Source organism: Variovorax sp. V15 (genome assembly GCF_041154425.1).
Classification (GTDB): Bacteria; Pseudomonadota; Gammaproteobacteria; order Burkholderiales; family Burkholderiaceae_C; genus Variovorax; species Variovorax guangxiensis.
In genome coordinates this window covers 2,636,428-2,749,761 of record NZ_AP028659.1, presented here as the reverse complement: position 1 = coordinate 2,749,761, position 113,334 = coordinate 2,636,428, and the positions used below count along the sequence as shown (strand labels likewise).

Genomic DNA, 113,334 nt, shown 5'->3' with positions numbered 1-113,334 from the left:
CCCTGATCTCCCGCATGACGGTGCAGGAGAAAGCCGGCCAGCTCAGCCTGTACGGCCCGGCGGACATCGACACGCCCAACAACCCGCAGGCCGGCTGGCGCAATGCGCAGCAGGAAACGGCAGACGTGCGCGCCGGCCGGCTCACGGGCCTGTTCAACAACGCGGGCCTCGAGGGCAAGCGGCGGCTGCAGCAGATCGCGATCAAGGAGTCGCGGCTGGGCATTCCGCTGATCTTCGGCGCCGACGTGATCCACGGCTTTCGCACGATGTTCCCGATGCCGCTGGCCGAGGCTTCGAGCTGGGAGCCCGCGCTGGCCGAGCGCACGGCGCGCGCGGCGGCGGTGGAGGCCACGGCCGACGGCTTCCGCTGGACCTTCGCGCCGATGGTCGACATCGCACGCGATGCGCGCTGGGGCCGCGGCCTCGAAGGCGTGGGCGAGGACGTCTTCCTCGCGAAGCAGTTCGCAGCCGCTCGGGTTCGAGGCTTCCAGGGCACGGATCTTTCCCGGCCCGACTCGATGCTGGCCACGCCCAAGCACTTCGCGGCCTACGGCGCGGCCGAGGGTGGCCTGGACTACAACGTGAGCGACATCTCCGAGCGCACGCTGCGCGAGGTGTACCTGCCGCCGTTCCGCGCGGCGCTGGACGCGGGCGCGCTGTCGGTAATGAGCGCCTTCAACGAGATCGGCGGCGTGCCCTCCACCGCCAACCCGGCGCTGCTCACGGGCGTGCTGCGCGACGAATGGAAATTCCGTGGCTTCGTGGTCTCCGACTACACGGCCGACGAGGAACTGGTGGAGCACGGCTACGCCGCCAATCCGCGCGAGGCCGCGAAGCAGGCCTTCATGGCGGGTACCGACGTGAGCATGCAGAGCGGCCTGTACATGCGCTACCTGCCCGACCTCGTGGCCTCGGGCGAGGTGCCGATGGCGCGCCTGGACGAGGCGGTGCGCCGCGTGCTGCGCGTGAAGCAGAAGCTGGGCCTGTTCGACGACCCGATGCGCGGGCTCGACGGGCTGCCCGCCGCGCAGCGCCCCGAGAACCCCGAATTCATCGCGCTGGCCCGCGAAAGCGCCCGCCGCTCCATCGTGATGCTGAAGAACGATCGCATGCTGCTGCCGCTGCCCAAGGCCGGCACGAAGATCGCGCTGATCGGCCCCTTCGCCGAAGGCACCATCGACCTGATGGGCGCCTGGAGCCTGTTCCCCGGGCAGTCGGCACCGGTGGGCATCGACCAGGGCCTGCGCAACGCGCTGGGCCCCAATTCGTCGGTGAACGTGGTGCGCGGCTCGGGCATCGAGTCGGCGCTGCCCGGCGGCATCGACGCGGCGGTGGCGGCCGCGCGCGATGCCGACGTGGTGCTGCTGGCCATCGGCGAGAGCCAGAAGATGTCGGGCGAGGCGCGCTCGCGCAGCGACATCGGCCTGCCGCAGGCGCAGCAGGACCTGGCCGAGGCGGTGGCCGCCACCGGCAAGCCGGTGGTCGTGCTGCTGAGCAACGGCCGCGCGATGGCGCTGAAGGGCGCGGTGCGCAATGCGCGCGCCATCCTCGTGACCTGGTTCCTCGGCGTGCAGACCGGCAACGCGATCGCCGATGTCGTGTTCGGCGACTTCAATCCCTCGGGCCGGCTGCCGGTGAGCTTTCCGCAGACGGCCGGGCAGGTGCCTTACTACTATGGCCACAAGCGCACCGGCCGCCCCTCGCCCGAGAGCGCGCCCGGCACGGCCTTCAAGACGCGGTACGTCGACGCGACGAACGAGGCGCTCTACCCCTTCGGCCACGGCATCGGCTTTTCACCGGTGCGCTACGACAGCGTCGAGCTGAGCAGCGAACGCATGCCGCTGGCCGGCACGCTGCGCGTGCGCGCGACCGTCACCAACACCGGCTCGCGCGACGCGGAGGAAGTGGTGCAGCTCTACATCGCCGAGCGCGCCGCCAGCGTGACGCGGCCGGTGCGCGAGCTCAAGGGCTTCCGCAAGCTGGCGATCGCGCCGGGCGCATCGGAAACGGTCGAGTTCACGCTCACGGCCGACGACCTGTCGTTCATCGGCCGCGACATGAAGCCGACCGTGGAGCCCGGCGAGTTCGACCTGTGGGTGGCGCCTTCGGCCGCGGGCGGCATCCGCAAGCGCTTCGTGCTCACGCGGGATTGAAACCCGCCTGCACCGCGCCCCTATTCGCCCATCTATTCGCCCATCGCGTGCGCGACCGGCGAACCCGATGGGTTCGCCGATGCCACGGGCGGTGCCACCTGCGACTCCATCACCTCGGTCGGATGGATGCCGTTGTTCGCGCGAATCGCCTCGGCCTGCACCTGGGCGCGATCGGCCCCCGACACGCTCGGCGCGGGCTGCGATTCGGCGACCTCGGTCGCATGGACTCCGTTGTTCGCACGCGCGGCCTCGTCGGCCACCGCATCGCGCGATTGCGTCGAGTGCGAGATCTGCGGATAGTCCGGATCGGCCCGCCCGCCCGCATGCGCGAGCGATGCCAGCACCAGCGCGGGCCCGGTGGCGATGCACAGGGCAATGGTTCGAACTCTCATGGCTGCCTCCTTGAGTGATGACGATGGGTTCACTCTAGGACGCGGCACTTATGTGCCGCTGAGGGTCTGCTTAGGGTGCCGTGAGAGTTCGCTTAGGTGTGCGTGAGCAGGCGTGGCGGCACGAGGCCCTATATTCGACCGCTTCCCATTCGAAAAACCATCCGTGGACACAATGAACGCCGAAGCCTCGCCGACTTGCATTCGCCGTGCCAGGCCGAACGACGCCAAGGGCATCGAGACCCTGTACGGCGAATTGGTAGGCAGCACGCATGTGCGCGTGCTGCCCGAGCGCATCGCCGAACTCGAGAACGACACGAAGACCGCGCTGCTCGTACTGGAGCACGAAGGTGCTCTGCATGCGACTGCGCTTCTGATCTTCTGCTCCGACGTGATGTATGGAGCCCAGCCGTTCGCCGTGGTCGAGAACATCGTCGTAAGCGCGGCGCTTCGCGGCAGGGGCCTGGGGACTGCGCTGCTGCAACGCATTGAAGGCGAATGCATTGCGCGTGACTGCTCCAAGATCATGCTGCTGAGCGCAATCGAGCGCAGCGAAGCGCACCGCTTCTTCGAGCGATGCGGCTTCTCGGGCTCGAGGAAGAAAGGTTTCGTCAAATACCGAAGAGAGTTCCGGACAACCTCGAATCCGGTTACCTCATCGGCGCAGTAGAGACATGAGGAGCGATCCCCGATGAAACGCTTCACTCTGACCGAAGTAGAACCGCCAGTACCCGAGGGCCTCAGCTGCCGTTTCTTTCTGGCCGATCGGGTACAGACCGATCGCCTGACAGTGCTCGTGGTCTCTTTCGAAGGCGAGTACCCGGACGGCAGTCTCGGCAATGGGCATGCCGCCTATATCGCCACCAGCACGCTACTCGGTCTCAAGGCCTTCGACGCCGACTGCGCGATCCTGGACTTTCGCGCCATGACCTACCGCTGGGGCAATTCGCTGCTCCAGGTCTTCCAGGACGTCGCACAGTTCCGCGATGCGGGCTGCGAACCGGGCGAACCGCCGTTTCCCGTGCTTGCCGTCACCTCGGAAAGATCCCGAGCGGCATTCCTGTCGCTCGTGACGCCCACCGGCCAGCCAGCGCCCGACTGGCATTTCGACGACATCGACGAGGCGGTTGCCCATGGCGTCCGAAAGGCAAGGGAATGGCTGGATTTCATTTGAGCGACTCAAAGGAGACACGCATGGTCGCCACAGCCATCCCTCTTGATCAGGTGCTGAACCTCGTCTCCGACACCCTCGTCAGCAACTACCGCTTCCACCCGGCAGGCTACGTGACAGCCACCTTCGGCGAGAAGAACGGCCCACTGGCCGCCCCTGTATTCAGCTACCGAGTGACGTCCGAAGAATCCGTCGAAATCATCGACTCCGACGGACGCATCGAGCGGTGGACCGGCATTCGCGTCGAAGGCGACCTGCTGCACGTCGAGCGCGATTGCCAGTACCAGACATTCACCATCAGGAAACCCGTGCCATGAAAGTCAAGCGACTGGTCGCCAACTTCGCAACCACCGATCCCGCACGTGCAGCCGTCTTCTACAAGGACGTGCTCGGCCTCGACCTGCTGATGGACCACGGCTGGATTCAGACTTACGGCTCTCAGGCCGGCATGACGGTGCAGCTGAGCTTCGCCTCGGAAGGCGGTTCGGGCACGCCGGTGCCGGAGCTGTCCATCGAGGTGGACGACGTGGACACGGCTTTCGAGCGCATGAAGGCCGCGGGCTTCGCCATCGAATACGGGCCGGTCGACGAGCCCTGGGGCGTGCGGCGCTTCTACGTGCGCGACCCGTTCGGCAAGCTGGTCAACATCCTCGCGCACACCTGACGGGACGAAACGAGGAAGCCCGGCCCGTCAATCGAGCCCGTGGAAGATGCTGTCGTCCGGGCCGATGTGCGAGGGCGGCGTCCATGCGGCGTCGCGCATCGAGCGGCTCACGAGCTTGTCCACGCCCAGCAGCGTGGCGAAGATGGCCATGCGCACCGGGATGCCGTTGTCGGTCTGGCGGAAGATGGCCAGGCGGGGATCGTTGTTGAGGTCGACGCTGAGATCGTGCGAGCCCGGGCGGCTGTCGCGCGGCAGCGGGTGCATTACCACCACGTCGGGCTTGCACGCCGATTCGACGAGCGCGCGGTTGATCTCGAAGGCGTTGTCGAAGCCTTCCAGCACTTCGTCGTGGGCGAAGCGCTCCTTCTGGATGCGCGTGGCGTAGATGATGTCCGCGCCGGCCAGCCCCTGCGCCGGGGTGGCGGCGATCTCGACCACATGGCCGTTGCGGCTCACCGCATCGACGATCCCGGCGGGCATGGCCAGCGACGGCGGCGAGATCAGCGTGAACTTCAGGCCCTTGTACAGCGCCAACAGCTTGATGAGCGAATGCACGGTGCGCCCGTACTTCAGGTCGCCGACCATCGCGATATGCGCGCCGTCGACCAGCTTGCCCAGGCGTGAGAACTCGCGCTGGATGGTGTACAGGTCGAGCAGTGCCTGGCTCGGATGTTCGCCCGGCCCGTCGCCACCGTTGATGACGGGCACGTTGGTGGCGCGCGCGAATTCCGCCACCGAGCCCTGCTCAGGGTGCCGAACGACGATCGCGTCGACGTAGCCGCTGATGACGCGGCTGGTGTCGTAGATCGACTCGCCCTTGGCCATCGACGAGAAGGTGAAGCCGGTGGTGTCGCACACCGAACCGCCCAGCCGGCAGAAAGCCGCGCCGAAGCTCACCCGGGTGCGCGTGCTGGCCTCGAAGAACAGGTTGGCCAGAACAGCCCCTTCGAGCACGCGGCTCACCTTGCGGCGGCGCGCGATGGGCTGCATCACGTCGGCCAACTGGAAGAGCTCGTCGATGGCGTCGCGGTTGAACTGGCTGACCGAGAGCAGGTGCAGCGAGCCCTCGACAGTCATCGACTTGCGTAGAGCGCCCTCATGTGCGCTTTGCGTATATTGGCCGCGCCGACCGTCCGAAGCCAGGATTTCGCTGACGAAGCGCCGCGCGACCTCGGGCATGGCCCTGAATTCGTTGGATTCGTCGGGCAGCAGCCAGGCGTCGAGTGCCCTTCTACGGCTGCCGATGCGCTCGGCGAAAGCGTCGCGCGTCATGTTGAGCTGACGCATCGCGTCGCGGAGGAGCACCTGTTGCGGCATGTTCATGAGCCGCAAATATATACTCATTGCGTATATTTTAGAAGCCCGAGGCGAAACATGCGCCCATGAAAAAAAGCGGGCCGATCGGCCCGCTCCTCGTCCTTGTCCATGCAGCCGCAGCAGCGGCCGATGTCGCCTGATTACAGGCCAGCCTGGCGCGTGAACGACACGCTGGGCTTCTTGTAGGCTTGCGGCACTTCGTCGCGATAGAACGCACGGCGATCGAGGCTGGCGAGCGGGTCGTGCGCCTTGGCAACGGCCTCGGCCTGCACGGTCGCACGGTTGGCGGTAGAGGTGAAGCTCTGTGCACCGGCGGCGGAGGCATCGCTGTATTCGTTGCCGGCACGGGCGGCGGCAGCGGCTTGCGGTGCGACTTCGGCACGGGTCACCGAGGAATTCACGACGTGCACGCCGTCATAGGTTTCTGCTTGTGCTCCGGCAGCAGCCAGGAGCGAGAGAGCAGCAGCGGCGAGGATCTTCGAGGCATTCATTTCAATCTCCTTCAGGGCAAACGGGTTGGTTGGTGAGGAGAAGTTTGATCCTGAATCGCCCCGGAAAACGCGTGCAAAAAAGAACCGCGGCGTTCACGGGATTGAAACAATGCGGGCCTTGAAAAAGCGTCTCGCCGATACGGTCCGACGCCTTCAGTGGCTGATCATCCAGGGCCTTCGCGACGGTGCCGACTTCGCGCCGTTGGGCGCGGTCATCGTTGCGCCGCGCTTCGACGAAGAGCCGCAGCAGCCGCACCCCGCGGGATGCCGCAGCCGCGCATAGTCGCGCGAACTCGTCGGCTCATGCCGGGCGCGCTCGTTGGTTTCCATCGCGCGGCGCGTGCCCGTGGCCATCAGCGCGAGCCGGGGCGCGGCCGACAGCACGCGAGGCGACGCGCTGCCGCAGTCGGGGCATGCGGCCGGCTCGTCGCGCAGGCCCGAGGGCCGCAGCGCCTCGAAGCCGCCGCAATGCCCGCAGGCGTAGTCGTAGGTGGGCATGGCGGGTCTTTCTTCAATGTTCAGCGCAGGTCTGGCGACAGCGGCATGTCGATGCTGCCATCGATGAACTTCACGGGACCGGCGGCGCTGGGGTTGATGTCGAAGTCGAAGATGCCGGTGGGCAGCCACAGCGTGGCGCACGAGTTGGGCACGTCGACCACGCCACTGATGTGCCCCTGCACCGGCGCGGTGCCGAGGATCGAGTAGGCCTGCGCGCCCGAGTAGCCGAACTTCTTCAGGTACTCGATGGCGTTCAGGCAGGCCTGGCGGTAGGCCACGTTCACGTCGAGGTAATGCTGCTTGCCGCTCTCGTCGACCGAGATGCCCTCGAAGATCAGGTAGTCGTTGTACTGCGGCGTGATGGGGCTGGGCTTGAAGATCGGGTTCCTGATGCCGTACTTGGCCATGCCGCCCTTGATGAGCGAGACCTTCATGTGCACCCAGCCGGCCATCTCGATGGCGCCGCAGAAGGTGATCTCGCCGTCGCCCTGGCTGAAATGCAGGTCGCCCACGCTCAGGCCGGCGCCGTCCACGTACACCGGAAAGAACACCTTGGAGCCGCGCGACAGGTCCTTGATGTCGCAGTTGCCGCCATGTTCGCGCGGCGGCACGGTGCGTGCGCCCTCGGCGGCGGCCTTCGCCCTCGCCTCACCGGTCATCTTGCCCATGTGGGCGGTGCCCGCGAAGGGCGGATTGGCCAGGCCGGGCACGCGCTCAGGGTCGGTGGCAATCAGCGCCTTCTCGCGCTCGTTCCACATGTCGAGCATCGGTTTGTCGGGCAGGCAGCCGATCAGGCCTGGGTGGATGAGACCTGCGAAGTTCACGCCCGGCACGTGGCGCGAGCTGGTGAACATGCCCTTGAAGTCCCAGATCGATTTCTGCGCTTCGGGGAAATGGTCGGTGAGGAAGCCGCCGCCATTCTTCTTCGAGAAGAAGCCGTTGAAGCCCCAGAGGCTGTCCTGCTTGGCGCCGATGTCCAGCAGGTCGACCACCAGCAGGTCGCCGGGCTCGGCACCCTTCACGCCCACGGGGCCCGAGAGGTAGTGCACCGTGCTCAGGTCGATGTCGCGCACGTCGTCGGCGCTGTCGTTGTTCTTGATGAAGCCGCCGGTCCAGTCGAAGGTCTCCAGGATGAAGTCGTCGCCCGGGTTGACCCAGCAGGCCATCGGGATGTCCGGATGCCAGCGGTTGTGGATCATCTCGTTCTCGGTGGGCGGCTTGGTCAGGTCGACCTTGATCAGCGTGTCCGTCATTTGCAGTGGCTCCTGGGGTTGTGGTTAAACAGAGAGGTAGGCTTTGATGCGGTCGACATCGGTCTTGTCGCGCGCCGTCTCGTGCACGAGGCGTCCGCCCTCGATCACGAAGAGCCGGTCGGCCACGTCCATCGCGAAGCTCAGCACCTGCTCGGACACCACGATGGTGATGCCGCGCAGCTTGCGGATCTCGTTGAGCGCCTTCGCGATGTCCTTGATGATCGAAGGCTGGATGCCTTCGGTGGGTTCGTCCAGCAGCAGCACCTTGGGGTCTGTGACGAGCGCGCGCGCAATGGCGAGCTGCTGCTGCTGGCCGCCCGAGAGGTTGCCGCCCTTGCGGCTCTTCATGTCCCACAGCACGGGGAAGAGCGCGTAGATTTCTTCCGGGATGCGCCGTGTCTTCGAGTTCTCCAGGCCGGTCTGGATGTTCTCCTCCACCGTCAGCGTCGGGAAGATCATCCGCCCCTGCGGCACGTAGGCGATTCCCTTGGCCACGCGGCGGAAGCTCTCGTCGCGCGACACGTCCTGCCCCGCCACCTCGATGCGCCCGCTCTTCAGCGGCAGCACGCCCATCAGGCTCTTGAACAGCGTGGTCTTGCCCATGCCGTTGCGGCCCATGATGGCGACGGTCTCGTTGGCATGGCCGTCGAACGAGATGCCGTGCAGCGCCTCGCTCTGGCCGTAGGCGACGTGCAGGTCCTCGACCTTCAGGTTGATGTTGCTCATGTCAGTGGCCCAGGTAGACGTCGATGACCTTCGGGTCGGCCTGCACCTTCTCCATCGGCCCTTCGGCGAGGATCTTTCCCTGGTGCATTACCGTGACCTTGTGCGCGATCTGCTTCACGAAGGCCATGTCGTGCTCGATGACGATCACCGCGCGGTTCTGGCAGATGCGCTTGAGCAGCTCCGCCGTGAGCTCGCGTTCGCGCGCGCTCATGCCGGCAATGGGCTCGTCGAGCATCAGCAGCTCGGGCTCCTGCATCAGCAGCATGCCGATTTCGAGCCACTGCTTCTGGCCGTGGCTCAGCAGGCCGGCCTCGGTGTCGAGCCTGTCGGCCAGGCCGATCTCGCCGGCCACCGCCTGCACCCTGGCCTTGACCTCGTCGTCGCACTTGAAGGCGAGCGCGCCGAACACCGAACGCCCCTTGGGAAACGACACCTCCAAGTTCTGGAACACGCTGAGGTTCTCGTAGATGGAAGGCGTCTGGAACTTGCGTCCGATGCCCAGCCGCACGCGCTTGTGCTCGGCCATCTTCGTGAGTTCGGTGTTCCTGAACTTGATGCTGCCGGCGCTGGCGCGCGTCTTGCCGCAGATCAGGTCGAGCAGCGTGGTCTTGCCCGCGCCGTTGGGGCCGATGATCACGCGCAGCTCGTTGCGGTCGATGTACAGCGTCAGGTCGTCGATGGCCTTAAAACCGTCGAAGGAGACGGTGAGGTCTTCCACTGCGAGCGCGAAGTCGGTATTGCTCATGAGGTTGCTCCGCGTGTGTTCAGGCGCGCTGGCTGCCGATGCCTTCGGGCAGCGCGGGCTCAACGGGCTGTGCTGCGGGCGTTGCCGATACGGCTGGTGCCGGCGGCTTGACGGCCGCGTCGCGCAATGCCTGCCGGCGCGACTTCCACCACGGGCGGATCTTTTCTTCCCACACGCCCGCGAGCCCCATCGGGAAGGCCATGGTCACGCCGATGAAGAGCGCCGCCATCAGGAACAGCCACAGGTCCGGAAAGCTCTCCGAGAACAGCGTCTTGCCCGCATTCACCAGCAGCGCGCCGTACACCGCCCCCACCAGGCTCATGCGGCCGCCGACCGCGCAGAAGATCACCATCTCGATGGACGGCACGATGCCCACGAAGCTCGGCGACATGAAGCCCACCTGCAGCGCGAACATCGCGCCGCCGATGCCCGAGAGCCCCGCGGCCAGGCAGAAGATGAAGACCTTGAAGTTCGACACGTCGTAGCCCGAGAAGCGCACGCGGTCTTCCTTGTCGCGCATGGCCAGCAGCAGCGTGCCGAGCTTGCTGGTCTGGATCCAGCGGCACAGCAGGATGCTGCCCACCAGCAGGGCCACGCAGACGTAGTAGAGGACGTACTTGGCGCCGTCGGTGCGCGTGTCCCAGCCCAGCAGGGTCTTCAGGTCGGTCATGCCGTTCACGCCGCCGGTGTAACCCTGCTGGCCGATGATGAGCACGGTGCAGATCAGCGCCACCGCCTGCGTGATGATCGCGAAGTACACCCCGCCCACGCGGCGCTTGAACATCGCGAAGCTGACGAGCCAGGCCAGCGCCATAGGTGCGAGCACCACCAGCGCGAGGCTCACCGGCAGGCTCTTGAACGGCAGCCACAGCGTGGGCAGCTCGGTGATCTGGTTCCAGTCCATGAAGTCCGGAATGCCCGGCGTGGTCTGGATCTTGGTGGAGACCGGGTCGGAAGCCTCCAGCTTGAGAAACATCGCCATCGCATACCCGCCGATGCCGAAGAACACGCCCTGCCCCAGGCTCAGCACGCCGCCGTAGCCCCACACCATGACGAGGCCCACGGCCACGAAGGCGTAGGTGAGGTACTTGCCCACGAGGTTGAGGCGGAAGATGTCGAGCGACAGCGGCAGAACCACCGCGAGCAGCAGCACCAGCAGCAGGAGGCTGCCCAGCTGGTAGCGCTGGATCGAGGCCTTGATGAAATTCATCGGAACGTTCTCCAGGAAGGAATCGGATTCAGCGGCGCACCTTGACTGCAAAAAGTCCTTGGGGGCGCAGCATCAGGATGAAGACGATCAGCGACAGCGTCAGCACCTTGGCCATCGACCCGGTCATGAAGAACTCCGAGACCGACTGCGTCTGCGCGATGCCGAAGGCCGAGACCACCGTGCCGAACAGGCTGGCCGCGCCGCCGAAGGTGACGACCAGGAAGGCGTCGACGATGTAGAGCGATCCCGAGGTCGGCCCGGTCGAGCCGATGGTGGTGAAGGCCGCGCCCGCCACGCCGGCAATGCCGCAGCCGATGGCGAAGGTGAGGCGGTCGGTCTTTTTCGTGTCGATGCCGGTGGCATTGGCCATGGTGCGGTTGGCGACGGTGGCGCGCACCCGCAGGCCCCAGCGGCTCTTGTGCAGCGCGACCAGCACGCCGCCCGTGACCAGCGCGGTGAGCGCGAGCACGAACAGGCCGTTGATCGGGATGTCCAGGCCTTCGTGCGGCGTCCACGAGCCCATGAGCCATTCGGGCAGCGTCGGGCTCACCTCCTTCGGCCCGATGAAGGTGCGGAAGATCTGCTGCAGCCCCAGGCTCACGCCCCAGGTGGCGAGCAGCGTGTCGAGCGGACGCTTGTAGAGGTGGCGGATCAACGCCCACTCCACGATCCATCCGGTGATGAAGGCGAAGACGAAAGCCAGCCCGATGGCGATCGGGAAGTAGTACGGCATGAACCCGGGCGCAAGGCTCTCGGCGACGCGCGCGGCCAGGTAGATCGAGTAGGCGCCGATGGTCATGAACTCGCCATGCGCCATGTTGATCACGCCCATCTGGCCGAAGATGATCGCGAGGCCCAGCCCCATCAGCAGCAGCACCGCGAAGAGGCTCAGCCCCGCGAAGCCCTGCATGAGGCCGATGTTCAGCATGTCCGACAAAGTCATGGCGGGAAATCCGGAAAGTTGGAGTTACCCCCTCTCCCGCTTGCGGAAGAGGGTTGGGGTGAGGGCCGGAGGCCTGCTTACTGGTAGCCCTTCGGGAACGGATCCGGCTTGATCAGTTCGGCCGACTCCGCCACCACCTTGAACGTCCCGTCCGGCTGCCCCTGCCCGATGCGCGCCTTGCTCCACAGATGGTGGTTGGCGTCGAGCTTCACGTAGCCCTCGGGCGCCGTCTTCAGCTCGATGCCCGGCGATGCGGCCACCACCTTGTCCACGTCGAAGCTGCCCGCCTTCTCCACCGCGGCCTTCCACAGCCAGGGGCCGAGGTAGCCGGCCTGGGTCACGTCGCCGATGACGGCGTCCTTGCCGTACTTGGCCTTGAAGGCTTCCACGAACTTCTTGTTGTTCGCGTTGTCCAGCGTCTGGAAGTACTTCATCGACGAGTAGAAGCCCGCGAAGTTCTCGCCGCCCACGCCGGTCATCTCGTCCTCGGTCACGGCCAGCGTCAGCAGGAACTGCTTGTCGCCGGTGATGCCCGCGGCCTTCAGCTGCTTGTAGAAGGCCACGTTGGAGCCGCCCACCACGGCCGCGAAGATGCAGTCGGGCTTGGCCACCTTGATCTTGTTGATCAGCGAGTTGAAGTTGGTGTGGCCCAGCGGGTAGTACTCCTCGCCCTTGACCGAGCCCTTCTGGAAGTTCTCGATGTGCTTGCGCGCGATCTTCATCGAGGTGCGCGGCCAGATGTAGTCGGAGCCCACCAGGAAGAAGGTCTTGGCCTTCTTCTCCTTCGCACCCCAGTCCAGGCCCCAGATGATCTGCTGCGTGGCTTCCTGGCCGGTGTAGATCACGTTCTTGCTCTGCTCCAGGCCTTCGTAGAAGGTGGGGTAGTACAGCAGGCCGTTCTCCTTCTCGAACACCGGAAGCACGGCCTTGCGCGAGGCGCTGGTCCAGCATCCGAACACGGCCGCGACCTTGTCGTTGACCAGCAGCTTCTTCGACTTCTCGGCGAAGGTGGGCCAGTCGGAGGCGCCGTCTTCCTTGATGACCTTGATCTTGCGGCCCAGGATGCCGCCCATAGCGTTGATCTGGTCGATGGCGAGCTGCTCGGCCTGGATGGAGCCGGTCTCCGAGATAGCCATGGTGCCGGTGGACGAATGCAACTGGCCCACTGTGACCTCGGTGTCCGTCACGGCGAGCTTCGTCGTGTTGACCTTGGCCGTGGGGAACTGGCCCTGGCCGAAGCTCAGGCCGCTCAGGCCCATCACGGGCAGCGCGGCGGCGCCCTGCAGCAGGCGGCGGCGGCGCAGTGCCATGGCATCGAGGGAAGGATCGGAATCACGCGACATCAGGAAACTCCAGGCAGGTTGTTGGAAAGGAGGGCCGCGCACCATCGAAGTGCATCGGACGGTGCCCCGAGCACCATGGCTGGAACTTTAGAAATCACCGGCGTATGCGCGAATACGTCATTCAACGTAGCGGCGGGTGCCCGCCCTGCCCGCAGACTCGCGAGCAAGACATCGGTGAAAAGGATCGGTGAAAAGGGCCGCAGGGAGCGCTTCTTGCTGTACCCGCGCCATGCCACTGCCGCCGCCGCGAGAACCCGCCATGCAATCCGTCTCCGGACAGAAGATCTTCCGCATCCGCCGCGACTACAACGCCTGGGTCGCGAACGAGACGCTGGAGGACTACGCGCTGCGCTACACGCCGCGCAGCTTCCGCAAATGGTCGGAGTTCCGCGTCGCCAACGCGGCCTTCGGCGCCACCTCCTTCCTGGCGCTGGAGGCCATCGGCGGCGCGATCGCGCTGAGCTACGGCTTCTCGAACGCGCTGTGGGCCATCCTCGTGGTCGGGCTCATCACCTTCCTCACGGGCCTGCCGATCTCGTACTACGCGGCGCGCCACGGCGTGGACATGGATCTGCTCACGCGCGGCGCGGGCTTCGGCTACCTGGGCTCCACGCTCACTTCGCTGATCTACGCTAGCTTCACCTTCATCTTCTTCGCGCTGGAGGCGGCCATCCTCGCGCTGGCGCTGCAGATGTACCTCGACTGGCCGCTGTGGCTGCTGTACATGGTGTCGTCGATCGTCATCATCCCGCTGGTGGCTCGGGGCATCACGCTCATTTCGGGGCTGCAGCTGTGGACGCAGCCGATCTGGATCGTGCTGTTCGTCTGCCCCTTCGTCGCGGTGCTGGTGAAGAAGCCCGAGCTCTACGCCGACTTCACCGGGCTGGTGGGCCGCACCTCCGACAGCAGCGGCTTCGACCCGCTGATGTTCGGCGCCGCCGCCACCGTGGCCTTCTCGCTGGTGGTGCAGATCGGCGAGCAGGTCGACTACCTGCGCTTCCTGCCCGAGAAGACCGCCGCCAACCGCGTGCGCTGGTGGACGGCGGTGCTGGTCTCGGGGCCGGGCTGGATCGTGCCGGGCATGCTGAAGATGATGGGCGGCGCCTTCCTCGCCTTCCTGGCGCTGCAGCACGAGATACCGGCCAACCACGCGGTCGAGCCCACGCAGATGTACCTCACGGGCTTCTCCTACGTGCTGCGCGATCCGGCCTGGGTGCTGGGCATCACGGTGCTGTTCGTGCTGGTGTCGCAGATGAAGATCAACCTGACGAACGCCTATGCAGGTTCGCTGGCATGGTCGAACTTCTTCGCGCGGCTCACGCACAGCCACCCGGGGCGCGTGGTGTGGCTGGTATTCAACGTGGCCATCGCGATACTGCTGATGGCGCTGGGCGTGTTCGCGGCGCTGGAGCACGTGCTGGGCTTCTACAGCAACATCGCCATCGCCTGGGTGGGCGCGCTGGTGGCCGACCTGGTCATCAACAAGCCGCTGGGCTGGAGCCCGCGCACCATCGAGTTCAAGCGCGCGCACCTGTACGACATCAACCCTGTGGGCCTGGTGTCGATGCTGGCGGCGGCGGCGCTGGCCATGCTGGCCTACTCCGGCACGCTGGGGCAATGGGCGAAGGCTTTTTCGCCCTTCATCGCGCTGGCCACCGCCATGGCGCTGTCGCCGCTGCTGGCCTGGCGCACGCGCGGGCGCTACTACCTCGCGCGCAACGACATCGAGCGCTGGAAGCCGGGCCAGGCCGTGAAGTGCTCGGTGTGCGACAACAGCTTCGAGTCGGAGGACATGGCGCACTGCCCTGCCTACAGCGCGCCGATCTGCTCGCTGTGCTGCACGCTCGAATCGCGCTGCCACGACCGCTGCAAGACAAACTCGCGAGCGGCCGAGCAGATGAGCGGCTGGCTGCAGGCGCTGCTGCCGCCGGCGCTCTCGGCACGCCTGAACTTCCGCGTGGCGCACTACCTGCTGGTGGCCGCGTCGCTCATCGCGCTGCTGGCGACCGTGGTGGGCGTGGTGTATGCGCAGGAAGCGCTGGCGGGCACCAGCGACCCGGTCATGGCCACGGCCTTCCTGAAGGTGTTCGCGCTGCTTTCCGTGGTGGCCGCGGTGGCCGCGTGGTGGGTGGTGCTGGGCAGCGAGAGCCGGCAGATGGCGCAGGAGGAATCGAACCGGCACAACAACCTGCTGGCGCTCGAGATCGAAGCCCACCGCCGCACCGACGCCGCCTTGCAGGCCGCCAAGGAAGCCGCCGAGGCCGCCAACCAGGCCAAGACCCGCTATGTGGCCGGCATGACGCACGAGCTGCGCACGCCGCTCAACAGCATCCTGGGCTACTCGCAGATCCTCCTGAAGGGCGACTCCGTGAAGCCGCCGCGCGAGGCGGTGCAGACCATACACCGCAGCGGCGAGCACATGCTGGGCCTGATCGACGGCCTGCTCGACCTGGCACGCATCGAGGCCGGCCGGCTGCAGCTGGAGCCCGCGCCGCTGGCGCTGCCGGCCTTCCTCGACCAGCTGGTGCACATGGTGCGCCCGCAGGCCGAGAACAAGGGCCTGGCCTTCGTCTACACGCACGCGGGCCGGCTGCCGCCGTGGGTGCATGCCGATGCGAAATGGCTGCGGCAGATCCTCATCAACCTGCTGACGAACGCGGTGCGTTTCACCGACAGCGGCACCGTCACGCTGCACGTGGACGCTCGGCGCGAGGTGCTGCGCTTCGACGTGGCCGACACGGGCATCGGCGTGGCGCCGCAGGACCACCAGCGCATCTTCCTGCCCTTCGAGCGCGGCGCTGCCGGCCGCCGGCGCGGCGAGCCGGGCACGGGGCTGGGCCTGACCATCACCGGCCTGCTCACTTCGCTGATGGGCGGCGAGCTCAAGCTTGCATCGACCTCGTCGCAGGGCAGCACCTTCAGCGTGCGCGTGTACCTGCGCGAGGTGGCCGACCCCGGCCCGCAGGCCGGCAAGGCGGGCGCCGTGCGCCAGCCCGTGTCGGGCTACATCGGCGAGCGCCGCACGCTGCTGGTGGTGGACGACCAGCCGGTGCAGCGGCAGATGCTCGCCGGCATGCTCGCGCCACTGGGCTTCGAGGTGCGCGAGGCCGCGAGCGGCACCGAGTGCCTCGACAGCCTGCGCGAGGAGCTGCCCTCGGCCATCCTGCTGGACCTGACGATGGACGACATGGACGGCTGGCAGACCGCCGCCTCGGTGCGCGCATCGGGCTTCGGCGAGATCCCGATCATCATCGTCTCGGCCAACATGTTCGAGAACCAGGCCGAGCGGCTGCGCGCGGCGGGCTGCCAGGCCTTCGTGGGCAAGCCGGTGATCGAGTCGGAGCTCATCGCCACGCTGGAGCGCCACCTGGGCCTCGAATGGCTGGCGGCCGGCGACGCATTGCCGGTCGCGCTCGACGACCTCGAAGCCCTGCCCCCTCGCCCCCGGCAGCTCGATCTTCCGGAAGACGACCGCGCAGAGCTCATGCGCCTCGCCCAGATGGGCCACGTGCGCGGCCTGCACACCGCGCTCGACCGGCTGGCCGCCGCCTCGCCCGCGGCGGCCGCCACATGCACTTGGCTGCGCGGCATGGTCGCGCGCTTCGAACTCGACAAACTCCGCAACGCACTGGCAGAAGATGCAGACACCCTCGCTCCCTGAATCGCCTTCGGCCGATCGCCCCGTGGTGCTGGTGGTGGACGACGCCCCCAGCAGCCTGGGCATGCTGTGCGACACGCTGGAGGCCAGCGGCTACACCGTGCTGGTCGCGGCCGACGGCGAGGCCGCGCTGCAGCGGCTCGAACTGGTCGTGCCAGACGCGATCCTGCTCGACGGCCTGATGCCCGGGCTCTCTGGCTTCGAGACCTGCAGGCGCATCAAGGCCAACCCGGCGCTCGCACACATCCCGGTGCTGTTCATGACGGGCCTGTCGGAGACTTCGCACGTGGTCGAAGGCTTCGAGTGCGGCGGCGTCGACTACGTGGTGAAGCCGATCCGCGCGCAGGAAGTGCTGGCGCGGCTGCACACGCACGCGCGCAACGCGCGCATCACCCGCATGGCGCGCGACGCGGTGGACGTGGCGGGCATGGGCGTGGTCTTCGTCGACACGCGCGGGCGCATCGCGTGGCGCTCGCCGCAGGCCGCGCTGTGGCTGCATGCGCTCGAGGAGCCGGTGGCGCCGGGCCTGCTGCCCGCCTCGCTCGAAGCCGCGCTGGCGCCGGGTGCGGTCATCTCGGTCGGCACGTCCACGGGCATGCGGCTGTCGGTGCGCAACCTCGGCGCGGCAGCGCTGGGCGAGACGATGCTGCTCTTCGCCGTGCAGCGCGAAGGCCCGGCCGCGCGGCTGGCGGACGCGGCCCTCACCCCGCGCGAGACCGAGGTGCTTTCATGGCTCGCCAAGGGCAAGACCAACCGCGACATCGGCGAGATCCTGGGCACCAGCCCGCGCACGGTGAACAAGCACCTGGAGCACATCTTCGAGAAGCTGGGGGTGGAGACGCGGGCTGCGGCGGCAGCGCTGGCGAGCGGTATGTAACCCCCATGGGGTAACTGCCCCAACCGCACTGGGCTATACCCCTGCGCCGCTCCTGTTGCGCCAGAATGGGGATGCCAACGGAGAACAAGATGCTCAACAGCCTTCTGCAATTTCCTGCCCGCGAGAGTGCGTACAAGCGCAAGTTCCTGAACAACACGGACGAGAACCTGTTCATGGGTTCGTTCGAGAGCTTCGCGGCGGCCGAGGCCGGCGCGCCCTCTTCCAAGGCCGTGGGCTATGCCAACGCCGACGCGGGGGAGCTCTACAGCCCGCAGATCTATTTCTACGACTACCCCGGGCTGTTCTGGCTGGGCCGCTCGATCGACGCGGGCCTCACGCGCGTGTTCGACCTGGGCGGGCACGTCGGCATCAAGTACTACGCCTTCCGGCGCGTGCTGAGCTATCCCTCCACGCTGCGCTGGACGGTGTGCGACGTGCCAGGCGTGGTCGAGAGCGGCCGCGCGATGGCCATCAAGCGCGAGGCCACGGAGCAGCTCGGCTTCACCACCGACTACCACGACGCCAGCGGCTGCGATGTGCTGTACGTATCGGGCAGCCTGCAATACCTGCCGGTGCGCATGGACACGATCCTCTCGGAGCTTGCGGTGAAGCCCCGGCGCATCGTGATGAACACCACGGCGGTGCACCCGGAGCGCACTATCTACACGCTCAACAGCATCGGCATCGCGGTGTGTCCCTATCGCATTCAACACCACGACGAGCTGCTGGCCGATCTCTCGCGCTCCGGCTACCGAAAGCGCGACGTGTGGCGCAACGAGGGCAAGCCCATCGAGGTGCCTTTCGTCGAGGGTGGCGACAAGCCCTACTACGCGGGCTGCTGCTTCGATCTGGTCGACTGACCGGGCGCGCCTGCTCTACCTCGGCGCCCGCAGCGAGCGCCGGAACTCGCGCAGCGGCAGGGCCTGCGTGGTGTCGATGCTGGTCGGGGCGCCGCGGATGAAGCCATGCACCGTGTCGCCGCGGACTTCGAGGATCGAGCCGCACGGGCCGATACCCAGCGCGCCCTCGCCGTTATCCCGTGCCAGCACGATCCATTCGGAGCCCTGCGGCAACGGCTCCTCGCGGCCCGGCGGTGCCGCGTTGAGCATGAAGTGCAGCACGCCGTTGCCCATGAAGCGGCCTGCGGCCTTGCCGGCTGGCCTGCCGTCGAGGAACTCGACCGGCTCGAACATGAAGGAGCGCGGAGGCGGCGTGTAGTCGGGCACGCCCAGGTCGAAGGGCACGACGCGTACGCGAAGCACGCGGGCGCGTGGCTCGCCGCGCGCAGCCGCCACCGAATCGAGGAAAGAGGCGCGGCCGGCGCACGAGGTGGCACCGGCCGGCTCGGCGCCGAACAGGCTCGCAGCCAGCGCGGCGGCAGCGGAAATCCGGAGCATTCGCCGGGACATCGAAAACATCTTGACTGGCCTCAAAAAGATATTAGAGTGATATCACTTTCAACGGAGGCAGCGATGCAAGAGAAGACCCCCAACATCAATCCGCGACCGGTACGCATGGAGCGCCCCTACCGGTCGATCAACGGCTACGGCGTGTCCGCGGTGGCGCTGCTGCTCATCGCGGTCGGCGTCTGGGCGATGGTGCAGCGGCTGATGCCGCTGCCCATGAGCATCCTGCTGGTCGTGGTCGGCCTCGTGCTGGTTCCGGGCCTCTACATGCTGCAGCCCAACGAGGGCATCATCCTCACGCTCTTCGGCGAGTACCAGGGCACCGACCGCTCCGAGGGCCTGCGCTGGACCAACCCGTTGCAAAGCGGCCAGAAGATCTCGCTGCGCGCGCGCAACCTCAACACCCCGCCGCTGAAGGTGAACGACAAGCGCGGCAACCCGGTGGAGATCGGCGCGGCGGTGGTCTGGCGGGTCTACGACACGGCGCAGGCCGTGTTCGAGATCGACGACTACAACAAGTTCGTCGCCATCCAGGCAGAGGCGGCGATCCGCCACCTCGCCACCCTCTACGCCTACGACAGCGGCGACGACCTGCCGAGCGACGAGACCACGCTGCGCGCCGGCCTCGACACGGTGGCCGACGCCCTCAGGGACGACCTGAACCGCCGCTTCGCCAGCGCCGGCGTCGAAGTGCTCGACGCCAAGCTCACCCACCTGGCCTACGCCCCCGAAATCGCGCAGGTGATGCTGCGCCGCCAGCAGGCGGTGGCCATCGTGAGCGCTCGGCACCAGATCGTGGCCGGTGCGGTCGGCATGGTCGAGGCTGCCCTCAGGGGCCTGTCGGAGCGCAACCTGGTCGTGCTCGACGACGAGCGCAAGGCATCGATGGTGTCGAACCTGCTGGTGGTGCTGTGCTCCGACCGCGAGACCCAGCCCGTGGTGAACACCGGTACGCTCTACACCTGAGGCGCGAACCGTACGCGCCTTCCGATCCGTATTCACCCGATGGCCAGTCCCGGCAAGAAAGCCTATCCCTTGCGCATCGATCCGGCCCTGTGGGCCGAGATCGAGCGCCTCGCCGCGCAGGAACTGCGCAGCGCGAACGCGCAGGTCGAGTTCCTGCTGCGCGAGGGGCTGGCCCGGCGCGGACGACTGCCGGCCGCCGACCCGGGCGGCAGCGCGCCCGGAGACGAGCCCGCCGCGCCTCGGTAGTAACCCCGAATCCGCTGAGGGCGGAATGACAGGTCCGGCTTCTACGATGGCTTCTGCAGCCAACTTCCCCTTGGAGACATCGTGACCAAACCTTTTCTCGGCCGTTTCAGCCCTGCCCTTTCCATCACCCGCCGCGCCGCCCTCCCGCTGATCGCGGCCCTCGCGCTCGCAGGCTGCGGCAGCCTCGGCACCAACAGCAGCAGCACCAGCAAGCCCGCCGCCGGCGCCGACATCCACGTCATGACCTCGGGTGGCTTCACCGCGGCCTACAACGACCTGCGACCCGAGTTCGAGCGCAGCAGCGGCCGCAGCGTCAAGACGGCCTACGGCGCCTCCATGGGCAATGCCGACGATTCCATTCCCAGCCGCTTGGCGCGCAACGAGCCCGCAGACGTCGTGATCCTCGCGCGCCCCGCGCTCGACGCGCTGGTGGCCCAGGGCAAGGTGGTGCCCGGCAGCCAGGTCGACCTGGTGCGCTCTTCCATCGGCTTCGCGGTGCGCAAGGGCGCGCCCAGGCCCGACATCAGCACGGTCGACGCGCTCAAGCGCACGCTGATCGCCGCGCCGTCGATCGCCTACTCGGCCAGCGCGAGCGGCACCTACTACGAGACCGAGCTGCTCAAGAAGCTGGGCATCGAGGACCAGGTCAAGCCCAAGAGCAAGCGCATCCTGAGCGAGCGCGTCGGTTCGGTGGTGGCCCGCGGCGACGCGGCGCTCGGCCTGCAGCAGGTCAGCGAGCTGCTGCCCATCGCCGGTATCGACTACATCGGCCCCCTGCCGGCCGAAGTGCAGCGCGTGACGGTGTTCTCCGCCGGCGTCGCCACCGGCTCGAAGCAGCCCGACGCGGCGCGGCAGCTCATCCGCTATCTCAACTCGCCCGCCGCGGCGCCCACCATCGCCAAGACGGGCCTGGAGCCGCTGCCGGCGCGCTGAGCGCGCACGGTCAGAGCGTCCAGCCGTCGCGCAGGAAGAACTCGACCAGCGCATCGCCAACCTTGTCGGCCTGGTCGAAGGCAATGGCGTGGCCCGCGTCGGGCAGCAGTTCGACGCGCACATGCGGCGCCTGCGCCTTCACACGGGCGCAGGCGCGCACCGGGTCGAATAGCACCTCGTCCTCGCCGAGCATCAGCAGCGTGTTCCTGGGCAGCACGCGCAGGTCGGCATCTGTCATGCGGCCGGGTGGCCTCGGATGGGCGCGCTGGCAGCGCCAGCGCACGAGCCAGTCGTCCATGGCCCAGGGCGGCGGCTCGGGCGCCTTCGGAGACGATACCAGCGCCCGGAAGGCGCGCACCAGCCGCTCGCTCGGGAAGGCTGCGGCGAAGCCCGCGCGCAGCATCGTGCCGATGCGCACCGACTCCAGGTTCGGCGGCGCCAGCAGCGCCAGCTTGCCGACGCGGCGCATGGTCTGGCGCGCGTAGGCCGCTGCGAGCCATGCGCCGAAGGAGGCGCCGCACAGCCCCACCTTGGGCCGGCCGATGGCGATCAGCACGTCTTCGAGCCAGTTGCAGTAGCCGTCTTCCGTCGCGGGGCGGCGCCCTTCGCTGCGGCCGGCGTCGCCGATGATGTCCACCGCGTAGACCTGCAGCGAGCCCGCGAGCCGAGCGATGTTGTGGACCCAGGTGGTGGCGTTGCCGCCGCCGCCGTGCAGCAGCACCACCGGCGGCGCATAGGCCGGCCCGCAGGCCAGCAGGTGCGTGCGGCCGTAGCGCGTCTCGACGTAGCGGCTCTCGTGCGGCACGGGCCAGCGCGCAAGCACGCGGGCATACGAAGCCAGCAGCGAGGAATGGGCTTCCGGCGAGCGGAAATTGCCGGCGAATAGGCGCGCTTCGAAGAGGCTCATCGATGTCCCGTTCTGTTCTTTCCTGGTGATGTGGGGCGAACACCCCGCATGGTGAGCCGCATAGATGAAGGTCTACTGAAATTCCGCCGGCTGGCGCCCCCCCTCCCTCCCGTGCGCCGGAGCACGTCTGCGTATCTGTTTCTTTGGGAATCCTTCAGCTTCGGCAGGTAGATTGCCCGCCATGAAGATCCTCCTGGCCGAAGACGATTTCGACCTTGCCACCGGCATTCGCGTCGCCTTGCAGACCCAGGGGATGGAGGTGGTATGGGTGCGCCGCGTCGAGGAGGCGCGGCGCATCCTCGAAACCGAGGGCTGCGACCTGCTGCTGCTCGACCTGGGCCTGCCCGACGGCGACGGCCTCGACGTGCTCGACCGGCTGCGGCGTGACGGCAAGCGGCTGCCGGTGCTCATCCTCAGCGCCCGCGACGGCCTGCACGACCGCCTGCAGGGCCTGGACAGCGGCGCCGACGACTACATGGTCAAGCCCTTCGTGCTGGCCGAGCTGCTCGCGCGCGTGCGCGCCCTTGCGCGGCGCAGCTACGGCGGCGATGGCGCCACCTTCGAGGTGCGAGGCCTGTGGCTGCACGAGCCGACGCAGCGCGTGCGCGTGGACGGCGTGCCGGTTTCGCTTTCGCGAAGCGAATTCCGCCTGCTGAGCCTGCTGGTGCGGCGGGCCGACCGCGTGGTCGCGCGCCGCGTGCTCGAGCAGCTCATGGTGGCGGGCACCCAGGGCGCCGTGCAGGGCCAGGGGCCCGGCAGCAACGTGCTCGACGTACACGTCTCCAACCTGCGCCGCAAGATCGGCGACGGCTACATCCGCACCGTGCGCGGCATCGGCTACGTGATCTATCTCGCCGCGCAGCAGCAGCAACCGCCGCCGCTGGAGCACACATGAACGCGGTGCTCGCCTCGATAGCGCGTGCCCCCGCGCGGCTGCTGCGCAGCGGCTGGCTGCGCGTCCGGCGGCCCTCGCTGGTGCGCCGCCTCATGTTCGCGCAGGTCGGGATGATGACGCTGCTGTGGAGCCTCGCCATCGCGGTGCTGCTGAACTCCGCGTTCAACGAAGACCTCTCGATCATGGACGCCTCGCAGCGCAGCATGCTCGTCGTGGCGCGCAACCTCACCGACCAGCCTGCCCGGCAGTACGAGAGCCTGCGCTCCATGGACATCGCGCTGCGCAACTCCTTCGGCGGCGGCGACGACAACGACGACGCGGCCATGGCGCCCAGCGTCATCGTCTGGCAGAACGGCCACGAGATCTACCGTTCCCGGGGACTGCCGCCCGAGGGCATCGCCAATACCCGCCCCGACATCGGGGAGACGGTGCAGGTCAACGGAAAGAGCTGGCGCGCGCGCACCATCGAGTCTCCTTCCGGCAAGACGCGCGTCACGCTGGTCACGCCCGGCACCGAGCAGGTGTGGCTCACCTTCCAGTCGCGCGGCTACTACATCCTGCCGCTGGTCATCAGCGTGCCCTTCCTGCTGCTTCCGGCTTGGCTGTCGATCCGCCTGGCGCTGCGGCCGTGGCGCAAGGTGGCCAGCGAGATCGCCTCTCGCGGTCCGCACGACTTGGCGCCGGTGTCGACGCAGCCGCGCCACGACGAGCTGCAGCCGATGGTGCAGAACTTCAACGCACTGATGGAGCGGCTGCGCGCCAGCATCGCGCGCGAGCAGAGCTTCATCGCCGACGCGGCGCACGAACTGCGCACGCCCATCGCGGCGATGCGCGTGAACGTGGAAGCGCTGCAGTCGCTGCTCATCGAACACATTCCCACCGAGCGGCAGGACGAGCTCTTCGCGCGCGTGCTTAGCAGCAACGCGCGCGCGGAGCGGCTGGTGGGGCAGCTGCTGCGGCTCATGCGCAGCAACGCCAGCGCCTCGGCGCCGCGCGCGCTGCGGCTGGACGACCTGGTGCAGGAGCGCCTCGCGGCGCTGTCGGCGCTGGCGCACGTGCGCGAGGTGGAGATCGAACTCATGGAGGACGAGCCCGTCGAGCTCATGGGCGACCGCGACAGCCTGGTCTCGATGATCGACAACCTGATCGACAACGCCACCAAGTACAGCCCCGTGGGCTCGGTGGTGAGCGTGGGCATCCGGCGCGACGGCGACGTGGCGGTGCTGACGGTGTCCGACCAGGGGCCCGGCATCATGCCGGCACTGCGCGAGCGCGTGTTCGACCGCTTCTTCCGCGACCCCGACCAGACGCAGACCGGCAGCGGCCTGGGGCTGGCCATCGTGCGATCGGTGATCGACGCGCACGGTGGCACCATCGCGCTGGGCGACACCGGCGTGGGGCCGGGCCTGCGCGTCACGGTGCGGCTACCGCTCGGGCCGCTGGGTTCGCTCGGGATCGTGACGCCGGCCGGGTCGTAGCCTGACCCGTAAACTGGCGGGCATCTTCCTCCATCGACGCCAGAACGCCATGACTCAGCAGCAGACGACGATCTCCCCCACCCTCGTTTCCGCCTTCGCGCCCAGCGGCACGCTGCGCGCCTCGATCAATCTCGGCAACCCGATCCTGGCCAACAAGGACGCGGCCACGGGCGAGCCGGTGGGCGTCTCCATCGACCTGGCGCGCGAGTTCGCACGGCGCCTCGGCGTGGCCATCGAGCTGGTGGTGTTCGAAAAGGCCGCCGCATCGGTCGACGCGGTGAAGAACGAGAAGGCCGACATCGGCTTCTTCGCCATCGACCCGGCGCGCAGCGAAGGGCTGCTGTTCACCGCGCCCTACGTGCTGATCGAAGGCAGCTACCTCGTACCCGACGCCTCCGCGCTCACCGACAACGCGCAGGTCGATGCCAATGGCAACCGCATCTCCGTCGGAGCAGGCAGCGCCTACGACCTGTTCCTGACGCGCGAGATCAAGGCGGCCGAGATCGTCCGCCTCCAGGGCGCAGGCCCCGCACTCGCGGCACTCCGCTCGGGCGAAGTCGAAGTGGCGGCCGGCATCCGCCAGATGCTCGAGGGCGAGGCGAGGCGCGCACCCGGCGTGCGCGTGCTGCCGGGGCGCTTCATGGTCATCCAGCAGGCCATGGGCACGCCCGCCAGCCGCGGCACCGAAGCCCAGGCCCTGCTCGCCGCCTTCGTCGAGGAGATGAAGGCCAGCGGCTTCGTGGCCGATGCGCTGAAGCGCCACCGCATCGAGGGCGCGAGCGTGGCGCCCGCTGCCTGAGCCTTCGCCTCAGAGCTTGTACGCCTCCACCGGCCCGCGCGAATAGAAGAGGAAGTAGCCGGTCGAGGTCTGGAAGCCGTTCTTCTGCCAGCCCGCCGGCACCTTGAATATGCCGAGCTGCTCGCTGGCCACGCCGACGAAGGCGGTGTTCTCCTTGTCGGTGGTGATGCGGCTCCAGTGCTCTCGCGTCACGGGCTTCATCGTCATCTTCGGCTCGCTCCAGTCCGCCGTGCGCACCTTGTCGCGCATCACGTAGCCGTCGCCCTGCCGTTCGATCTTGATGAGCTCCTTGAGCGCGCCGTTCTGCTTCACGGCGTAGGTGCCGACGAGTTCGGCCTCGGGGCCGCCGCTGTTGCCGCTGTTCGCGCCGCAGGCGGACAGCAGCAGCGCCGCCGCTCCCGCAGCCAGCCATTTCAGGAATGCTGTGTTCATGATGGTCCTTGTCGAAGAGGCGCGCACCGCTCTCGCTGAGGGCAGCGCGCGCCGGTTCAGGCGATGCTCAGCGCTTCTCGTTGTCGCGCAGCTTCAGGCTGCCCTGGAAGCGCAGCGCATGCGGGTACGACTCCTTCTCCGCGCCGGTGGCCACCGCCACCATCTTCTGCTCGCTCACCTGCGTCTTGGCCAGCAGCGGCGCCGGCAGGTTCAGCACGCCCTTGATCTGGTCGTACTGCGCCTGCGTGATGCGGCCCACGCTCAGCAGCCGGAACGCATCGCGCTCGATGTTCAGCAGCAGCGGCTTGTTGCCCGCGAAGTTCTGCGCCTTGGCCAGCAGCGCGCTCCACGAGGGGGCGCTGTAGTTGCTCACGTAGTAGTCCTGCCCGGTCGGCCCCGCCAGCACCGCGGTGCAGCCCGGCAGCTCCACCTGCGTACTGTTGCCCGACATCACGAAGGTCTTGCGCTGCTCCATCGAGTCACCATAGGCCAGCGTGACGGGAATGGTCCAGGTCGATGCCGGGTACAGGTTCTGGTTGGGGAAGGCCTCCTGCGTGATGTTCACGTAGGTGCTGTTGCCCGCGCACTGCGCGTCCACCGTGAGCAGCGGAATGCCGGTCTGGCGGATCAGGCTGTCGCCGATCTCGCTCACCTTCTTGCCGTTGCTGGCCTTCTCCAGCGAGCTCCACAGGCGCGAGGGCGTGACGTTGCCGAAGGCGTAGTCCTTCAGGTAGATGCGCAGGCCCTTCTGCATCGCCTCTTCGCCGATGTAGTTCTGGATGGTCTCCAGCACGTGGCTGCCCTTGTTGTAGACGAAGATCGACGGGCTGATGAAGCCGAACGAGCCCGCGTCGTTGAGGTTGCGCTGCACCGGCACGGCCGTGTTCTTCAGGTCGGCCACGATCACGTTGTGCTTGTCGAGAACGTAGTCGGAGAAGCTGTAGTACTCGGGGTGGAACTTGATCGTGGTGCGCCTTTCGAACCAGCGCGCGAACGACTCGTTGAGCCACACGTTGTCCCACCAGTCGAGCGTGACCAGGTCACCGAACCACTGGTGCGCCACCTCGTGCGTCACCACCGTCACCGAGTACAGCGTGGGCGTGTCGCCCGGCTTGGTGAGCACCGAGTCCGCGAACTCGAAGATCGAGCCCCAGTTCTCCATGCCGCCGAAACCGGTGTTGGGCTTGTTGTCGTAGCTGTCGTTGGCCGCGACGGTGTCGAACTTCTTGAAGGGCAGCGGGATGCCGGTGTAGTTGTAGTAGTAGTCCATCGACACCTTGGTCCACTCCATCGCGAACTTGGCCCAGTCGGAGCGGCCCGGCGGCGTGAACCAGCGCAGCGGCATCTCGCTGCCGTCCAGCGGGTTCTTGAACTTGTCGGCCAGGATGTCGAACTTGCCGCCGCCGAAGAAGGTCAGGTACATCGGCATCGAGGGTGTCTTCTCGAAAGCCACGCGCTGGTAGCCGTCGGGCAGTTTCGTCGCCTCGATCTGCGCGCCGTTGGACACCGTCTTCCAGTCGCCCGGCACCTCGGCCGAGATCTCGAAGGTATGGCGGAAGGCCGGCTCGTCCCATCCCGGGAACCACTGCCGCGCGTAGTTGGTTTCGCCCTGCGTCACGATGGCGTCGCTGCTCACGCCCTCGGGCGTGGAAAGGCCCACCTTGAAGATGCCGGTAGCCGCCGAGCAGAACGGGTTGCGCGCCACCTCGGCAGGCGGGCAGTACTCGGCGTCGGAGAACTGGATCTTGCCGTCCCACTCCATGTGCAGCAGGTACTTGCCCTTGGCGATCTGGCCGTCGTTCAGCCGCAGCTGCACGAAGTCGCCCAGCGTCTGCGGCGTGGGAATGAGCGGGATCGCCTCGCCCGGGTTCGACACCTTGCGCAGCGTGGTGCGGCCCTTCGCGAAGTTCAGGTTGTGCGCGGCGACGACGATGGCATCGACCGGCTTGAGCACTTCGATCTCCACGTCGCCACGACCCACGAAGGTCTTGAGCGCCGCATCGGGCCGGAACCAGAGCTTGTAGTTGCTGGGCCAGACGGTGTCGGGTAGTTCCATCGGCTTTGCGGAGCGGTCGACTGCCGAAGCGGAGTTGTCGGCGAGGTTGGGCGCGCCGTCATCGGGTGCCTTGGCGGTGGGATCGGAAACGGGAGCGGAAACGACCTGGTCAGACGGAGCGCTGAGCCCCGTGCCGGCACCGCCGAACGAAGCGCCACCACTGTCTCCGCCGCCGCCGCAAGCCGTGAGCACGGCAAGGGTCACTGCGGTGATGGCAAGATGATTGACCACGGGTGTATTGAATCTTTTCATGATCGCCTCTGAGTACTCTTGGTAAGAAGAAACATGCGCCGTCCCGCATGCGCCGGCGGATAGCCTGCGATGCGCATGACGCGCGCGGTGATGAGTGAGATGAACAACGGGGGAATCGGGAAGAAACGGGCAACACGGCGCCCTCCCGGCGAACTCATCCGTTCGTCAGGACCACACAGTCATGCAGGGTCACACCGCGCGCGAAGCGGCGGTCCCAGGATGCGAGGCGTAAGGGGTTCCATTCCCGGCGATCGCGGGGTGATGGGGATGTGGAGGCGGGGCTTGTAGCGCGAAGGCCTTCGTCAGTGCATGCGCATCGTCGGCGCGATGCACGTCCGCGAAGCGGAAACGGTGCGGGCCGTGTTGGCGATGGCAAGACTTGCTGCGGCTCTTGTCGTTGATTTCACGCGCATTCCCTCGTCCATTGATGTCGCACAGTTGTAGCTGATGGACGCTGTGCGCTCAACGAATCGCGGAACTTTTCTTTCTCAAAATGTTCGCGCGCCATAGGCCGAATGGCGTCATGGCATGCGGTACATGCCATGCAATACGAAGATGGTTCAGCCGCCGAAACACCTGCTCACGCAGATGACGGAAAACGGCTCGCGACACTGTGACGCGACGGCCACAGTACGAAGGTACAAGCCTTCGAAAAGCCTATGAAAGCTGTGAACCAGAGACTGTGTGCGCGCCGTGCGAACGGTCGCGCAGCCACAGCATGAAGCCGCAGCCGAACACGACGATCTGCGTGCCGATGAGCAATGCGAAGCCCGCGAAGAAGCCGGAGGCCGACGAAGCCGCCGATGCCGCGGGACTGACGCCCACGCCATGCGACATCGCGCCGATCACGCCGCCCATCAGCGCCGGCATGAAGCCCGCCACGAGGCTGCCCACGCCGTTGGTCACGCCGAAGGCACTGGCCGTGTGCTCGGGCCGCGAGCAGTACTGCACCGTGCTCGGAATGGCCGGGCTCTGCAGGCCCCAGAAGAAGTTGGCCGCCACCAGGCAGCACGCAGCCGCATAAGGGTCGCGCGCATTGATGGCCATCAGCACAGACAGCGCCACGCCCACGCTCGCGCCCATGAAGATGAAGGGCACGCGCTCGCGCCCCACCTTGTCGATGAGCACGCCGCCGACGAACACCGCGAGCACGGTGGCGTACTGCGGCAGCGAGGCCAGCCAGCCCATCTCGCGCATCGAGAAGCCGCGCGCCTCGCGCAGGTAGGTCGGCAGCCAGTTGCTGCTGCCCCAGAGGTACGCCAGCGCTGCCGAGGTGAGCAGCGTGATGAGGAACAGGTGCCGCGTATGGAGCGCACCCTTCACGATGCCGCCCACGCGCGACATCGCCTCGCCGAAGGAAGACGGCTTCACGCCATCGGCATGCCCCGCCGGCATGCGCACGAAGGCCAGCACCAGCGGAATGCCGAGCACGATGTTCAGCACGCCGAGCACGTGGAAGGAGCTGTCCCACGCGAACTGCGTGAGCAGCCAGCCCACCAGCGGATAGCCGATGGCCAGCCCCAGCCCGGTGCCCATGTTGACGAAGGCGTTGGGCTTGCCGTTCTCGTCGCTGCGGAAGTGCGCCTTGATGTACGCCGAGGCCAGCGAGAAGAGCGGCCCCTCCGACACGCCCAGCAGCACGCGCGAGGCCAGCAGCAGGCCGTAGCTGTGGAACATCGGCGAGGCCCACGTCACCACGCCCCAGAGGATCAGCCCATAGACCAGGCTGCGCCGCACGCCGAAGAGCGCCGAGCAGAACGGCGTGAGCACGAAGGCCGACACGCCGTAGCCCAGCATGAAGGCCGTCGCCAGGAAGCCCTGGCTCACGCGGTCGGTGGCGGCGAGGCCTACATGGCTCAGGAAGGCCGCGTCGGTGATCAGCACCGCGATGTTGATGCGGTCCACGTAGGAGATGGCGACGATCACGAACAGCGTGATGACGCCGTACCAACGAAGGTTCCTGTCGTTCTTGCCGCTGTCGTTGTCGTTTCTGCTGCTCTGCATGGCCGTTCCTGCCGGGGTGAAGGTGATGAGGCGCGCGCGCCTAGAACATGTGGCGCATGCCGAACTCGGTGCCGCTGGAGGCACGGTTCGGCGCGGTGATCGCGCCCGAGAGGGCCTGCGATGCACCGTTGCTGTTGCTGATGCGCGCGATGGTTGCGTACAGCGCGGTGCGCTTCGAGAGGTTGTGCACGTAGCCGATGGCCAGCTTCGACGAGGTCGGCTTCAGCAGCGCCCCCGCCGGCTCCAGCCTGTAGCGCGCATACGAGGCCTTGATCTCGCCGGGCCCGATGGGCAGCTGGAAGCCGACCAGCACGCCCTTGGCGTCGGTGGTGCCTTTCGACTCCTTGTACAGCTCGCTCGTGAGCTTGAGGTTCATGAGCGAGGCGTCGAAGGTGTAGGAGGCGCCGAGGTTGGTCACGCGCAGGTCGCCGCTCGCATAGCGCGTGCGGCCGGTGGCCAGCGCGATGTTGAGGCCGCCGCCCTGGTAGCCGAAGCGCGCGCCGGTGTGGTCGCCGTCGTGCCTGTTCGACACCAGCGTGCCCGGCAGCACCGACCTGGAGTCGTTCTCGCCCATGGCGTACATCACCTGGCCGTAGAAGCCACCGAGGCTGGCCGGCAGCAGGTAGCCGATGCTGTTCGATGCGCGCGTGCCGGTGGGCGCGACGAGGCCGCCCAGGCCCGAGAAATAGATCTGGTTGGCGCCGATGCCGCCGCCCGTGCCGAAGGGATCGAAGATGGCGGTATTCCAGAAGGCCGGCACGTAGTCGCGGCCCAGCCGCACTTCGCCGAAGGGGCCGGCAAGGCTCACGGTGGAGCGGCGGTTGAAGCTCAGCACGCCCGCCGGCCCGTTGCCGCTGGCCTGGTTGTTGGTGTTCGAGGGAAAGCCCTGCGCGCTGTCGTTCTGCAGGCCCATCTCCAGCCAGAAGTTGGCGGAGTAGCCGCCGCCCAGGTCCTCCGTGCCACGAAAACCGAGGCGGCTGAACATGTTGCCGCTGTTGCTCAGTTGCGTCTTGTGGGCCGAACCGGGGCCGCTTCCCTTGGTGTAGGTGACGGCCGCATCGACCACGCCGAAGAGCGTGAGGGAAGATTGGGCCAGCGCTGCGCCAGCCCCGCTGGCCGCAGCCAGCGCGATCAGGTACTTTTTCATTGAGTTGTCTCGGGTAGTTTTCTTCTGTCGGCCTTCGGCCCTGTTCAGATGTCGAGCACCAGACGCTCGCCCTTGCAGCGAGAGACGCAGATCATCATGGTCTTGTTGGACGCACGTTCGATCTTCGTGAGGATGCCGTCGTGGTGGTCGATATCGCCTTCGAGCACCGCCGTCTCGCAGGCGCCGCACACGCCTTCCTTGCAGCTGTGGTCGGGGTTGAGCCCGGCGTCGATCAGGCTGTCGAGGATCGACTTGCCCGCCGGCACCTCGACGCTCCTGCCGCTCCTGGCGCACTCCACCACGCAGGCCTGCGAGGCGGCGCCCGATTCCACCTGCACCGCGGCGAAGCGCTCGATGTGCGCGTTGGCATAGCCCAGCTGCTCGCAGCTCTTCTCGAAGGCATCGAGCATCGGCGTGGGCCCGCAGCAGTAGTAGTGGCTGGAAGCGCCCTTGCCCGACAGCAGCTCGACGAGGTTGGGCGGCGCTCCCTTCTCGTCGTCGAAGTGCCAGGTGAGCTCAACCGACTTTTCTTTCGCCAGCGCCTCGATGGCGTCGCAGAAGGCGGCCTCCTTGCGGGTGCGGGCGCAGTAGACGATCTCGACCGGCTTGCCGATGGCCACCAGCCGCTGCAGCATGCACCAGATGGGCGTGACGCCGATGCCGCCGGCCACGAGCACCGAGCGCTCGGCGCCCTCTTCCAGCCTGAAGTTGTTGCGCGGGGCCGAGATGGGCAGCGTCATGCCCACGCGCAGCTGCTGGTGCACGTAGCGCGAGCCGCCGCGGCTCTTGCGGTCGTTGAGCACGCCCACCACGTAGCGCTGGCGGTCGCTCGACGGGTTGCACAGCGAGTAGCTGCGCACCAGCCCGTTGGGCAGGTGCAGGTCGATGTGCGAGCCGGCCTCGAAGGCGGGGAAATCCACCGCGGGCGTGGCCGGCCGGAACTCGACGCTCACGATGCCGTCGGCCTCGTAGCGCATGGTGTGCACCAGGGCGTTGAGCGTTGGGGAAGACATGGCGAAGCTCTCTCCCCTGTCAGGCCGTAGCGGTCTCGCTCGCCTGGGCGAGTTGCGCGACCGCCAGATTGCGCATGTGTCGGCGCAGGCGAACGATGCCCAGGTCGTGCTGGTACAGGTTCTCGTGCTGGTTGGCGTCGGCTTCCATCTCTTCGAGCATCACGCGGTCCTGCTCCAGCACGTGCCAGTGGCGCGCCTCCAGGCGATTGCGGTACAGGAAGCGCCAGGTGTCGCGCTGCCAGCCCGGCTGCAGCTTGCGCACGCGCCAGAAGAAGGTGGCCGTCATGCCCTTCACGATGGGCGAGAAGGCGCCGATGATGATGAAGTTGCCGCCGGGGCCACCGGTCTTCGGGTAGGGAATCTCCAGGCGCATCCAGTGGATGCCGGTGTCGGCCCACTCGGTCCAGTCGAAGTTGACGTTGCGCTGGCCTTCCTTCTCGAAGACGAAGCCGATGTCGGTCTGGCGGATGCCGAACTTCGCGCTCGAATCGCCCTCGGCCATCGAGTGCGACTGCTTGTGCAGGTACGTGCCGTGCATCGGGTCCATCACGTTGTCGAGCACGTAGCGGTAGTCGCCCTTCCACTCGGTGTAGCAGAGGAAGCTGCTGTATTCGGCATCGTCGGTGAGCTGCTCGGGCAGCACCAGCGGCGGCGGCACGTCCACCGGCTCTTTCGAGTTGTAGATGAACACCGCGCCCGCGCGCTCCTGCACGTGGAAATGCATCGTGGCCTTGGAGCCCTCGAGCTTGCAGCCGGGGCTGCCGGGCACGCGCGTGACCACGCCATCGTGGCGCACTTCCACGCCGTGGTACGGGCAAGAGAGCCGGTCGCCCAGCACCACGCCCTGCGACAGCGGCGCGCCGCGGTGCGGGCAGCGGTCTTCCAGCGCGTGCAGCACGCCTTCGCCGTCGCGCCACAGCGCGAGCTTGCGGCCGAGGCGGCGCAGGGAGACGGGGTTCTCCTTGATGAAGTGCGAGGGGCAGACCGGATACCAGAGGTCCTTCAGGCCGATCTCGAGCAGATGGTCGACCGGGTCCGCTGCAGCGTTGCCGGCGGGTTGGATGGCGATGGTCATGATGTTCCCTTTCCCTCTCAGGCAGCCAGCGCCGCCAATTCCTTGCGATACAGCTCTTCGGTCCATTGCTGGCCGCCCGGCGTGGCGAGGCCGCTGTCGTTCAGGCGCTGCACCAGCCCCGGCAGGTCGTGGATGCCGTCGGCGAAGGCGCGCTCGATCACGTCGCCCAGCAGGTCTTCGTAGGTGGTCGCGGGGCGACGGCGCGCCTGGTGCGGTTGCAGGTAGCGGTCTTGGGTTTGCATCGTGTGCCTCCGTGGGGCGAGGTGAAATGAAGAATCAGGCTGCTGCTGCAGCGGCGGCCATGGCCGGGGTCGCGAGCGGCGCGGCCCAGGCGTCGTAGCCGTAGACCCAGTCGGCGTTGCCGCCTTCGCGCAGCCAGTTGTTGCCGCGCGAGCCGAGCTGCACCTGGCTGGCGCGCTCGATGCGGGCGGTCTCGAAGCCCTTGAGCGCGGCAGGCACATCGGCCATCGCCACGCCGTCGAGGTGGCGCGACAGCACCACGGCGTCCTCGATGGCCATGCCCGCGCCCTGCGCCATGAAGGGCAGCATCGGATGCGCGGCATCGCCCAGCAGCGCCATGCGGCCCTGCGTCCAGGCGGGCATCGGGTCGCGCTCGTACAGCGCGGTCTTCAGCACCGTGTCGCAGGCGTCGAGCAGCGCGCGCGCCTCGGGGTGGTAGGCCACGTACTGCTCGCGCAACTCGTCGACGCTGCCCGGCGCGGTCCACGACTCCAGGTGCCAGCTGTCCTGCGGCGTGGTGGCGAAGATGAAGATGTCCCTGCCCCGGTTCAGCGGGAAAGTGACGATCTGGCTCTGCGGATTCGGCCCCCACCACTTGGTGAAGGCGCCGAGGTTGGGCACGCCGGCCACGCGCTCGGCGGGCACCACTGCGCGGTAGGCCACGATGCCGGTGAAGCGCGGGCTCTCGGCGCCGAACATCGCGGTACGCACGCAGGAATGGATGCCGTCCGCGCCGATCAGCGCACCGACGCGGGCCTCGGTGCCGTCCGCGAACGAGAGGCTGATGCCCTTTTCATCGGCAGCGATCTTCCCGGCGCGCTTGCCGAGCGCTACCTGCTCCGCCGGGAACATGTCGGCCAGCGCAGCCAGCAGGTCGGCGCGGTGGATGGTGAGCTGCGGCGCACCGTAGCGCTGCTCGGCGGTCTCGGCCATCTCCAGGCGCGAAGTTTCCTCGCCGGTGTCGTAGGTGCGGCTGATGCGGTGCGACGGGCGCGCCGCCGTCACGCGGGCGGCCTCGCCCACGCCGAGGCCGTCGAGCGCGCGCACCGCATTGGGCGTGAGATTGATGTCCGCGCCGACGCGGGCGAACTGCTTCGCCTGCTCGAACACGACCACGTCGTGGCCCGCGCGCCGCAGCGCGATGGCCGCCACGAGGCCGCCGATGCCCGCGCCGACGATGCCGATGGTGGATTCGCTTGTGGTGATGGTCTTCATGGGTGTCTCTCCGGGTCCTTCTTCCGCTTACTCGGCGACGATGTTGCGGGCCTTGATGATCCTGGCCCACACGGCCGTCTCGTCGCGGATGTAGGAGGCGAACTCGGCGGGCTTCATGGCCGTGTCGGTCATGCCCTGCAGCTTCAGGCGCTCGCGCACGTCGGGCTTCGAGAGCATCTCGGCCGCGTCCTTGGCGAGCTGCTCGACCACGGCCGGCGGCGTGCCCTTGGGCGCCATCAGGCCGTACCAAGAGGTCACGGTCACGCCCTGGATGCCCTGCTCCGCCAGCGTCGGAATCTCCGGCGCCGCCGCGCTGCGCTTGGCCTCGGTCACGCCGATGGCGACAAGCTTGCCGTTCTTCAGGAAGGGCAGCGTCGCCGGCAGGTTGCTGAACATCAGCGGCACGGTGCCGCCGAGCACGTCGTTGAGCGCGGGCGCCGTGCCCTTGTAGGGCACGTGCAGCATGTCGATGCCGGCCTGCTGCTTGAAGAGCTCGCCCGCCAGGTGCAGGCCGCTGCCCACGCCGGGCGAGGCATACGACAGCGTGCCGGGCTTGGCCTTGGCCTGCGCCACGAGGTCCTTCGCGTCCTTGATGCCCGATGCCGGCGAAGCCACCAGCACGTTGGGCGCCTTCGCGAGCATGGTGACCGGCACGAAGTCCTTCGCCATGTCGAAGGGAAAGTTCGGCATCAGCGTCGGGTTGATGGTGACGTTGCCCGCCGGGATCACCAGCAGCGTGTGGCCGTCGCCCTTGGCGCGCTTGACCTTCTCCATGCCGATGTTGCCGGCCGCGCCCACCTGGTTGTCGACCACCGCAGCCTGGCCGTAGCGCTTGGCGAGACCGTCGGAGAGCACGCGGGCCAGCGTGTCGACCGGGCCGCCCGGCGGGAACGGCGAGATGATGGTGAAGCGCTCGCTGGAGAGCTGCTTCTGCGCCTCGCTCTGCTGCGCGTGCACGGGCGCGGCGAGCGTGAAGGCCGCGAGCGCGGCGACCAGGACGGAGAAGGAGAAACGTCGTTGCATGAGAGTCGGGGAGTTCATTTCTTTTCGGTCAGGAAGGCGCCCTTGGGGCCTTCCGCGTTCTTCTGGCGGCGGGTGTTGCCGTCGAGGCCGCCGTCCACCGCCCATTCGGCGAAGACCGTCGGGCCCGGCTCGAACTCGCGCGGCTGCCAGTCGGCGGTGAGCTGGTCTTCGTCGGCGTAGTACTCGATGAGGCCACCCGCCGGGTTCTTGAAGTACCAGAAGTACGCGGACGACACCGGGTGGCGGCCCGGGCCGAGTTGCGTTTCCCAGCCGCAACGCGAGAAGTGCAGGCCGCCGCCGAACACTTCGTGGATGTCGCGCACGGTGAAGGCCACGTGGTTCAGCCCGCGCTTGCCCGAGGGAATCTGCAGAAGGAACAGGTCGTGGTGGCCGCCCTCGGCCGCGCAGCGCATGAAGGCGCCGCGGTTGGGGTAGCTGTCGGAGCCCACGAAGCCGAAGCGCTGCGCGTAAAAGGCGCTGGTGGCCTTCACGTCGCTCACGAAGAACACGACGTGGCCCACCTCGATGGGCACCGCGCGCTCGTAGATGGGCGCCGGCTGGTTGACGCGCAGCTTCGCGTTCCAGGTGTTCATGGCGCCGCAGTCGACCTGCACCGCATGCTTGCGGCTGACCTGCAGGCGCACCGCAAGGCCGTTGGGGTCGATGCAGCCGATGCGGCGCGCGCCGTCCACCGTGGCGTCGAAGAAGCCCGGGGCCTGCGCGATGGCGTCGGCGTAGCGGGCGAGGTCCGCGTCGCTTTCCACGCCCCACACCACTTCGCGCAGCGTCGGGCCATCTTCCATCGCGGGCGGCAGGCCCGGCTTGTCCAGCGCGGCGACCACCACCTTGCAACCGTTGAGGCATTCGAAGACGAGTTCGTCGGCGGCCTCCGACTTCAGCGAAAGGCCCCAGTCCTGGAAGAACTGGCGGCACGCGGGCAGGTCGTCCGCGCCGTAGGTGATCTGGTCGATGCCAAGTACGCTCATGGTGCGGTCCTCTTCAGTTCGCCCACGGGAGCGGTTGTTCGTTCGTGCCCCAGTACATGCTCTTCTGCTCCATGTACTGGAAGATGCCTTCGCGGCCCTTCTCGCGGCCCAGGCCGCTGTCGCGCCAGCCGCCGAAGGGCGTGGACACGGAGAACTGCTTGTAGGTGTTGACCCAGACCGTGCCGGCCTGCACCGCGCGGCCCAGCTTCCAGGCGCGCTTGAAGTCGCGGCTCCACACGCCGGCCGCCAGCGCGTAGACGCTGTCGTTGGCCTGCGCGATCAGCTCTTCCTCGCTGTCGAAGGGCATGGCGACCAGCACCGGGCCGAAGATTTCCTCCTGGCTGATGCGAGCGCTGTTCGTCAGGCCTTCGAGGATGGTCGGCTGGTAGAAGTAGCCCCGGTCATAGCCGTCGCCGTGCGGGCGTACTCCGCCCGTGCGAATCCTGCCGCCTTCGGAAACGCCCAGCTCCACGTAGCGCTCGATGCCCTCGCGATGCTTCGCGGTGATGAGCGGCCCCATCTGCGTGCGCTCCGAAGCCGGATCGCCCACGCGCAGCGCGTTGGCGCCTTCGGCCAGCCGCGTGAGGAACTCGTCGTAGATGCCGCGCGCCACGAAAAGGCGCGAGCCCGCGATGCACGACTCGCCCGACGAGCTGAAGATGCCGTAGAGCACGCCGTTCACCGCGTGGTCGAGGTCCGCGTCATCCAGCACCATGGTCGGCGACTTGCCGCCGAGCTCCAGCGACACCGGCATCATCTTGTCGGCAGCGATGTGGGCGATGTGCTTGCCGGTGGTGGTGCCGCCCGTGAACGACACGCGCTTGACCAGCGGATGCTTGGTGATCGCGTCCCCGATCACCGAGCCCCTGCCCGGCAGCACGCTGACGATGCCCTTGGGCACGCCGGCCTTCTCGCAGATGCGCGCCAGCTCCAGCGCCATCAGCGGCGTGACCTCGGCGGGCTTCACGACCACCGCGTTGCCGGCGGCCAGCGCGGGCGCCAGCTTCTGCGCCTCGCTGGCAATGGGCGAGTTCCACGGCGTGATGGCCGCGACCACGCCCATGGGCTCGTGCACGCTCATGGTCACGAAGGCGCCGCGCGAGGGCGTGATGGTTTCTTCGAGCGTTTCCAGCGCGGCTGCGAAGAACTGGAAGGTGCCGGCGGCGCTGGCCACGAGGTTGCGGGTCTCGTTGATGGGCTTGCCGTTGTCCAGGCGCTGCTTCTGCGCGAGCGATTCGGCCTCTTCGCGGATCAGCTGCGCCACGCGGTGCAGCACGGCCGCGCGCTCGTGCGGCAGGCGCTGCGCCCAGCCGCTGGTGCGGAAGGCGCTGTCTGCGCCGGCAATGGCTTCCTCGACGTCGGCCAGGCTTGCGGCCCGCAGGCGCGCGATGGGCTCGCCGGTGGCCGGGTAGAGGCTTTCGTAGATGTCGCCGCCGCCCAGGCGCCATTCGCCGGCGATGCAGATCGGAAGGAGTTCGGAAGAGATCATGGAATGTCGGGCTCAGATGGCCAGCGCGGCCACGCGATTGCGCAGCGCGCGCACGGCGCTGTAGACGGTGAGCGCGGAGGTCTTGGGGTTGGCCGCGAGCGGCTTGTTGCGCATGGTCAGCTCGAAGCTGCCGAAGGCGCCCTCGGCTTCGACGGTGTGCACGTTCTCGGCGGTGGCGGGGTCGGCAATGAGCCGCACCATCGTGCGGTCGAGCCCCAGCCCCGCGAGCGATACCGTGGCGGCCACGTTGGCATTCTTCGGATAGAGCAAGGCCGCTTCGCGCGCGCTGCCCTCGAAGATCACGGTTTCTCGTGCCAGCGCGCCGAGGTCGCGGCCCTGCTCTGCGGGCGTGCCCTTCCACGCCTGCGGCGGCTTGCGGCCGGTGTAGCGCACGCTGTCGAGGCCGCCGATGCGGGCGGCAGCCAGCGCGTCGATGGCGCCGATGGCGCCGGCAATCAGCTGCACCTGCGTCTTGCCTGCAGCGGCCGCGGCTTCGAGCTTCTCGGCGAAGCCCGTGGCCGACAGCGCGCCGACCGAGGCGACCACGCAGGGCGTACCGCGTGCGAGCGCGGGCAGCACGTGCTGCTCGATGGCGGCATGGCCCGCGGTCTCGACCACGAGGTCGATGCCGGCGGCAGGCAAGGCGCTGCCCACCTGCGCGTCGGGCGCCGCCTTCCGCGCGGAGGCAATCGCGTCGGCGGGCACGACGACGGCCACCACCTTCAGGGCCGGATCGCCGTGGAGCAGTTCGAGCACCGAGGTGCCGATGGCTCCGCAGCCGACGAGTGCGATACGCGTGGGAGTGGTCATGGAACGGGCTTCGCTCACTTGCCGGCCGTGCCGAGCGCCGGGATCTGCGTGACCGTGTTGGTCGGCGGGCCTGCGAACGTTGTCTTGAAGCTGCCGATCGAGAGCATGTCGATCTCCAGCAGGAACGGACCTTCGGCCGCCAGCGCCTCGCCGAGGCGGGCGGGCAGCTCGGCCAGGTCCCGCACGCGGGCATGCGGCAGCGCGATCGACTTGCACAGCAGGTCGTAGTCGGGCGTGTGCAGCTCGGCATAGCACTGGCGGCCGCCGTACTGCGCGTCCTGGATGTTCTTGATGACGCCGTAGCTCTTGTCGTTCATGAGCACGATCACCATGGGCGCCTTCTCCTGCACCATGCAGGCCAGCTCGCCCAGGTTCAGGATGAAGCCGCCGTCGCCGGCCAGGCAGAAGGTCTTGCGGCCCGAGCCCGTCACCGCCGCGCCGATGGCCGCGCCGATGGCCATCGGCATGCCCTGGCCGATGCCGCCGCCCGTGGCGTGCACGCCGGCGCTCGGTTCGAAGACGCGCAGTTCGCGGTTGCCCCAGGTGCTGTTGGAGACGGTCACGTCGCGCACCCAGTTGAAGTTGCGGCCGGCCGCCGACTGGAGCTGGCGCACGAGCTCGGCGTACGGGCCGAGGCCGTCGCGCAGCGCCGCAACCGCCTGGTCGTGCGCGGCGCGCAGGTCGACCAGCAGTTGCGGGTCGGCCTTGTACCTGGCGGCTTCGAGGCGGTCGGCCAGGCCTTCGAGGGCAAGCGCGGAATCGCCGCAGACGAAGGCTTCGGACGCGTAGCAGCGGCCTTCGGCGGCGGCGTCGGCGTCGATGCGGTACAGCGGGCGCGGCAGCTTCAGTTCGTACTTGAGCGTCTCGTTGCCGCGCAGGCGCGAGCCGACCACGAGCATCGCGTCGCAGGTCTGGTACAGGGCCTCGACCGGCTTCTGGATGTTGTAGGCGCCGAGCGAACCGGCATCGTCCTCGGGCACAGTGCCGCGGCCCTGCGTCGTGGTGACGACACCGAAGCCGAGTTTCTGCAGGCGCTGGATGGCGGCGCGGGCATGGCGGGCACCGCCGCCGACCCACAGCATCGGGCGCCTGGCGGCGGCGAGGCGCGCGGCCAGCGCGTCGAGCGCGGCGGCGGATGGCACGGGGCGCTCGATGGGCAGCGGCGACAGGTCGGCCGGCATCGTGGTCAGCGCCGACTGGATGTCGATCGGGATCTCGACGCTGACAGGGCCCGTCGGTGCCGTCAGCGCAAGCTGCACGGCGCGCTTGAGCGTGCCGAGCACCGTTTCGACGCTGCGCACGCGCAGCGCAGCCTTCGACACGGCCTTGAGCATGGTGAGCTGGTCGGGTGCCTCGTGGATGTACGACATGCCCTTGTCGAGGTACGGCGTCTCGATCTGCCCGGTGATGTGCAGCACGGGCGCGCCGGCCGTCAGGGCCTCGACCATGCTGCCCGCGATGTTGCCCGCGGCGGGCCCGGTGCTGGTGATGCACACGCCCAGGCTGGCGGTGGAGCGCGCGTAGGCGTCGGCCATGTTGCCCGCGCCGGCCTCGCCCCGCGCCGAGATGAAACGCACCGTGCCGCGCTGCGCGAAGGCATCGAGGATCGGCATGTTGTGGATCGAGATCACGCCGAAGGCCGCCTTGACGCCGCACTGTTCGAGAAAGGCGGCGACGACGGCGCCGACGGTGACGGTGTTGCTGGGGTTATGCATGGCGTGACAGGCCTCCGGAGATGTCGATGTGGCTGCCCGTCGTGTACGACGCGAGGGGCGAAGCGAGGAAAAGGATCGCGCGGGCGGCTTCTGTCGGAAGCCCCAGGCGACCCAGCGGAATGTGTTTGTTCTTCGCGAGCTGGCCGCTCCATGCGGCCCAGCCGAGCGACTTGTCTTCGCGCGCCTCGAAGCGGCGGCGCCACTGGCCCGATTCGACGAGGCCGATCAGGATGCCGTTGACGCGCACGCCCTGCGGCGCGAACTCGGTGGCCATGGAACGCACCAGGTTCAAGAGGCCGGCGCGCGCGGCCGAGGTGGCGACCATGTGCGGCTCGGGCTGGCGCGCCAGCAGCGAGTTGGCGCAGACGATGGAGGCATCGCCCAGCACTGCACGCTGCGCCGCGAGCTGCGGCAGGAAGGCGCGCGTCGGGTTGATGACGGAGAAGAATTTCAGGTTCAGCTCTTCGGTCCAGGCCTTGTCGTCGGTGTCCGCGAAGGTCGAGACCCGGCCCTGCCCCGCGTTGTTGACGAGCATCGAGGCCGGGCCGAGCGCGGCTTCGCTGGCGGCAGCGAAGGAGCGCACCGAGGCGGCGTCGAGCACGTCGCAGGTCTGCGCGAAGAGCTTCGCGCCGGGGTACTGCCCGCGCAGGCCGGCCACGGCGCCATCGAGCCGCTCGGCATTGCGGCCGCACAGGGCCACCGAGGCGCCGCAGCCCAGCAGCAGTTCGACAGTGGCCAGGCCGATGCCCGACGAGCCGCCCGTGACCACGGCCACGCGGCCGGCCAGCGCATCGGCGGCGAAGAAAGAGGAAGGAAGAGCTTGGGCGGTCATGGTCCCGGAATCAGGCTGAGCGAAGCGGCACCACGTTGGCGGTACGCGCGGGCGAGTAATTGAGCAGGCCGGAGATCTCGTCGGCGGTGCCGCGCACGCGCTGCACCATCTCGTCGATGCGGCTCTCCTCGATGTGGCTGGCGGTAACGGTGGCGCCCAGCGCCGCCACGATATGGCCGCTGTGGTCGCGCACCGGCGCGGCGATGCTGGAGATGTTCGATTCGAAGAAGCCCTCGCCCAGCACGTAGCCGCGCTGGCGGTCGGCCTGCACCATGTCGAAGAGCTCGGTCACGGTCTTCGGGGTGCTCGGCGAGAAGGTCTCGAGCTTGTCTTCGGGGTAGAGGGCGCGCAGCTGCGGCAGCGTGAGGTCTTCGAGCAGGATGCGGCCCAGCACCGTGGCATGGGCCGGCAGCCGCGTGCCCACGGTGACCGAGCTGGCGAAGGGCGTGGGCGGCGCCACCTTGGCCACGTAGACGATGGAGCGGCCGTCGCGCACCACCAGGTTGCAGGGCGTGCGCAGTTCGTCGCACAGGCGGTTCAGCAGCGGCGTGCCCAGCTGGGTGAGTTCCAGCGAGGCCAGGTATTCGAAGCCCAGGCGCAGCACGGCCAGGCCCAGGCGGTAGTCGCGCCCACCCTCGGTGCGCTCGAGGAAGCCCATGTTCTCCAGCGTGGTGAGCAGGCGGAAGACGGTGGAGCGCGGCAGGTCGAAGCGGCGCGCCAGTTCGGGTGCCGAGAGCGTGCGGCTTTCGCGGCTGAACTCGCACAGCACGCGCAGTCCGCGCTCCAGCGCGGGCACGTTGTAGCGGTCGGCGCCCTCTTCCATCGCCTCGTTGCCGTCGTTGTTGTTGCTGGCCATGCCTGTGGTTCCTTCCTCGGATGTCTCTGGTGGTTGCTTGCGGTCAGCCGGCGAGGGATTCGCTCAGCAGCTTCGCGACGGCCTGCGGTTGCTCCACATAGCCGGCGTGGCCCGCATCGTCCACCAATTCGAGCCGCACTCCGCACTTGCGCGCGACTTCTTCGCAGGCCGCCGGGGGCGTGACCACGTCGAGCGCGCCGCAGGCCACGCGCACCGGCATGGGCGGCGGCAGGTCGGCCAGCAGGTCGGCGTTGCACAGCAGCTCGACGGCCTGGCGGTAGCCGTGGTCGTTCAGGCGGGCCATGTTCCAGCGCACCCACTGGCGGGCGTGCTCGGAGGCCTTGTCGGAAACCAGCCGGCCGGAGCGCTTCGCGGCCATGCCGGCGATGCCGAGTTCGTCGAGCGTGGCGAGGCGCTCGGTGCGGACCTTGGCCCGCGCCTCCGAGCGCGAGGCAGCGCCGTAGCCGATGGCGGGGCTCACCAGCACCAACCGACGGATGCGCGCATCGGTGCACGCGGCCGAGGCGGCGGTGATGGCGCCCAGCGAATGGCCGACCAGCACGCAAGATTCGATGCCGAGCGCGTCGAGCAGCTGGCCCAGCCGAGCCGCGTAGTCGGCGGCGGACGGCGCGGCGGCTTTGAGCGGCGTCGAGCCGCCATAGCCTGGTGCATCCCACGCGATCACGCGGGCCTGTGGAGTGAGCAGCGCGGCAGTGTCGATCCACGATGCGGCGCCCGAACCGATACCGTGCAGGCACACGATGGCCGGCCCCTGGCCACATTCGCGCACCGACACCACGGCGCCGCCGCCGACCGCGACATCGCGGGCCGGGAAGCTGGCGTCGAGCCGTGCGAGCTCGGAGGCCGGCAGCGTCGTCAGTGCGTCGGTGGAGACGTTCATGGCCGTGCGTCCGCTCAGCGCTTGATCTTGGCCAGGGGGTGGTCGGCGGGATAGGTCGGCGTGACGGGCTTCTTCGCACCCAGCATCACGCACATCAGCGCGTCCTCGTCGCCGATGTTGATCTCCTCGCGGTACACACCGGGCGGCACCGAGATCAGGTCGCGGTCGGTCATGATGGTCTCGAAGCGCTCGCCGTCCTTCTCGATCACCACCTTGAGCTTGCCGCGGATCAGGAAGAACACTTCCTCCACGTCGGTATGCAGGTGCGGCGGGCCTTCGTGGCCGGCGGGGATCACCATGGTCGAGAAGGTGAAATGCTCGGCGGGGACGGTGTTGACGTCCTTCGCGACGCCGGTGCCGCCGGTGCCCACGTAGCGCATCTGGGCGCGGCGGAACTTGGGATCGAAGTCGGCCTGGAACTTCAGCGCGTCCCAGTCGTACTTGCGGGTTTCGTAGCGCGCGATGCGGGTGTTCATCCACTCCGCGAGGCTGCTGCCCTCGGGCTGCGCCAGGCTGCTGGCGGCGGTTTCGTTGATCTTCTGCTGTTCGGACAGGTCGCTCATCGGGTGTACTCCTTGGTCGGAAAAATTCAGTGCATCGCGAAGCCGCCATTGACGGCCAGCAGCTGGCCCGTCACGAAGCGCGCGAGCCCGGAAAGAAGAAAGACGGTGGCGCCGCACACGTCGGCGGCCTGCTGCTCGCGCGGGATGGCGCGGCCTTCGAGGTACTTCTGGTGGCGCGCCATCGGCACGTATTCGGTGGCTTCCACCAGCGTGAGGCCCGGCGCCACGGCGTTGACGGTGATGTTGTCGCCGCCCCATTCGCGCGCCAGCGAGCGCGTCATGGAAATGACGGCGCCCTTGCTCGACGCGTAGGCCAGCAGGTTGGGCGCGCCCCACAGCGCGGTGTCGGAGGCGAGGTTGACGATGGCGCCGCGTCCGCTCCCGGCCAGCGCCTGCCGGCAGGCGCGGCCCATGAGCCAGCTGCCGCGCACGTTGACGTTCATCACGCGGTCCCACACGTCGATCTCGAGCTGGTGCGCGTCGCGGCCGCCCGAGTTGGTGATGGCGGCGTTGTTGACCAGGCCGTCGAGGCCGCCGAGCAGGCGGATGGCTTCGTCGGCGCAGGCCACGATGGAGCCGGGGTTGGCCAGGTCGACGGGCAGCGCATGCGCGTTGCGGCCGGCTTCGCGCAACGCCTTCGCCTCGGTCTCGGCCAGCTCGCCGAGGATGTCGGCCAGCACCACGCTGGCGCCCGCGGCGGCGACGCACTGCGCGAAAGCGAGCCCCAGGCCGCGCGCGCCGCCGGTCACGAGCACGCGGCGGCCGGCCAGCAGGTTGGCGGGCAGCTCGGCGAGCAGTGCCTGCAGGCTCGATGGATCGGCGATGGCTTTGAGTTCGGTCATGGAAATGAGGTCCGTGGATCGGTCGCGGGGGTCAGTCGGCCTGGATGCCGAGTTCCTTGATCACCTTGCCGAAGCGCGCGTAGTCGGCGGCGTTGGTCTTGCCGAGCACCTCGGCGTCGCCGCCCACGGGCGTGGTGCCGAGCACGGCCATGCGAGAGACGATCTCGGGCATCTTCAGGATCTCGTTGAAGTGGCCGTTGAGCGTCTTCACGATCTCGGGCGGCAGGTTGCGCGGGCCCCAGAGGCCGTTCCAGGCCGTCACCTCGACGTCCTTGTAGCCCTGCTCGGCCAGCGTGGGCACGTTGGGCGCGAGCGGCGAGCGCTGGGCCGAGGCCACAGCCAGCGGGCGCAGCTTGCCGTTGGCGATGTACGGCGCCACCGGCCCCAGCGTGATGAAGGTGACGGGCACGTGGCCGCCCAGCACGTCGTTGATGGCGGGCGCCACGCCCTTGTAGGGCACGTGCGCGAGCGTGGTGCCGGATGCGCGGGCGAACATCTCGCCCAGGATGTGCATCGGCGAGCCGCTGCCCGGGCTCGCGTAGCTCAGCGTCTTGCCGCCCTTGGCCGCGGCCACGGCGTCCTTCACCGTGGAGAGGCCGCTGGTGCCGCCGGCCACGAGGAACAGCGGCTGGCTGCCCGTCTGCACGATGGGCGTGAAGCCGTTGAGCACGTCGTAGCCCGAGCCGTTGGTCTTGAGCACCAGCTGCGCGATCGAGAAGGTGCTGGGTGCGAGCAGCAGCGTGTAGCCGTCGGGCGTGGCCTTCGACACATAGGCGCTGCCGATGATGCCGCTGGCGCCGGGGCGGTTGTCGACCACCACGGGCTGGCCGACGCGCGTCGACAGCTTCTCGGCGAACAGCCGCGCCAGCGCGTCGGTGTCGCCACCGGCCGGATAGGCGACGACCAGCGTGATCGGCTTGACGGGGTAGCTGTCGGCTGCCCAGGCGAGTCCGGAGGCGCAAGCGGCGGCCATGGAAATGGCGGCGGCGACGGCAAGGCGGCGTGTCTGTTTCATCGTGTCCGTTCGGCTCGGTTTTGTTTCACTAAAGAAACAACGATTTATTAATGGAACGCCACGAAGAATATCGAAGAAGACAACTTCATGACTAAGGGAAAACCCCAATCCTTGTTTCACAACGAAAACAGGGCGGCCTTTCGGGCCGCCCTGTCCTGGTGTCGAGGAGAAGGAGCGAAGCGTCAGCCGCCGTAGCGCGCCACGGTGAGGCCTTCCATGTCGATGCCGGGCGCCCTGCCCCCAATCAGGTCGGCCATCACGCGGCCTGTGCCCGCGGCCATGGTCCAGCCGAGGGTGCCGTGGCCGGTGCTCAGCATCAGGTTGGGAATGCGGGTGGAGCCGATCACGGGCGTGCCGTCGGGCGTCATGGGGCGCAGGCCGGTCCAGAAGGAAGCGTCGCGCACGTTGCCGCCTTTGGGAAACAGGTCTGTCACCACGTGCTCGAGCGTGTCGCGCCGGCGCTCGTTGAGCCGCAGGTCGAAGCCCGAGAGCTGCGCGGTGCCGCCCACGCGGATGCGATCGCCCAGGCGCGTGACCGCCACCTTGAAGGTCTCGTCCATCACCGTCGATTCGGGCGCGCCGCTGGCGTCGGTGATCGGCACCGTGATCGAGAAACCCTTGACCGGATACACCGGCAGCCGGATGCCCAGCGGCCTGACCAGCGCGGGCGAATAGCTGCCGAGCGCGACCACGTAGCGATCGGCCGTGAAGCTGCCGGCATCGGTGCGCACCGCAGTGATGCCCTTGACCGCGTCGTACTCGAGAGCCTGGATGTTGACGCCGAACCTGAACTTCACGCCCTCGGCCTCGGCCAGCTTCGCCAGCGCCTGCGTGAACTTGAAGCAGTCGCCGGTCTCGTCGCCCGGCAGCCGCAAACCGCCGATGAACTTGCCCTTCACCGCCGCGAGCGCGGGCTCGTACTGCACGCAGCCTTCACGGTCGAGCAACTGGTAGGGCACGCCCGAGGCCTGGAGCACTTCGACGTCCTTCGAGGTGCCGTCGAGCTGCTGCTGCGTGCGAAAGAGCTGCAGCGTGCCCTGCATGCGCTCGTCGTAGGCGATGCCGGTGTCGGCGCGCAGCTCCTTGAGGCAATCGCGGCTGTATTCGGCGAGCCGCACCATGCGGCTCTTGTTGATCTCGTAGCGCGCCTGCGTGCAGTTGCGCAGCATCGCAAGGCCCCAGCGCCACATCGCCGGATCGAGCATCGGCTTGATGACCAGCGGGCTGTGCTGCATCAGCATCCACTTGACGGCCTTGACCGGCACCCCGGGCCCGGCCCATGGCGCCGAGTAGCCGGGCGACACCTCGCCGGCATTGGCGAAGCTGGTTTCGAGCGCGGGCGCCGGCTGACGCTCCAGCACCGTCACCTCGTGACCGGCACGCGCCAGGTAATACGCGATCGAGGTGCCGATGACACCGCTGCCGAGAATCAGGACCCGCATGAGAACAACCCTTTTGAAGCTGCCGTGACGCAGCCGAGGGTACAGGGCCGGACGTTACAAGCCCAGCGCGTCCTGCAATTGCCGTGCCGTCCAGCGCTTCGGCTGTTGCGGCCAGGCCTCGAGCAGCGAAACCATGCGCGAATTGCGCGGCGCGCTCAGGCCATGCTCCTGCGCGAGGCGCACCACCTCGCCGCTGAGCGCGTCGATCTCGGTGCGGCGGCCTAGCGCAAGGTCGTCGGCCATGCTCGAGCGCGCCTTGGCATCGATGCGCAGCATGCGCGCCGCCACGATGCGGAAGATCCAGTCGGGCAGCCGCAGCAGGCTCGCCAGCCGGTGCGCCGGCACCGCCGCGACCTGCGCCGGCGCGATCCCCGCGACGTTGAGGATGCCCAGCGCCTCCTCGATCAGCGAAGCGAAGCAGCGGCGGTAGCCGCGCTGCATGAGCTCCTCGCGCAGCGGCAGGCCCGAAAGCGCGTTGACGGGGTTGTTGAGATTGAGCATGAGCTTGCCCCACTGCACGGGCAAAAGGTCGGCATGCAGGTCGAGCGGCACGCCGGCGCGCTCGAATACGGGAAGCCATGGGCGAAGCACCGCGTCGTCTTCCGCGGCCAGGCGGCCGCCGGTGCCGCGGTGGAAGGCGCCGGGGCCGATCTCGGCCACGTTGTAGGGAACCATGCCGGCGCGCACGTTGAGCGAAGGGCCGGTCTGCGCGGCGGCCGCGCAGTTGGAGATGCCGTTCTGCAGCGAGATCACCGCAGTGCCTGCCGGCAGCGAGAAGGCCAGTTCGCCCGCGGCCTCGGCCGTGGCGCCGCTCTTCACGCACAGCAGCACCAGCGCGGGCCGTGCGCCGGCGGGCACCTGCCCGCTCAGGCGCAGCCTGTCGGCAGGCAGCCTGTGCGTCGCGCCGTCGATATCGGTAAGCGTCAGGCCATGCCTGGCGAGCTTCTCGAGCACGCGCGGACGGCCGACGAAGGTGACGGGCACGCCCGCCGCCGCCAGGCTTCCGCCGATGAAGCACCCGATGGTGCCCGCCCCCATCACAAGCACTTCACCGGGGATCGCTTCTGGCATGGGTGGCGTGCTCGTTCCGGTGATGGCGCCAGCCGTCAGGCGCGTTCGGAGACCCAGGCCTGCACCGACTGCAGCGCGGCCGGAAGGCCTGCCGCGTTGGTGCCGCCGGCCATGGCCATGTCGGCCTTGCCGCCGCCCTTGCCGCCGACCTGCTGGGCCACGAAGTTGACCAGCTCGCCGGCCTTGACCTTGGCCGTGCTGTCGGCCGTGACGCCGGCCGCGATCTGCACCTTCTCGCCGTCGACGGCGGCAAGCACGATGGCTGCCGTCTTGAGCTTGTCCTTGAGCTTGTCCATGGTCTCGCGCAGCGTCTTGGCGTCGGCGCCTTCGAGCTTGGCGGCCAGCACCTTGATGCCCTTGACGTCCACGGCCTGCGACACGAGTTCATCGCCCTGCGACGAAGCCAGCTTGCCCTTGAGCGCGCCCACTTCGCGCTCGAGCGCCCTCACCTGCTCCAGCACCTGCGAGAGCCGGCCCTGCAGCTCGGCGGCCGGCGACTTGAGCGTGGCGGCCACGCTCTGCACGGTCGATTCCAGGTCCTGCAGGTAGGAGAGCGCATTCGCGCCGGTGACGGCCTCGATGCGGCGCACGCCGGCGGCCACGCCGCCTTCGCTGACGATCTTGAACAGGCCGATGTCGCCCGTGCGGCCCACGTGGGTGCCGCCGCACAGCTCGCGGCTGGTGCCGATGTCGAGCACGCGCACGGTCTCACCGTATTTCTCGCCGAACAGCATCATCGCGCCGGTCTTCTGGGCCGACTCCATGTCCATCACGCGGGCATGCGTCTCGGTGTTGGCGAGGATCTCGGCGTTCACGCGCTTCTCGATCTCCAGGATCTGCTCGTGCGTGACGGGCGCGTTGTGCGCGAAGTCGAAGCGCGTCTTGTCGGCATCGACCAGCGAGCCCTTCTGCTGCACGTGGCCGCCCAGCACTTCGCGCAGTGCCTTGTGCATCAGGTGGGTGACTGAATGGTTGCGCATGGTGGCGGCGCGGCGTGCGGTGTCGACTGCGGCCTTGACCGTGTCGCCGACCTTCAGCGTGCCCTGGGTCTGGGTGCCGTGGTGGCCGAACACGTCGGCCTTGATCTTCTGCGTGTCTTCCACGCCGAACTGCACGCCTTCGGCCACGAGCACGCCCTGGTCGCCGACCTGGCCGCCGCTTTCCGAATAGAACGGGGTTGTGTCGAGCACGACGATGCCCGGCTGGCCTTCCTTGAGCTCAGCGACGGCGGAGCCCTCGAAGTACAGAGCGACGACCTTGGCGCTTTCTTCCAGCTTCTCGTAGCCGGTGAAGACGTTGCCCGCGCCGGCGTAATCGACGTTGCGGTCCATCTTGAACTTGCCGGCAGCACGGCCCGCGGCCTTCTGCTTTTCCATGGCGGCGTTGAAGCCGGCCTCGTCGACGCTCACGCCGCGTTCGCGGCACACGTCGGCCGAGAGGTCGAGCGGGAAGCCGTAGGTGTCGTGCAGCTTGAAGGCCACGTCGCCCGGCAGCACCTTGGCGTCGCCAGCCAGCGCTGCGTCGAGGATTTCCATGCCGTTGGCCAGCGTCTCGAAAAAGCGCTCTTCCTCGGCCTTCAGCGTGTCGGTGATGCGCTTCTCGTCGGCGACCAGCTTGGGGTAGGCCTCGCCCATGAGCCGCACCAGTTCGGGCACCAGCTTGTGGAAGAAGGGCTTCTTCTGGCCGAGCTTGTAGCCGTGGCGGATGGCGCGGCGGATGATGCGGCGCTGCACGTAGCCGCGGCCTTCGTTCGACGGGATCACGCCGTCGGCCACCAGGAACGAGGTGGCGCGGATGTGGTCGGCGATCACCTTGAGCGAGTTGTTCGACAGGTCCTGCGTGCCGGTGGCCTGCGCGGCGGCCTTGATGAGCGCGTCGAAGATGTCGATTTCGTAGTTGCTGTGCACGTGCTGCAGGATCGCGGCCAGGCGCTCCAGGCCCATGCCGGTGTCGACGCAGGGAGCGGGCAGCTTGACCACGCTGCCGTCGGGCTGCATGTCGAACTGCATGAACACGTGGTTCCAGATCTCGATGAAGCGGTCGCCGTCTTCCTCGGGGCTGCCCGGGGGCCCGCCGGGGATGTGCGGGCCGTGGTCGTAGAAGATCTCGGAGCACGGGCCGCAGGGGCCGGTGTCGGCCATCATCCAGAAGTTGTCGGACTTGTACTTGCCGCCCTTGTTGTCGCCGATGCGGATCACGCGCTCGGGCGGCAGGCCGATTTCCTTGGTCCAGATGTCGTAGGCCTCGTCGTCCTCGTGGTAGACGGTGGCCAGCAGCTTGTCGGCCGGCAGCTTGTAGACCTGCGTGAGCAGCTCCCAGCCCCAGGTGAGCGACTCGCGCTTGAAGTAGTCGCCGAAGCTCCAGTTGCCCAGCATCTCGAAGAAGGTGTGGTGGCGGGCGGTGTAGCCCACGTTCTCGAGGTCGTTGTGCTTGCCGCCGGCACGCAGGCAGGCCTGGACGGAGGCCGCGCGGTTGTAGGGGCGCTTGTCGGTGCCGAGGAACACGTCCTTGAACTGCACCATGCCCGAATTGGTGAACATCAGCGTCGGGTCGTTGCCCGGCACCAGCGGGCTCGACGGGACCGCCGTGTGGCCCTTGGAAGCGAAGAAATCGATAAAGGTCTTGCGGATGTCCGCGACCGTGAATGTGGGCTGGCTCATCTTTGGATTCGTCTTCTGCCGTCGAGGGCGGCGCGGCGATGGCGACCCTCATGTCGAACCCACTGCGGCGAACCGGCCTAACTGCTTGATTTGCTTGAACAAACGATTATAGGTTTGGCCATGCGGCCCGCGCCGGCCAAGGGCTGCCGGACGACAGCGCAATGCTCACTCCACGGCTAATATGTGTCCTGGCGCAAAAAACGAGAACCAACGAGGGTCTGCGCCATCCGTACTTGTACGGACAAAAAAGATCAAGGAGTTCGCATGGCAAGCCAAGATGCCGAAAGGCACTGGACGATCGAAGACCTGGATTTCTCGCGCATCGCGCTCGACAAGGTACGCCCGGACGAGAACCTCTTCTACCTGGTGACCTCCGCCTCCTTCATCGAGAGCGGCTCCGACCTGTACACGCACAACCTGGTGGACTTCTTCAAGGGCGACCAGGAAGTCACCGACTGGCTCTCCCAGCACTGGGAACTCGAGGAACTGCAGCACGGCAAGGCCCTGCGCGCCTACGTGCGCCACGTATGGCCGGAGTTCGACTGGGACACCGCCTACGGCAACTTCCTGGAGGAATACGCGACCTACTGCAAGGTCGAGCTGCTCGCCCCAACCCGAGGCCTCGAGATGACCGCCCGCTGCGTGGTCGAGACCGGCACCGCCACCTACTACCGCGCCATGGCCCGCTGTACCGACGAACCCGTGCTTCAGGACTTGGCGACGCGCATCGCCACCGACGAAGTCAACCACTACAAGCACTTCTACCGCTACTACCGGCGCTACCGCGAGCAGGAAAAACTGGGCCGCCTGCGCGTGATGGGCACCATCGGCCGGCGCACGCTCGAACTCAAGAGCGAGGACGCCGACTGCGCGATCCGCCACGTGGTCAGGACGCGTTCGCCCGAACGCGCCGACGACACGGCCTACGTGCAGCGCCTGAGCGCCGACATGAACAGCACCATCCGCACCCACCTGAGCCCGGGCACCACGCTCAAGATGCTGATGCGGCCGCTGGAACTGCCGGCGAAGGTACAAACGGTGATCCAGTACCCGATCAGGCAGTTCATGGAGCATGTGTTCCTGCGCTGAACAGCGCGCAAGTGGTTCACTCATCGCGACAAACCGGAACCCGGATTCCATTTCGCACAACAGGTGCTTGGCTAATATTTCCGGTCACCCCTTTCTATCCAGATAGAGACAAGGCCTGAGACCTTCGGACAAGCGCGGCTGCATGCGCCGCTGGCAAGTCGGCTCGCGGCCCTGTTGCATGCGCGTCCGATGTTCGATCACTCAGCCAACCGCGAGCAGCTCTACACCATCCGGCTGGACGGAACCAGCCTGACCATCCGGGACCTGATGGAAGTGCGCTTCACGTTCCTGCGGTTGCTCGAGCAGCGCATCGGCCCCTCTTCGCGCCTGGTGAAGTGCTACCGGGCCTGGCTCAACCAGCTCGAATCCGGCATCGACTCGATGAGCGAATCTCAGATCGCCAACGCCCGCCTCTGGCGCGAGGCCTGGGAGCACGCCAGCGAGATTGCCACCCCGCTGCTCAGCCAGCCCCAGACAACCACCTTCCGGTTCGAGCTTTTCTGAAGCAAGCACGCAGACGCCGAGCAAAAAAAACCCAGCGCTAAGGCTGGGTTGAACCTCTTGGTGCTGTCACGCACAGAGAACTCGCACTTCAAAGCGAGCCCACAAAATCTAGGGCTTCATGCGCCGCTGCCTTGTCGGACAGGACCGACACTTCGAAGTGAGGAATACGACCGCGCAGCCCCGAAAGACCCGGCTTCCCCGCAAATCTGCCAAATAGTTCACGTTTTAATGAGTGTCCTACGGCGACTACCTGTTTCCGGCTGACACGCGCTCGCAGGGCGAGCGCCGACGATACCGATGCTGTCACGCAACAGGGCCGCATAAAAGAAGAGCTCTCTGTCAGTGCTTAGAGCGTGCCCACAAGGGCAACTCGAACCCGCTTCGGCGGGTATTTTTTTGGCCGCACCACAACGCGGCCCCGGCACGGGCCGAGGCTCGCCGCCCTTTGTCCGCTCCGGCTCAGCTCGCCGAGGTCAGCCCCGGCTTGCGGCTTCCGTCCAGCGAGTACAGCTGTGGCCGTTCGTCCGCGGAACCGGCTTCCGCCGCCAGCCCTGCTGCGCCATGTGCCGCGCTCTGCGGCTGGCGATAGAGCTCGTTCTCAAGACGCCTGACGCGTTCGGCGTACATCCGGGCAAGCGCGCTGTGATGCTCTGCCGCCGCCTGGTGCTCGATGCGCGCCATCTGGGCTTCTTCCAGGAGGGCCGCCGCGCGTCGAAGGTACGCGGTGTGATTCGGGCGAAACAAGAAGTCGAACGTCATTTCACACTCCTTTCCGCAGGATGCGGTGCAGACGATGTTCCTCTGCGCTCGCCGCCGAGTCTGTCGGAGCGCGCCTACCCTCGGGCTACCCTTTTTCACTACGAATTCGCCATACCACAAGGCAATGACAGGTTTTCCCGCCTCGATGGGGACAATGCTGTGGAAAACTGTGTGCGCATCGCTCGGAAGCCTTGCCTGGCGTGGCTTGCAACACGATGCCCGCCAAAGAGGCAGCGCCCGAAAAAAATTTCGCAGCCGCCTGCCGACCGGTTATCCAAGGTCCGACCGCTTGCAATCGAAGACCCTGCCCGGCTCGATCGCCCGCAGCGTCGGCACCTTGCCGATGAACACCACCCCCGCGCTGATCAGCCACCACTCGCCCGCCTTGAACAGCCTGAAGAGGTTCGTGGCCTCGTCGCCCGCAGCCGGAATCGCGTTGAAGACGTAGGCGGGCTCGCCGCCCTGGGTCTCTTCCATGCCCAGCAACTCCGCCCTCATCTTGCCCATGGTGTCCGTGTCCTTCGTCCTGTGGCGGACGACGTCCATGTTGACGGTGCGCGAGTGCTCGTCGATGGCGATCTTGCGGATCCAGGGAGCCGGGCCGGTGCCGCCCGGCGCGGGGACGCAGGTGATCGTTCCGGCAAAGGCCGAGCCTGCGGTCACGGCCAGGAAGGCGTTGAGGGCGAATCGAAAGGGCTTGGATTTCATGCTCGGTATGGCGTGTTGGGTCGGCTGGCCCGCGCGGCGGCGCGAACCTCGGATGGCATGCATCTATACTCCCGCTTGTCGCCGGCTGCAGCCTTGCAATCGGCGGCTTGCCAGATGCGGGTGTAGTTCAATGGTAGAACGGCAGCTTCCCAAGCTTCATACGAGGGTTCGATTCCCTTCACCCGCTCCATCATCTGTCGAGTGAAAGCGCAATTTCCCAGCGGGCCTGTGGACTATTGCTGTGTACCGGATGCGTACCACGTTCATCATCCGAACCGTGGAAAAAGACGTGTCACTACCTACCGGAGTCGCCAAGCGCGGCTCGAACTATCACCTCCAAATCAAGGTGCCAGTCCGGCTGCAGCCGGTCATCAAACGTACTTTCTGGGTGCGCACCTCGCTCGGCACGGACGACAAGCCCACCGCCGCAGTCCTGGCACATCGCCACTGGGCCGAGGCAGCAGCCGCGTTTGCTGCAGCTGAGGCTAAGCTCAAGCCCCGAGAGGTGGTCCCGCTCTCGCCTGCTGTGTCCGCGTACGTCGTAGCTGAAGCAGGTCGGCAGGCGCTTGCATTCGATGAGGTCATCCGATACGAGCCCGGTGCACTAGTGGCGCTCCTCAGGGCGACGGAGCCGCCACCAAGGCGTTTCCTGACGACAGATGCTGACCGTCCGTTACCCGAGCCTGAGCACCTGAAGCCGAGCGCCGATGGCTCGCTTACCCTCGCGCAGGTAGATCGCCTCCGCGCCATCGCGCAACTGAACATTGACGACCTCGGTCGCTCGCTGTCCATGGGCCGCCTCGACGTAGCCAGAGCCTTCGCTGAGACCGCTTGCGCGTCCATCGGTGTCGCCGTGGACTGGACTGCACCATCAACCCGCCCGACTCTCGTGGCGATTCTGAGAGCGATGCTCATCGCTTGGATAGGCGCGGCTGACCGCAACGAGGGCAGGCCAATCGAGACGCCACCGAAGCCCGAAGCGCCCATGAAGGTCGCCGCCACCCCCAAAGCCGCAAAGGGCAAGACGCTCGCGGACGTGTTCGATGATTGGAAGATCGGAAGGAAGCGCGACGCGATCAACAAGACCACACGAGCGCTGATCATGGTTAAGGCGGCCGGAATCGAGGCACCCTTGCGCGACCTTACCCGCCAAGATGGGCTCGCATTCCGCGACCACATCAACGCCACCATGGCCGGAACCGCCAGCAAGACCCGCTCGGATGTACTGGCCTGCATTCAAGCGCTCCTGAACCATGCAGTCAGAGAGAGGGGCTGGATCGATTCGAATCCGTGGCGCGGGACCGCGATCACTAAGGGTCGAGCGAAGAAGCGCGAGCCTTGGGACGCCGCCGACTTGCAGAAACTCTTTCACTCACCGCTGACGCAGGACCGCCGCATCGATTTGGCGGCGCAATACTGGATTCCTTTGCTGGCACTCATGACCGGCGCTCGGCAGGCCGAGCTATGTCAATTGCGCGTCAATGACGTGATACAGCGGGATGGTGTCTGGCTGCTAGACATCAATGAGGCGGACGAAGGCAAGAGCACCAAGAGCGAAGCTGGCGACCGCTGGGTCGCAATCCATTCCAAGCTGATCGAGCTTGGATTTATCGACCACGTGACGACCATGCGTGAGACTGGCGAGTTACTGGTATTCCCCGGCATCTTGACGGCCAAGAGCCGCACCGCGTCGCTGTACGTGTCGGACTGGTTTCGTGATCGGTGCAGAGCACTTGGTCTCTACCAAAAGTGGCGAGACTTCCACGCACTCCGTACAACCGTTGGGACTGCGTTGCGTGCCGTCGACCCGCCGCTAGGCGAGGCGGACATCACAGCGATCATGGGCCACGAGCCGGGCAACGTAGGTGTGGCGAACTACCACCGACCCGCGCCGAAGACGCTACAAAGGGTGATCGAACGACTGGACTTCCCCGCAGTGCTCTCACTGCGCCGCATTGCCCCGAACTATTGACACGGGTGGCGTCCATGCTACGGGACAGGCAAACGCACTTGACCTCGTTGCCCGTTTCTGCAGTCAAGAGCGGGCCTTTGCAAGTCCTTGTCCCGCCACCATAAAGCGCAGGTTACCGACGGTCGCGTCGCTGAGAGTGACTTGCGTTCAAAACCCCAATCTCGGCAACTCACGCTACGACAGCCGCATCACCAGTCCCTAGAGTTGGCTTTCCATCAACCACTACCAAGGACTTGCATATGAACGCCGCCACCTCTGGATCGAAAGTCTTCACCCCCTTCGAGCGCCATCGCATCGATGCGCTTGCAATAGACCTGGGTCGCTGCTTGGACGCTGAGATTTGTGCGGAGTACGGGGAAACCGATGAGGGTGAGGAGTGGGCAGCACTCACAGCAAATCTAGAGATGCTGGTGACCTTCGCTGCTGGCGCTGGCACCTCTGGCGGCCACGTGATCCTCGATGGCTCAGGTCGCTGCGTGGGCTCGCCTCGGGGAACGTTGGAAACGGAGCGGCTGCTCAGGGTGGCCCGAAAGACCGCTGCAGTTGCATTCCGCAGGATCGCTATTGAGACCTGCTGACCGATCTCCTCGTCTCCAACTGGCTCGGCCTTTGGGCCGAGCTTCCCCTCCTAGCCAAACACAATCGCGAGGTAATTTTTTTGCGCCTTGTCGGACGACTGTCCGTTGTTTGCCTGCAGTCCTTCTCCTCGGCGCCATGTGGCCGAGTGCGCCTAATGGAGGGGGTTTCACAGGTGTTGCCGTGCCGGCTGGAAGCGGCGAAAGTACACGCCCCTCAACTCGCTCTCTGGACCAATGGGTCACAAGCGTTCAAGCTTTCGTCCTGGCGTCGCTGCGAAGATCAGCGCCCGCGCTCGCATCGTAGGAGGCCACATCGGCTATCCAGTCAAGGCGAGGTTCGATAGGAACGGCGCAGGGGCACCCAGAGCCTTTCTGTAATAGTCCGGCGAAGGCCGTCCTTGCCTGAGGCGCGGGCCGCGGGAAGCATCTGACCCGAATCGCAGACCCGCTTGGAGGTGTGCGCTAAACGGAGATGGTGCACACCATGAAGAGTGAGCAAGACACAGGGAAGACCAGCCGGCGGCATCATGACCAGGCATTCAAGCAAGAGTTGGTGCGACAGAGCCTGGTGCCAGGCGCTTCCGTGTCGGCGATTGCGCTGCGCGGTGGCGTCAACGCCAACATGCTCTTCAAGTGGCGCAGGGAGCATCTTCGGGCTGTGGGCGCAGCGCCAGCCGCTGTGCTGTTGCCGATAGAGGTGACGTCTGCAGCCGAGGTTGTGGCGATTCCAACGTCGACTGGACCCACCCCCTCGCCATCGAGGCCGGCACCGCGCAACGGCGTCATCGAGCTGGAGTTCGCTGGCGCGCAATTGCGCCTGCGCGGGGCCGTCGACGAGGACAGCCTGTGCCTTGTCCTGCGCGCACTGCGCCAGAGTGCATGATCGGCCCGCGTGCGGGCACCCGAGTATGGCTGGCCGCTGGCGTGACGGACATGCGCTGCGGCATGGACACGCTGGCGGCGAAGGTGCAAACGGCGCTCACCGAGGATCCGTACTCCGGCCACGTCTTCGTCTTCCGTGGCCGCCGGGGCGACCTGATCAAGCTCCTGTGGAGCGACGGTGACGGTATGTGCCTGCTGGCCAAGCGGCTGGAGCGAGGTCGATTCGTCTGGCCCCAAGCCGAGGGCGGAGTGATCTCGCTAAGCACTGCACAGCTATCGATGCTGCTTGAAGGCATTGACTGGCGAAGACCCGAACGCACCTGGCAGCCACGCGCGGCGGCTTAGCCGGCTGCCCGACGTTGACAGAGCAACTACTGTGGCGGGAGTTGGCGCCGGCGAGCACAGTCGCACCGATGACCTCGCAGGAACTGCTTGCTACCAACGCCATGCTCAGCGGCGAAGTGGAGCGTTCGAAGGAGGCACTGAAGATCGCGCTGCTCACCGTCGAGAAGCTCAAGGTCGAGGTGGCGTATTTGCGTCGCATGAAGTACGGCCGCTCCAGTGAGCAGCTTGAACACGCTCAACTTGAGCTCGTGGGTGGGCATCTCACGCAACCGGCAGTGGCATCGGCGGAGCAAGCCGGGAGTACCGAAGAGGGTGAACAGCCTTCTAACGTCACGCCCATCGAGCAAGGTCGCAAGAAGCGGCAGGCCCGCGAGCGCACCGGGGTGCGTGATCTGCCGGAGCACTTGCCGAGACGCACCGTGATGCATACGCCGCACAGCGGGTGCAACTGCCAGGCCTGCGGCCGTGGCCTTCGCGAGATCGGCCAGGACGTCTCGGAGGTACTCGACTACGAGCCGGGCAGCTTCCATGTCGTGCGCCACGTTCGGCCCAAGCTCGCCTGCGCGAGCTGCAGCACGATCACCCAGGCGCCAGCGCCGAGCCGCCCCATCGATCGCTGCATGGCCGGCACCGGACTGCTCACACACGTGCTGGTGAGCAAGTATTGCGATCACACACCCTTGTATCGGCTGTGCCAGATCTACGTGCGTGAAGGTGTGGAGCTGCAGCGCTCGACACTGGCGGACTGGGTGGCCCAAGCGGCACGCCTGTTAAGTCCGCTGGCCGAAGCCATTGGCCGCTACGTACTGGCGGCCGACAAGATCCATGGCGACGACACGCCAATCCGCGTGCTCGGCGGCGCGGGGGCCAAGGCGCGTACCGGACGCCTGTGGGTGTACGTGAGGGACGACCGACCCAGCGGCGACACGGCGCCGCCGGCCGTGTGGTTCCAGTACTCGGCAAACCGCAGGGGCGAACATCCGGTGCGCCACCTGCGGCACTTCAAGGGGATTCTGCAGGCCGATGCCTTCGCCGGCTACCACCCGCTGTACGAAGACGGCCGGGTGGTCGAGGCGGCTTGCTGGAGTCATGCACGCCGCAAGGTGTGGGACATCCACGATCGCCAACACAAGCTCGGCGGAACGCTGGCGCACCAGGCGCTACAGCGCATTGGCAAGGTCTTCGGTGTGGAAGCCGAGATCCGAGGCAAGCCGCCACACGAGCGAATGCGGGTTCGCCAGGAACGCACCGCTGCGATGCTGGGCGAACTGAAGGAGTGGTTCAACGCAGCGCTGTCGCAGGTCTCAGCGAAGTCGCCGATGGCGTTGGCGATCGGATACTCGCTGAGCAACTGGACCGCGCTGACGCGCTTCGTCGACGACGGGCGGATCGAAGCGCACAACAACGCGGCCGAGCGCGCGCTGCGAGGCGTTGCGATCGGGCGCAAGAACTACCTGCATCTCGGTTCCGACAACGGCGGGCACAGCGCGGCAGTGATCTACACCTTGATCGGTTCGGCCAAGCTCGTCGGCATTGATCCGCAAGCCTACCTGCGCCACGTGCTCGACCGTATCGCTGACCACCCAATCAACCGCATCGACGAACTGCTGCCGTGGGTGGTCGCCAGCGAGTTCGCCAGGACTGAAAAGCTCGCTGCCTGAGCGCATCGCCGCTGGCAAAATCGCCAGCATGCGTGTCAAGCAGATCGAAGATCTCCCCATGGCCACCAACGCCGAGCTGTACCAGCTCAGTTGGGTCATCGAGCAACTCATGGCTGACCCAAGACGCATCGTGCAGGCACGCTCGCAGCTGCACATGGGCCAACTGGTGCAGTACTGGGATTGGGGTACGGGCAAGCTGCGCGAAGCCCGCATCGTGGCCATGAAGGACCGTCAGGCCACTCTTATCGACGAACTCACCAATCAGCGCTTCAGCGTACTGTACGCCGCCATCGTCCCGGCCGAAGAGCAGCCGAATGGATCGACCGCCACGTCATCCTCGCCGGCGTCTGTAGCGCCGCTGCGGCCGCCGCCGGAGATCAACGGCAAGCAGGACTTCCAGATCGGCCAGCGCGTCAGCTTCCCGGACCAGAGCCTCAAGCGTCACGTTGGACAGATCGTGCGCCTGAATCAGCGCACGGCCACCGTGCACTGCGATGGCCGTGCATGGCGCGTGGGGTTCGGCCTGCTCCAGCACGTTGCAGACGTCACGTCCTAAAACGCCCAGCCGTCAATGACGGCCTTGGGCGGACTATTACGCCTTTCTAGCGGCAGAGGTCGGTGCAGTAAGAGGGATGACGGTACGCTACGTGCTGGCAGTTCTTCAAGAGCATCCGGGTCATACAGATGACCGTGAGCCCTCATACGTCGTGCACGCCGGCCCGGCCAACGAGGCCTGGGCAACAACACCGCTTCCACTTGCCGACGCCATCCGAGCCTTCCAAGCGGGTGCGGTCAAATCAGCGAGGCTTTGGGGACTCGCGAAGGCCTCCAGGGCTCGCCTGTGACCCGCCGCATCCCCAAGGCCCCCAAACCCGCTACCATCCCGACCATGGATGCCCAGACCTCCCGCCACGTGGATGCCGAGATTGCGAAGCTCATCGCCGAGTCTTCCAAGCTCATCGCAGAGACGGGCAAGCTCAACGCTGAGGCCACCAAGTTCCACCGGGAACGGGCGTGGTATCCCGTGGTCCTCATGACCACCGCCGTGGGCGCGACGGCCGCAGTCGTCAAGCTGTTCTTCTAGCGCACGCCCTTCTCCCCAGCCTGCCCGCGCTTGATCAGGTCCCCGATGGTTCGGGCGTGTCGACGCTCGATCCGTCCGGGGTCCTTCAAGTCCTTCACGTACTCCTCGCAATAGCTCCGTAGGTGCTGGAGCGTGGCGACTTGGGTCTCCTGGACCGTGCCCAGAAACTGCCTCATGTGCTTTGGTCCTTCATGCACGTCGACGACAGCGCAACAGGGTCCACCTGGGTAAGGCGGGAGGGTCACGTAATACGTGAAGGTCCAGCGTTCGTAGGTCTCTTTCAAGGTCGGCGGTCTAGTCATTTCAGCTGCTCCGGTGATTGAAAAATCTCGCCCGGCGTTGGGGCAAAACCACTGTACTACTGTATGTCCATACAGTACACTGGAGGCATTCCGAAACACGGAATTGCTGAACAAGACCGGACTTCCTACGGCCCGCGTGCAGCAGGAGGTGGAGGACGCGACTCGGCCGGCGCGAATAAACCCCCGCAGGTTGAGGTCAGGTCTCCTCTAAGACTCTTAGAGGGGACGCGCACCGTGGCTGACTTCCGAACATGCAGCGCCATAGGATTTCAGAACACGACAAGGGACATCGTTCGCCACGTTGAGATCAAAGACAGACCCGCTCGCGGTAGGTTTGCCCGACGCTTCCAGCGCAGCCGGTGTCACCCGTCTCGTCATGCGCTCCAGCAAGCCCGAAGCCATCGAGTCCAGGACTAGGTGATCGACGTGGTCCTGCCGGCGATCCGCCGCACCGGGGCTACATGACCCCTGAGGTCGCCAAGGCCGCGATAAGAAAATAAACCCCCGCAAAATGACGGCCTTATCGCCAAGCCACTCCTGGCTGCGGCGCCTGAGCCGTATTAGGGAGCGTTGCTCCTGCTTCCAATCGCCCAATAACATTTTTTGAGCATCGCCGCGACGGCGCCCTCATTGATGACGTACCAGCCTAAGACCTCCAAGCCGCCCAGCTATCAGGGCGGACGATTGACACGCCACGACCGGGGCGGTCTCGCTGCCATAGCGGAGGCCAAGACCACCGCATGGCTCACCACCCCCGAGATGGTCTCGCACCGCGAGACCTTGCTCACCCGGGCGAACGCTACGGCCGCACTCACAACCCGTCCCGCCCGGGTGCTCATTCGCTCCAGCGCCGTCCGCTGACGGCCTCCCCAACTTTCGAGCCCTGCCAACGATCCTTGTGCCAGGGGTTGCACGACGACCGCGCCCGCTCCGTCATTGCGGGCCGGCAGGACTCACCCCGCATTTAATGGTGATGTTCCGGTAGGTACTTGGCCCCGGCTTCGGCCGGGGCGCTTTTTCTTCCCCATCGCCACACAAGAACAAGGCCGCATAGGTCACGTGCGTCCCCGGCGCTCCCGGGGTTTCCTACCGCTACCAATGAATCACCGAATCACTTTTCCGTCCGTCCATTCCATGGGCGGTACACCGTTTGTTGCCGAGGTCTCGGCCCCCACACACGACCTCGCCGTGCGCGAGGTCCTGGAGCACTGCGCCCGCGAGAGCATTGCGCTGGAGTACCTGCATCTTCACAACATCCAAGACCTCAGAGGTGCCCGCCTCGACGGTCTGAAGTTGTCGAATTGCAAACTGACTAGCGTGGACCTGTCGGGCGCATCACTCGTAGGCGCCCGTGTTGAGCACACCCGAATGCTCAAGGTCGCGGCAAACAGTGCCACGACCTTTGACCGCGCATGGCTTGAAGATGTGCAGTTGGAGGAGTGCGCATTGAACGGTTGGTCCATGAGGGACGCCGTCTGCTCGGGCCTTCGACTTGAAGGAACTACCGCACGAGGGTGGCGCGTTGACCGTACAAATTTCGACGGCGTGCGCTTCATTTCACTTCGCGGGTCGACAAGGGACAACACGCCCGCAGCCCCGTGCGACCTTACCGGATGGCACATGCACATGGCCCTTCTTCGGTCCTTTCAGGACGCGGACGAAGTCATCGCAGCCTCGGCACTTACCGATAACGAGAAGGCCGCTGTGCGCACACTGGCTGTCACAGGCAGTCGCGAGGCGGCTGCGCATTACCTGCGCGGCCTGGAAGCCATGTGCGCAACCTAAAGGACCATATGAAGACACTCAAAACCAAAGTCACCATACTTGGCTTCGGGGGCTCCACTACTGCCCCCCAGCGAGAGACCATCACTACACCCTACGGGCCGATCTACACCGGAACGCCTGAGGCAGAGGACTACCTCGCCCTGAGGGCGTATGCACAGCCACTCTCGGCACTGATGAGCGGCCTTCGCTCTCGGCAATTCGGAGCAGTTGAAGCATCCACCGAGATCGCGAAGGTGCTTCCGCTACTGCCTCCTGGCGCATCTGGAATCGCCGAGACGCTCATGAAGTTGGACACCGCACTTCGGAACGGCCCAGTATCGCCTGCAGACCCTCCCACTGATTGGCTGGTGCGAGACATAGAAAGCCATGTCGCACGATGCGAGAGAGGGCTCTCCGGCCGTTACTCCAGGGCCCCCAAGCCTTCAAACCCACTGGCAGTGAAACCGGCTGAAGGCCAACGGCTCGGCACCGGCTCTCGTTGGCATGACTGAAACTCAAAGATGAACAAGTACTTCACTCACTCAAATGGTTCTGTTTCTGCGATGACTCCCGTTGAAGCAGCCAGCATGAACCTCGGCGTCCGTGCACTCCAAGAGGCATTCAACTACGCCCGTGCACGAGGCGAGCACGCCGCCCCCGTCTACAGCGTGAGTATCACGCCGATGAGCGCGAGCATGGACCACGCCACGGCCGACCGCCTCGCGCATGCTGGCGCGGCATTCGATATCGTCAACGGTCGTGCAGTTCAGACCGCGCGCCTTTCCGGCGACGGCTATGCACCATTAGCAGGCGACGGAGTGCTGTAACGATGGCACAGCGACCCACGCATATGGCTGACCCGCTGCCGACTACAACCGCGCTCGTTGTTGCAGTCGGCGTCCATGGCCGCATTGTTGCCGTTTGGACCGATGCCGAGCAGGTTGCCGGCCTAGCGCCGAGCCTTTCCGAGCCGACCACGCTGCACGAGTTGCCCTTGACTGCTTCGCCGCAGATCGGCCAACCGTTGCCCTGAGCGAGCCACGTCTCGCCCCCAAGTAGGGGGCGCCTCTCACATCAATGACGGACCGCGAGGTCCTTGCACCTCATGGATCACCACGCGCTCCTGCGTCCCCATTCAGGCACCGCCAAGCAACACGCCGCCTTCTATCGCTTCGTGGCTGCGGCCCTCGTCGCTGAGGGTAGACGCGCCGCAGCCTGCGGCAGCGCCCCCGGGCCTTACAACGAACTCGCTGGGCAGTACCTCGATCAAGCCGCCACGCACTCGACTGACTGAACTTGAGTTCGATTCGCCCGAAGTTACGGGGCGCCTCTCACTTCTAGATGGGCCAAGAGCCCCGGGCATCCCCGTTGACCCTTGGGGCAACCGGGATGGTCGCTGCCACTCCTCTCAGCATGACACCGACCAAGAAATGCAACCGCTTCGATTGCGCAAAGTCCCTCACCGGTTCCTATCGGGTACAGCGCGATGAACATCACCTTTCCCGCCCAGCAAAGGCCCGACCGGGCGGAAGACTTGAGCGCTTCATCGCTCAACACGACACACGCAATCACCCGATCTTCGAGGATGGGCTCGCCTACGTCAGCGTAGAAGGACAGCTGCCGCGCCGCGCCGTCCTCGGCCACCGAGACTTTCTGCGCATCACAGCGTGGGACCCGCTTGGTCCTCGGCTGACGCGGACCCGCTGGTGGCTCGACGAAGACAACATGCTCCGCGCCTTCTCGCTTCACGAGAAGCCGATGGAGCATGGTGTGCTCGTTGCCGCTGCTCTCCTGAATGCTTCCCTGGGTGACGTGATCGAAGTCCCTGGCGATCCCTTCGACCTTCGGTTATCGCAGTTGCGCCGCGTCGACGGCTGAACGTCTCGAATCAAACTCAACAAGGACCATCAGCATGTCCGGTCAACAACCCCGCAAGTTCGACCCAACTCCCACGCGCTACGGCGACGTGGGGAACACCGCCGACGCCCCGAGCGTCAACACGCAGCTGTACAAGGCCACGGCAGCGCAGTACACCAACGACGGCCGAGGACTCTCTGCCATCGGCGACGCCCTCGGCTCGTTCTTCAATGCGGGCCAGAAGGCGCTGGAATCTGTCGACCAAGTCAACCACCAGCAGGACCTGATCCAGATCGAGCGCGAGAACCAAGCGCTCGCCAAGCAGGCTGTGGCGGACCAGGAACTCGGCAAGCCGATAAACCCCGCCTATGCAGACCGCCACGCCTACGCCGGGACGTACCAGGTCTCTGCAGCCGACGCGCACGCCTTCGAGCTTTCCGAGGGCCTCCGCGCCCACATGGCGAAGCAGCCACTGGACGGTAGTGTGGACCTCAACAAGGTCGCCCGCGACTACTTCAAGGAGCAGGTCGGCTCGGGAACCGGCAACCCGGACTACGACGCTCGCATGCTGTCGCAGTTCAGCAAGGCGGCCGACCAGCAGATCGCGCAATACCAGGAGGCCAGCCGCGCGACCATCATGCGGAACACCACCAACGAGGTCATCCAACAGTTCACGCAGCGCGTGCTGTCCCCCGAGGGCATCACGACCCCGCAGTTCGCCGAGATGCGCGAGCGCATCGGGCACATGGTGCATGGCGACACGAGCAAGCGCGACACAGTTTTGATGCACGCCATTGCTAGCGCCATTCAGAACGACGGACAGGCAGTGAGTGTTCTACGGGCCATGCAGGACCTTGACATGGACCAATCGGAGCCGGAACTTTTCAACCGCATCAGCGGTGAGGCTCTGAAGCGCACCAACGCGGTCAAGACGTTCGACGCGGGCCAACAGGTCCAGCAGTTCCACATGGACCTCGCGGGGGCCAAGTCGCGGCACCCCCAAGGCATCCTGCCACCGGAGCAAGTCGCCGCGTTTGTCCAGCGAGCAGAGGACATCGACAGAATTCATGGCGTCGGCTTCGCGGCCTTTGGAGACCTGCAGCAAGAGATGGCGCGTGGTGCCGCCAAGGAGGCAGGCGTCAATCTATGGAACGTGGCGTATAGCGGAGAGCTACGAACCCACGACTCCGCACGCGTTGCATCACGGTTCGGCAAAGCTCCCAGCACCGTCCTTTCGGAAAACTACGACTCCGCCATGTCCGCCGCTGTGTCGCAGGTCTCCAAGGCGCTTGCTGAATCTCGTGACGGCACGGGTCTGGTTCGCCCTATGGCTTCAGACCAAGCGACTCAGGACTACGCCAGATTCATCTTGGCCGGTGGGCCCAATGCCGGCCATCGAGCAGCCTCACAGGACACCATCAGCGACACGTACAAGGCCGAGATGGGTAACCCCCTGCTTGGTCGCGATCCCGAGGCCATGCAGCGGTCATACAAGTTCTATGACACCTTGCGCCAAGGTGGGCTCACTGACTATCAGCTGCATCGCTACTTCCCTAACGAGACTGCTGAAGGCATGTACCACGCGCTGCGGGCCATCTCGGACGGCCCGCTCGCTATCCGAGGAGCCGCCAAGTACCTAGCTGAGCATCCCAACGAGGCCAAGGACTTCACCGAAGCCTCTCGCGGCGGTCACGTCGACCTAGCAGCCATCGCCCGTAAAGGCGGCGTAGCCGGCAAGGCTGAAGACATCGAGAAGAAGATCACCGAAGCCCGCAACGCCGCGATCCTAGACAGCACGGACCGCAAAAAATGGTTTGGCAGCGTATCGATTGGGATGGACTCCAACGAGTCCGCTCGCTTCGACGCGCTGCTCCTCCAGCAGTTCTACGTACAGAAGGCAGCGCGTGGCGCAATCGACCTCGATAGCGCGATCAAAGCCGCAGCGGGTCAGACGGGCAGTTACCTAGTGCTCCCTGGTTTCGACGGGGCTCTCCAGGCCGTCCGAGATCCCTTTGCCGGTCGAGGTCGCACCATGCAGCATCCGCTGAACGAGGACCCTGCACACCCGCTCTCGGTGAGCAAGGGCTATGCGCCGATCTACGCTCCAGGTACTCGAATCGCGAACGCCCTGGGAAAGACAGAGGACCTCGTAACCACATGGGCTGAGGACGCCGACGCGGCACACAAGATGTTCCCCGGGAAGATCGATGCAGGCGAGAAGCTCTACCTGGAGCGGCCGAATAAAGCCGGGTTGTCCGCAGTCCGCAAGGGCGACGGCTCACAGATCATGTTCACGCCCGGTCAGGACATCGCCATAAGCAACGGGCAGTCGGGATTTACGTACACCGAACGGTCGAAGGAAGAGATTGCCAAGGACGTGACCCGCACACCCTGGCGCATTCGCTACAGCGAAGGCCTTGCGATCACCCAGGTGCCCCTGGACCCCAAGGAGGCCGCTGAGTTTTTCCGCAAGAACCTGGGACCGGGCTGGTATGTGCAGCGAGACGGCTACGACGACCCGAAGGTCGGCCAAGGCTACACCTTGTACTACGGAGGGCGCCTGAAAGTCGGAGAGGCCGAGCGAGACGCCATGATCGAAGCGCGAGGCGCAAGGGTTATGCAGTTCCGCCAAGACGCGAGAAGCATGACGGGAACAGTAGACCTGCCCGAGGGCGCCGCTATCCGCTACACCAACGCAACCGGCTCAGCTTCGGCGGCCAAGGCTGCTGGGACTTCCGCCCCTGCGACACGCCCTGGCTTGGGCGTGTCTGAGATTGCGAGCAAGGCGGCCAAGATGTACGGCGAAGCGGCCGAACAGCAGCGCGAGATATTGCGGCTCATCGGCGAGAAGGTCGTCAAGCCGCGCATTGACAACGCTAAAGGACTCTTCGAATAACTTATGGCACTTCCTGACAATACCGATCCCCGTAAGGTGGAAGATCAAGCCTTCCAGGCACGGGTGGACACGATGATCCAGCGGGGCGAACTCCAGTTCACCCCCTGGGCGCGTTCGAGCCGTCCTGCGAGTGGCTGGAATCTCGAAGCCTTCCAAGGTCTCTTGAAGAACAGCACTCCGAATACTCCAGCTTTCGAGGGAGCATCAACGCCCATGAGCTGGCTCAAGCTCGCCAAGGATGACATCGGTGGGGCAGAGGGCAATGAGTCCTTTGCGTATCACGGACTTCTATCGGCTGAGCGCAAGGCCGGCAAAGTTCGTGTGACCGATGGAGACAACGTCAACGGCCACGAGGTCAGCGTGGGCTACGGCTTCAACCTGACCCAGTCCGGCGGGCGGGAACTGTACGAGGCCGCTGTCGGCCGGGACGGCCCTGCCTACGAGGACGTTCTCAACGGGCGCAAGCCCATCTCCCAGGCCAACGCTGTAGCGCTGCAGGAGTACATGATTCTGAAGAAGAACGCTGTGCTAAACAGCATGCTTGGCGACACGCCAGTCCGTGACCATCAGCGAGCAGCCCTCGTCTCGATGCTCTACCAAGGAGTGGTCCCGCGAGCGGCCGTAGATGCCATCAAGCGCGGAGAATCGGACGCCAATGTGGCAGACATCATTCGCCAGAGCGGCCCGGCCCGCTTCCAGACTCGCCGCAACCACGAGGCCTCGCGCTTCCTGGGCGCAGCCGCCGAGAAGTACTTCGACAACTCGTCGAACGGGCTCCCCGGGCGAACCCAGGCGGTCGAAGTGAATCCCAGGGATCGCAGATGACCACGGGCGAGCACATCGAATGCAGGACCAGCAACGGGCATACCGTCTTGCTGGATCGCGGGGATTGGCTCACTATCGCGCCTTTACTGGATGCTGGCGTCCGCCTGCAGTCGCGCATGCACGTCCGGGACGGTCTTCGGGTCCTCCTACGCGAGTACGGGCGGCAGGGCGAGCCGCAGCGCACCATGTTGCTGTCCAAGGTGCTCCTGAACGCTTCGGCGCATCAGGTGGTTGCGATGCTCAACGGTCCTCTTGACCACCGGCGCCGCTTCATGGTCCTGGAGGACGCAGGGCGCCAGCAGGCATGGTCCAGCCGTATCCACAAGGCGCAACTCGGATAAGCGTCCGCTGGCTACGGCTGCTTGAAGCTGTCGTTGAACCGGAGTTTGAGCAGACTGACCAGTTCATCTATGGACAGGGCATCCTTGCGTCTGTGAAGCATTGAATGGCAGTTGGGGCATACCGGCCGCAGATCGTTTTCAGGGTCCAGTAGGTATTCCTCGCCGATGGTATGGATCGGCTTCAAATGGTGCACATGTATAAAACCTGCACCAAGCTCGCCATACACAGCCCCAAAATCGAAGCTGCATACAGTGCAAACAGTTCCCCACCTCTTGATGCATCGAGGCTTTGCAGTCGGATCGCGTTCGTAAGCATTGACAGTCACCTGCTTCTTCGCGCCTTCGACAACTCCCCGAAGTGTGCGCAGGTCGTCAGGATGCGTGTTCTTGTCCGGGAAACCCCACCGCACTTCGATGGGAATCGTGTCCTGAACACTTACGGGACTACCTGCCCCAGCGTAGGTGAAGGGGTCATGGTCGGCAAGACGAAAGAAAACATGAACGGGGGCAGACCCAGACACCAGGTCGCCGAACGCGGGGTGAGCTAGCTTCGCCCCTTCTCTCGGATGCCAGACGAGTTCATCACCGTCGAAGAAGTTGTTGTAGTTGTGCCCTGTGCGCCCGGCAATGTCGATGTTGCAGAAAATGAAGTGCTCGCCTTCATGTCTGGCGTGGCCGGTATCCCATTTGCCGCCCTTCGTTCCCTCAACGCCCAGCAGCTGACGTATCGCTGCCCGTGTGTATTGCTGATCGATTACGAACATGGTCTCTCTTCCCTCATCGATGGAGCGCCAATACTAGTCAGGTCAGCCGTATTGGCGTTTCCTCAGGCTTGGCAATTCGGGACTTGTTGAGCGTTCCCGGCCTTAAAACCTTCCCCAGAAATTCCTCAGCACTGCTTCGCCCCGCCGCGCAAGCAGGCGCCCCCGTTGGGGGTGGGGTCGATGGCTGGCAAAAAACCGAGGGCCGCCTAGGACAGCCTGGGTCAGTTGGGCATGAAAAGGCCGGCGCTGTGGCCGGCCCTCGTAGGTGCGATACGCCCAGCTACAGGGCCATGCCGTCCCGCGCCCGCATGATCGTCTGTCGGCTCGTGCCCATGGCGCGGGCAATGGCCGCGACGGCCTCACCCGCCGCGAGGCGCTGACCGACCTCAGCCACCTGGGCCGCTGAGAGCGCCGAGGGGCGGCCCAGGGCCTTCCCTTCGGCCTTAGCACGGGCGAGGCCGGCCTGAGTCCGCTCCACCAACAAGTCCCTTTCGAACTCGGCAACGGCAGCGATGACGCCCATGGTCATCTTGCCTGCCGCGCTGGTCAGGTCCACGCCGCCCAGGGCGAGGCAATGCACCCGGACTCCCAGGCCCGTCAAGGCTTCCACCGTCGCACGAACATCCATCGCATTCCGGCCGAGCCGGTCCAGCTTGGTCACCACCAGCACGTCCCCGGACTCCAGCTTGTCCAGGAGCTTCCCGAAGCCCGGGCGCTCCGAGGCGGGTACAGAGCCCGAGACCGTCTCTGTGATGGCCCGGGCGGGTTGCACAGCGAAGCCAGCCGCAGCGATCTCCTGTAGCTGGTTGTCGGTGTGCTGTTCGGCAGTCGAGACGCGGCAGTAGGCGAAGACTCGGGACACAGTAAAGGGCTCCTGTACGAAAAGGAAGTCCGAATCATCCGCCATGTCCAAAATACTGTCAAGCTAGTTTTTGGACAGTACGACAGGACATGTCCGTAATCGCTCGATTTTGAACACCGTAAGCGCATTTGCATGGGGTGCAAGGGGGCCACCCAGGCCCCGGGTCATTCCGCGCCCGAGGCTGTCTTGGTCTTCTGCGGCCCCGCACCGCGCACCTCCCGTCTCCCAGCGAGCCCGACGGTTCGTGCGGCCGTTTTTGGTTTTTGTCTTCGAAGGGACGTGTGCACTCCCAAGCCACTGTTTTTTTGTGGACGGAGTCGTCGCTCACTGTGCTACCAAGCCCATGGAGTGCCTCGTGACCATGCCTCTCCCGCCCCCCGCCCCCTTTCGAAGGCCCCGGAACTTACCGCTTGGGCAACGTCGGGCACTCGGTCATGCATTACCCGATAGACAAGTTGATCAAGAAGGGTAACGATTCGTTTTGATTTGAAAACTTGCATTTCATACTGCGATATATGACACATCGGAAGCTTCGCATTTATTTCTCTGGATTTTTCAATGTAAGTCCTGAGCTGGTTCAGCAATACGGCGCTTTCGATATCTCATTGATTAACGACCTCCCGCTCTTTGTCGACCCGTTCCTGCTTTTCAACAGCGACAATGAAAAGTACCGAGAACTTCACGAAGAAATGATCAAATACATGATGTTCCTTAAGGAGCGGTCGACTGGCACTCTTCAAAATGGTTTACTAAAGGCATGGTACTTTTTTCCAGAGGTTCGCCAAAACTGGATGGGATTTAGTCGGTCAGGCAATCAGGGACGAGGCCTTGGCAGTGACTTTGCCAAGGCACTCCGAAAAAACTTCGTTAAAACCTTTAAAGATTTCGGCAATGAAAAAAATACACACACCCATCTTGGAAAATTAACACTAATAAAGGATGGTGTAGGCAAAGATCAGATCAGCGATTTCACATGCAACTTGATCAAAGGATTTCTCGCAGAATACACCGAGGCCTTTGCACTTGCATATATCCCCAAAGAAAAACTGGGGAAATTTAATGTCGACAAGGTATCTTTTGACTATATAACCGAAAGCTGGAAAGCCAAGCAATTCACACTACCAAGATTGGGCAACGACTACGTCCTTCTTACGCCAGTGGATATATTGACCAAGGATGATGCTTGGATTTCGCACAACGGTTTCATCGAGGATTTCAGTCACGTTTTATCTTGCGTCGATAACGAACAACTTCGACATCAAGTAGGAAACTATTTAGCTAAAAACCTCCCAATTGAGCCAACAAAAAACGAAAAAGAAAAAGCGATAGAACTGGTTGTAGCAAAATATCCTTTTTTAATGGATGTTTACGTCAAACTTCGCGAGAACGCATCAGGCCAAGCTACACAAACTAGCGCCGAAAAAATTTCGGCGGCCCAAGAATTGTTTGTGGCAAATTTAACAAAATTGATCGGCCTTCTTGAAGATAGAACTGATTTTTTCAAAACCCCTACCTCAAGTCATGCAGCCGGAATGCAGCGTGTCCAATTCCTGAAACACGTCATAGAAAAACAGGACGGATACAGGTTGTTTTACGTTAAGGGTAAGCCAATATCCCGAGAGAGCGACCTGCAGATTATGTTCAAGTTGACGTGGTTCTCATCCGAATTCAGTGCCGATGCCGAAGTAAATAACGGCAGAGGCCCCGCCGATTTCGTTGTCTCCTACGGGAGCGCATCAAAAACGGTAATTGAATTCAAGTTGGCCAAGAATAGCCAATTGGAAAAAAACCTAATTAATCAGGCCGAGATTTATACCGACGCGTCGAGAGCAAGCACCCCTCCCATAAAGGCAATTCTTTACTTCAGCGTCAAAGAGCTGGACAAGGTTAAAGGCTATTTGCTTAAGCACAAGCTGCACAACTGCACTGACATCGTTTTGATCGACGCGACGAGGAAGGATTCGGCATCGAAAGCCGACGGAACCTAAAAAGCGGCGTCACTCAGCTATTACCAAGACGCAGGGGGGCCGCAAGAACCGCACCTCCGGAAGTCTCAAGGGGCCTCGACCGATTCCTATGGGGGCCTATCAAACAGGCTAATGCAGTCATCGAAATTGTCCTCCCTATGACGCAGGAGCGTGACATGCATTGAAAAGGTGTCTGGCGCGGCGACTTGATCGGCTTCGCGATGGCGGACGCATTCGAGACGCAAGGAATTTCGCCTCCCTTGACCCTTGAGTCACCCCTGACGACGCTGCGCTACCCGCTGCTCCAACATAGCGAGCGTAGAGCGCCGGTTAAACCGACCCGCCCTCGCCGGCCGCAATGAGGTAGCGGATATAGGCGACTCCGATGTATAGCGACAGTTCGGCCTCTGCCAGTAGCGGCTTCCCCGGCTGAACGTGTCCGTGGCGCACAAGGGGCGTGGCGTTCGCATAGACGTAAAGCCGCTCAAGGGCGTCGAGCAAATGCGTTGAGAACCGGGTGTCCTTGCGCATGAGCTTGATCGCATCGCCGAGAGTTGATGCCTTCGGGAAAAGGGCCTTCGAAACGCATTCGAGAGCGCTAACGATCTCCTTGATGCTGTTGGCTTCGTCCATGGGGTGCTGGTAGAGATAGGCTTGCGCCTTCTGGTAGTGCACACGGGCGTTCGCGAAGCGGTCTGCGAGTTGCGAGCCGGTTGATGCCATGCGCTTCCCAAGGTAGCTTGGCGTCTGGCGATGCAACTCCGAGCGGTCGTTCAGGCTCCAGCCGATCCGATCCTCTTGAAAGAGGTCGTTGACCTTGGCTTGATACGCCTCGAAGTGCTCAGGCTCGCCGAACGGCACATCGTCATCCTTCGCGATGAGCAGCTTGCCTGTCATTTCGACAAAGTCGTAGAACTCGGGCCAATCGCAATCCTTCAGGTGGGTCGTGAGCGCTCCCCACGAGCTTTCACGATCGTAGTCCCAAGTGTCGGCCTCATCTCGAATCAGGGCGATGAATGCCTCGTGCGTTTCTTGGGTATCGAGGGGCTCCTGGCGCTGGCCGTATCCGCGCAAAGTTGAGCCCACGAACTTACCGAGAACGCCCTTGATGTAGCCGATACGCAGGGGGCGCGGGGCGTCCTCTAGGATTGGCGTCTGATTGCCTTTGCTGGCTCTATGTCGGGCTGAGAATCGCATCGCTTTGTTCTGTGGGGGCCCGTCCATCGGGCATTCGAAGCGGCGGGATGATAGCCCGAGGGTGCTACATTCGGGCCCCGCCCGTGTGTACCAACCCGGTGTACTGCGCACGACGATGTCTTCATTTCCCCAATGAAGCGCGAGCAGGCCGATGGGTTCGATTCCCTTCACCCGCTCCAACCAAGGGTCCCAGGCGATCCTGAAGGCTCCCGAGAAGTCCTCACCAAATCCGATCCGATCGGACGGAGCTTCCCACCTGGCTGATCTCTGGCACCCCGCCTAGCCGATCAACATCGACGCCACCACTGCAACCAGCAGCCCGACATACACCCTGGCGTGTACCTGATCGGGAATCCGCCCGATGAACGGCGATGCCATGCGTATCCCGGCATATGAGCCCGCGACCAGGGCAAGGAACGCCCTCAGGTCCACATAGCCCACATACCCGGCCCCCAGGGACGCCATTCCACCCCAGGAAAGCGCCGCGTAAGTCGCGGTCCCGGCCAAGGCGACGGGAAGCGTCAGCGGATTGGCCATGGCCGTCGCGCCGGTCATGCTCACTCCTCTGCGGCGAAGCAACGGGACTGTCATGACGCTGCCCCCCACTCCAAGCAAGGCCGCGATCCAGCCAATGACGATGCCCGTCAATGCGTTTCGTGCCCGGGCGGGCCGGGCCTCCCGCGCCGGCTGCAGGAGAAAGCCGGGCCGGAGCCAGCAGTCCAGAACGGTCAGGCTGACGTAGGCGATGAAAGCCCAGCGCAACCAGCCGCCCTCCACCGCGGCCGCGGTTGCTGCCCCGAGCACGCTGCCGGCGGCAATGGCGAAGACCAGCGGCTTGATGACCGCCCAATCCAGCGATCCCGCGCGCTGGTGCTTCGCCGTTGCCATCGCCGATCCGAAGATCATCACGCACGTCGAGGTCGCAACCGCGATCTGCATCGCATGGGGCGCAGCCGGTGTTTCCGGTCCGCGCATGTGCGTCAGCAAGTGGTAGAGCAGCGGGACCACCACGAAGCCACCGCCGAAACCGAAGAGCACCGTGGTCACGCCGGCGAGCGTGCCGCAGGCGGCAAGCCAGAAATAGAGTTCCATCGCAATCCGTCCTTCGATGCCTGAAAGGTTATGGCTGCTGGCGCTGTCCGGCTTTCGGAGTCTGGACAAGAATGTTCGCGTTTCAGCCAACAGCGGATTTCGCGGATTTCGATGAGAAACGTACCTTTGGACAGCGTCGATGCACTCGAACGCGAAGTGCTCGCCATCGGCACCGACTACGCGCGCGGAACGCTACTGGAGATGCATCAGCATCGTCGAGCGCAGTTTCTCTACGGCGCGACGGGTCTCATGGAGGTAGGCACGGACGACGGCGCGTGGGTCGTGCCTCCGCATTGCGGGGTGTGGATCCCGGCGGGCAAACCGCATCGCGTACGCATGGTGGGTGTCAGCACGCGCAGCCTCTATATCGAGCCGAGGGCTGCGCCGCGCGGAGGGTCTCGCTGCGAAGTGCTGCTCGTCTCGCCTCTTCTGCGGCAGTTGCTGCTGGAGGCGACGGACGTGAAGGCGCTCTATGACGAACAAGGCAGGGACGGCCTGGTCATGCGCCTCGCGCTCGCGGAGATCGCGCGCGCGGCCACGCTCCCGATCTTCGCGCCGCTGCCCAGGCACGGCACGCTTCACGCCCTGTGCGTGGAGTTTCTCTACGCACCCGACATCCGCACCACCGCCGGTGAATGGGCGCAGCAACTGCACCGCAGCGAACGCACGTTCACGCGCTTCTTCCGCGCCGAGACCGGCATGGCCTTCGGCGAGTGGCGCCAGCACGCCTGCCTGATATCGGCGCTTTCCAGATTGGCCGAAGGGCAGCCGGTGACGGCCGTCGCGCTAGAACTCGGCTACGACAGCCCTGGCGCGTTCTCGACGATGTTTCGCCGCCGCCTGGGCTTCAGCCCGTCCGAGGTTGCGCGTTCGGTGTCCGGTCAACGCGCAGGCTGGCAAGTCGAATTGGGGCATTGAAGGCACGGACAGCCTCCCGGCGAACTCAGTTCTCGCTGAGCACTCCGAAATCGCTGTCGCCCTGCTGCACGGCATTCACCAGCTGCACCCGATTGCGCGCGGCAAAGCGGCGCCGCAGCTGCCGCATGTGGTAGTCCACGGTGTGGGACGACAGGTCCAGCCGGTTGGCGATCTCCTTGTCGCTGCGCCCCTGGAGCAGTTGCTGGAGGATGTCCTGCTGCGTCGCGGAGATCTCGATGCGGCCCGCGCCCGGCGCGCCGACGATGCGCGTGTGGCGCGACACGTATTCGTGCACGCCCAGCCCGAGGATCAGGCCCTGCCCGATCACGCTGTCGCTGATCCAGTCGCTCCCGGGCCTGCGCGACAGCAGGCTGATCACCGTGTGCTGGTTCACATGCGTGGGGGACGCCAAGCGAAACAGCAGCCCGCTGCGGATGCCGCTGGCATACAGGTCGTCGAGGAACCGCTGCCGCTCTTCGCTCAGCTCGTCCGAAATCTCCGCCGCCAGCGCCTCGAGCCGGGCCACGTCCCACGCCAGTGGAAGGCTCGACGCGGGCACGCCCTGCTGCCGAAGATCGACGCCGCAATAGTTGTGCGCGAAGTAGCGTCTGGTCCACTCGGGATTGGCGTAGGCGGTGAAGAAGCTCAGCGGCCACCAGTGGCCCCGCATGTACGCCACCGTGCCGTAGCCCAGCCAGTCGAAATCGAGCGCATGGAGCATGCTGCGCACCAGCGCCGCGCGGGCTTCGCTGCCGGGTGCATCCATCAGATTGCCGACGATGGCCGGCACGCCGCCAGCGTGAGGCGGCACGCTTCGCGGCATGTACAGGTGTTCTTCGGCATAGAACTGCGGAACCGGATTGGCGGGTTGCGGCTCCGCTTGCGGCCGCGGCACCGGATCGAATCCCTGCGCCTCGGAGGCCGGCGCAGGCGAGGCACGATGAAACAAGGTGGACAGAATCATGGAAGGCCTGATGGATGTGCCGCCATGCCGGAAAGGACGACGGACCTGGGTCAAAGTACCGCAAGGGCGTTGTCATCGCCTTGTAAATTTTTAGCTTCCGACGCATTTGCCAGGGCTCGCGCATCCAACTGAGTACCTTTGCTTGAACAATGCGCGACCTGCGCGGGTCCTCGCCGGGCCGAGGCTTCACAGATGACGACGGCGCTGGCATGCTTGCTGCACACAGCGCGAGGCAAAAGCCGAACCTCCGCACATCCCCCTTCCATGGCACTGCCCGCCTCCCAGTACTGGCGAGACACGGATCTCGCAGGACTCCAGTTCACAACCAACCGGTTTCGCCATCGCGAAGTCCGGCCACACCGGCACGTGGGCTTCACGCTCGCGGTGGCCGACACCGAACTCCAGGTGCGCAGCGGCACCCGCGTCACCGTCGTGCCGCCGGGTGCCCTGTTTCGCATTGCGCCGCATGTCTGGCACTCGGTGCAGGCGCGCACACATGCCTGGCGCGAAGACGCCCTCTTCTGCAGCCTCGCCGTGGCACGGTGCATCAGCCCCGCGGAAGATACCCCGCCGCTGGCACGGCTGGAGGACGATGCGGGAGTCTCGGTCTTCATCGACGCCTCCGCGGCGCTCGAATTCCTCGAATGCCACCGCCTGCTCTTCGTCCCCACAAGCACCGGCGATCCCGAGGACATCGCGGCGGGCCGTGCACTGCTTCGCCGGCGCCTCTCGCAATGGCTTCCCGCCCCCTCGCCCACGGAGGACGGAGCCCACGACGCAGAGCGCCCGCACCCCGACAGCGGCGACGAGCGCCTGAACCGGCTCTATGCCCTGATCGCATCGGGCTTTCATCAGCGCATGACGCTCGACAGCCTCGCCGATGCAGTCGGCTGGCACCCCGTGCACGTGCAGCGCCGGTTCACCGCCGCATGGGGCTTCACGCCGCACGAGATGCTGGTGGGCCACCGCATCGAGTACGCCCGCGACCTGATCGCCGGCGGCGCCCACGTCACCTATGCGGCGCATGCGGCAGGCTTCACCGACCAGAGCCATCTGCACAAGACCTTCATGAGCACCTATGCCGTGCTGCCGGGCGACTACCGCAGGCTCGCCGCGCTCGATGCGCTCCAACCGCCCTCGGCCAGGAACGGCATCGCCGGCTAACTCGCCGCCCCGGCTTCATCCGATGCCCTGCGCCCAACGCAGGAGCCTGGCGACGGGTGCATACAGCGAACGTGGAATCGGCTGGTCCACCGGCACCTCCGCATAAATGCGCTCGGCCAGCGAGGGCTCGAACTCCATCGGCACCAGGCCCTCGCCGGCAAAGCGCCGGATCTGCGCGGCCACCTCGCCCTCGCCGCGCGCGATCACGCGCGGCAGGTCGTTCTCGCCGAGGTACTGCAGCGCGACGGCCGTGCGGGCCGAATGGATCACGGCCGAGGCCATGCGCACGCGGTCGCCCAGGCTGGCGTACACCGCCTCGAAGTGCGCGGAGCGGCGGCGCGACTGGTTGACCGGATCGCCCTCCACCTCCTTGTATTCCTGCCGGACCTCTTCGATCGACATGCGCTGCTGCTTCATGAACTCGTAGTGCTCGTGCGTGTAGTCCACCGCGGCCATCAGCGCATAGATCACCGTTGCCCAGCCGAAGGCCACGAGCACCATGTGCGCCGCGGCGGTCATGGTGGCCGCGGGGCTCGCGTAGCCGAGCTTGAGCGAGGTATCGACGAAGCCGCGCACGATCACGAACATCAGGCCCGCGAGCAGCATCGTCTTCAGGCTCATCTTCAGCAGGTTGATGAGATTGCGGGTGGAGAAGATGCGCTGCAGCCCCTGGGCCGGGTTCATGCGGTTCACGTCGGGCTTGAGGCGCTCCCACGCTGCCACGCCGCCCACCTGGGCCAGGGAGCCCACGATGCCAGCCACGGCAGCGATGGCCATGATGGGCAGCGTGCCCCACAGCAGCGCCTCCCCGGTATGCAGCAGCAACTCGTCGAAGCGGTCCTCCGGCCGCGTCAGCAGGCTGGTGCTGGTGGCGTGCAGCCAGAGCTCGCGCAGCAGGCTGTAGAGCACCCCGCCGCCCAGCCACATGCAGACCACGACCACGGCGAACACCGCCGTCGAGGCCACGTCCGAACTGAAGACCACCTCGCCGCGCTTTCGCGCGTCGCGCAGCCGCTTGGGAGTGGGGTCCTGGTCTTTCTCCGCCATGGCCGAAGGGCGCTAGAGCGTAGCGCGCAGGAAGTCGAGCACGCCGTTCTCGGGCCGCAGGAATTCCTGCAGCGACTCGTACACGAAGAAGACGAACAGCAGCATCATCAGGTGCGCCAGCAGGCTCTTGAGAGGCTGCGAGAACACGAACACGTTGAGCTGCGGCGCCACGCGGCTGACCAGGCCCATGCCCAGTTCCACCAGCAGCAGCACGAAGATGACCGGCGAGGCCAGCTTGACGATCCACAGGAACAGCGTGTCCCCCTGGCGGATCGCGAACTGCTCGATCACCAGCCCCAGGTTCGGAAAGAACGAGGCCACGGGCCACAGCCGGTAGGAGTCGACGACTACGCCCAGCATCGCGAGCAGCCCGCCGGCCGAAACGAACAGCGTGATCACCATCCAGCCGAGGAACTCGCCCGTGGGCCCGTTCTCGTGACCCGCCACGGGATCGAAGAAGGACGCGTTGCTGGAGCCGGTCTGGAAGTCGATCAGGTCGCCCACGCTCTGCACCGCCCAGATGAAGATGCCGAAACCCAGCCCCAGCATCAGGCCGATGAAGGCCTCCTTGCCCGCGATGAGCACCCAGGTGCCGATGGAGGCAGCAGGCATGTCGCCCGCCACCGGCGACATGAACAGAGCGAGCATCAGCAGCAGGCCGTTGCGCACGGTGCCGGTGATCATGCCGCCGGAGAGAAAGGGCACCACCGCGAAGATCGCGAAGAGCCGCGGCAGGGTCAGCACCACCGACGAGAAGAATCTCTCGAAGCTGGCCAGTTCGATGGAGGGGTCCATGGCGATCCGTGCGTTCCCGCGCGCCTACGCCGAGCGCCGCGCGGCCCATGCCTGCGACGTGGCTTCCTCGGCCGCTTCGTCGAGCCGCTGCTCCTGCAGGCGCTGCCGCTCGCCTCGGCTGCGCTGCTGCATCTGCTGCGCCTTCTCGACCTCTGCGCTGGCGGCGCACAGCTTGCGGCGGCTGGCTTCCAGCGTGCTCTCGCGCAGCGCGTGGGCCTGCCCGGCCTGCGCGGCAAGCCGGCTCGCCTCGACGATCCGCGCATCGAGGGCGGCGCTCCAGGCACCCGCGTGGCGCAGCTGCGCCACGCTGCATTGCCCGTCCGTCAGCGCGCCGGCGGTCGCCTGCCAGTGCGCGGCCTTGCTCTGCACCTGCTGCTGCTGCCACGCCTGGGCCTGCTGCAGCTCGGCGCGGCTCTGCTCGGCGGCGGCCCGGTCGCGCGCGACGACACCCATGGCAACCGTCTTCTGGCGCTCGCGCACGCCCACCAGCAGCTTCCAGTCGATGCCTGCGCTCACCGGCCCGGCTCCCACGAGGCGCCGCCGAACCGCTGCAATGCCTCGATCGACTGCGCATAGGGCAGGCTCGCATCCGGCGGCTGCGACAGAAAGTCGAGCATCGCCGGCCGCGCACCGATTGCCTCGTCGGCCAGCGCGTCGCCGCCTGCCTTGTATTCGCCGATTTGCACGAGCAGCTCCATCTCCTGGTACTTGGCCAGCAGGCTGCGAAAGTGCGCCGCCGCCGCGCGGTGCTCGCGCGAAGTCACCAGCGGCATCACACGGCTGATGCTCGCCAGCACGTCGATCGCCGGATAGCGGTTGGCCGCAGCGGCCTTGCGCGACAGCACGATGTGGCCGTCGAGGATGGATCGCACCTCCTCGGCGATGGGGTCGCTCTCCTCGTCGCCCTCGGTCAGCACCGAGTAGACGGCGGTGATGGAGCCCGTCCTGCCCTGCCCCGCGCGCTCCAGCAGCTGCGGCAGCATCGAGAAGATCGACGGTGGATAGCTGCGCCGCGTGGGCGGTTCGCCGCTGGCCAGGCCGATCTCGCGCTGGGCGCGCGCGAAGCGCGTGAGCGAATCGACCAGCAGCAGCACCTTCTTGCCCTGGTCGCGGAAATGCTCGGCGATGGTGGTCGCGGCATAGGCGGACTTGATGCGCTCCATCGGCGGCCGGTCGGAGGTCGAGACCACCATCACCGTCTTCGCCAACCCCTCGGCGCCGAGGTTGTGCTCGATGAACTCCTTCACCTCTCGCCCGCGCTCGCCGATCAGCGCGATCACGTTCACGTCGGCCGTCGCGCCGCGCGCGAGCATGCCCAGCAGGGTGCTCTTGCCCACGCCCGGCGGCGCGAACACGCCGACGCGCTGCCCTTCGCCGAGCGTGAGCAGGCTGTCGACCGCGCGGATGCCGGTGGCCAGCGGCGCGTCGATCATCCGGCGCGCCAGCGGGCTCACGGGATCGCGGTGCACCGGCAGCAGCGTGCGGGTCCTGAGCGGGCCCCGTTCGTCGATGGGCTGGCCCAGCGCGTCCAGCACGCGTCCCAGCAGGCCCGTGCCCACCGGGCAGACGTGACCGCGCCCCGTGGGCAGCACTTCGGTCAAAGCCGAGATGCCGGTGATCGGCCCGAGCGGCGTGAGGACGGCGGTGTTGTCGCGGAAGCCGACCACCTCGGCCAGCAGCGGCGGCTCGCCCGGCGTGACCAGTTCGCACAGCTCGCCCACATGGGCCTGGATGCCCGATGCGTCGATCAGCATGCCCACCGCCTTGCTGACGCGCCCGCGGATCGCCACCGGCGTGACGCGGCCCAGCGCCTGTTCCAGTTCGGCGACGATGCCAAGCGCCGCGTCGGACACCGGGTTCACGATTGCGCCCCCTCCCGGGTCTCGGCGAGGCCGCCGCGCTCCACCGCGCGCCGGAACGCGGCGAGCTGCGCGTCCACGCCGATGTCCAGCACGCCGGAGGCCGTCTGCACCACGCACGCGCCGACGGGCAGCGCCGCATCGGCCACGAAGTGCACGGTCATGCTCCAGTTGGCCTCGCCGCGCAGGCGCGCAATCACCCCGCGCAGGATCGCCTCCTGCGCGGGCGCCACGCGCACGGTGATGAAGGGCTCCTGGCGGATCAGCGTGTCGACGCGCAGCAGCGCCGCCTCGAACAGCGCCGCCGGGTCCGCATCGGCGATGAACTGCCCCACGGCCTTGACGACGACCTGCGCCATGGACGTGCGCAGCGCATGCAGCTGTCGCTCGGTGGCCATGGTGTCCGTCACCAGCTGGGTCGCGTATTCCTCCTTGGCGCGCCGCAGGCCCTCCTCGTAGCCCTGCCTGCGGCCGGCCTCGGCGTCCTGCGTGGCCTGCTGCACGATGCGGCGCGCCTCGCGCCGGGCCGTCTCGACCACGGTCGATGCGTCGAGCAGCGCCGCGTATTCGTGCTCCTTCAGGACCTTGCGCTCGCTCAGGAGCTGCAGGTTCTCGGTGGTGATCAGAAAAGCCAGTCCCATTGCGGCAGTCTTTCGGGGACGATGCACGAGAGCATCAATTCGTTGAGTTGCTGGAGTTGGCGCTGCTGCAACTGCGGCACGCCGAGCGCCGAGACGCGGCGCGGCAGCTTGTGCCCCAGGCGGCGGCGGACCGTCTCGCCTTCGGCCGCAGCCGTGGCAAGCAGCAGCCGGTGGCCGCGCTCGACGGCGACCCGGCCGGCCGACAGGGGCCGCTGCTGCAGCAGCGCGTTGTCCATGCGCAGTTCGGTGAGCAACGGCACCCGGTCGAGCACGAAATCCACCGCATCGGCATCGAAGCGGCGGGCCTGGCGGCGGATCTGCGCGCCCGCGCCACCGCGCAGCCGGAACAGCGGCAGGTGCACGCAGAAGCCGAGGTATGCGGCGAGCCGCCGCAGCGCGTCGGCATCGAGCAGCGCCACGCGCTTGAAGCGTGCGTCGAAGTTGTAGTCGGCGCTGCCGGCGTCCGGCCCCTGGGCTCGCCGCAGCTGGTCGGCGAGCACCGCGCGGCCCGCCTCCCCCAGCCGTGCCGGGACGCGGTGGCGCGACGGCCAGTCGGCAGGCAGCCAGCTTGGGTGAAGACCGATCTCGGGGTGCAGGTTGAAGCGCACCACCAGGCGCACGAGGTCCATCGGGCCGGTTCCGGCCTGCGGGGCTTCGTGGGTGGCGGGGGTAGGTGCCGGCATTCCTGTTCCGGATCAGCGCCTGAACACCTGGCGGCGCGTCCAGCTGCGCCAGTCCACGCCCTGCCTGCGCAGCAGCGCCGGCAGCACCAGCAGGCAGACGGCGGCCAGCAGCAGCAGCCCCAGCAGCACCATCGCCGTCGACGCGGGGAACAGGCCCAGCACCATCGCACGCTCCCTGGCGCCGCCCGCCAGGGTCGCAGCCGACGCCACCGGTCGGCGCGCCTCGAAGAGCGACAGCGACACCTGGTCGTGGCTCAGCCCCTCGATGCTGTGCGCCACCATGTCCTTCACGGTCGGCGCCAGCAGCCGGATGTCCACATCCGGCCGGTGCTTGATGAACACCGCGGCCGACGACGGCCGCATCTTCTCGCTCAGCGGGTCGTTGGCCGGGATCACCACGTGCACGCGCGCGGACACCACGCCGTCCACGTTGCGCAGCGTCTGCGAGAGCTCCTGCGAGACCGCGTAGATGTAGCGCATGCGCTCCTCGGAGGGCGTGGACACCAGGCCCTGCTTCTGGAACACCTCGCCCATGGTGGCGAAGCGCTCGTGGGGCAGGCCCTGGGCACGCAGCACGTCGAGCGCGACGCCCATGCGGCTCTCGTCCACCTCGACCTGCCAGTTGCTGCCCTCCACGCGGCTCTTGGCCGCGTCGATGCCCTCGGCCGACAGCGCAGCGACAATCTCGTTGGCCTCCTGCTCGTTGAGGTTGGAGTACAGGCCGACCTTGCAGCCGCCCAGTGCCGCCAGCAGGGCCAGCGCCGCGAGCCAGCGGCCGCGGCGCGCAAGGAATGAAGAAAGAGTGCGGGACAGCGGCTTCACGGCATCCTCATTGCTGGTTCTTCAGCAAGGTGCCGAACAGGCTGGTGGCGGCGCTCGCCAGGCCCGTGGAAATGTGCATCTTCGCGAACATCATGTGCGCCTCCATGGCGTGGTCGGTCATCGCGAACATGGTCTTGATAGGGTCGGACATGTCGATCGACTCGAGCATGCTGCGGCGCATCTCCTCGTAGGAGCGCACGTTGCCGGAGAACTGGGCCGCGAGCGCCTTGGCGGCGTCGCCGAGCGCGCTGGGCGCGGCCACCGAGGACGGCGGCGCCTGCACGCCCTGCATCATGTTGGCGAACATCCGGGTCTCGCCCGGATCGAGGCGCGAAGGCGCGCCGGCCTGCTGCTGCGCGGCGGCCGCGGACACGCCGGCCGGCGGCGCGCCTGCCGCGACCAGCGCGGTGGGATCGGTCATGGTTCACCTCCTGGGGGAAAAGGCCGCGCGATGCGACAGGGCATCGCGCGGACCTGCTTACGAGGACTTGGCCGACTGGCGGATGTCGTTGCCGGTGGACTTGGCCACCTCGCCGCCCGCGGCGCTCGCACCATTGACCGTGTGCGCGGTGGATGCCGCGCCCTGGATGCTGGTGGAAGCGGCCATGCTGGCCGACATCAGCCGCGCGTTGTCGGCTGCGGCCTGGTTCATCTGCTGGATAGAGCTGTCAACTGCGCCTGCCATGTGTATCTCCTGGTCAAGAAAGGATTGATTTACGAGGGTCGAAACGCTCCGCCCCGGCGGGACGGAACCATTCCACGCGGCGCACGGATGCGGCGCCGCATGAAATCCGGGATGCGCGCGAGGCGGGCTCTGCCGATGGCCATGCCTTCACCTCCCGCGCCTGTTGTTGCTGTCGGGCACGCCACCGCTCAGGACCAGCCCGTCGGCGTCGATGCGCTTGAGTTCGGCACCGGATCGCAGCACCGCGCCTTCGTAGTAGCGGCTGCCGTTCGACAGCTGGATGTGCCGCAGGCCGTTGCCGTCCTCGGTGATGCTCACCATGCGCGCCGGCAGCACGCTCTGCCAGCCGTCCCACTGCGCGCGCACGTCGGCGTCCTTGTTCTCGGCCACGGGCTTCTCCCGGTACTGGACCTTGTCGAAGACCAGCACCGACGGATGCAGGTCTTCGCTGAGCCTGCGGATCTTCTGGCGCACCGCGGCGTCCTCCACCGTGCCGGTGAGCACCAGCCGGCCCTGCCCCGTGTACGCGACCGCCACACCGGGGTCGCCCACATAGCGGCGCGCCTGCTCGACCATGTCCTCGGCCGAGTGCACGTTCACGCCGACCTGGCTGCCGAAGGGCTCCATCGCCTGCTGCAGGGCCTCGCGGCGCTGCCTCGACTCCACGTAGCCCTTCACGCCGAGCCGCCCGCCCTGCGCGGCCACCACTTCCACCTCGGGGAACGGCACGAGCGCCTTTTCCACCGCGGCCAGGTCCACGTGTCCGGCGCGGCGCGCGCTCGCGCCCGCGTCGCCGAGCGACACGGCGGCCAGGCCGATCACCGCAAGCAGGGCCATCACGCCACCCGCCCAATAGCCGAGGCGCCGCCGCGAGGAAGCCCCGGACGTGCCCGCCGGCGCGCCCTCGCCAGGCCGCGCCTCGTACTCCGGGGCGAACATGCGGTCCTCGCGCACGTCCGGCACATAGCTGCGGTCGAGCTGGAAGTCGATCTGCCCGAGGCTCACCACGTCGCCCGCGACCACGCTTCTGCGCGCCTGTCGCATGTCCTCGCCGTTGAGCCGCGCCGAAGCCGTGCTCAGGCGCTGCATCGACACCACCAACTCTCCCACGGTGAACGCCAGGTGGCGCGGCAGCACGTCGCCGCCGGGCAGCATCACCTCGCAATCGCCGCCTGAGCCCAGCACGTTGAGCCCGGGCTTGAGCGCGATGGTGCGGCCCTTCACCGCGCCGCTGAGGAAGCGCAGGCACCAGCCGTCGCCCAGCGCGGGGCGCTCCGGCCGTGCCATGCCGGCCGCTTCCGCCGGCACGTCGCCGCCGTCGAAGGAAATCTCTTGCGGGTCGTGCATGCTCAGCCTCCCACTTCCGGCAAGGGCAGCGCCGGCACGTTCGCCGTGGCGCCCGGCAGCACCAGGCGCGGCGTCAGCAGGTAGAAGCGCTCCATGTTGGACTGCTTCTTCTCCGTCGACCTGAAGAGCCCGCCGACGCCGGGAATATCCTTGAGCAGTGGCACGCCCGTGACCGCATTGCTCTTCTCCTCCGACGAGTAGCCCGCGATCAGCAGGCTCGCGCCCTCCTCCACGAGCGCCTGCGTGTTGACCGTGCGGCGGCGCACGATCGGGATCTTGTCGACCGACATCGGACTGAGGTCGCCGTCGACGATGTCGATGGACATCATCACGCCGCGCGAGGCCTTCTCGTCGATGACCAGCGGCGTCACCCGCACCGCGGTGCCCGCCGTGATGCTGAACAGCCCCGCGTCCTGGAAGCCGTCCACCCGCACGTAGAACTCGCTGAGGTTCTCCAGCACGGCCTCGGTGTTGTCCAGCGTCATCACCTTCGGGCGCGCCACGAAGTTCGCGTTGCCGTTGGTGGCCAGCGCGGTCACGCGGGCCAGCAGGTAGTTGCGCGCGCTGTTGCCGATGGCGGCGGTGAACATGCCGCCCAGCGGCGTGAGCGGATTGCCCGAGCCGTCGGCGCTGCCGATCTGCCCTGCCTCGCTGCCTGTGCCGCCCCAGGTCAGCTGCCCGCGATCGCCGCGGCCGGTCTGGAAGTCGGCATGCCGGCCATGCAGGCGCCAGTCGATGCCCAGGCTGTTGAGCGTGTCGGAGCTGATGTCCATGATGGTCACTTCGATCTCGACCAGCCGCGGGCGCACGTCCATCGACTCGATCAGCTTCGCGTACTGGGCCATCTTGTCGGGCATGTCGCGCACCAGCACGGCGTTCATGCGCGTATCGGCCTGGAACTGCGGCAGTTCGCCACCCGCGAGGTTCGCGATGCCGCCCTGCGCGATGGCTTCGCTGCCGGCCCCGGCGATCTCGACCTTGGGCGCGTTGATGGTCTCGCCGCTGCGCAGCTTGATCTGCCGGTTCGGGCCCAGCGACATGCCGCCGCTCATGCCTCGCGGGCCGCCGCTGCCGCTCGGCGCGTTCCCGCCGCTGCGGCCATAGAGGCTGCGCAGCACGTTGGCCACGCCGGGAATGACCGTTTCCTTTCCCGAGCGGTTGATCCGGAAGTCCGAGGCCCAGGCGTACTTGAGCGGAAACAGCCGGATCTCGGCGCCCTCGGCCATCGCGCTCTTCTGGTCGGCCAGCTTCACCGCCTGGCGCACCATCTCGACGTAGCGGCGCGGCCCGGTCACGTACACGCTGGCGTCGCGCTCGCTGATGCTCAGCGGATAGCGCTCGTCGGAGATGTGCAGGCGCACCAGCGTCTCGGCGATGCGCCCCGCGTTCTCGGCCGCGATGGGCAGCACCTCGCTTTTCGCGTCGGAGGCCAGGTCGACGAACAGGAAAGCGCCGTCGAAGTACCAGGTCAGCCCGTTGACCGCGCACACGCTGTTGAGCGTGCTCAGGGCGGGGCCGGCGAACTTGCCGCTGATGGTGCCGGCCACCTTGGAGTCGATCACCGCCGTGATGTTCTGCGACGAGGCCAGCTCGCGCAGGAAGTCGGCCAGCGGCTTCTCGTTGGCAACGATCTGGAACGGCCGATTGCTCCAGCGCAGTTCGGCCGCACGGGCCTGCGCGCACATGGCCAGCAGCACGAGCGCGGCGCAGCCCCACAGCACGAGGCGGCGCTGGCAGAAGGCTTTCAGGCGCGGGGCGGTCATCTCGGGGAAATGCATCTTCACGGCAGGGAACTCAGCGCCTGGATGGCACGCTCCGCGAAGCGCATCACGTCGCGCCCCATCCAGCCAGCGGTGGCGATGATCGCGACCATCACCGCGATCAGCCGGATCGACTGGCCGATGCTCTGGTCCTGCACCTGCGTTACGGCCTGCAGCACGGCCACCACCAGGGCAGTGACCGTTGCCACCGCCACCACCGGCAGCGAGATCCACAGCACGAGGAGCAGGCCTTCGCGCGTGATGTCCAGGATGTTCTGCGGAGTCATGGCGTTGTTTTCGCGGTGCGCCTTCGAAGGCAATGGGATGTTCATCAATGGGCCTGGGGGTTGGTGACCCAGCCCACCGGCTGCAGGGCCACGTCTTCGTCGACTTCCTGGTAGGACAGCACCGGCAGCAGCGGCGCCACCGGCTCGATCAGCGTCTTGATGTAGCGGCGCACGTCCGACGAGGCGATGGCCACCACGCGGGTCGCGGCCGATCCGAGGATGCGGCGCACCTGCTCGCGGATGTCCTGCGTGACGGCCGGGCTCAGCAGCAGCAGGTTGCCGCGCGGCGAACGCTCGATGGCGTTCTGCACCCGCTCCAGCAGGCTGGACTCGAACAGGATGGCCTCGAGCTGGCGGTTCGGGCCCACATAGCGGCTGGTGATGTAGCGGCCGAGATCGATGCGCACCAGTTCGGTCAGCGCTATCGCGTCCTGCTCCTTCGGCGCCCATGTCGCGAGGCACTCGAATATCGCGTGCAGGTTGCGAATCGGAATGCCCTCCTGCAGCAGCCGGCGCAACACCTCGGCGATGCGCTGGCTCGACGCCACCCGCGCCACCTCGGCCGCGAGCTCCGGCGCGTCGCGCTGCACCGAATGCAGCAGGCGCTGCACTTCCTGCAGGCCGATGAGCTCGCGCACATTGCGGCGCACGGCGTGGTCCAGGTGCAGGCCCACCACCTCCTCGTTGTCCCAGCTCGTGGAGCCGGCTGCTTCGCCCTGCACCCAGACGACCCGAGCGAAGGGGCCGAAGGGCTCGGCCACCTCTGCGCCTGCCGGCGGCGCCGCAGCCTCGGCCGGATCGAGCATGCGCCACCCCGGCCTGAGCGTGCCCTGCGACACCGCGACGTCGTGCACCAGCACCTGGTAGGCGTGTTGGGCCAGGCCGTCCGCGTAGGCGAGCTGCAGGCGCGGGAACACCGGGCCGAGATCGGATTCGACCGCGGTCTTGACCCTGGCCAGCTGCAGGTCGAGCGCGTGGCGGTCGACGCCGCCGCGCAGGCCGCTGGACAGCCGCACCGCCAGTGGCGCCGCGATGGCATGGTCGCCGTCGGCGTCCTCCAGGGCGTCGCCCTCGCGGTGCGAGATCCAACCCGGCGTCTGGTTCTTGCGACGCCTCATGCGCACCGCGAAGCCCAGGCCCAACAGCGCCGCCGCCAGCAGGCCGAACACCCACTTCGGAAAGCCCGGCACGACCAGGAAGCTCGCGACCGCAAGGCCCGCGATGATCAGCGCGCGCGGATGCGCCATGAGCTGCTGCCCGATCTGGCTCGCCAGCTGCGTGTCGCGGCGCTCGCCGGTGCTCACGCGCGTGATGACGATGCCCGCCGCGATCGACACCAGCAGCGACGGGATCTGCGAGACCATGCCGTCGCCCACCGTGAGGATCGCGTAGCGCTGCAACGCGCCGCCCAGGCTCATCTCGTGCATCATCGTGCCGATGGCGATGCCCGCGAGGATGTTGACCAGCGCGATCACGATGCTCGCGATGGCGTCTCCCTTGACGAACTTCATCGCGCCATCCATCGCGCCGTGGAGCTGGCATTCCTGCTCCAGCATGTGGCGGCGCTTCTGTGCCTGTGCGGACGACAGCACGCCCGCGCGCACGTCGGCATCGATGCTCATCTGCTTGCCGGGCATCGCATCCAGCGCGAACCGCGCCGCCACCTCGGCCACCCGCTCGGAGCCTTTCGCGATCACGATGAACTGCACGATCGCGATGATCAGGAACACCACGCCGCCGACCACCACGTTGTTGCCGACGATCAGCTTGCCGAAGGTGTCGATGATGTGGCCCGCATTCGCGTGCAGGAGGATCAGCTTGGTCGATGCGATGTTGAGCGCAAGGCGAAACAGCGTGGTGAACAGCAGCAGCGACGGAAAGGTCGACAGCGACAGCGCCGATGGCACGTACATCGCCACGATCAGCAGCACCAGGCTGATGGCGAGGTTGCTCGCGATCAGCAGGTCGAGCAGCGGCGTCGGCAGCGGCAGCACGAAGAGCGCGACGATCACCACCAGCAGGCCCGCCAGCAGCAGATCGTTGTAGCGGCCGGCGCTGCCCAGAAGGTCGCGCACGCCGCCGCGGTAGGCGGCAAAGGATCGCGGAGAACTCGCCATGGTGTCTTTGTCTTGCGGGTGTCCCGAAGTACCGGGCGGTGCCTGTCGCATCGCTTCGCTTCGTCGTCGGTCGCGAGGAATGTCGCGTCGCGACGGACTCTATGCGCCGCCCTCCATTCGCGGCAACCACGAGTTTTCGTAGATCGCCGCCGTGTGTGGCGCGCGCGGCACTACGTGTTTGCGGACTACCTCCGCGCAACACCTCTGGCTAAGCTGCCGGTCCCGATGCGAACCGAATCGCATTGCTTCAAGGCGTGAAGAAGGTGAAGAAAAACAGAGCCGCCCGCATCGGCGCATCGAACGAAGGTGTGCATGCCTGACGCAAGCGCCGACGCAGTCATGGAACTCGGCGAAGCCCGCGCATTGCCGCGCGCCGACGCCGCCAATGTGCGCGCGCTGAACCGTCTGTACGGCGCGTCGCCGTTGCCGGACATCGCGGCCGCACGCGGTGCCCGCTACCGCATCCGCTGGCACCACGACACGGCCTTCGCCCTCACCGCGCGCGAGAGCTTCCGCTTCAGGCTGGGCTCGCACGTCGGCCATCTCGCAATGGACGCACCGAGCCTGCAGGCACTGCTGGCAGAACGCCGCATCGACCTGCTGCCGCGCGACCTGCGCTACATCCTGCTCGCCGATGCGTTGCATCCGCTGATCGACGCGCTCGAGAAAGCGCTGCGCCTGCATTTCGAGTGGCAGCCTTCGGAAGCGGAAACGCGCGACATGCACGAACACAGCCATCGGGCGCTGCCTTCGCAGGGCGATCCCGGGCACGCGGCCTTCTTCGTCGCCATGCCTCTGGAAGGCAGCACCGTGCTGCGCGGCTACGTGCAGTTCGAGGACGCGGCCACGCTCGACACGCTGGTGCCGGCGGCCACCGGCGCGCATCACAACGCCTACGCAGCCGACGCCTTCGACGCGCTGCGCCTGCCCGTGAGCTTTCGCCTCGGCAGCACGCCGATCCGCCTGCGCGAGGTCGGAAGCATCCGCCCCGGCGACATCGTCGGCATCGAGCAGTGGAGTTCCTCGGGTGCCGCCATCGTGGTCACGGCGGAGCTGGGAGGTTCCGCCGGGCGGCATCTTTCCGCCTTCGCCGAAGGCTCGCGCATCACCGTCCAGCAATCGAGAAACAGTGCCATGAAGCCAGACATTCCCGCCCTCGCGGCCGATACCGCGGACAACGCCAACCTGCCGATCGACCGGCTCGACGCGCTGGAGGTCACGCTGCGCTTCGAGGTGGGCGACCTGTCCGTGTCGCTCGGCGAACTCAGGAGCATCCGCGCCGGCCATGTCTTCGACCTGGGCCAGCCGCTCAACCGCAGCCCCGTTCGCATCCTTGCGCACGGCAACGTGCTGGGCAAGGGCTATCTCGTCGCGGTGGGCGACCGGCTGGGCGTGCGCGTGTCGGAGTTCGCGCCCGGCGAAGTCTGAGGGGCCGCCCCTCATCCGATCCATACCCATGCAAGGCGGACTTCCCGAACCCCTCATCCTGGTCGCGCTGATCGTCGCCTTCGGCATCGCGCCGTTCGTGGCACTGATGGTGACGAGCTACACCAAGCTGGTCATCGTGTTCGGCCTGCTTCGCACTGCCCTGGGCCTGCAGCAGACACCGCCCAACATGGTGCTCAACGGCATCGCGATCATCCTGTCGGTCTACATCATGGCGCCGGTGGGCATGGACATCGGCGACGCCCTGCGCGGCCGCAGCTTCGGCGCCAAGGGCGAAGGGCTCGGCGACATCATGGCCGTCATCGACGCGGCCAAGGCGCCGGTGAAGGAGTTCCTGCAGAAGCACACGCACGAGCGCGAGCGGCAATTCTTCCTGAAGTCGGCGGCCAACATCTGGCCGAAGGCGCGCGCGGAACAACTGAAGGACGACGACTTCATGGTGCTGGTGCCCAGCTTCACGCTCAGCGAGCTCACGCGCGCCTTCCAGATCGGCTTCATCATCTACCTGGTGTTCGTGGTGGTCGACCTGATCGTCGCCACGGTGCTGCTGGCGCTGGGCATGTCGATGATCTCGCCCACCACCATCTCGCTGCCGTTCAAGCTGCTGCTGTTCGTGATGCTCGATGGCTGGACGAGGCTGGTGCACGGGCTCGTGCTGTCGTACCGATGACCTTCCTCCACGCATGCCTCTTCGGTTGCTGCATGCAGGAGAAGCTGCTTCGGATTCGCCGCGCGAGCACTCCCGTCTACGAGAACTCGTTGTTGCCCACGCACGGGGCGCCACTTAGAGTTCGCGCGGCATCGGAGCCGGCCGGGTTGTGCCGCGAGCCCTTCTTTCAATCTGCAACTTCATCCGGGGTCCTATGGTTCTAGCAGTCAGCAGCGATGGGTCGGGGACGCAATCCGCCGCACAGGCAGCGATGGAGGCATTGGCGGCCGCCAGGGCTGCCGAAGAGTTGCGGCGCCAGGCGGAAGCCGCGGCGAAGCGCGCGGCCGAGGAGGCACGGCGGCAGGCCGAGGAAGCGCGCAAGCAGGCCGAAGCCGCGCGCCGCAAGGCGGAAGAAGCGCGCAAGGCCGCGGAAGCCGCCGAGGCCAAGGCCGAGAAGAGCAAGGCCGAAGCCGACCAGCAGGAGGCCACCAAGGCGCGCGGTGCCAGCGACGCGGCCGAGCGCGATGCGCTGAAGCAGGAAGCGGCGAGCAACCTCAAGGAGAAGCAGTCGACGCTCGCCGATGCCAAGCTCGACGACATCCGGCAGCGCCGTGCGGACAACAACCCTTCGGAAGCCACGCGCGCCGCGCAGGGCGAAGTCGACGCGGCGCAGAAGATGAACGCCATCTTCGAGCCGCCAGCCAACCAGCCAAAGGGGCAGCCCCCCGCGACCAGCCCGGGCACGCAGGACCTGCTCGAGAAGGCACAGACCGCCGCCAGGCCGGTGTTCAAGGCGCAGGCGAACGGCGGCGACGGCAGCAAGGAACAGAAGGCCGTCGTCGACACCGCCATGACGAACTGGCTGCAGGCCGCCGAGCAGGACATGCGCAAGGCCAGCCTCAAGGCGATCGCCGAAGGCAAGGACCCGAACGACGCCATCGACAAGGTTGCGGCCGACGCCCATGACGCGCTCGACAAGGGCGGCGTGTTCGACCCGAAGAGCATCGGCAAGTACATCGACAAGGCGCGCGACGGCGTGCGCGCCGACTCGCCCGAGGTGCGCCAGCTGCGCGGCGAGCAATACGACGCCGCCCAGGCGGGCAAGGCGCGCGTGGCCGATGCGCGCAGCCACGCGCAGGACACCGATGCGGCCGCGACCAAGGCCGAGAAATACGCCGCCAGCTTCGGCACCGGCGGCGGCGGCAACGACACGATCATCACCGCGCAGCAGAACGCCAAGGGCGAAGCCGAGCGCCTGCGCGCCGTGGCCAACCGCGCCAAGTCCGAACTCCAGAGCGCCGAGAAAGCCTTCGGCACCACGGATCCGACGGACCCGCAGAACCCGAAGACGAACACCCTCGGTACGGTCGATGCCGACTACAACGCGCGCGTTGCCGACGCCGAGGTCAAGGAGCTGAGCTTCAAGTACGACCAGGCGGTGGCCGGCGGCGATGCCAAGGAGATCCAGAAGGCCGACGCCGCACTGCGCGACGCGCAGCAGGGCCAGCGCTACATGCACGCGCTGCGCGACGACATCGACGCCAAGCTCGGCGCCAGCGACGCGGAGAACGCCAAGACCGACGCCGAGAGCGCATGGAATACGGCTTCGCTGCAGCGCCCTGCCCGCGTCACGGTGACCGAGCACGACGGCGACAAGACCACGACGCGCAACATCGACCCCGATGGCTACGATCCCGCGTTCTGGGCCAAGCCCGGCAGCGAGGAAGGCAAGAAGGTCCAGAACATCGAGGGCAAGTACTTCTACGTCGACGGCGACAAGAAGACCGAGCTCGATCCGTTGACCGCCGCGCTGTACGCCGCGAACGAGAAACACGATGCCGCCAAGGCCCGCAGCGACCAGACCGCGACCGCGCTGAACTCAGTCAAGGAGGATCTCTTCGGCGGCGCCGACGGCAGCCGCGCCAAGCTCGACGAGGCCGGCTATCTCGATCGCGCGGACAAGATCAACCAGGGGCTCACCGACGCCGACAATGCCGTCGCCAACGCCAAGCCCGAGAACCTGGGCCGGGCGCTCGAACAGCAGCGTGCCGCGCAGGCCGACGCCAAGGCACTGAAGGCCATGCAGGAGCTGCGCGCGGCCGAGCGCGACCAGGCCGCGGGCAAGACCGTGGACGCAGGCAAGCTCGACGATCTGCGCGTGGCCGCGCGCGAGGCCCAGCGCCTGGCCGACGCCGCAAAGCCGAAGCTCTCGGCCGACGACGAGAAGAAGATGCGCGAGGCGCAGCTGCCCGCGGCGAAGGAGGCCTACGACAAGAAGGCCGCGGAGGTGACGACGCTCACCGCGCCCGGCAGCAAGGCCACCGAGGCCGAGCAGCAGAAGGCGCTCGACGAACTCGACGCGCTGGACCTCTCCAAGCGCGACATCGAGACCCAGCTCGGCCTGATCGACGCCGAGCGCGCCTGGTATGCCGCGCGCTACCAGTACGATCGCACGACCTTCGCCAAGCCGCAGCTGACGATGTTCATGGACGGCGACAAGTCGACCACCGGCGACGTCTACCCGAAGAACTACGACCCGACCTGGAACATCAAGCGCGGCGAAGACGGCAAGGTAAGCGCCGAGGGCCTGCCACGTGGCCTCTCGCCCGACGACATCGAGGTGCACGCGGACTGCAACGGCGGCTACAACGTCACGATCAAGAAGGATTCGAAGGTCTTCGGGTGGCAGCAGTCCGACCAGGGCAAGATGGTCGACTTCTCGGTGCGTGCCGGCACCTACAAGATGAACCCCGCCACGGCCGCGCGGTGGAAGACTTCCGAGTTCGGCGACGGCGAGCTGGCCAAGGCGCGCGGTGCGCGCGCCGACGTCGACAAGCGCCTGGCGCAGGCCGCGGCCGATGCGCCGCCGCAGCCCGGCGCGCAGCCGGCGCCCGGGCCCGACGGCAAGCCCGCGCCCACGCTGAACTTCGGCGACGACCTCGCGCCGCGCAAGAAGACGGTGGACCAGAACCTCACGGATGCGATCAAGGCGCGCGACAAGGCACAGGCCGACTACGACGCAGGCTCCGGCGACCGCACCGCGCTGGGCAACGACCTCGACGACGCCAAGGCGCGCGTCACCATCGCCCAGAACGAGCAGCTCGCGGTCGATGCCGCGATCGCCTGGCAGGAGGCCAACCACGCGCGCCAGCGCATCGAAGCCGACAAGCGCGCGGGCCGCGCGCAGATGTGCTACGCCACCTCGCCGCAGCAGACCGCCGACGATGCGCGCGACAAGGCCGACGCCGCGCGCAAGGACTGGCTCAGCTCGGTCAACAAGTTCCACACCGACACCGCGGCGCGCGATCTCGCCGAGGCAAAGTCGGCGCACGAGAAATGGAAGAGCGCCAACCCCGGCCTGGCCGAGACCGGCAGCGACACCTGGAAGAAGCTGCAGGCAACGCAGGCCCAGTCGGACGCGGCCGTGCGCTACCAGGCAGCCGGCGCACGCGACAACGCCTACGCGCAGCAGCAGGAATTCACCATCCAGAACCTGCCGTTCAACCAGCGCGAGGACAAGCGCGCGCTCTACCGGCTCTTCGAGCAGAACCCGCAGGTCATGGCGCAGGCCATCATGAACGACCAGTTCGTGCAGTACGGCGGCGGCCCGATCGAGATGAAGAGCCGCACGCAGCTCGAGAACGAGATCGGCCTGGCGCTCGGCTGGAACCCCAGCCGCTCGCTCGATGCCGCGACCCAGGCCGACAGCGACCGCATCCGCCAGAACGAGCGCCTCTTCGGCAAGCTCGGCGACGCGCAGAAGGACCTGCTCTCGAACATGGTCGACAAGGTGGTGGAGGTCGGCGGCGAGCACGCGCGCGTGACCGTGCTGCCCGTGGTCTACGCGCTCGACAGCGACGACGGCGGCATCATCAAGACGGCGATCTTCAAGGTGGAGAGCAAGGACAAGCCCGGCGAGACGCAGCTCATCGACGAACAGGCCTGGACCTACAAGGACCTCACCGACTACCGCGCCAACAACAGCCTGCCGGTCGAAGGCGTGAAGCTCGTCACGCCCGAGGACGCCAGCTACTCGCTGGACGCCAACGGCAACGTCAAGCTCTTCGCCGGCGACGCGCGCACCGAGACCGGGTGGCAGACCTTCCGGCGCGAGACCCACCTGGACCTGGTGGTCGCAGGCGTCGGCCTCGTGGCCGGCGTGGCGCTGACGGTGGGCTCCTTCGGCACGCTCGCGGCGCCGGGCGTGATGCTGGCGGCAGGCGCGTTCACCGTGCTCGCGGCCGGCTACGGCGTCGCGACCTCGGTCGAGGACCTGAACAAGCTCAGCGCGCACGGCCAGAGCATCAATCCGGCGAACAGCGAGCAGGCGCGCATGGACTGGCTGAACCTCGGCTTGTCGACGGTCAGCGTGCCGGTGGTGGGCGCCTCCACGCGCGCGACCATGGCCGCGCTGCGCGCGGGCCGCGCCGCCAAGGCGGCCACGGCCGCGGAAGCCGCCGGCGATGCCGTGACGGCACAGGCGCGCGCAGCCGATTTCGCGCGCTACGCGCAGACCGCCCAGGCGTGGGGCAAGCCCGCGGCGATGGCCTCCAAGCCGCTTGCCGCCGGCAGTGTCTACGCCACCGGCGAAGGCGCGTATTCGCTGGCGAAGAACTGGGACCACATGACCCCGGCCGAGCGCGAGCAGCAGATCATGATGCTCGGCGTCAACGCCGCAGGCTTTGCCTCGCCGATCTTCGCCAAGGGCTATGTGCGCGTGCACAACGCCATCAAGCCGCCGGCCGTGAGCACGGCGCGGCCGGCGGTTTCGAACCGGCCGGCCGGCACGGTGGCCGACGAGACGGCGAACACGGCGTCCACCGATGCGGCCCTGCCCGCGCGGCCGGCGCAGTCCGCGTCGCCCAAGCCTGTCGATGCGGCCGATACTGCAGGCGCCGTGAAGCCCGCAGAGGCACCCGATGCGCTCACCCCGTTCCGCGAGCCGCCACGCGTGAGCATCGCGTGGCCGTCGACGCCGCGCGCGCTACCCGCCGACGTGGCCGGCCCGGCGGCGCTCCCGTCCATCGTGACTGATGCCTCGTTCAACCCGGTCATGGCCTCGGTGCGGCGCGCGGGCGACAGCGCCGACACGCCTGGAACCGCTCGCGCACCGGCGGGCTCACGCAGTCCGCAAGACAGGCGCGGGAACGAGACTACGAACGCCGCGGACGACGCGCCGCTCGCCAATGCGCCTTTCGTGCGCTCGGCGCAACGCATCGAGCAGAAGCAGAACGCAGGCACGAAGGATCAGACGAGCGTGAAGTCCACGCCGGCATCGCCCGCCAAGGGCGATGAGGGCAGCTTCCCCGCCTACAAACCGGCGCAGGACCCCGAACTCGGCGGACCCACGAGCTATCCGCTGCCGGCGACTGAACGCCTGGGCAAGACCAACTGGTCGGATTCGCTGCTCACCGTGTTCGCCGCCGGCGGCGAAGCCGAGGGCGTGCGCTACTACGTCTATCCGCGCACCGTTGACGACAACGGCTTCGTCTTCGCCGCGCACCGCGACGGCTTGCTTGCCGGCACGGACAGCCCCGGTGCCGCCCAGCGCGCCAGCGACCATGCACGAGGCGAAAGCAGCGGCGACTTCTCCAATGTTCTGCCCGCCCACTACGCCACCCTCGACGAAGCGCTCGCGACGGTGCAGCCTGAGGGCTTCGTCGCGCTGGGCGACGAGATCGCGATCGTGCACGCGGCAAGCATTGCGCCGGACGGCAGCGTCCCGCCCTCGGCCGTGATGGCCACCGTGAAAGTCGAAACCACGCAAGGCGGCCCCGCGAAGGCCACGCAGGTCACCGCCCATCCGGACAGGCCCGCCCTGCGCATCGCCTATCCGGAGGGCTATGCGCCGGGCCAGCCGCTGATCTACACCAGTGCCAACGGCCGGCGCGTCGACCTTCTGAACACGCAGCCCGGCCGCAGCGAGATGGGGATCAACGCCTTCCGCCGCCGCGTGCCCGATCTCGACATCTTCGCGCTGGGCGAGCGCCCCGTGCGCAGCGGCGACGGCAAGCCCGCGAGCGAGGCGGTTCCGATTCCCGAAGGCTATTTCGCGGTCAACGGGCACGGGCTCGAGGGCATCATGACCGGTGCGGACGGCAATCCGCTCACGGCCGAAGGGCTGGCGCGGGCCATCGTCGCGCACGAGAACTATCACGGCCAGCCGGTGCTGATGCTGTCGTGCCTGAGCGGCGATGGCGCGGTGCCGCTGGCGCAGCGCCTGGCCACGCTGCTGGGTCACGACGTGTACGCGGCGACCGAGTCGGTCGTGATGAACAACCGCGACCAGACCGCGCCGGGCTTCGTCTACACCCGGCGCGTCTCCCTGAGCGACGAAGGCAGCTCCTACAACGGGGGCGCGCTGAAGGCCGGGCCGCTGCAGTCGCTGCCCATCGTCGGAATCCGCGAGAACGGGCGCACCGTCTACGACGACATCGCGCTGCAGGGTGCGCCGGTCTACGCGCGCTTTCGCCCGGGCCTGTCGATCGAGCCGGCCGGTGCGCAACCCGCCGCGCCGCGTGCCGCATCCGCCATGCCGGAGCCTCCGCGCGCGGCACGGCCGATCACAGCCGAACGGCCGCAGGCGACCGGCACCGGCCGCGGCGACACCGACACGCCCTCCGTCAAGACGGGTGGCCAGCCAAGGGACCCCGCTGCCACCGGCGTGGACGCACACGGCGCTCCCCTGCCGCCGACCACGCTGGGCACCGGACGCAGCTGGCCGCAGGTCGCGCTGCGCGGCGACAGGCTCGTCGCATTCCACCAGCGCGCCGGCGAGCCCGGCTCGGGACTGCGCCCGTTGCAGCCGTCACCCGACGAGGCCGCGGTGACGGCCCGCATCACCGAGGACCCCGATGCGGGTTCGAACGTGCGCTTCGCGGTCCACCCGATGGCGCCGGGCGAGACCATGTACGGCGGCACCGGCGTGCGCGCCAAGCGCAACAACACCTTCGGGACCTTCGCCGAGGCCTCCGCCGCGGCGCAGCAGAAGGGCGGCGCCTGGGTGTACCGCATCCATCCCGACGGGAGCATGGCACCGCTGACGAAGCGCGGCCGCGCGACACCCGAGGAGATCATGGGTTCGGTGCACGTCGGCGCGGACGGACGGCCGATGCCCATCGGCATTCCGAACGTGCATTCGGCCGCATGGCGCGACGGCGCCACCGCGCCCGCCGCACCGAGCAGAGCGGCGGGCAACCACCAGGCCGGCGAATCCACCGGGCTCGCGATGGTCGAGCCGGACATGGACGCGCTGCTCGAAGGGGGCAGCGACTACACCAAGCCGCGGCCGGCCTACGCGGGCCCGGCCACGATGCGCGAACTCCAGGCGAGCAAGGCCCCGGCCACGCCCGAGGACGTCGAGCAGACGCACTACCTCGCAGGCGCCGGATCGCCGGACGGCCATGCCGCGCGCGACATTCCGCTGCGCTCGCGCTTCATGCAATGGGCACGCGGCCAGGCGCCCTCGTTCATCGGTGCTCCGGACTACGTCGGCGGGCGCTACGTGCTGGCCAGCGATGGCGCGGCAATCAACCAGGGCGCGCCCGACGCGACCTTCTCGCTGCTCGACCGCTCGCACGTGTACTCCAGCTTCGAGACCGCGCGCGCGGCAGCGGCCGCGCATGCCAACGCCGAAGGCAGCAGCCTGGTGGGCGTGGTCCGGCTGATCGGCCCGAAGACCGAGATGGCGCAGGTCGCGGCCACCGGACGCTTCACCCAGGCGCAGGTCGACGGCATCGTCGGCGTGCGGCCGGACGGCGCGATACATCCGGTCAGCATCAGCAACCGCCAGGCCGCGCATGCACCGAAGCCCGGCGAGGTGTTCGTCGATCCGCACAAGACGATGGAGCAGAACGATCAGGTCATGACGCCGGCGCAAAAGAGGAAGATCTTCCTCAAGTCTGTCGGCTACATGGTCGGCACCGGCGCGGCCTTCTATGGCGCGGTCCGCTTCGGCGGCGCGGCACTGGGCCTGCACATGACCAATCCGGCGCTCGGCGTTGCCGGCGCTTCGCTCGGTGGTTACGTCGGTGCGCGCGCCGTGTTCCTTCGCTACGCCTACGAAGCCTTCTTCTATCGCGGCAGCATCGCGGGCCTGAAGCAGGGCGGCAAGATCCGGCTGCAGAAGTACCTCAACCCCAAGGACCAGGACACCTTCACGCTGATCGCCAACATCGCCGATCCGGCCAAGCGCGAGGCCTCTCTGTTCCAGCTCAAGAGCCAGCTCGACAGCTGGCACGCGGCACGGCGCGGCATCCAGGGCCGCCACGACTATGCCAAGGCGCTGAGGATACTTTCGAGGAACCCCGACAGCACAGCCGCCCTCGACACCCTCTACAAGGGCGCCATCGAGCGCAGCGCTCGTCCGGTGATCGGCAAGCGCGGCTGGCTGAACCGGATACCGCCAGCTCTTCGCAACGACTACGCGCAAGCGCTGAAGGCCTTCACTGCAAACCCCCGCGACACCCAGGCTGCGGCGTTGCTGATGACCGCGCCGGAAGTGGGACGCGGCACCCAGCATGCGGGATTCGTGCGCGGGCGCCTTCTGCGCAACGTGCCGGGCGCGGACCGCGCGCGCTACCGCGACGCGGTGCAGACCATGGCGAACAAGACCGGCGACGTCAACGCCGCGTTCAAGACGCTCGAGGGCATTCCGCTCGACACCGTCGCGCGCCAGACCACCGGCGCCCGCGGCGCATTCCGCGGCATTCCGAAGGCCGACCGCCAGACCATCGCGATGGCCACGGAAACGCTGCGCGCCAACCCGTCGGACGAACGTTCGCGCGCCGTGCTGGACCAGAGCCCCGGCAAGCTCACCTCGCCGAACTCGCCGGTGGGCCGCGCGCTGTTCGGCGCACGCGTGCTGAGCTTCGGGTTGAGCCATTCGGCAGGCACGCGGCTGTACCTGAACCCCTTCTTCGATGCGCCGAGCCACCAGTGGACCTGGGACATCACCACGCTCGACGGCGTGCGCCAGTGGATCAGCAACGAAGGCAGCCTGCACTATGCCGTGGGCAACGCCACCGGCCTCGGCGCCAGCGTGGCGAACCGCTATGCGTCGATCGCGCAGGCGCGCGGCGGGCATGTCATGAGCGAGCGCGGATCGACCGAGGCGCCGGCACCCAAGGCCGGCGAGACGCCACCACCCAAGGCCACCACGCCGCCGCTCGACAAGGACGGCAATCCGCTGCCGGTCTACAAGGCCACCAACGGCTACTCGTGGTTCAGGCGCGCCCTCATCGGCCTGGGCAACCCGAAGGCCGTCACCCACGACGGCGTGGCGCCCGATGGCGGCCCGATGGTCAAGCGCACCTTCACGCAGCGCCTGGCGCAGTTCTCGTCGTGGGGCGACTCCAGCGGAACCATCGGCCTGACGATCTCCGACAGCATCCAGGCCTACATGTACATCCGCGCCGGCCAATGGGATCTCGCGACACCGCAGTTGCTGAAGGTGGCGAGCGACATAGGCATCTTCCGCGGCACGCAGAAGGACTACCTCGACGAATACCGCTCGAACCGGCAGATGGGACCGATGGTCTACCACTCGCGCCTGACCAACTACTTCAACGCCCCGCTCGGAGAGGCCAGGACGAATCCGACCGAGACCTCGCACGGCTGGATCCGCCGCGGCACGGCGCCGCTCGTGCTGCTGGGCGTGGCCGTCGCTGCACGGGTGGCGGCCGAGGAATGGTCGATGCACGAGAAGAACAAGAAGCCGCAGCAGAACCAACCGGCTCCTTCACCCACGCCGGCGCCCACGCCTTCGCAGACGACCACGCCGGTGCCGACCCCGTCCCCTACCCTGACGTTCACTCCGACACCGATACCGAGATCGACGGCAACGCCCAATCCGACACCGAACCCGAAACCGACCCCGACGCCCCAGCTGACGCCGACGCCGACGCCGACACATCCCCAGCGTGGTGGCGTACGCTTCATCGTCGACACGATGCAGCCCACGGCCGTCGAACTCCAGGCGATGCTCGATGCGGGTACGGCTCAGGACCCGCTGCAGCCCGTCAACCCGGCACTGTCGGACTTCCTCAACGTCGACCCGGGCCACTCCCAGCGCACGAAGGCGGCGGAGGTATTGCTCGCCTGACGTGGACGCGACCCATGCGGGGCCGCGTGGGGCCGCGTGGGGTCGCGCAGCGTCAATCGACGATGCCGTTCCTCGCCGCCGGCGGTTGCAGCGCATCGAGCGCCGACAGCCGCCGGTACTCGCTCGGCGCCACGGCGTAGGTGCTCATGAAGGTCTTGTGCAGGTGGCTCTGGTCGCTGAAGCCGGCCGCGTGCGCCGCATAGGTCACGCGAGCGCCGCCGGCCATGAGGTCGCGCGCGTATTCGATGCGGTGCCCCACCAGCAGTTCGTGCGGCGTGAAGCCCCACGTGTCCTTGAAGCGGCGGTGCAGATGGATCGGATGCCAGTTGACCGCCTCGGCGAGGTCGTCGAGCGTCAGGCGTTGCTGGAAGCCGGTGGCGATCAGGCCGTAGGAGCGGCGCAGACGATCGTCCGCTTCACCTGACTCGGTCGTCCAGCCGGCTTGCAGCGGTATCCACTGCGCGAGCAGGCGACGCACCAGCGCGCGCGCCGCGATGCCCGCGTCCTCGCGACCGGTGTCCGCGATCTCGTGCAGCAGCCTGTGGCATTGCGAGAACTCGCGCCCCCAGGGCTCGCACGCGAACACCGAGACCGGTGCGGGCTCGGCGCCGGGCATGCCGTCGTCCGCCTCGGGCACCGGATTCACGCAGCGCGCAACCGCCACGCTGCAATACATCGCATCCTCACGCCACGGCGTGCTTCGCGCCTTGATCGAGTGCCAGACCTGCGGACCGATGCGCAACAGTGCACCAGGGGGCACCACAGTGACGCCGGCGCTGGTTCTCACATGCAACTCGGTGTCGGAAACCGACAGCGTGTAGCCCCCATGCCGGTGCGCCCGGATCTCTCGCTGAACGAATCGGTTGGCGGTGAACTGCAGGCCTGCCAACTCTCTGTCGCGCCAATAGGAAGATGCAAGAAGTTCCATGGAAGCTAAGAATCTACATGGCGGGAAAGCCGCCGCTTGCTAATGTCCCGGCATCGATTTGCGCCCACGGATCCGACGATTCGAGCGCATGAATGTGTGTCGATGGCGGGCTGGATTCTATGAATCCCCATCCGTTGCGACAACCTGAATTCCAACGGAGACAGAACCCATGAGACCGATCCTGCGTCACTGGCGCGCACTGCTGTGCGGTGCGCTTCTCGCATGCCTCGCATGCCTTTCCAATGCGCAGGAACTGCGTATCGGCCTGAGCAGCAATCCTTCGTCTGTCGATCCGCATTTCGTCAACAACGATGCGATCAGCGCGGTGGTGAGCCATGCCTACGAGACCCTCGTCGCGCTCGACGCCGATGCGCGCCTGACACCCGCGCTCGCGACCTCGTGGCGCGCCATCAACGACACCACCTGGGAGTTCAAGCTGCGCGACGGCGTGAAGTTCCACGACGGCAGCCCGCTCACCGCGCAGGACGTGGTGTTTTCTCTCGAGCGACCCGCGACCATCGTCAACAGCCCGAGCTCGTTCTCCGCCTATACGCGCTCCATCACGGGCAAGAAGATCGTCGACCGCCTCACGCTGCAGCTGACGACCGCCACGCCCGCACCGCTGCTGCCGAACGACCTCACGCGCATCTTCATCGTCTCGAAGAAGGCGGCCGAGAAAGCCACCAGCGACGACTTCAACCAGGCGAAGGTACAGGCCGGCACGGGCCCCTTCAGGCTGGTGAAGTTCACGCCCGGCACCGGCGTGCAGTTCGCGCGCTTCGACGGGTACTGGGGCGAAAAGCCGATGTGGTCTGGCGTCACGCTGCGGGCCTTGCCGGCCGAATCGGCGCGCATGTCGGCACTGCTGTCGGGCGACGTGGACGTGGTCGAGAACGTGCAGGCCAACCTGGTCTCCCAGTTCCGCCAGCGCAAGGACCTGCGCGTCTTCACCAAGGTGTCGAGCCGCGTGATGTTCCTCTATACCGATCATCGCGAGACCTCGCCCTTCGTCACGGACAAGGACGGAAAACCGCTCGAGCGCAATCCGATGAGGGATGCGCGCGTGCGCCAGGCGATCTCCCTGCTGATCGACCGCGCAGTGCTCGCCGAGCGCGTGCTCGATCAGCTCGGCGTGCCTGCCGGCAACCTGGCCCCGAACGGCATGTTCGGCTTCAACCCCGAGCTCAAGCCCGACAGCGTCGATGTGCAGGGCGCGCGGAAGCTGCTCGCCGAGGCGGGTTATCCGGCGGGCTTCGGTCTCACGCTGTTCGGCCCGAACGACCGCTATGTCAACGACAAGCAGGTCACGCAGGCCATCGGCCAGATGCTCACCCGCGGCGGCATCGTGACCAAGGTGCAGGTCTCGCCGATGGCGACCTACGTCGGGCGAGCGTCGAAGAAGGAACTGGGCTTCGGCCTGCTCGGCTGGGGCGTGGGCGGCGGCGAGCCCTCCGGGGCCCTTCGTGGCCTGCTCGCCACGCCCGACAGGGAACGCGGCATGGGCGCGACCAACTGGAGCAGCTACAGCAATCCGCAGTTCGACGCGCTGCTGAACGAAGCGCTCAACACGGTGGACGACGCGAAGCGCGAGGCCCTGCTGCAGAAGGCCACCGCACTCGCGCTGAAGAAGGACTACGCGATCATCCCGCTCTATCACCAGGTGTCGACCTGGGCCGCGCGCAACGGGCTGACCATCGTGCCGCGCGTCGACGAGTTCACGCTGGCCCAGCAGGTCCGCGCCGAGGTGGAGGACCGCAAGTGAGCGGAATGTCCAGCCTCCCGCTGGTGCTCGATCACCTGCCATCCGGATTCATGAGCGCTTCGGCGCGCACGCTCCACGAGGTCGTGCCCTCCCCGGCGTTGATTCACCTGCCCGGCCTGCAGCCGCGGCCCGTCTTCGTCTCGGTGCTGCTGCACGGCAACGAGAACGTGGGACTGCTCGCGCTGCAGTCGGTGCTCTCAAGATACGAAGGCCGCCCGCTGCCTCGTGCGCTCTCGATCTTCGTGGGCAACGTCGAAGCCGCACGGGCGGGCGTTCGCCGGCTGGAAGACCAGCCGGACTACAACCGCATCTGGCCGCGCAGCGCGCCGGCCACGCCGCACCAGCACATGGCCGCGCGCGTGATGGACGCCATGCGCGAGCGCGAAGTCTTCCTCGCCATCGACCTGCACAACAACTCGGGGCGCAACCCGCTCTATTCCTGCCTGAGCGCCACCGGCGCCGAGCATCTGCGGCTCGCGCGCATGTTCTCGCCGCTGGCCGTCCTGATCCAGGCGCCGCAGTCGCTGGGCGCCGCTTTCACGCCGATATGTCCCACGGTGTGCTGCGAGTGCGGCGAGATCGGCAACGCGCAAGGCGTGGCGCAGGCTGCGAAGCTGATCGAGCGCTGTCTCGCGGATGATTTCGGCGAGGGCACGGCGCACGACGACGCCAAGGCGCTCGACATCTTCCAGGCCTTCGCGATGCTCAAGGTCGCCGAGGGCCTCACGCTGAGCTGCGACGGCGAGGCCGCCGACCTGCAGCTGCCGCCCGAGATCGAGTCCTTCAATTTCCAGGCGCTCGAGCCCGGGCACGTGATCGCCACCACGCTCTCGCACCCCGACGTCGAGCCGCTGCGCGCCTACCGGCTCGACGGCGAGGCGATGGCGGGCATGCTGGTGCGCAAGGGCGCCGACGTCTGTCTCTCGACCCAGGCCGTCGCCGCAATGTTCACCCGCGACCTGCGCGCCATCCGCCAGGACTGCCTCGGCTACCTGATGCAGCGCGTGCCCGCGCACGCGCTGTAGGCCGTGCGCGCATCCATCAGCACGGGACCATCATGCTGGCTTATGTGATCCGCCGCCTGGCGCAGAGCGTCGGCGTACTTCTGGCGATGTCGATGCTGGTGTTCGCCAGCGTCTACCTGATCGGCAATCCGGCCGACATCCTGATCAGCATGGACGCCGATCAGGCCGAGCGCGCGCGGCTGGTGCAGGCCATGGGCCTGGACCAGGCCCTGCCGCTGCAGTACTGGAACTTCCTGCGGCACGCGCTGCACGGTGACCTGGGCAACTCCTTCGTCCACGGCGTGCCCGCGATCGCGCTGGTGTTCGAACGGCTGCCCGCCACGCTGGAGCTCGCCTGTGTCGCGATGCTGATCGCGATCGCGCTCGGCGTGCCGCTGGGCCTCTGGGCGGGGCTTCGGCCTCAGTCGTGGATCGGCAGGAGCATCATGACCGGCTCGATCCTGGGCTTCTCGCTGCCGACCTTCTGGGTCGGACTGATGCTCATCGTCGTATTCGCGGTGCAGCTGGCCTGGCTGCCCGCGGGCGGACGCGGACCGACGCGCGAAGTGCTTGGTCTTGCGCTGTCGGTCTTCAGCCTGGAGGGCTGGAAGCACCTGCTTCTGCCTGCCGTGAACCTCGCGCTCTTCAAGCTCGCGCTGGTCACGCGGCTGACCCGGGCCAGCACGCACGAGGCACTGACGCAGGACTACGTCAAGTTCGCACGTGCCAAGGGCCTCGCTCCGGCGCGCGTGGTGGGCGTGCATGTGCTCAAGAACATCCTCGTGCCGATCGTGACGGTGGTGGCGCTGGAGTTCGGCGCGCTGGTGGCGTTCGCCGCGGTGACCGAAACCATCTTCGTCTGGCCTGGCGCGGGCAAGCTGATCATCGAATCGATCTCCTCGCTCGACCGCCCGGTGATCGTCGCCTACCTGCTGGTGGTGGTGTCGATGTTCACCCTGCTCAACCTGCTCGTGGACATCGCGTACTCGAGCCTCGACCCGCGCGTTCGCCTCGACGAACAAGGCGCATGAAGAAAACGACCATGACCGAAGACGACGAATCCCCGCTGCGCCGGCTGCTGCGCCAGTACGCCCACTCCAAGCTCGCAGTGCTCGGCGCAGCCGTGCTGCTCGCGCTGCTGCTCGCCGCCCTGCTCGCGCCCTTGCTCGCGCCGCAGAACCCGTACGACCTGGCCCAGCTCAACATCCTCGACTCGCGCCTGCCGCCCGGCTCGCACGGTGCCGACCATGCGTCCGGCCCCGGCAAGCTCTACCTGCTGGGCACCGACGACCAGGGCCGCGACATGCTCTCGGGCATGCTCTACGGGCTGCGCATCTCGCTGGGCATCGGCGTGGTGGCCACGATCGCGGCGCTGTCGCTCGGCACCGTCCTGGGCCTGCTCGCGGCCTACACCGGCGGGCGGCTCGATGCGCTGCTCATGCGCATCGTCGACATCCAGCTGTCGTTTCCCGCGATCCTGGTCGCGCTGGTGCTGATCACGCTGCTCAAGCCCGGCGTAGGCAACGTCGCGATCGCGCTGGTGGCGGTGCAATGGGCCTACTACGCGCGTACCGTTCGCGCCGCCGCGCTGGTCGAGCGCAGGAAGGAATACATCGAGGCGGCGCAGGGCCTGGCACTGGGCGACGCACGCATCGTGCTGCGGCACCTGCTGCCCAACTGCCTGCCGCCGGTGATCGTGGTGGCCGCGCTGCAGGTGGCCAACGCGATCTCGCTGGAGGCCACGCTGTCCTTCCTTGGCCTGGGCGTGCCGATCACCGAGCCCTCGCTAGGGCTGCTGATCGCCAACGGCCAGCAATACCTGCTCGCGGGCAAGTACTGGATGTCGCTCTATCCCGGCATCCTGCTGCTGCTCACGATCCTGGCGATCAACCTCGTGGCCGACCAGCTGCGGGACGTGTCGAACCCACGGCTGCAGAAGCAATGACGAACGCCTCCCAACCCGTCCTGCTCGTCGAGGGCCTGAAGACGCAGTTCGCCACGCGCGCGGGCATCGTGAAGGCCGTGGACGACGTGTCCTTTTCCATCGAACGCGGGCAGATCATGGGCCTGGTCGGCGAATCGGGTTCCGGCAAGTCGATGACGGGCTACTCGCTGATCGGCCTGATCGACCCGCCGGGCCGCGTGGTGGCGGGCCGCCTGCGCCTGGCGCTGCGCACCGGCGAGGTGCTCGACCTGCGGAGCCTGTCGCCGCGCGCGCTGCAGGGCGTGCGCGGCAACCGCGTCGCGATGATCTTCCAGGATCCGATGATGACGCTGAACCCGGTGCTTCGCATCGACACGCAGATGATCGAGGCGGTGCGCGCGCATCACAAGGTCAGCGAGCGCGTAGCGCGCGAACGCGCGGCCGCCGCGCTCGCGAAAGTCGGCATCGCGTCGCCGCACGAGCGTCTGCTGGCCTACCCGCACCAGTTCTCGGGCGGCATGCGCCAGCGCGTGGCGATTGCCATCGCGCTGCTCAACGAGCCCGACGTGATCATCGCGGACGAACCAACCACCGCGCTCGATGTCACGGTGCAAGGCCAGATCCTCGCGGAGATGCAGGCCCTGTGCCGGGCGTCGGGCACCGCGCTGATCTGGATCTCGCACGACCTGTCGGTGGTGGCGGGCCTGGCCGACACGGTCAGCGTGATGTATGCCGGGCGCATCGTCGAACAGGGCCCCGTGGCCGAGGTGCTCGACCGGCCGCGCCACCCGTACACGCGAGGGCTGATCGCCAGCGCCCCGTCGCGCAACCCGCGCGGACGTCCGCTGCAGCAGATTCCCGGCATGACGCCTTCGCTGCTCGCGCTGCCCCAGGGCTGCGCATTCCAGGCGCGCTGCGCCAACGCCGATGTCGTCTGCCGCAACGAGCCGCCCCTGGTGGCGCTCGACGGCCGCCGGCTGCGCTGCTTCCATCCGACTCCCCTGCCCTCCTCCTCCGCCGCGATCGCGAACTGACACCATGGAATCCGTCACCCCGTTGCTCGAGCTGCGCGCCAGCTCCAAGCGTTTCGTCCGCAAGCCCGATGCCGCGGCGAAGATCGCGCGCCTCTTCGGCGCCCAGGCGCCCGCGCGCACCGTCCATGCGGTCGACGGCGTTTCGCTCGCGGTGCGCCCCGGCGAAGTCGTCGGGCTGGTGGGCGAGTCGGGCTGCGGCAAGTCCACGCTCGGACGCATGGCCGCGGGCCTGCAGGCGCTGAGCGAAGGCGAGCGCTGGTGGCTGGGAGAGGACGCCGAGCTGCGCAGGCGGCGGCTCTCGGCTGCCGAGCACCGGCGCGACATGCTCGGCGTGCAGATGATCTTCCAGGACCCCTATGCGAGCCTGAACCCGCGCATGCGCGTGCGCCAGATCATCGGCGAGGCACCCGTGGCGCACGGGCTGATCGACGCGAAGGATCAGGAAGAACTCGTGGCGGCGCTGATGCGCAAGGTCGGGCTCGACGCCGGCTTCATGCGGCGCTTCCCGCACCAGTTCTCGGGCGGCCAGCGCGCGCGCATCGGGATCGCCCGGGCGCTGGCCGTGCAGCCCCGGCTGCTGATCTGCGACGAGGCGGTGGCGGCGCTCGACGTCTCCATCCAGGCCCAGGTGATCAACCTGTTCATGGCGCTGCGCGAGGAACTGGCCCTCACCTACCTGTTCATCAGCCACGACCTCGGCGTGGTGCGGCACATCAGCGACCGGGTGGTCGTGATGTACCTCGGGCGGGTGGTCGAATCGGCCGGCGCGGACGCGCTGTTCGAGCAGCCGCTGCACCCCTACACCGAAGGCCTGCTGGCCGAGGCGCCGAAGCTGGAGGTGCGCAAGAAGACGTTCGTGGCGATCCGGGGAGAGATTCCCTCTCCCCTGAATCCGCCGCGCGGCTGCCATTTCCACCCGCGCTGCCCGCGCTCCACGCGCCGCTGCGCCGAGGAGGTGCCCGCGCTCGCGCGAGTCGCCGGCGACCGCTGGGTCGCGTGCCACCTGGTCGACCGGGCGGGTGGCGCATGAAGATCGTCGTCATGTGCTGGCTCGCGCGGGCATCGGCCGATGTCTTCGTGGCGCGCAACATCGTGCTGAGGCCCGACCTCGCGGCCAAGGCGCCGCACCAGGTCGCCGCGGAGCTCGCCGCGCTCGCGCCCGACGTGGTGATCGCGCGCGAGGCGCAGTACGAGGCGGTCTCGGCCATCGCGGCCGGGCTCCCCGGCTGCCGCTTCATCTTCTGCGGCCTCTCGGCCTCGCGGGTCGCCATCGATCCGTCGACGCTCCAAGGGCGCTGCGCCTTCGTGACCGGATCGAACTGGGAGCGCGCCGAGTACGAAGCCTTCGTGCTTGCGGAATCCATGTGCCGGCCGAGGCATGGGCCGTCCGCCGAGGCGGTGGCCGGTGCGCCGGGCGAGGTGATGCTGGTCGGCGCGGGCGTCGTCAACCTGGTCACGGCGCTGACGCTGTGCCGGCGCGGCCATCGCGTGTCGGTGTACGACCGCATGGCCGATCCGCGCCGGGGCGACACGCCGCACGCCGAGCGCGCCGGCGCGACCTTCGGCGGCAGGGACGCGCGCATCTTCTCGTACAACGAGTCGCGCCATCACCTGGCCTGTTCGCCGCTCTATACGCCGCGGGACACGCCGCGCTTTCGCCTTGGAATTTCGCGGGACGGCTGGCTGTCGCGCGAATACCAGACGATGTCGGACGCCGACCGCCGCTGGATCGACCAGCTCGAACAGGTGCCGCCCTGGGCGGCGCTGCTCTATGGCAACGACATCGTCGGCTTCAACCGGCAGAGCCACCGGCTGTGGCGCGAGCTCTTCAGCCTCTATCCGGAGCTGCTGCGCGAGACGCACCACGTCGGCCGGCTGCTGCGCATCTACCCGAGCGAGGCGTCCCTGCGCGCGGCGCAGACGGCCGAGGCCGAGATCGGTGCGCTGATCGGCACGGTCCCGCTCACGCGGTTGCGCGAGCGCGAGCCCGCGCTGGGCAGCGCGATCGACGAGGGAGCGATCGCGGGAGCGCTCGATGTGCAAGGGTTCTCGCTCAACATCGTCTCGTTCTGCCGCAACCTGATCGGGCTGCTCGAGCGCCTCGGCGCGCGCTTCCACTGGCAGCATGAGGCGAGCGAGGTGCGGCATGCCGGTTCGGGCGCGGTGACAGGCATCGTCGTCAACGATGCCTTGCGGCGGGCCGACCACTATGTACTCTCCCCCGGTGCGCAGGCGCACACCCTCGCCGCGAGGACGGCGGGGCTGCCCGCCATCGGCGCGATGGTCGGCATGTGGGTCACGCTGCCTAACGATGGCACGCCGCTGCAGACGCCGCTCAAGGTGCGCCGGCGCGCCTTCGGCAGCAGCGAGGCGGCCCAGGGCGCCAACGTCGTACCCGGGCGCGATGCCGCCGGCCGGCCTGTGCTGCACTGCAGTTCGGGGCACGGCTTCGTCGGCGCCTCGGCCGAGGACGTGCGCCTGGCCGACCTGCCCGAACTCGCGCGCTGCGTGATGGAAACGGCGGAGGAACTCTTCGGCGACAAGTTCAGGCGTGCCAGGGAGTCCGGCATGCTCGGCGAGCGTCCGGGCTTCTGCGTGCGGCCCTGGACGCCCTCGGGCCTGGGAGTGCTCGAAGTTCAGGAAGCGGACGCAGGCGGCAAGATGGTGCTCAGCGGCGGCCACAACACCGGCGGCTTCGCGCAGTCGCCGGCCGTCGCGGAGGCCGTTGCCTGCGCGCTGGAGGCACGCCCCCATGCGATGCACACGCTCTACCACCCACGCCGCTTTGCCGACGTGTTCGAGGTGACACTGTGAACGCGCCGCAGCCATCGCTCACCGCGCTGCTGCGAGACGGCCTGCGCACCGGTGCGGCGACGCTCTGGATCGACGACGAAGGCGCCATGAGGCGCGACGACTTCGCGGCGCTCGTGGTCGCGCAGGTGTCGCTGCTGCGCCGGCAAGGCGTGAAGGCTGGCGAGCGCGTGGTGCTGCATGGCGTGGCTTCGCGCGGACTGGCGGCGATGCTCGTGGGCTGCCTGCTCGAGGGCGTGGTCGCCGTGCCGGTCGACGCGGCGCTGCCGCCGGCGCGCAAGCAGGCGATGCTGGACGCGGCGGCCGCCACGCTGGCCATCGAGTTCGCGATGCAGTCGCCGCTCGGGGCCGACGGCATCCGGCGCGTCGCGGGCGCCGCATCGCCGCAGGCCGGGTGGACGCTCGACGACCTGGGCCTGCCGCAGATCGGGCCCGATGCGGGCTGCTACATCTTCTTCACCTCCGGCACGACCGGGCAGCCCAAGGGCATCCTCGGGCGGCGCGGCGGCCTCGCGCATTTCCTGTCCTGGGAAGCCGGCATGCTCGGCCTCCAGCCCGGCGACCGCGTGGGTGTGCTCACCCGCCTGTCGTTCGACGTGGTGCTGCGCGACCTGCTGCTGCCGGTCGTCGCGGGCGTGACCGGCTGCCTGCCACCGGCAGACGCCCCGCCGACACCGGCTGAAGTGCCGGACTGGCTCGCCAGGATGGGCATCAGCGTGCTCCACACGGTGCCGTCGCTGGCGCAGGCCTGCCTGGCGGCGCTGCCCGCGGGCGCGCGCAACGCCACGCTGCGCCACACGCTGTTCGCGGGCGAACCGCTGGGCAGTGCGCTGGTCGGGCGCTGGCGCGCGGCGTTTCCTTCGAGCGCGGTCTACAACCTGTACGGGCCGACCGAAACCACGCTCGCCAAGTTCTGCGCCCGCGTGCCCGACCCGGCGCCCGAGGGCATCCAGTGCTGCGGCCTGCCGCTGCCCGGGGTCGACGTGCGCATCCTCGACGAGGCGCGGCAGCCCCTCGAACCGGGCGAACCCGGCGAGGTCGCGATCCGCACGGTGCACCGCTCGCTGGGCTACCTGGACCCGGAGGAGCCCTCGGCCGCGCGCTTCATCGTGCTCGACGGGCAGCCGGCCTACCTGAGCGGCGACCTCGGCTTTCTGGACGCGCAGGGTGCGCTGCACCTGCGCGGACGCAAGGACCACCAGGTGAAGATCCTCGGCACCCGCATCGAGCCCGCGGGCGTCGCGGCGGTGCTGCAGTCGCACGAATCGGTGACCGACGCGGCCGTGGTGTGCGTGACGAACGAGGAAGGCGGCGCGCAGCTCGTGGGCTACTTCAGCACGCAGGCCGATGCACAGGCCGTGCGCCGGAGCCTGCGCCCTTTCCTCGCGGAGCGCTTGCCTGCGGCGGCCATTCCGAGCCACCTGATCGCGCTCGATGCGCTGCCGCTCATGCCCAACGGCAAGCTGGATCGCGCACGCCTGCCCGCGCCTGCGCCGCGCGCGGACGCCGCCGCCGCCGCCTCCGACACGGATGCCGACGAGCTCGCGCTCGGCGTGGCCGACGCGATTGCACGGGTGCTGCGGCAGGCGCATGTCGGCGTCGACGAGGACTTCTTCGCGCTCGGCGGCGATTCGCTCGCGGCGATGCGGCTGTGCGCCGAACTCGAAGCACGGCTCGGCGTGCATGCGCAGCCGCTGCTGCTGATGCACGCGCCCACCGCGCGCGAGCTGGCGCGGCGGCTGCAGGAGGCCGGTTCGGCCGCGCCGGCGCCGATCCCCCCCGCCCCGCGCACCCGCTGGTTCGCGCTGAGCCCGCAGCAGCGGCGCTACTTCCGCACCTTCTGCGCGGGCGGCAACCGCAACTGGTGCAACATGGTCGCGCTGTTCGAGCTGCCCGACGAGGTCGATGCCTACTCGGTGGGCCGCGCGCTGACCGAGATCGCGCTGCGCCACGACAGCCTGTGCCTGCGCTTCGGCCATGACGAGGAAGGCGCCGTGCGCCAGTCGATCGTGCCGACGGAAGACTTTCCTGTGGCTCTGTGCGACCTGAGCGCTCTCGAAGCGGAAGCACTGGCGCGCCGCATCGACGCGCTGCGCGTGGCCGAAGGCGAGGCGGAGATCGCGCTGTTCTCCGACGCGCCGCTGTTCCGCGCGACCCTGCTCGTCCTACCCGGCAGGCGGCGCCGGCTGCTGTGGACCGTCCACCACCTGGTCAGCGACGGCACGAGCCAGGGCCTGCTCGGGCGCGAGCTGGCCGCCCGGCTCGCGGGCCGACCCTGGACGACGCATGCCCCGCCGTCGATGCGCGACATCGCGGCCTGGGCCGGCGCGCGCAACGCCTCGGCACAGGCCGCGCGCTCGCATTTCCGCGAGCTGCTCGCCGCGCCCTACCGCCACCGCTACCTGCCCGACAGGCTGCGCTGCGACGAT

General features: G+C 67.2%; 100 protein-coding genes and 1 tRNA gene (2 of these 101 cut by a window edge). 46 read left to right on the top strand and 55 right to left on the bottom strand.

The features are described from left to right. On the top strand, positions 1–2,153 hold the 3' portion of the coding sequence (locus tag ACAM57_RS12910) for a glycoside hydrolase family 3 N-terminal domain-containing protein (RefSeq protein ID WP_369661922.1). Its footprint begins 175 nt before the window's first position; the window shows 2,153 of its 2,328 coding nt (coding positions 176–2,328); the start codon falls outside the window, past its left edge; the stop codon is at positions 2,151–2,153. 32 nt (positions 2,154–2,185) lie between these two features. On the opposite strand, the gene ACAM57_RS12905 is transcribed toward ACAM57_RS12910, so the two are convergent. Beyond that, entirely contained in the window at positions 2,186–2,545 is a 360-nt protein-coding gene (locus ACAM57_RS12905) for a hypothetical protein (protein ID WP_369661921.1), read from the bottom strand. Between the two features lie 172 nt (positions 2,546–2,717). On the opposite strand from ACAM57_RS12905, the gene ACAM57_RS12900 reads away from it, so the two are divergent. Genes ACAM57_RS12900 through ACAM57_RS12885 form a run of 4 tightly spaced genes read left to right on the top strand, consistent with a single transcriptional unit; the run spans position 2,718 to position 4,377 of the window. Beyond that, positions 2,718–3,212: a GNAT family N-acetyltransferase gene (locus ACAM57_RS12900; RefSeq protein WP_369661920.1), complete on the top strand. Its 495-nt coding sequence runs from the start codon at positions 2,718–2,720 to the stop codon at positions 3,210–3,212. 21 nt (positions 3,213–3,233) lie between these two features. Then, on the top strand, positions 3,234–3,716 hold the full coding sequence (locus tag ACAM57_RS12895) for a hypothetical protein (RefSeq protein WP_126022113.1): 483 nt from the start codon (positions 3,234–3,236) through the stop codon (positions 3,714–3,716). Between the two features lie 20 nt (positions 3,717–3,736). Beyond that, entirely contained in the window at positions 3,737–4,030 is a 294-nt protein-coding gene (locus ACAM57_RS12890) for a hypothetical protein (RefSeq protein WP_184637242.1), read from the top strand. Then, positions 4,027–4,377, top strand: a complete 351-nt coding sequence (locus tag ACAM57_RS12885; RefSeq protein ID WP_369661919.1) for a VOC family protein — start codon at positions 4,027–4,029, stop codon at positions 4,375–4,377. The genes ACAM57_RS12890 and ACAM57_RS12885 overlap by 4 nt, the downstream gene beginning before the upstream one ends. Before the next feature lie 27 nt (positions 4,378–4,404). Here ACAM57_RS12885 and ACAM57_RS12880 read toward each other — a convergent pair whose 3' ends face one another. The 9 genes from ACAM57_RS12880 to urtA form a co-directional block, all read right to left on the bottom strand. Beyond that, positions 4,405–5,700 carry an aspartate carbamoyltransferase gene (locus ACAM57_RS12880; protein WP_369661918.1) on the bottom strand — a complete coding sequence of 432 codons (1,296 nt, stop codon included), beginning with the start codon at positions 5,698–5,700 and terminating at the stop codon, positions 4,405–4,407. Positions 5,701–5,834: 134 nt separating this feature from the next. Then, positions 5,835–6,185, bottom strand: a complete 351-nt coding sequence (locus tag ACAM57_RS12875) for an alpha/beta hydrolase (protein ID WP_126022109.1) — start codon at positions 6,183–6,185, stop codon at positions 5,835–5,837. A 153-nt stretch (positions 6,186–6,338) separates the two neighbouring features. Further along, positions 6,339–6,683 carry a zinc ribbon domain-containing protein gene (locus ACAM57_RS12870; RefSeq protein ID WP_126022108.1) on the bottom strand — a complete coding sequence of 115 codons (345 nt, stop codon included), beginning with the start codon at positions 6,681–6,683 and terminating at the stop codon, positions 6,339–6,341. Between the two features lie 20 nt (positions 6,684–6,703). Continuing rightward, positions 6,704–7,936 (bottom strand): formamidase, encoded by a 1,233-nt coding sequence (gene fmdA / locus ACAM57_RS12865; RefSeq protein ID WP_369661917.1) that lies wholly within the window; start codon positions 7,934–7,936, stop codon positions 6,704–6,706. Between the two features lie 24 nt (positions 7,937–7,960). After that, positions 7,961–8,662, bottom strand: a complete 702-nt coding sequence (gene urtE / locus ACAM57_RS12860) for an urea ABC transporter ATP-binding subunit UrtE (RefSeq protein ID WP_184637236.1) — start codon at positions 8,660–8,662, stop codon at positions 7,961–7,963. A 1-nt stretch (position 8,663) separates the two neighbouring features. Further along, positions 8,664–9,407, bottom strand: a complete 744-nt coding sequence (urtD, locus tag ACAM57_RS12855; RefSeq protein ID WP_126022105.1) for an urea ABC transporter ATP-binding protein UrtD — start codon at positions 9,405–9,407, stop codon at positions 8,664–8,666. A 19-nt stretch (positions 9,408–9,426) separates the two neighbouring features. After that, the gene (gene urtC, locus ACAM57_RS12850) at positions 9,427–10,617 is read right to left on the bottom strand and encodes an urea ABC transporter permease subunit UrtC (RefSeq protein WP_369661916.1); all 1,191 of its coding nucleotides are present in this window, start codon (positions 10,615–10,617) and stop codon (positions 9,427–9,429) included. Positions 10,618–10,645: 28 nt separating this feature from the next. Then, positions 10,646–11,560, bottom strand: coding sequence for an urea ABC transporter permease subunit UrtB (urtB, locus tag ACAM57_RS12845; RefSeq protein WP_369661915.1), 915 nt, complete (start codon positions 11,558–11,560; stop codon positions 10,646–10,648). A gap of 77 nt (positions 11,561–11,637) precedes the next feature. After that, positions 11,638–12,903, bottom strand: a complete 1,266-nt coding sequence (urtA, locus tag ACAM57_RS12840) for an urea ABC transporter substrate-binding protein (RefSeq protein ID WP_369661914.1) — start codon at positions 12,901–12,903, stop codon at positions 11,638–11,640. Positions 12,904–13,162: 259 nt separating this feature from the next. Here urtA and ACAM57_RS12835 point away from each other — a divergent pair, with 259 nt between their 5' ends. From ACAM57_RS12835 to ACAM57_RS12825, 3 genes are all read left to right on the top strand, one after another. After that, positions 13,163–16,564 carry an ATP-binding protein gene (locus ACAM57_RS12835; protein WP_369661913.1) on the top strand — a complete coding sequence of 1,134 codons (3,402 nt, stop codon included), beginning with the start codon at positions 13,163–13,165 and terminating at the stop codon, positions 16,562–16,564. Then, the gene (locus tag ACAM57_RS12830) at positions 16,542–17,438 is read left to right on the top strand and encodes a response regulator (protein ID WP_369661912.1); all 897 of its coding nucleotides are present in this window, start codon (positions 16,542–16,544) and stop codon (positions 17,436–17,438) included. The genes ACAM57_RS12835 and ACAM57_RS12830 overlap by 23 nt, the downstream gene beginning before the upstream one ends. Positions 17,439–17,527: 89 nt before the next feature. Then, complete coding sequence (locus ACAM57_RS12825; protein WP_369661911.1) at positions 17,528–18,298, top strand: TIGR04325 family methyltransferase; 771 nt, start codon at positions 17,528–17,530, stop codon at positions 18,296–18,298. 15 nt (positions 18,299–18,313) lie between these two features. On the opposite strand, the gene ACAM57_RS12820 is transcribed toward ACAM57_RS12825, so the two are convergent. Continuing rightward, on the bottom strand, positions 18,314–18,835 hold the full coding sequence (locus ACAM57_RS12820) for a hypothetical protein (RefSeq protein WP_369661910.1): 522 nt from the start codon (positions 18,833–18,835) through the stop codon (positions 18,314–18,316). Between the two features lie 75 nt (positions 18,836–18,910). On the opposite strand from ACAM57_RS12820, the gene ACAM57_RS12815 reads away from it, so the two are divergent. The 3 genes from ACAM57_RS12815 to ACAM57_RS12805 all read left to right on the top strand — a co-directional run bounded on the left by ACAM57_RS12815 (position 18,911) and on the right by ACAM57_RS12805 (position 20,989). Further along, positions 18,911–19,810 carry an SPFH domain-containing protein gene (locus tag ACAM57_RS12815; RefSeq protein WP_184637218.1) on the top strand — a complete coding sequence of 300 codons (900 nt, stop codon included), beginning with the start codon at positions 18,911–18,913 and terminating at the stop codon, positions 19,808–19,810. Between the two features lie 39 nt (positions 19,811–19,849). After that, positions 19,850–20,056 (top strand): hypothetical protein, encoded by a 207-nt coding sequence (locus ACAM57_RS12810; protein ID WP_126022096.1) that lies wholly within the window; start codon positions 19,850–19,852, stop codon positions 20,054–20,056. An 81-nt stretch (positions 20,057–20,137) separates the two neighbouring features. After that, positions 20,138–20,989: a substrate-binding domain-containing protein gene (locus ACAM57_RS12805; RefSeq protein WP_369661909.1), complete on the top strand. Its 852-nt coding sequence runs from the start codon at positions 20,138–20,140 to the stop codon at positions 20,987–20,989. 10 nt (positions 20,990–20,999) lie between these two features. Here the strand turns inward: ACAM57_RS12805 and ACAM57_RS12800 are convergent, their stop codons facing one another. Then, positions 21,000–21,896: an alpha/beta fold hydrolase gene (locus ACAM57_RS12800; RefSeq protein ID WP_369661908.1), complete on the bottom strand. Its 897-nt coding sequence runs from the start codon at positions 21,894–21,896 to the stop codon at positions 21,000–21,002. 181 nt (positions 21,897–22,077) lie between these two features. On the opposite strand from ACAM57_RS12800, the gene ACAM57_RS12795 reads away from it, so the two are divergent. From ACAM57_RS12795 to ACAM57_RS12785, 3 genes are read left to right on the top strand one after another with little or no spacing between them, the layout of a single operon-like run. Continuing rightward, on the top strand, positions 22,078–22,791 hold the full coding sequence (locus ACAM57_RS12795) for a response regulator (protein WP_369661907.1): 714 nt from the start codon (positions 22,078–22,080) through the stop codon (positions 22,789–22,791). Continuing rightward, on the top strand, positions 22,788–24,269 hold the full coding sequence (locus tag ACAM57_RS12790) for an ATP-binding protein (RefSeq protein ID WP_369661906.1): 1,482 nt from the start codon (positions 22,788–22,790) through the stop codon (positions 24,267–24,269). The genes ACAM57_RS12795 and ACAM57_RS12790 overlap by 4 nt, the downstream gene beginning before the upstream one ends. Before the next feature lie 49 nt (positions 24,270–24,318). Continuing rightward, entirely contained in the window at positions 24,319–25,068 is a 750-nt protein-coding gene (locus tag ACAM57_RS12785) for a transporter substrate-binding domain-containing protein (protein WP_369661905.1), read from the top strand. 9 nt (positions 25,069–25,077) lie between these two features. On the opposite strand, the gene ACAM57_RS12780 is transcribed toward ACAM57_RS12785, so the two are convergent. Together ACAM57_RS12780 and ACAM57_RS12775 are read right to left on the bottom strand one after the other, a co-directional pair. Then, positions 25,078–25,500, bottom strand: coding sequence for a hypothetical protein (locus tag ACAM57_RS12780; protein WP_369661904.1), 423 nt, complete (start codon positions 25,498–25,500; stop codon positions 25,078–25,080). Positions 25,501–25,567: 67 nt separating this feature from the next. Beyond that, complete coding sequence (locus tag ACAM57_RS12775) at positions 25,568–27,808, bottom strand: M1 family metallopeptidase (protein WP_369661903.1); 2,241 nt, start codon at positions 27,806–27,808, stop codon at positions 25,568–25,570. Positions 27,809–28,117: 309 nt separating this feature from the next. Between ACAM57_RS12775 and ACAM57_RS12770 the strand changes: the two genes are divergently transcribed. Continuing rightward, positions 28,118–28,252: a hypothetical protein gene (locus ACAM57_RS12770; protein WP_260319252.1), complete on the top strand. Its 135-nt coding sequence runs from the start codon at positions 28,118–28,120 to the stop codon at positions 28,250–28,252. Between the two features lie 213 nt (positions 28,253–28,465). On the opposite strand, the gene ACAM57_RS12765 is transcribed toward ACAM57_RS12770, so the two are convergent. From ACAM57_RS12765 to alaS, 20 genes are all read right to left on the bottom strand, one after another. Then, entirely contained in the window at positions 28,466–29,812 is a 1,347-nt protein-coding gene (locus tag ACAM57_RS12765; protein ID WP_369661902.1) for an MFS transporter, read from the bottom strand. Between the two features lie 40 nt (positions 29,813–29,852). Then, entirely contained in the window at positions 29,853–30,959 is a 1,107-nt protein-coding gene (locus tag ACAM57_RS12760) for a porin (protein ID WP_369661901.1), read from the bottom strand. A gap of 44 nt (positions 30,960–31,003) precedes the next feature. Continuing rightward, on the bottom strand, positions 31,004–31,972 hold the full coding sequence (locus tag ACAM57_RS12755) for a 2Fe-2S iron-sulfur cluster-binding protein (RefSeq protein WP_369661900.1): 969 nt from the start codon (positions 31,970–31,972) through the stop codon (positions 31,004–31,006). A 19-nt stretch (positions 31,973–31,991) separates the two neighbouring features. Beyond that, positions 31,992–33,047, bottom strand: coding sequence for a Rieske 2Fe-2S domain-containing protein (locus ACAM57_RS12750; RefSeq protein ID WP_369661899.1), 1,056 nt, complete (start codon positions 33,045–33,047; stop codon positions 31,992–31,994). A gap of 17 nt (positions 33,048–33,064) precedes the next feature. After that, positions 33,065–33,289, bottom strand: coding sequence for a recombinase-like helix-turn-helix domain-containing protein (locus ACAM57_RS12745; protein WP_126022084.1), 225 nt, complete (start codon positions 33,287–33,289; stop codon positions 33,065–33,067). A 34-nt stretch (positions 33,290–33,323) separates the two neighbouring features. Continuing rightward, positions 33,324–34,502 carry an FAD-dependent monooxygenase gene (locus tag ACAM57_RS12740; RefSeq protein WP_369661898.1) on the bottom strand — a complete coding sequence of 393 codons (1,179 nt, stop codon included), beginning with the start codon at positions 34,500–34,502 and terminating at the stop codon, positions 33,324–33,326. Between the two features lie 27 nt (positions 34,503–34,529). Further along, positions 34,530–35,525, bottom strand: coding sequence for a Bug family tripartite tricarboxylate transporter substrate binding protein (locus ACAM57_RS12735; RefSeq protein WP_369661897.1), 996 nt, complete (start codon positions 35,523–35,525; stop codon positions 34,530–34,532). Between the two features lie 14 nt (positions 35,526–35,539). Then, entirely contained in the window at positions 35,540–36,511 is a 972-nt protein-coding gene (locus tag ACAM57_RS12730) for a VOC family protein (RefSeq protein WP_369661896.1), read from the bottom strand. 13 nt (positions 36,512–36,524) lie between these two features. After that, the gene (locus ACAM57_RS12725) at positions 36,525–38,000 is read right to left on the bottom strand and encodes an aldehyde dehydrogenase (RefSeq protein ID WP_369661895.1); all 1,476 of its coding nucleotides are present in this window, start codon (positions 37,998–38,000) and stop codon (positions 36,525–36,527) included. A gap of 12 nt (positions 38,001–38,012) precedes the next feature. Continuing rightward, the gene (locus ACAM57_RS12720; RefSeq protein ID WP_184637186.1) at positions 38,013–38,810 is read right to left on the bottom strand and encodes an aspartate dehydrogenase; all 798 of its coding nucleotides are present in this window, start codon (positions 38,808–38,810) and stop codon (positions 38,013–38,015) included. Between the two features lie 14 nt (positions 38,811–38,824). Then, positions 38,825–40,525: a thiamine pyrophosphate-binding protein gene (locus ACAM57_RS12715; RefSeq protein WP_184637184.1), complete on the bottom strand. Its 1,701-nt coding sequence runs from the start codon at positions 40,523–40,525 to the stop codon at positions 38,825–38,827. After that, positions 40,518–41,357 carry an SDR family oxidoreductase gene (locus ACAM57_RS12710; RefSeq protein WP_126022079.1) on the bottom strand — a complete coding sequence of 280 codons (840 nt, stop codon included), beginning with the start codon at positions 41,355–41,357 and terminating at the stop codon, positions 40,518–40,520. Before ACAM57_RS12710 ends, ACAM57_RS12715 begins: the two co-directional genes overlap by 8 nt. 10 nt (positions 41,358–41,367) lie before the next feature. After that, on the bottom strand, positions 41,368–42,213 hold the full coding sequence (locus tag ACAM57_RS12705; protein ID WP_126022078.1) for an IclR family transcriptional regulator: 846 nt from the start codon (positions 42,211–42,213) through the stop codon (positions 41,368–41,370). A 43-nt stretch (positions 42,214–42,256) separates the two neighbouring features. Then, entirely contained in the window at positions 42,257–43,114 is an 858-nt protein-coding gene (locus ACAM57_RS12700) for an alpha/beta fold hydrolase (RefSeq protein WP_369661894.1), read from the bottom strand. 14 nt (positions 43,115–43,128) lie between these two features. Further along, positions 43,129–43,677: a cupin domain-containing protein gene (locus ACAM57_RS12695; protein WP_093200616.1), complete on the bottom strand. Its 549-nt coding sequence runs from the start codon at positions 43,675–43,677 to the stop codon at positions 43,129–43,131. Between the two features lie 26 nt (positions 43,678–43,703). Continuing rightward, on the bottom strand, positions 43,704–44,519 hold the full coding sequence (locus ACAM57_RS12690) for an SDR family oxidoreductase (RefSeq protein WP_369661893.1): 816 nt from the start codon (positions 44,517–44,519) through the stop codon (positions 43,704–43,706). Positions 44,520–44,550: 31 nt separating this feature from the next. Continuing rightward, a complete protein-coding gene (locus tag ACAM57_RS12685; protein WP_369661892.1) occupies positions 44,551–45,534 on the bottom strand; it encodes a Bug family tripartite tricarboxylate transporter substrate binding protein in 984 nt (327 codons plus the stop codon). A 182-nt stretch (positions 45,535–45,716) separates the two neighbouring features. Beyond that, on the bottom strand, positions 45,717–46,976 hold the full coding sequence (locus ACAM57_RS12680; RefSeq protein ID WP_369661891.1) for a D-amino acid dehydrogenase: 1,260 nt from the start codon (positions 46,974–46,976) through the stop codon (positions 45,717–45,719). Positions 46,977–47,030: 54 nt separating this feature from the next. Beyond that, on the bottom strand, positions 47,031–48,047 hold the full coding sequence (locus tag ACAM57_RS12675) for a 2-dehydropantoate 2-reductase (protein ID WP_369661890.1): 1,017 nt from the start codon (positions 48,045–48,047) through the stop codon (positions 47,031–47,033). A 35-nt stretch (positions 48,048–48,082) separates the two neighbouring features. After that, positions 48,083–50,707, bottom strand: coding sequence for an alanine--tRNA ligase (alaS, locus tag ACAM57_RS12670; protein WP_126022072.1), 2,625 nt, complete (start codon positions 50,705–50,707; stop codon positions 48,083–48,085). Positions 50,708–50,971: 264 nt separating this feature from the next. On the opposite strand from alaS, the gene ACAM57_RS12665 reads away from it, so the two are divergent. Together ACAM57_RS12665 and ACAM57_RS12660 are read left to right on the top strand one after the other, a co-directional pair. Then, entirely contained in the window at positions 50,972–51,796 is an 825-nt protein-coding gene (locus ACAM57_RS12665; protein ID WP_184637167.1) for a ferritin-like domain-containing protein, read from the top strand. Between the two features lie 189 nt (positions 51,797–51,985). Then, on the top strand, positions 51,986–52,300 hold the full coding sequence (locus ACAM57_RS12660) for a hypothetical protein (protein ID WP_126022070.1): 315 nt from the start codon (positions 51,986–51,988) through the stop codon (positions 52,298–52,300). Positions 52,301–52,759: 459 nt separating this feature from the next. On the opposite strand, the gene ACAM57_RS12655 is transcribed toward ACAM57_RS12660, so the two are convergent. Together ACAM57_RS12655 and ACAM57_RS12650 are read right to left on the bottom strand one after the other, a co-directional pair. Next, complete coding sequence (locus ACAM57_RS12655; RefSeq protein ID WP_369661889.1) at positions 52,760–53,059, bottom strand: hypothetical protein; 300 nt, start codon at positions 53,057–53,059, stop codon at positions 52,760–52,762. A gap of 270 nt (positions 53,060–53,329) precedes the next feature. Beyond that, a complete protein-coding gene (locus ACAM57_RS12650; RefSeq protein WP_369661888.1) occupies positions 53,330–53,767 on the bottom strand; it encodes a hypothetical protein in 438 nt (145 codons plus the stop codon). A gap of 116 nt (positions 53,768–53,883) precedes the next feature. Here ACAM57_RS12650 and ACAM57_RS12645 point away from each other — a divergent pair. The 15 genes from ACAM57_RS12645 to ACAM57_RS12575 all read left to right on the top strand — a co-directional run bounded on the left by ACAM57_RS12645 (position 53,884) and on the right by ACAM57_RS12575 (position 68,274). After that, positions 53,884–53,957 (top strand) — tRNA-Gly (locus ACAM57_RS12645). An 87-nt stretch (positions 53,958–54,044) separates the two neighbouring features. After that, positions 54,045–55,739: a DUF6538 domain-containing protein gene (locus ACAM57_RS12640; RefSeq protein WP_369661887.1), complete on the top strand. Its 1,695-nt coding sequence runs from the start codon at positions 54,045–54,047 to the stop codon at positions 55,737–55,739. Positions 55,740–55,978: 239 nt separating this feature from the next. Further along, positions 55,979–56,317 (top strand): hypothetical protein, encoded by a 339-nt coding sequence (locus ACAM57_RS12635; protein ID WP_369661886.1) that lies wholly within the window; start codon positions 55,979–55,981, stop codon positions 56,315–56,317. Between the two features lie 484 nt (positions 56,318–56,801). Continuing rightward, entirely contained in the window at positions 56,802–57,200 is a 399-nt protein-coding gene (locus ACAM57_RS12630; protein ID WP_369661885.1) for a transposase, read from the top strand. Then, positions 57,197–57,544, top strand: a complete 348-nt coding sequence (gene tnpB, locus ACAM57_RS12625; protein WP_126184714.1) for an IS66 family insertion sequence element accessory protein TnpB — start codon at positions 57,197–57,199, stop codon at positions 57,542–57,544. Before ACAM57_RS12630 ends, tnpB begins: the two co-directional genes overlap by 4 nt. Positions 57,545–57,612: 68 nt before the next feature. After that, the gene (locus tag ACAM57_RS12620) at positions 57,613–59,205 is read left to right on the top strand and encodes an IS66 family transposase (protein ID WP_369661884.1); all 1,593 of its coding nucleotides are present in this window, start codon (positions 57,613–57,615) and stop codon (positions 59,203–59,205) included. 58 nt (positions 59,206–59,263) lie between these two features. Beyond that, entirely contained in the window at positions 59,264–59,761 is a 498-nt protein-coding gene (locus tag ACAM57_RS12615) for a hypothetical protein (protein ID WP_369661883.1), read from the top strand. A gap of 333 nt (positions 59,762–60,094) precedes the next feature. After that, the gene (locus ACAM57_RS12610; protein ID WP_369661882.1) at positions 60,095–60,289 is read left to right on the top strand and encodes a hypothetical protein; all 195 of its coding nucleotides are present in this window, start codon (positions 60,095–60,097) and stop codon (positions 60,287–60,289) included. A gap of 1,400 nt (positions 60,290–61,689) precedes the next feature. Further along, entirely contained in the window at positions 61,690–62,376 is a 687-nt protein-coding gene (locus tag ACAM57_RS12605; protein WP_369661881.1) for a pentapeptide repeat-containing protein, read from the top strand. 500 nt (positions 62,377–62,876) lie between these two features. After that, on the top strand, positions 62,877–63,182 hold the full coding sequence (locus ACAM57_RS12600; RefSeq protein WP_369661880.1) for a hypothetical protein: 306 nt from the start codon (positions 62,877–62,879) through the stop codon (positions 63,180–63,182). A 23-nt stretch (positions 63,183–63,205) separates the two neighbouring features. Further along, positions 63,206–63,388 carry a hypothetical protein gene (locus tag ACAM57_RS12595; RefSeq protein ID WP_369661879.1) on the top strand — a complete coding sequence of 61 codons (183 nt, stop codon included), beginning with the start codon at positions 63,206–63,208 and terminating at the stop codon, positions 63,386–63,388. Between the two features lie 380 nt (positions 63,389–63,768). Continuing rightward, positions 63,769–64,233, top strand: coding sequence for a hypothetical protein (locus tag ACAM57_RS12590; RefSeq protein ID WP_369661878.1), 465 nt, complete (start codon positions 63,769–63,771; stop codon positions 64,231–64,233). Positions 64,234–64,267: 34 nt separating this feature from the next. After that, on the top strand, positions 64,268–67,108 hold the full coding sequence (locus tag ACAM57_RS12585) for a hypothetical protein (protein ID WP_369661877.1): 2,841 nt from the start codon (positions 64,268–64,270) through the stop codon (positions 67,106–67,108). Between the two features lie 3 nt (positions 67,109–67,111). Then, complete coding sequence (locus tag ACAM57_RS12580) at positions 67,112–67,933, top strand: hypothetical protein (protein WP_369661876.1); 822 nt, start codon at positions 67,112–67,114, stop codon at positions 67,931–67,933. Next, complete coding sequence (locus ACAM57_RS12575; RefSeq protein WP_369661875.1) at positions 67,930–68,274, top strand: hypothetical protein; 345 nt, start codon at positions 67,930–67,932, stop codon at positions 68,272–68,274. Before ACAM57_RS12580 ends, ACAM57_RS12575 begins: the two co-directional genes overlap by 4 nt. Before the next feature lie 11 nt (positions 68,275–68,285). Here the strand turns inward: ACAM57_RS12575 and ACAM57_RS12570 are convergent, their stop codons facing one another. Continuing rightward, positions 68,286–69,038 carry an HNH endonuclease gene (locus ACAM57_RS12570; protein WP_369661874.1) on the bottom strand — a complete coding sequence of 251 codons (753 nt, stop codon included), beginning with the start codon at positions 69,036–69,038 and terminating at the stop codon, positions 68,286–68,288. 280 nt (positions 69,039–69,318) lie between these two features. Further along, positions 69,319–69,900 (bottom strand): recombinase family protein, encoded by a 582-nt coding sequence (locus ACAM57_RS12565; protein WP_369661873.1) that lies wholly within the window; start codon positions 69,898–69,900, stop codon positions 69,319–69,321. Positions 69,901–70,415: 515 nt separating this feature from the next. Here ACAM57_RS12565 and ACAM57_RS12560 point away from each other — a divergent pair. Next, positions 70,416–71,888: a hypothetical protein gene (locus ACAM57_RS12560; protein ID WP_369661872.1), complete on the top strand. Its 1,473-nt coding sequence runs from the start codon at positions 70,416–70,418 to the stop codon at positions 71,886–71,888. Between the two features lie 309 nt (positions 71,889–72,197). On the opposite strand, the gene ACAM57_RS12555 is transcribed toward ACAM57_RS12560, so the two are convergent. After that, positions 72,198–73,064 carry a hypothetical protein gene (locus ACAM57_RS12555; protein ID WP_369661871.1) on the bottom strand — a complete coding sequence of 289 codons (867 nt, stop codon included), beginning with the start codon at positions 73,062–73,064 and terminating at the stop codon, positions 72,198–72,200. 279 nt (positions 73,065–73,343) lie between these two features. Further along, entirely contained in the window at positions 73,344–74,156 is an 813-nt protein-coding gene (locus ACAM57_RS12550) for a sulfite exporter TauE/SafE family protein (RefSeq protein WP_369661870.1), read from the bottom strand. Positions 74,157–74,267: 111 nt separating this feature from the next. Between ACAM57_RS12550 and ACAM57_RS12545 the strand changes: the two genes are divergently transcribed. Then, positions 74,268–75,074, top strand: a complete 807-nt coding sequence (locus tag ACAM57_RS12545; protein ID WP_369661869.1) for a helix-turn-helix domain-containing protein — start codon at positions 74,268–74,270, stop codon at positions 75,072–75,074. A gap of 25 nt (positions 75,075–75,099) precedes the next feature. Here the strand turns inward: ACAM57_RS12545 and ACAM57_RS12540 are convergent, their stop codons facing one another. Then, entirely contained in the window at positions 75,100–76,038 is a 939-nt protein-coding gene (locus ACAM57_RS12540; RefSeq protein ID WP_126022065.1) for a LuxR family transcriptional regulator, read from the bottom strand. Positions 76,039–76,302: 264 nt separating this feature from the next. On the opposite strand from ACAM57_RS12540, the gene ACAM57_RS12535 reads away from it, so the two are divergent. After that, complete coding sequence (locus tag ACAM57_RS12535) at positions 76,303–77,202, top strand: AraC family transcriptional regulator (RefSeq protein WP_165909624.1); 900 nt, start codon at positions 76,303–76,305, stop codon at positions 77,200–77,202. Positions 77,203–77,217: 15 nt separating this feature from the next. Here the strand turns inward: ACAM57_RS12535 and ACAM57_RS12530 are convergent, their stop codons facing one another. The 13 genes from ACAM57_RS12530 to sctV all read right to left on the bottom strand — a co-directional run bounded on the left by ACAM57_RS12530 (position 77,218) and on the right by sctV (position 89,245). Then, positions 77,218–78,249, bottom strand: coding sequence for an EscU/YscU/HrcU family type III secretion system export apparatus switch protein (locus tag ACAM57_RS12530; RefSeq protein WP_184637161.1), 1,032 nt, complete (start codon positions 78,247–78,249; stop codon positions 77,218–77,220). Between the two features lie 12 nt (positions 78,250–78,261). Next, the gene (gene sctT, locus ACAM57_RS12525) at positions 78,262–79,044 is read right to left on the bottom strand and encodes a type III secretion system export apparatus subunit SctT (RefSeq protein WP_184637159.1); all 783 of its coding nucleotides are present in this window, start codon (positions 79,042–79,044) and stop codon (positions 78,262–78,264) included. Between the two features lie 24 nt (positions 79,045–79,068). After that, a complete protein-coding gene (locus ACAM57_RS12520) occupies positions 79,069–79,560 on the bottom strand; it encodes a serine kinase (RefSeq protein ID WP_369661868.1) in 492 nt (163 codons plus the stop codon). Further along, on the bottom strand, positions 79,557–80,897 hold the full coding sequence (locus ACAM57_RS12515) for a FliI/YscN family ATPase (protein WP_369662430.1): 1,341 nt from the start codon (positions 80,895–80,897) through the stop codon (positions 79,557–79,559). Before ACAM57_RS12515 ends, ACAM57_RS12520 begins: the two co-directional genes overlap by 4 nt. A gap of 5 nt (positions 80,898–80,902) precedes the next feature. After that, complete coding sequence (gene sctL / locus ACAM57_RS12510) at positions 80,903–81,544, bottom strand: type III secretion system stator protein SctL (protein ID WP_369661867.1); 642 nt, start codon at positions 81,542–81,544, stop codon at positions 80,903–80,905. Continuing rightward, positions 81,526–82,227, bottom strand: coding sequence for a SctK family type III secretion system sorting platform protein (locus ACAM57_RS12505; RefSeq protein ID WP_126022059.1), 702 nt, complete (start codon positions 82,225–82,227; stop codon positions 81,526–81,528). The genes sctL and ACAM57_RS12505 overlap by 19 nt, the downstream gene beginning before the upstream one ends. A gap of 12 nt (positions 82,228–82,239) precedes the next feature. Beyond that, complete coding sequence (gene sctJ / locus ACAM57_RS12500; RefSeq protein WP_311737005.1) at positions 82,240–83,049, bottom strand: type III secretion system inner membrane ring lipoprotein SctJ; 810 nt, start codon at positions 83,047–83,049, stop codon at positions 82,240–82,242. A gap of 7 nt (positions 83,050–83,056) precedes the next feature. Further along, positions 83,057–83,470 carry a hypothetical protein gene (locus ACAM57_RS12495; RefSeq protein ID WP_369661866.1) on the bottom strand — a complete coding sequence of 138 codons (414 nt, stop codon included), beginning with the start codon at positions 83,468–83,470 and terminating at the stop codon, positions 83,057–83,059. Positions 83,471–83,527: 57 nt separating this feature from the next. After that, positions 83,528–83,734 (bottom strand): hypothetical protein, encoded by a 207-nt coding sequence (locus ACAM57_RS12490; protein WP_021004014.1) that lies wholly within the window; start codon positions 83,732–83,734, stop codon positions 83,528–83,530. A 147-nt stretch (positions 83,735–83,881) separates the two neighbouring features. Continuing rightward, positions 83,882–85,081, bottom strand: a complete 1,200-nt coding sequence (locus ACAM57_RS12485; protein ID WP_369661865.1) for an FHA domain-containing protein — start codon at positions 85,079–85,081, stop codon at positions 83,882–83,884. 2 nt (positions 85,082–85,083) lie between these two features. Beyond that, positions 85,084–86,859 carry a type III secretion system outer membrane ring subunit SctC gene (sctC, locus tag ACAM57_RS12480; protein WP_184638715.1) on the bottom strand — a complete coding sequence of 592 codons (1,776 nt, stop codon included), beginning with the start codon at positions 86,857–86,859 and terminating at the stop codon, positions 85,084–85,086. Positions 86,860–86,861: 2 nt separating this feature from the next. Next, positions 86,862–87,128, bottom strand: coding sequence for a type III secretion system export apparatus subunit SctS (gene sctS, locus ACAM57_RS12475; RefSeq protein WP_126022057.1), 267 nt, complete (start codon positions 87,126–87,128; stop codon positions 86,862–86,864). 44 nt (positions 87,129–87,172) lie between these two features. Further along, positions 87,173–89,245 (bottom strand): type III secretion system export apparatus subunit SctV, encoded by a 2,073-nt coding sequence (sctV, locus tag ACAM57_RS12470; protein ID WP_126022056.1) that lies wholly within the window; start codon positions 89,243–89,245, stop codon positions 87,173–87,175. 312 nt (positions 89,246–89,557) lie between these two features. Between sctV and sctQ the strand changes: the two genes are divergently transcribed. The 3 genes from sctQ to ACAM57_RS12455 all read left to right on the top strand — a co-directional run bounded on the left by sctQ (position 89,558) and on the right by ACAM57_RS12455 (position 101,442). Then, the gene (gene sctQ, locus ACAM57_RS12465) at positions 89,558–90,673 is read left to right on the top strand and encodes a type III secretion system cytoplasmic ring protein SctQ (RefSeq protein ID WP_369661864.1); all 1,116 of its coding nucleotides are present in this window, start codon (positions 89,558–89,560) and stop codon (positions 90,671–90,673) included. Between the two features lie 28 nt (positions 90,674–90,701). Further along, positions 90,702–91,361: a type III secretion system export apparatus subunit SctR gene (gene sctR, locus ACAM57_RS12460; protein ID WP_184637146.1), complete on the top strand. Its 660-nt coding sequence runs from the start codon at positions 90,702–90,704 to the stop codon at positions 91,359–91,361. 250 nt (positions 91,362–91,611) lie between these two features. Further along, entirely contained in the window at positions 91,612–101,442 is a 9,831-nt protein-coding gene (locus ACAM57_RS12455; RefSeq protein WP_369661863.1) for a DUF4781 domain-containing protein, read from the top strand. A gap of 52 nt (positions 101,443–101,494) precedes the next feature. Here ACAM57_RS12455 and ACAM57_RS12450 read toward each other — a convergent pair whose 3' ends face one another. Further along, positions 101,495–102,331 (bottom strand): helix-turn-helix transcriptional regulator, encoded by an 837-nt coding sequence (locus tag ACAM57_RS12450; RefSeq protein ID WP_369661862.1) that lies wholly within the window; start codon positions 102,329–102,331, stop codon positions 101,495–101,497. Positions 102,332–102,539: 208 nt separating this feature from the next. Here ACAM57_RS12450 and ACAM57_RS12445 point away from each other — a divergent pair, with 208 nt between their 5' ends. The 8 genes in view from ACAM57_RS12445 to ACAM57_RS12410 are tightly spaced (at most 32 nt apart) and all read left to right on the top strand, a layout consistent with a single transcriptional unit that may run on beyond the window. Continuing rightward, positions 102,540–104,132: an ABC transporter substrate-binding protein gene (locus ACAM57_RS12445; RefSeq protein ID WP_369661861.1), complete on the top strand. Its 1,593-nt coding sequence runs from the start codon at positions 102,540–102,542 to the stop codon at positions 104,130–104,132. Then, entirely contained in the window at positions 104,129–105,157 is a 1,029-nt protein-coding gene (locus tag ACAM57_RS12440; protein WP_369661860.1) for a M14 family metallopeptidase, read from the top strand. Before ACAM57_RS12445 ends, ACAM57_RS12440 begins: the two co-directional genes overlap by 4 nt. A gap of 32 nt (positions 105,158–105,189) precedes the next feature. Continuing rightward, entirely contained in the window at positions 105,190–106,167 is a 978-nt protein-coding gene (locus tag ACAM57_RS12435; RefSeq protein ID WP_369661859.1) for an ABC transporter permease, read from the top strand. Continuing rightward, positions 106,164–107,081 carry an ABC transporter permease gene (locus tag ACAM57_RS12430; RefSeq protein WP_369661858.1) on the top strand — a complete coding sequence of 306 codons (918 nt, stop codon included), beginning with the start codon at positions 106,164–106,166 and terminating at the stop codon, positions 107,079–107,081. Before ACAM57_RS12435 ends, ACAM57_RS12430 begins: the two co-directional genes overlap by 4 nt. Continuing rightward, positions 107,078–108,094 (top strand): ABC transporter ATP-binding protein, encoded by a 1,017-nt coding sequence (locus ACAM57_RS12425; protein ID WP_369661857.1) that lies wholly within the window; start codon positions 107,078–107,080, stop codon positions 108,092–108,094. Before ACAM57_RS12430 ends, ACAM57_RS12425 begins: the two co-directional genes overlap by 4 nt. A gap of 4 nt (positions 108,095–108,098) precedes the next feature. Then, the gene (locus tag ACAM57_RS12420) at positions 108,099–109,124 is read left to right on the top strand and encodes an ABC transporter ATP-binding protein (protein WP_369661856.1); all 1,026 of its coding nucleotides are present in this window, start codon (positions 108,099–108,101) and stop codon (positions 109,122–109,124) included. Next, positions 109,121–110,908: an NAD(P)/FAD-dependent oxidoreductase gene (locus tag ACAM57_RS12415; RefSeq protein ID WP_369661855.1), complete on the top strand. Its 1,788-nt coding sequence runs from the start codon at positions 109,121–109,123 to the stop codon at positions 110,906–110,908. Before ACAM57_RS12420 ends, ACAM57_RS12415 begins: the two co-directional genes overlap by 4 nt. After that, on the top strand, positions 110,905–113,334 hold the 5' portion of the coding sequence (locus ACAM57_RS12410; protein ID WP_369661854.1) for an AMP-binding protein. It continues 621 nt past the right edge of the window; the window shows 2,430 of its 3,051 coding nt (coding positions 1–2,430); it begins with the start codon at positions 110,905–110,907; its stop codon lies off the right edge, out of view. The genes ACAM57_RS12415 and ACAM57_RS12410 overlap by 4 nt, the downstream gene beginning before the upstream one ends.

Excerpts from the sequence above, each read along its gene's own strand:
- ACAM57_RS12905 (WP_369661921.1), bottom strand. The coding sequence starts at position 2,545 with ATGAGAGTTCGAACCATTGCCCTGTGCATCGCCACCGGGCCCGCGCTG.
- ACAM57_RS12900 (WP_369661920.1), top strand. The coding sequence starts at position 2,718 with ATGAACGCCGAAGCCTCGCCGACTTGCATTCGCCGTGCCAGGCCGAAC.
- ACAM57_RS12895 (WP_126022113.1), top strand. The coding sequence starts at position 3,234 with ATGAAACGCTTCACTCTGACCGAAGTAGAACCGCCAGTACCCGAGGGC.
- ACAM57_RS12890 (WP_184637242.1), top strand. The coding sequence starts at position 3,737 with ATGGTCGCCACAGCCATCCCTCTTGATCAGGTGCTGAACCTCGTCTCC.
- ACAM57_RS12885 (WP_369661919.1), top strand. The coding sequence starts at position 4,027 with ATGAAAGTCAAGCGACTGGTCGCCAACTTCGCAACCACCGATCCCGCA.
- ACAM57_RS12880 (WP_369661918.1), bottom strand. The coding sequence starts at position 5,700 with ATGAACATGCCGCAACAGGTGCTCCTCCGCGACGCGATGCGTCAGCTC.
- ACAM57_RS12875 (WP_126022109.1), bottom strand. The coding sequence starts at position 6,185 with ATGAATGCCTCGAAGATCCTCGCCGCTGCTGCTCTCTCGCTCCTGGCT.
- ACAM57_RS12870 (WP_126022108.1), bottom strand. The coding sequence starts at position 6,683 with ATGCCCACCTACGACTACGCCTGCGGGCATTGCGGCGGCTTCGAGGCG.
- fmdA (WP_369661917.1), bottom strand. The coding sequence starts at position 7,936 with ATGACGGACACGCTGATCAAGGTCGACCTGACCAAGCCGCCCACCGAG.
- urtE (WP_184637236.1), bottom strand. The coding sequence starts at position 8,662 with ATGAGCAACATCAACCTGAAGGTCGAGGACCTGCACGTCGCCTACGGC.
- urtD (WP_126022105.1), bottom strand. The coding sequence starts at position 9,407 with ATGAGCAATACCGACTTCGCGCTCGCAGTGGAAGACCTCACCGTCTCC.
- urtC (WP_369661916.1), bottom strand. The coding sequence starts at position 10,617 with ATGAATTTCATCAAGGCCTCGATCCAGCGCTACCAGCTGGGCAGCCTC.
- urtB (WP_369661915.1), bottom strand. The coding sequence starts at position 11,560 with ATGACTTTGTCGGACATGCTGAACATCGGCCTCATGCAGGGCTTCGCG.
- urtA (WP_369661914.1), bottom strand. The coding sequence starts at position 12,903 with ATGTCGCGTGATTCCGATCCTTCCCTCGATGCCATGGCACTGCGCCGC.
- ACAM57_RS12835 (WP_369661913.1), top strand. The coding sequence starts at position 13,163 with ATGCAATCCGTCTCCGGACAGAAGATCTTCCGCATCCGCCGCGACTAC.
- ACAM57_RS12830 (WP_369661912.1), top strand. The coding sequence starts at position 16,542 with ATGCAGACACCCTCGCTCCCTGAATCGCCTTCGGCCGATCGCCCCGTG.
- ACAM57_RS12825 (WP_369661911.1), top strand. The coding sequence starts at position 17,528 with ATGCTCAACAGCCTTCTGCAATTTCCTGCCCGCGAGAGTGCGTACAAG.
- ACAM57_RS12820 (WP_369661910.1), bottom strand. The coding sequence starts at position 18,835 with ATGCTCCGGATTTCCGCTGCCGCCGCGCTGGCTGCGAGCCTGTTCGGC.
- ACAM57_RS12815 (WP_184637218.1), top strand. The coding sequence starts at position 18,911 with ATGCAAGAGAAGACCCCCAACATCAATCCGCGACCGGTACGCATGGAG.
- ACAM57_RS12810 (WP_126022096.1), top strand. The coding sequence starts at position 19,850 with ATGGCCAGTCCCGGCAAGAAAGCCTATCCCTTGCGCATCGATCCGGCC.
- ACAM57_RS12800 (WP_369661908.1), bottom strand. The coding sequence starts at position 21,896 with ATGAGCCTCTTCGAAGCGCGCCTATTCGCCGGCAATTTCCGCTCGCCG.
- ACAM57_RS12795 (WP_369661907.1), top strand. The coding sequence starts at position 22,078 with ATGAAGATCCTCCTGGCCGAAGACGATTTCGACCTTGCCACCGGCATT.
- ACAM57_RS12790 (WP_369661906.1), top strand. The coding sequence starts at position 22,788 with ATGAACGCGGTGCTCGCCTCGATAGCGCGTGCCCCCGCGCGGCTGCTG.
- ACAM57_RS12785 (WP_369661905.1), top strand. The coding sequence starts at position 24,319 with ATGACTCAGCAGCAGACGACGATCTCCCCCACCCTCGTTTCCGCCTTC.
- ACAM57_RS12780 (WP_369661904.1), bottom strand. The coding sequence starts at position 25,500 with ATGAACACAGCATTCCTGAAATGGCTGGCTGCGGGAGCGGCGGCGCTG.
- ACAM57_RS12775 (WP_369661903.1), bottom strand. The coding sequence starts at position 27,808 with ATGAAAAGATTCAATACACCCGTGGTCAATCATCTTGCCATCACCGCA.
- ACAM57_RS12770 (WP_260319252.1), top strand. The coding sequence starts at position 28,118 with ATGCGCATCGTCGGCGCGATGCACGTCCGCGAAGCGGAAACGGTGCGG.
- ACAM57_RS12765 (WP_369661902.1), bottom strand. The coding sequence starts at position 29,812 with ATGCAGAGCAGCAGAAACGACAACGACAGCGGCAAGAACGACAGGAAC.
- ACAM57_RS12760 (WP_369661901.1), bottom strand. The coding sequence starts at position 30,959 with ATGAAAAAGTACCTGATCGCGCTGGCTGCGGCCAGCGGGGCTGGCGCA.
- ACAM57_RS12755 (WP_369661900.1), bottom strand. The coding sequence starts at position 31,972 with ATGTCTTCCCCAACGCTCAACGCCCTGGTGCACACCATGCGCTACGAG.
- ACAM57_RS12750 (WP_369661899.1), bottom strand. The coding sequence starts at position 33,047 with ATGACCATCGCCATCCAACCCGCCGGCAACGCTGCAGCGGACCCGGTC.
- ACAM57_RS12745 (WP_126022084.1), bottom strand. The coding sequence starts at position 33,289 with ATGCAAACCCAAGACCGCTACCTGCAACCGCACCAGGCGCGCCGTCGC.
- ACAM57_RS12740 (WP_369661898.1), bottom strand. The coding sequence starts at position 34,502 with ATGAAGACCATCACCACAAGCGAATCCACCATCGGCATCGTCGGCGCG.
- ACAM57_RS12735 (WP_369661897.1), bottom strand. The coding sequence starts at position 35,525 with ATGCAACGACGTTTCTCCTTCTCCGTCCTGGTCGCCGCGCTCGCGGCC.
- ACAM57_RS12730 (WP_369661896.1), bottom strand. The coding sequence starts at position 36,511 with ATGAGCGTACTTGGCATCGACCAGATCACCTACGGCGCGGACGACCTG.
- ACAM57_RS12725 (WP_369661895.1), bottom strand. The coding sequence starts at position 38,000 with ATGATCTCTTCCGAACTCCTTCCGATCTGCATCGCCGGCGAATGGCGC.
- ACAM57_RS12720 (WP_184637186.1), bottom strand. The coding sequence starts at position 38,810 with ATGACCACTCCCACGCGTATCGCACTCGTCGGCTGCGGAGCCATCGGC.
- ACAM57_RS12715 (WP_184637184.1), bottom strand. The coding sequence starts at position 40,525 with ATGCATAACCCCAGCAACACCGTCACCGTCGGCGCCGTCGTCGCCGCC.
- ACAM57_RS12710 (WP_126022079.1), bottom strand. The coding sequence starts at position 41,357 with ATGACCGCCCAAGCTCTTCCTTCCTCTTTCTTCGCCGCCGATGCGCTG.
- ACAM57_RS12705 (WP_126022078.1), bottom strand. The coding sequence starts at position 42,213 with ATGGCCAGCAACAACAACGACGGCAACGAGGCGATGGAAGAGGGCGCC.
- ACAM57_RS12700 (WP_369661894.1), bottom strand. The coding sequence starts at position 43,114 with ATGAACGTCTCCACCGACGCACTGACGACGCTGCCGGCCTCCGAGCTC.
- ACAM57_RS12695 (WP_093200616.1), bottom strand. The coding sequence starts at position 43,677 with ATGAGCGACCTGTCCGAACAGCAGAAGATCAACGAAACCGCCGCCAGC.
- ACAM57_RS12690 (WP_369661893.1), bottom strand. The coding sequence starts at position 44,519 with ATGACCGAACTCAAAGCCATCGCCGATCCATCGAGCCTGCAGGCACTG.
- ACAM57_RS12685 (WP_369661892.1), bottom strand. The coding sequence starts at position 45,534 with ATGAAACAGACACGCCGCCTTGCCGTCGCCGCCGCCATTTCCATGGCC.
- ACAM57_RS12680 (WP_369661891.1), bottom strand. The coding sequence starts at position 46,976 with ATGCGGGTCCTGATTCTCGGCAGCGGTGTCATCGGCACCTCGATCGCG.
- ACAM57_RS12675 (WP_369661890.1), bottom strand. The coding sequence starts at position 48,047 with ATGCCAGAAGCGATCCCCGGTGAAGTGCTTGTGATGGGGGCGGGCACC.
- alaS (WP_126022072.1), bottom strand. The coding sequence starts at position 50,707 with ATGAGCCAGCCCACATTCACGGTCGCGGACATCCGCAAGACCTTTATC.
- ACAM57_RS12665 (WP_184637167.1), top strand. The coding sequence starts at position 50,972 with ATGGCAAGCCAAGATGCCGAAAGGCACTGGACGATCGAAGACCTGGAT.
- ACAM57_RS12660 (WP_126022070.1), top strand. The coding sequence starts at position 51,986 with ATGTTCGATCACTCAGCCAACCGCGAGCAGCTCTACACCATCCGGCTG.
- ACAM57_RS12655 (WP_369661889.1), bottom strand. The coding sequence starts at position 53,059 with ATGACGTTCGACTTCTTGTTTCGCCCGAATCACACCGCGTACCTTCGA.
- ACAM57_RS12650 (WP_369661888.1), bottom strand. The coding sequence starts at position 53,767 with ATGAAATCCAAGCCCTTTCGATTCGCCCTCAACGCCTTCCTGGCCGTG.
- ACAM57_RS12635 (WP_369661886.1), top strand. The coding sequence starts at position 55,979 with ATGAACGCCGCCACCTCTGGATCGAAAGTCTTCACCCCCTTCGAGCGC.
- ACAM57_RS12630 (WP_369661885.1), top strand. The coding sequence starts at position 56,802 with ATGAAGAGTGAGCAAGACACAGGGAAGACCAGCCGGCGGCATCATGAC.
- tnpB (WP_126184714.1), top strand. The coding sequence starts at position 57,197 with ATGATCGGCCCGCGTGCGGGCACCCGAGTATGGCTGGCCGCTGGCGTG.
- ACAM57_RS12620 (WP_369661884.1), top strand. The coding sequence starts at position 57,613 with ATGACCTCGCAGGAACTGCTTGCTACCAACGCCATGCTCAGCGGCGAA.
- ACAM57_RS12615 (WP_369661883.1), top strand. The coding sequence starts at position 59,264 with ATGGCCACCAACGCCGAGCTGTACCAGCTCAGTTGGGTCATCGAGCAA.
- ACAM57_RS12610 (WP_369661882.1), top strand. The coding sequence starts at position 60,095 with ATGGATGCCCAGACCTCCCGCCACGTGGATGCCGAGATTGCGAAGCTC.
- ACAM57_RS12605 (WP_369661881.1), top strand. The coding sequence starts at position 61,690 with ATGAATCACCGAATCACTTTTCCGTCCGTCCATTCCATGGGCGGTACA.
- ACAM57_RS12600 (WP_369661880.1), top strand. The coding sequence starts at position 62,877 with ATGAACAAGTACTTCACTCACTCAAATGGTTCTGTTTCTGCGATGACT.
- ACAM57_RS12595 (WP_369661879.1), top strand. The coding sequence starts at position 63,206 with ATGGCTGACCCGCTGCCGACTACAACCGCGCTCGTTGTTGCAGTCGGC.
- ACAM57_RS12590 (WP_369661878.1), top strand. The coding sequence starts at position 63,769 with ATGACACCGACCAAGAAATGCAACCGCTTCGATTGCGCAAAGTCCCTC.
- ACAM57_RS12585 (WP_369661877.1), top strand. The coding sequence starts at position 64,268 with ATGTCCGGTCAACAACCCCGCAAGTTCGACCCAACTCCCACGCGCTAC.
- ACAM57_RS12580 (WP_369661876.1), top strand. The coding sequence starts at position 67,112 with ATGGCACTTCCTGACAATACCGATCCCCGTAAGGTGGAAGATCAAGCC.
- ACAM57_RS12575 (WP_369661875.1), top strand. The coding sequence starts at position 67,930 with ATGACCACGGGCGAGCACATCGAATGCAGGACCAGCAACGGGCATACC.
- ACAM57_RS12570 (WP_369661874.1), bottom strand. The coding sequence starts at position 69,038 with ATGTTCGTAATCGATCAGCAATACACACGGGCAGCGATACGTCAGCTG.
- ACAM57_RS12560 (WP_369661872.1), top strand. The coding sequence starts at position 70,416 with ATGACACATCGGAAGCTTCGCATTTATTTCTCTGGATTTTTCAATGTA.
- ACAM57_RS12555 (WP_369661871.1), bottom strand. The coding sequence starts at position 73,064 with ATGCGATTCTCAGCCCGACATAGAGCCAGCAAAGGCAATCAGACGCCA.
- ACAM57_RS12550 (WP_369661870.1), bottom strand. The coding sequence starts at position 74,156 with ATGGAACTCTATTTCTGGCTTGCCGCCTGCGGCACGCTCGCCGGCGTG.
- ACAM57_RS12545 (WP_369661869.1), top strand. The coding sequence starts at position 74,268 with ATGAGAAACGTACCTTTGGACAGCGTCGATGCACTCGAACGCGAAGTG.
- ACAM57_RS12540 (WP_126022065.1), bottom strand. The coding sequence starts at position 76,038 with ATGATTCTGTCCACCTTGTTTCATCGTGCCTCGCCTGCGCCGGCCTCC.
- ACAM57_RS12535 (WP_165909624.1), top strand. The coding sequence starts at position 76,303 with ATGGCACTGCCCGCCTCCCAGTACTGGCGAGACACGGATCTCGCAGGA.
- ACAM57_RS12530 (WP_184637161.1), bottom strand. The coding sequence starts at position 78,249 with ATGGCGGAGAAAGACCAGGACCCCACTCCCAAGCGGCTGCGCGACGCG.
- sctT (WP_184637159.1), bottom strand. The coding sequence starts at position 79,044 with ATGGACCCCTCCATCGAACTGGCCAGCTTCGAGAGATTCTTCTCGTCG.
- sctL (WP_369661867.1), bottom strand. The coding sequence starts at position 81,544 with ATGGGACTGGCTTTTCTGATCACCACCGAGAACCTGCAGCTCCTGAGC.
- ACAM57_RS12505 (WP_126022059.1), bottom strand. The coding sequence starts at position 82,227 with ATGCCGGCACCTACCCCCGCCACCCACGAAGCCCCGCAGGCCGGAACC.
- ACAM57_RS12495 (WP_369661866.1), bottom strand. The coding sequence starts at position 83,470 with ATGACCGATCCCACCGCGCTGGTCGCGGCAGGCGCGCCGCCGGCCGGC.
- ACAM57_RS12490 (WP_021004014.1), bottom strand. The coding sequence starts at position 83,734 with ATGGCAGGCGCAGTTGACAGCTCTATCCAGCAGATGAACCAGGCCGCA.
- ACAM57_RS12485 (WP_369661865.1), bottom strand. The coding sequence starts at position 85,081 with ATGCACGACCCGCAAGAGATTTCCTTCGACGGCGGCGACGTGCCGGCG.
- sctC (WP_184638715.1), bottom strand. The coding sequence starts at position 86,859 with ATGCATTTCCCCGAGATGACCGCCCCGCGCCTGAAAGCCTTCTGCCAG.
- sctS (WP_126022057.1), bottom strand. The coding sequence starts at position 87,128 with ATGACTCCGCAGAACATCCTGGACATCACGCGCGAAGGCCTGCTCCTC.
- sctV (WP_126022056.1), bottom strand. The coding sequence starts at position 89,245 with ATGGCGAGTTCTCCGCGATCCTTTGCCGCCTACCGCGGCGGCGTGCGC.
- sctQ (WP_369661864.1), top strand. The coding sequence starts at position 89,558 with ATGCCTGACGCAAGCGCCGACGCAGTCATGGAACTCGGCGAAGCCCGC.
- sctR (WP_184637146.1), top strand. The coding sequence starts at position 90,702 with ATGCAAGGCGGACTTCCCGAACCCCTCATCCTGGTCGCGCTGATCGTC.
- ACAM57_RS12455 (WP_369661863.1), top strand. The coding sequence starts at position 91,612 with ATGGAGGCATTGGCGGCCGCCAGGGCTGCCGAAGAGTTGCGGCGCCAG.
- ACAM57_RS12445 (WP_369661861.1), top strand. The coding sequence starts at position 102,540 with ATGAGACCGATCCTGCGTCACTGGCGCGCACTGCTGTGCGGTGCGCTT.
- ACAM57_RS12435 (WP_369661859.1), top strand. The coding sequence starts at position 105,190 with ATGCTGGCTTATGTGATCCGCCGCCTGGCGCAGAGCGTCGGCGTACTT.
- ACAM57_RS12430 (WP_369661858.1), top strand. The coding sequence starts at position 106,164 with ATGAAGAAAACGACCATGACCGAAGACGACGAATCCCCGCTGCGCCGG.
- ACAM57_RS12425 (WP_369661857.1), top strand. The coding sequence starts at position 107,078 with ATGACGAACGCCTCCCAACCCGTCCTGCTCGTCGAGGGCCTGAAGACG.
- ACAM57_RS12420 (WP_369661856.1), top strand. The coding sequence starts at position 108,099 with ATGGAATCCGTCACCCCGTTGCTCGAGCTGCGCGCCAGCTCCAAGCGT.
- ACAM57_RS12415 (WP_369661855.1), top strand. The coding sequence starts at position 109,121 with ATGAAGATCGTCGTCATGTGCTGGCTCGCGCGGGCATCGGCCGATGTC.